Here is a 113229-nt window from a genome sequence, read left to right as displayed (position 1 = left end):
ATCGACAAGGCGCGCGAAGCGGCCCGTGAAGCGGGGCTGTCGGAAGACCGCTTCATGGCGTGCGAGCGCGGTGTCTCGTTCGGCTACAACAATCTGGTGTCGGACATGCGTTCGCTCGCGATCATGCGCGAGACGAGCGCCCCGGTCGTGTTCGATGCGACCCACTCGGTGCAGCTGCCGGGCGGGCAGGGCACGAGCTCGGGCGGCCAGCGCGAATTCGTGCCGGTGCTCGCGCGTGCGGCGGTCGCGACGGGCGTCGCGGGCCTGTTCATGGAGACGCACCCGAATCCGGCCGAAGCAAAGTCGGACGGCCCGAACGCGGTGCCGCTGAACCGGATGAGTGCGCTGCTGGAGACCCTCGTCACGCTCGACCAGGCGGTGAAGCGCAATCCGTTCCTGGAAAACGATTTCAATTAAAGATCGAATGAACCTTGCGACGGCTTCGCGCGTCAGTAGCGAAAGCGGTTCGGGCGCGCGCGCCGTCGCAGTTTGAAGAATCCATCGTCATTCTCAGAGGAAACCCATGAGTGCAATCGTAGATATCATCGGCCGCGAGATTCTGGATTCGCGCGGCAACCCCACCGTCGAATGCGACGTGCTGCTCGAATCGGGCACGATGGGCCGCGCGGCGGTGCCGTCGGGCGCGTCCACCGGCTCGCGTGAAGCGATCGAACTGCGCGACGGCGAAGCCGGCCGCTACAACGGCAAGGGCGTGCTGAAGGCAGTCGAGCATATCAACACCGAAATCTCCGAAGCCATCATGGGCCTCGACGCGTCGGAACAGGCGTTCCTCGACAAGACGCTGCTCGAGCTGGACGGCACCGACAACAAGTCGCGTCTCGGCGCGAACGCGATGCTGGCCGTGTCGATGGCCGTCGCGAAGGCAGCCGCCGAAGAGGCCGGCCTACCGCTGTACCGCTATTTCGGCGGTTCGGGTGCGATGCAACTGCCGGTGCCGATGATGAACATCGTCAACGGCGGCGCGCACGCGAACAACAGCCTCGACATCCAGGAATTCATGATCGTCCCGGTGAGCCAGCCGACGTTCCGTGAAGCCCTGCGTTGCGGCGCGGAAGTGTTCCACGCACTGAAGAAGATCCTGAGCGACCGTGGCATGAGCACGGCAGTCGGCGACGAAGGCGGCTTCGCGCCGAACTTCGGCAGCAACGACGAATGCCTGTCGACGATCCTGCAGGCGATCGAGAAGGCCGGCTACCGTGCCGGTGAAGACGTGCTGCTCGCACTCGACTGCGCGGCATCCGAGTTCTACCACGACGGCAAGTACCAGCTCGCGGGCGAAGGCCTGCAACTGTCGTCGGCCGAATTCACCGACTACCTCGCGACGCTCGCCGACAAGTTCCCGATCGTATCGATCGAGGACGGCATGCACGAAAGCGACTGGGAAGGCTGGAAGCTGCTGACCGATCGCCTCGGCAAGAAGGTGCAGCTGGTCGGCGACGATCTGTTCGTCACGAACACGCGCATCCTGAAGGAAGGCATCGAGAAGGGCATCGCGAACTCGATCCTCATCAAGATCAACCAGATCGGTACGCTGACCGAAACGTTCGCGGCAATCGAAATGGCGAAGCGCGCGGGCTACACGGCCGTGATCTCGCACCGCTCGGGCGAAACGGAAGATTCGACGATCGCGGACATCGCGGTCGGCCTGAACGCCGGTCAGATCAAGACGGGTTCGCTGTCGCGCAGCGACCGCATCTCGAAGTACAACCAGCTGCTGCGCATCGAGGAAGATCTCGGCGACATCGCAAGCTACCCGGGTAAATCGGCTTTCTATAACCTGCGCTAACGCGCTACTATCGGGTTCGTCATATCGACGCCGCTCTGTGCATGTGCGCGGAGCGGCGCTTCTTATATCTGCGGTTCTTACATGCGGCTTGTCACTGTCGTCCTGATTGCCTTGCTGGCGCTCATTCAGTACCCCCTATGGTGGGGACACGGCGGCTGGCTGCGGGTGCATGAATTGCGTCAGCAGCTCGACGACCAGCTCCAGAAGAACGCGGACGAGAAGCTGCGCAACGAGCGCACCGCAGGCGAAGTACAGGATCTGCAGGGCGGCACCGCAGCCATCGAGGAGCGCGCGCGCTACGAGATGGGCATGGTGAAGGACGGCGAGGTATTCGTGCAGTTCGTGTCGCCGAATGCGCCTGCCGTTCCGCTGAACAACACGCCGTCGAATACATCGACGCGCGGCGCCGTCTCCGCGGCACCGGTGCGTGTCGTGCCGAATCCGCAGTCGATCGCGAAACCGTCGCGGCATCATGGCGGCGACAAGGGCAAGGCCGCGCATCACTGATGCACGATTGCTCGAACCCATTGAAAAAGCGCGGGAAATGCCGCGCTTTTTTATTTCCTGCCGGTAGTCAATCGGCTGAGCGATGCACGCTCACCACCACCATCCCGGGTAGCCGTAGCTGATGCCCGAGCCCCAGCGATTGCCCCATCCGCCGTAATACCCGCCGTAGACCGTCACCGGCGGCGGCGAGTAATAGGCCCATGCGCGCGCGGCGGCCTCGGCTGCCATCGCGCTGTTCTGTTCGCGCAGCACCTGCTGGTCGATCTCGTCATAGCGCTTGCGTTCGGCGCTCGACAGCGCGGGCGGCTGGCCGCCCGATGCACCGGGTTCGGGCAGGCGGCTCAGGATCGTGGAAGTCGGCGGCGGCATCGCGCAGCCGGCCAGCGCGAGCGTGCCGGCGGCAACGCTCGTCAGGACGATGGTGCGGAACGGACGATGAAGCGGGCTCATGTGTTTCTCCTGCAGCGCGCCGACGACGGGAAGCGGCTTGCGCCGAAGTGCGTGACTTCGGCGCCGGAGCCTTGCGTGCGACGCTCGTGCGTCATTATGCGCCCGTGCCCGGATGGGGGGCATCGGGCCACTGATCAGTGACGCTGCTCGGTCGCGGGCGCAATGCCCGTCTCGACGCCGGGTGCCGCGAACAGCTGCGCGACATCGACCGGATCGAATTCATAGCGCTGGTTGCAGAACTCGCAATGAATCTCGACATGGCCGCGCTCGACGATCACGCTGTCGACTTCTTCACGGCCGAGCATGCGCAGCATCGCGCCGACCTTCTCGCGCGAGCACGAGCACTGGAAGCGCGTGCCGGCCGGTTCGAAGTGCTGCACGTTTTCCTGCCAGAACAGCCGGCGGAACACGACTTCCGGTTCGACCTCGAGCAGTTCCTGCGCGGACAGCGTGCCGCCGAGCGTGCAGACGCGCTCCCACGTATCGGTATCGGTTTCGGCGTTACGCGGCACGATGCCGCCGTCGCCCGGCAGCTTCTGCAGCAGCATGCCGACCGCGCGGTCGCGATCGGCCGCGAGCCACATCCGCGTGTCGAGCTGCTCCGAGTGATGCATGTAATGCTCGAGCACCTGCGAGACGGATTCAAGCGGGCCGTCGACGCCGTTCAGCGGCACGATGCCCTGGTACGGCTGCTGGCCCGGCAGCTTGTCGGCCGGGTCGAGCGTGATCACGCAGCGGCCGTGGCCGCTCGCGTTGACGAGCGACGCGAAGCGCGTGTCGTCGCCGATCGTCTGGGCGGAGTCGCCGGCGAACTTCGCGGTGGCCCGCATCGACAGATCCGAACCGCACTGGACGACCAGCATCTGGACCGGCCCGTCGCCGAAGATCTGCATGATCAGGGTGCCGTTGAATTTCAGGTTCGCGGACAGCAGCGCGCACGCGGCCATCATCTCGCCGAGGATCGTGCGCACCGGGGCAGGGTAGTCGCGGCGGGCGAGCACTTCCTGCCACGTATTGCGCAGCGAAACGATCTCGCCGCGCACGGGCGCCGCATTGAACATGAATTTCTGTAACTGGTCGCTCACTCTTCTTCCTTGAAATCCGTGCGAATCACCCGATCCGCACGAGTTGCTCCTTGAAATGCGCACGCCGCTCGACGTACGTCTTCGCGTTCGTGCGCAGCCGCGCAATGTCTTCCGCCGACAGCTCGCGCACGACTTTCGCCGGTGCGCCGAGAATCAGCGAGTTGTCCGGGAACGTCTTGCCTTCCGTCACGACCGCGCCGGCACCAACCAGACAGTTGCGGCCGATTACCGCTCCATTCAAGACCACCGCCTGGATACCGACCAGCGAACCCTCGCCGATCGTGCAGCCGTGCAGCATGGCCTGATGCCCGATCGTCACGTTTTCGGCAATCGTCAGCGGAAAGCCGGGGTCCGTGTGCAGGACCGCGCCTTCCTGGACGTTGCTGCCCGCACCGACGGTGATCGTCTCGTTGTCGCCGCGAATCGTCGCGCCGAACCAGACGCTCGCGTTCTCCTCAAGCACGACCTTGCCGATGATGGCCGCCGTATCGGCGACGAATACGCTTTCGTGGATCGTCGGGGCCGTATCGCCCAGCTTGTAGATCGTCACGGAGTCTCCTTGTCTCTTCGATGATGGGCGCCGGTAGAATGGCGCGTCTGGTTTGCCCGGCGCATGCGCATTGCGCCGCGGAACAATCGCCTATTGTAAACCGTCGCGTGCGTGCGCTCCCGCGATGCGCACGCAAGGTGTCCCCGTTTATGAGCATGGAGTCTTCTTCTTTCGGCAATGCGTCCGCCTGCGTGCGCCGCACCGCGCTTGCCGCGCTGTGTGACGCCAAACCCGCAGCCAAGGCCGCCCAGGTGCGCGCGCTCCACGATGCGTTGCGGGCCGGGCAGGCGGCGATCGCGCCGTCGCTCGAATTGCCCGAGCCGGCCGATCTGCCCGGCCGGCCGGCGCGCCCGCCGCTCGTCGAGCCGCGCCAGCTCGAGCGACGCAGCATGCGTTCGCCCGAAGGGCGCGCCGTGCTGCTTCACGCGCTTGCCCATATCGAGTTCAATGCGATCAACCTGGCGCTCGATGCGGTCTGGCGCTTCGCGGGCCTGCCGGCCCCGTTCTATGTGGACTGGCTGAAGGTGGCGGCCGAGGAGGCCTATCACTTCACGCTGCTGTCCGAACGCCTGGCGGCGTTCGGGCATGCGTACGGCGATTTTCCCGCGCACAACGGCCTGTGGGAGATGTGCGAGCGGACCAAGGGCGACGTGCTGGCGCGCATGGCGCTCGTGCCGCGCACGCTCGAGGCCCGCGGGCTCGACGCATCGCCGCCGATCCGCGCGCGGCTCCTGCAGGCGGGCGACGATGCGTCGGCTGCGATCCTCGATGTGATCCTGCGCGACGAAATCGGCCATGTCGCGATCGGCAACCGCTGGTTCCGGCATCTATGCGACGAAGCCGGCCGCGATCCCGTGCCAACCTACCGGCAGCTCGCCGAGCAATACCATGCGCCGCGGCTGCGCGGCCCGTTCAATTTCGATGCGCGCCGCGATGCCGGATTCGAGCAGGCCGAACTCGACGAACTGGCCGCGCAAGACATGGCGGACGGCAACGCGCCACGCTAGCCGGCTCGCGTTCGGCCGCGCTTCGACGTGCCGCCCGCCGTCCCGGGTGCCCGGGACTTGGCGCTTCTCCCGGCCCCTGGCGTACGCGCACCGCTAGAGCGGCGCCTCGATTGCCGGACGCCGGAAAGAGGGCGTCGCCGCTATAATCGAACGATCATTCTTTTTTCTGGCGGCTGCAATGAGTGCATCGAGTTCTGTTTCCGATTTCGTCACGGTGCGCGGCGTCCAGCTGCATGTCCGGCGCTGGGGCCGGCCCGATGCGCCCACGCTGTTCATGCTGCATGGCTGGATGGACGTCTCGGCATCGTTCCAGTTCGTTGTCGATGCGCTCGCGGGCGACTGGCAGGTGATCGCGCCCGATGCGCGCGGTTTCGGGCTGTCCGACTGGCCGGTCGCGCGGCAGGGCGGCGGGCATTACTGGTTCCACGAGTACCTGGGCGACCTCGATGCACTCGTCGACCACTATGCGCCGGCCGGCGAAGTCAACCTGGTCGGGCACAGCATGGGCGCGAACGTCGTGTGCCTGTATGCCGGCGCGCGGCCGGAGCGCGTGCGGCGCGTGGTCGATCTCGAGGGTTTCGGGCTGGCGCCCGCGCGGGCCGAGCAGGCGCCGCGCCGGTTGCGCGGCTGGCTGGACGAGTTGCGCGAACCGCCCGTGCTGCGCCCTTACGCGTCCCTCGACGACGTGGCGGCGCGCCTGATCAAGACCAATCCGCGGCTCGACCCGCGCCGTGCGGCGTTCCTCGCCGCGCACTGGTCGAAGCGTGGCGACGACGGCCAGTACCACCTGCTGGCCGACCCCGCGCACAAGATGCCGGGGCCGCAGCTGTACCGGCTCGACGAAGTGATGGCCACCTGGGCGCAGGTGCGCGCGAAGGTGCTGCACGTCGAAGCCGTCAATTCGCCGACGCTGGCCCACATCGCGGGCGACATCCCGCTGCCGGAATTCAAGGCGCGCTTCAACGCGTTCCCCGACTGGCGCGAGAAGCTCGTCGAGGACGCCGGCCACATGGTGCATCACGACCAGCCCGAGCAGATCGCGGCGCTGATCGAGGCGTTCTGCGCGTAAGCGCGCGGCGGCGGCGGCGGGGCACGCGGGCGGCGCATTGCCGCGTTGCAGTAGAATGAAGCCTTACCTGCCATGCCGACAATGAACGCCGATCTCCACTGCCATTCGAATGTTTCCGACGGGTTGCTGCCGCCTGCCGACGTCGCGCGCCGCGCTTATGCCGGCGGCGTGACCCTGTGGGCGCTGACCGACCACGACGAGATCGGCGGCCAGGCAGCGGCGCGCAGCGAAGCGGAAGCGCTCGGCATGCGCTACCTGAGCGGCGTCGAGATTTCGGTCACGTGGGCATCGCGCACCGTGCACATCGTCGGCCTGAATGTCGATCCCGCGAATCCGGTGCTGGTCGACGGCCTGTACCGCACGCGCCACGGCCGCGCGGCGCGCGCGGTGGCCATCGGCGAGCAGCTCGCCACGCTCGGCATTCCCGGTGCGTACGAAGGTGCGTTGAAGTACGTGTCGAATCCCGACCTGATCTCGCGCACGCACTTCGCCCGTTTCCTCGTTGAAAACGGCTACGCGACGTCGACATCGGATGTGTTCGATCGGCTGCTCGGCGACGACAAGCCCGGGTTCGTCCCGCACCGCTGGGCGACGCTGCCCGACGCCGTCGCGTGGATTCGGGCCGCCGGCGGCGAAGCCATCGTCGCGCATCCGGGCCGCTATCGCTATACGCCCGTCGAATTCGACGCGTTCTTCGGCGAGTTCATCGATCTGGGCGGCCGCGCGATCGAGGTCGTCACGGGCAGCCACACCCCCGACCAGTACCGCGAATATGCGGACGTCGCACGCCGCTTCGGCTTCGAAGCGTCGCGCGGCTCGGATTTCCATGCGCCAGGCGAGGGCCGTGTCGAGCTCGGCAGCCTGCCGCCGTTGCCGCCCGACCTGACTCCGGTCTGGGAACGCTGGCTCTGACACCGGGCGGCGGCCTGCCACCTGCGTTGCTGCCGGCCGCGCGCATCCGATTTCTCCCCCTTTACGCCCCCCATGTCCCAGTTCTTCAGGATTCACCCGGATAATCCGCAGCCGCGCCTGATCAAGCAGGCCGTGGAAATCGTCAGCAAGGGCGGCGTGATCGCGATGCCGACCGATTCGAGCTATGCGCTCGCGTGCCATCTCGACGACAAGGACGCGGTCGAGCGCGTGCGCCGGATTCGCGGCCTCGATGAGAAGCAGCACTTGTCGCTGCTCGTGCGCGACCTGTCGGAGCTCGCCAACTTCGCGATGGTCGACAACCGCCAGTACCGGCAGATCAAGTCGGTGACGCCGGGCCCGTACGTCTTCATCCTGCAGGCGACGAAGGAAGTGCCGCGCCGGCTGTCGCACCCGTCGCGCAAGACGATCGGGCTGCGCGTGCCCGATCACGCGATCACGCTCGCGTTGCTCGAATCGCTCGGCCAGCCGCTGCTCGGCACGACGCTGATCCTGCCGCCGGACGACGAGCCCCTGAACGATCCCGACGAAATCCGCGAGCGGCTCGAGAAGCAGGTCGACCTCGTGATCGACGGAGGCGCGTGCCCGCGCGAGCCGTCGACGGTGATCGACCTGACCGGCGACGAGCCCGAGCTCGTGCGCGCGGGCCGCGGCGCGCTCGAACCGTTCGGACTCTCGGCCGCGTAAGCGCGCCGTTCCATTTTTTGCGCGAGTGCGCTTGTTACAATAACGCGATATGGATGCTTCCCTGATACAGACCATCGCCGTCTACGCGCTGCCCGTGATCTTCGCGATCACGCTGCACGAGGCCGCGCATGGCTACGCCGCCCGCCTGCTCGGCGACAACACCGCCTACATGATGGGGCGCGTGTCGTTCAACCCGATGCGTCACATCGATCCGCTCGGCACGATCGCGATTCCGCTCGTGATGTATTTCCTGACGGGCGGCGCGTTCCTGTTCGGCTATGCGAAGCCGGTGCCGGTGTCGTTCGGCAACCTGCGCGATCCGCGCTGGGGCAGCCTGTGGGTATCGCTCGCAGGCCCGGCCTGCAACTTCGTGCAGGCGCTGATCTGGGGCGTGCTGACCCTCGTGCTGCCCGCCGTCGGCATCGACGAGCCGTTCTTCACGCGGATGGCGTTTGCCGGCGTCAGCGCGAACCTCGTGCTCGGCGTGCTGAACCTGTTTCCGCTGCCGCCGCTCGACGGCGGCCGCATCCTGGCGGCGCTGCTGCCGACGAAGCAATCGATCGCGCTGTCGCGCATCGAGCCGTACGGTTTCATCATCGTCCTCGCGCTGGTCGCGACGGGCGTGCTGACGAATTTCTGGCTGCGCCCGCTCGTCAACGTCGGCTACGCCGTCCTGAGCGCCATCCTGTCCCCATTCGCCTCGCTTCTCTAACGACAATCATGTTCCCTGAACGTATTTTCTCCGGCATGCGACCCACCGGGTCGCTGCACCTCGGTCACTACCACGGCGTGCTGAAAAACTGGGTGAAGCTGCAGTCCGAGTACCCGTGCTTCTTCTGCGTCGTCGACTGGCATGCGCTGACGACGCACTACGAGACTCCCGAGGTCATCGAGAAGAACGTGTGGGACGTGCTGATCGACTGGCTCGCATCCGGCATCGATCCGGCGCAGGCCACGCTGTTCATCCAGAGCAAGGTGCCCGAGCACGCCGAACTCGCGCTGCTGCTCGGCATGAGCACGCCGCTCGGCTGGCTCGAACGCGTGCCGACCTACAAGGAGCAGATGGAGAAGCTGAAAGACAAGGATCTGTCGACCTACGGCTTCCTCGGTTATCCGGTGCTGATGGCGGCCGACATCCTGCTGTATCGCGGCTCACTCGTGCCGGTCGGTGAAGACCAGGTGCCGCACGTCGAGATGACGCGCGAGATCGCGCGCCGCTTCAACTACCTGTACGGTCGCGAGCCGGGCTTCGAGGAGAAGGCGCTCGATGCCGCGAAGAAGCTCGGCGGCAAGCGCGCGAAGCTCTATCACGAGCTGCGCAACGCGTATCAGCAGGAGGGCGACGACGAGGCGCTCGAACAGGCGCGCGCGATGCTGCAGGAATCGCAGAGCCTGTCGATGAGCGACCGCGAGCGCCTGTTCGGCTATCTCGAAGGCGCGCGCAAGATCATTCTCGTCGAGCCGCAGGCGCTGCTCACCGAAGCATCGCGGATGCCGGGCCTCGACGGGCAGAAGATGTCCAAGTCGTACGGCAACACGATCGGCCTGCGCGAAGACGCCGAGACGATCACGAAGAAGGTCCGCACGATGCCGACCGACCCCGCGCGCGTGCGCCGCACCGATCCGGGCGATCCCGACAAGTGCCCGGTGTGGCAGCTGCACCAGGTCTATACCGACGAAGCGACGCACGACTGGGTGCAGAAAGGCTGCCGTTCGGCGGGCATCGGCTGCCTCGACTGCAAGCAGCCGGTCGTCGAAGGCATCCTGCGCGAACAGCAGCCGATGCTCGAGCGCGCGCAGAAGTACATGGACGACCCGTCGCTGCTGCGCGCGATCGTCGCGGACGGTTGCGACAAGGCGCGCAAGTACGCGACGGAAACGATGCGCGACGTGCGTGACGCGATGGGCCTGTCGTACAACTGATCGACCGCATGAGCGCATCCGTCATTGCCGCCGCGGGCGGCCACGTCGCCCAGGCCGAGCCGTCGCGCTGGGTCGCGCAATGGTCGCGGCTCGTGTCGCCGGGCGGCGCGGTGCTCGATGTCGCCGCGGGCGGCGGCCGCCATGCGCGCGGGTTCGCGTCGCATGGCCATCCGGTCGTCGCACTCGACCGCGACCCGGCCGCGCTGGCCGCGTTGCGTTCGATTCCGGGCGTCGATGCCCGTGACGCCGATCTCGAAGGCGCGCCGTGGCCGTTGCCGGCCGGCGAGCAGTTTGCGGCGGTGGTGGTCACGAATTATCTGCACCGTCCGCTCTGGCCCCATCTGCTCGATGCGGTGGCGCCGGGCGGCGTGCTGATCTACGAAACCTTCGCGCAAGGAAACGAAACGGTCGGGAAACCGTCCAACCCCGCGTTCCTGCTCGCCCCGGGCGAGCTGCTGGACGCCGTGCACGGCCGCCTGCGGGTGGTTGCGTACGAGGACGGGTTCGTCGCCGCGCCGCGCGAGGCGTTCGTCCAGCGTCTCTGCGCAGTGCGCGAGGGCGCGACCCCGAAGGCGGGGGCGGGAATTCCACGTTACGAACTGCCCGGCTAATCCGCTACAATCTCAATGTTTACCGGTACATAATCTCATTCGCGTTTCATGGCTAACGGCACCCAAGACGGCATTCAAATCCGCGGCAGCATCCCCGCGATCGTCACCCCGATGCTCGAAGACGGCAGTCTCGACCTGCCGGCGTTTCGCAAACTGATCGACTGGCACATCGCGGAAGGCACCGATGCGCTGGTCGTGGTCGGTACGAGCGGCGAGTCGGCAACGCTCAACGTCGAAGAGCACATCCTGATGATCCGCACGGCGGTCGAGCATGCGGCGAAACGCATCCCGATCATCGCGGGCGCGGGCGGCAACTCGACCGCCGAGGCGATCGAGCTGACGAAGCACGCGAAGGCTGTCGGCGCGGACGCGACGCTGCAGGTCGTGCCGTACTACAACAAGCCGACGCAGGAAGGCATGTACCGTCACTTCAAGACGATCGCCGAAGCGGTCGACCTGCCGGTGATCCTGTACAACGTGCCGGGTCGCACGGTGGCCGACATGGCGAACGAGACGACGCTGCGCCTCGCGGAAGTCCCGGGCATCATCGGCGTGAAGGAAGCGACTGGCAACATCGATCGCGCCGCGCACCTGATCAAGGCCGCCCCGAAGCATTTCGCGATCTACAGCGGCGACGATCCGACCGCGATCGCACTGATGCTGCTCGGCGGCCACGGCAATATCTCGGTCACGGCGAACGTCGCACCGCGCGCGATGAGCGACCTGTGCCGCGCGGCGCTGGTCGGTGACGTACAGACGGCTCGCGCGCTGCACATGAAGCTGCTGTCGCTGCACAAGAACCTGTTCATCGAAGCGAACCCGATTCCGGTGAAGTGGGCGCTGCAGGCGATGGGCAAGATGCAGGGCGGCATCCGGCTGCCGCTCACGGCGCTCGACGAGCGCTGCCACGAAGCCGTGCGTTCGGCCCTCGTCGAGGCCGGCGTCCTCGCCTGATGCCGAGGCGGCCGCGTCCTGCGGCCGCCGGCTCGAACCCTGATCAACCCGCACCGGCCGGCTCCGTCCGGCGCCGCTCCTGACGAGCGTTCTAGCAAGACGAAGGATTTCATGAAACGTTTCGCCTTTTCCTCTCGCGCCATCCAGATGTCGGTGGTGGTGCTGGCGCTGGGCGCGCTCGCCGGCTGCGATACGCTGAACGATTACCTGGCCCCTGACCGGGTCAACTACAAGAACACCGGTTCGGCGCCGCCGCTCGCGGTGCCGAGCGACCTGAAGCCGGTACCGACGACGCAGCAGTTCGTCGCGCCGCCGAGCAACGCCGGCCTCGGCACGCTGCCGCCGCGGGTCACGACGCAGGCGGGCAACGCGACCGACGGCATCCCGAGCGCGCAGGATCCGCTCGGCATGCACATCGAGCGCGACGGCGACCGCCGCTGGCTCGTCGTCGATGGCCGCACGCCCGAGCAGTTGTGGCCGATCCTGAAGGAGTTCTGGCAGGAGAACGGCTTCTCGCTGAAGACCGATGCGCCGTCGACGGGCATCATGGCCACCGACTGGGCTGAAAACCGCGCGAACATCCCCGACGACTGGTTCCGCCGTACGATCGGCAAGGTCATCGATTTCGCGTACTCGTCCGGCACGCGCGACCGCTTCCGTACGCTCGTGAACCGCACGTCGGACGGCAACACCGATATCTCGATCACGCACAGCGCGATGGAGGAAATGATGGTCGGCCCGCAGGGCGGCACGTCGTCGCGCTGGGAAGAGCGTCCGCGCAATCCGGTGCTCGAAGCCGTATTCCTGTCGAAGCTGATGCAGAAGTTCGGCCTGACCGATGCGCAGGCGAAGCAGCTGCTGACCGATGCCCGTCCCGCGACGGCGCCGGCGCAGGTCAGCGACACGAGCAGCGGCGGGGCGACGCTGCAACTGGCCGAGTCGTTCGACCGCGCATGGCTGCGCGTGGGCCTGGCGCTCGACCGCACCAACTTCGCGGTCGACAATCGTGATCGCGAGAAGGGCGTGTACACCGTGCGCTATGCGAACACGATGGAAGAGCTCAAGCGCGACGGCCTGTTCGGCAAGCTGTTCTATGGCGGTCCGTCGGCCGCGAAGCCGGGCAAGGAGTACCTCGTCAACGTGCGCGCACAGGGCAACGGCAGTACGCAGGTTGCGGTGGTCGGCGCGAACGGCCAGGTCGACAACTCGTCGGACGCGCAGCGGATCATTTCGCTGCTCCACGCGCAGCTGAACTAAGCGCGTGCGATTCTCCAGCCTCGGAAGCGGCAGCGAAGGCAACGCGCTGGTCGTCGAGGCCTCGAGCGGCACGACGACCACCCGCGTGCTGCTCGACTGCGGCTTTTCCGCCAAGGAGGTCGAGCGCCGGCTCGGCCGACTGAATCTCTGCATCGGCGATCTCGATGCGATCCTCATCACCCACGAACACAGCGACCACGTCGGCAGCGCGTTGACGCTCGCCCGCCGCGGATCGCTGCCGCTCTACATGAGCTGGGGCACCGCGCGCGCGGTTGGCGCGGACGAGGCCGATGTCGATCTAAATGTGCTGTGGGGCGACGAGACGGCCGCGATCCGCGATCTGGCCGTGATGCCCTATACCGTCCCTCATGACGCGCGTGAGCCGCTCCAGTTCGTCTTTATGGACGGCGCCAGCCGGCTCGGCGTGCTGACGGACGTCGGGATGGCCACGCCGCACATCACGGCCGTCCTGAGCGGCTGTGACGCGCTGGTGCTCGAATCCAACCACGATACCGCGATGCTGGCCTCGAGCCGCTATCCGCAGTCGCTGAAGGCGCGTATCGGCGGCAACCACGGCCACCTGAGCAATCACGCCGCAGCGGACATCCTCGCGTCGCTGGAGCGCAGCCGCCTCAAGCACCTGGTCGCCGCGCACCTGAGCCAGCAGAACAACCTGCCGGAACTGGTCCGCCAGGCGTTTGGCGGTGTACTGGGGACGAGCGGGGACGACGTGGTCGTGGCCACGCAGGACGCGGGCTTCGACTGGCTGGCGCTCGGATGAGCGGGGCAGGGCCGCTGCGGCGGCCCGGTGCGACTGCCGTGCGATAGGCGCGGAAACGACAGACGTAAAAAAACCGGCCCTCGGGCCGGTTTTTTTTCAGCTGACGCTGAGGCTTACTGGCTTGCGCCCGAAGCCGGAGCAGCCGTCGCTGCCGAAGCAGCCGACGCCACTGCAGCAGCAGCGTCGCTCGCAGCAGCCGTTGCCGACGAAGCAGCAGCCGAAGCGTCGCTCGCAGCACCAGCAACTGCCGAAGCAGCCGACGAAGCAGCAGCAGCCGCGTCGCTTGCAGCCGACGAAGCAGCTTGATCAGCGCTCTTGTTGCAAGCAGCCAGTGCAACAGCAGCCAACAGGGAAGCTACGAGGAGGGATTTCTTCATGATCACGTCCTTTTATGGTTAAAGGTAAGCAACAGCGCGAAACAATACCGGTAATGTGCTCCAACACCGACCTGGGCCGCTGGTGGAGATGCACTTCTTAGAGCGTGAATCTTCCCTACGGCTTGGGCGGAAATTATATGCACTTTCCTATCGACCGTCGACAAATGCGGGGTCAATACGTTGTCTTTCCCATACAGAATTTGATCCGTACGGGCATACGGGGCGACTCACACTAAATCCGGTTTCCGACCCGTATCCAGCCCGCACGATACCACTCGTGCAACAAGGCTGTCATCGAGGGAACCCGGGATAGTGTTACAAACCGTTTCGCCTCCATCTGGCGTTGATTGGCCAGTTCGGGCAGCCATTCGCTGGCCTGCTCGAGCGGTCCTTCTTCACCATTAATGAAGTACGAGCGCGCGTTATACATCAATGCGGCCCTTCTGTCGAGACACACGCCACGGCGTGACGCTTGCGTGACGAACGCGGCCTCGGACAGCGGGCGCGCGGGCGGGTCGAAAACGACGTTCGGCTTGGGCTCGCTCAGGTAGCAGCCGAGGAATTCGGCGACGTCCCGCTTGCGCCAGCGGATCGCGTCCACGATCTCGGCCACGCGCTCGACCATCGCCGGAGGCAACTGGGCGGGCGTGTCGACGGCCGGCTGCTTCGGATCGCGGTAAAGATCGTCGCCGCAACCGTCGCGCAGGCCGCCACGCTCCGCGAGATAGTACAGGAACTGGGCGCCCAGCTCGCCGGCGGACGGGGCCCGGAAGCCGATCGAGCAGGTCATGCATTCGCCTTCGGCGACGCCGTCGTGCGCGATGTGCGGCGGCAGGTAGAGCATGTCGCCGGGTTCCAGCACCCATTCATCGCTCGGCTCGAAATTTTCGAGGATCTTCAGCGGCACGTCCGGTTGCAGCGACAGGTCTTTCTGCGCACCGACGCGCCAGCGGCGCCGGCCTTCGACCTGCAGCAGGAATACGTCATACGAATCGAAATGCGGACCGACACCGCCGCCGTCCGTCGCATAGGAGATCATCAGGTCGTCCAGACGCGCGTCGGGGATGAAGCGGAAGCGGTCGAGCAGTGCGCGCGCCGCATCGACGTGCAGGTCGAGCCCCTGCACGAGCAGGGTCCAGGCCTTGCGCGTCACGGCCGGCAGCGAGCCGGGCTCGAACGGGCCCTGCTCAAGTTGCCACTTGTTACGAAAATGGGTGATCAGTCGCGATTCCGCGTCATAGTCCGCGGCGAGCTCGAACAGTGCGTCGCGCGAGACCGGCGACGCGACGCCGGGGATTGCCTGGCGGATCAGGAGCGGCTTCTTCTGCCAGTAGCCGCGCATGAATTGCGCCGGCGTAAGACCGCCGAGCAGCGGTGTGGGAAGATCGGAAGGCGGCGCGCCGAACGGGGCGGCAGCGGCATCCCGCGGTTCGGCTTGAGACCGGTTGCGCATCGTATAATGAGATTTGTATTTGGGAGAATTGGATGAAAATCGCAAAAAACACCGTCGTGTCGGTCACTTACAAGCTGTCCGATGCACAGGGCAATCTGATCGAGGAAAGCGACGAGCCGATGGTCTATCTGCACGGCGGCTATGATGGCACGTTCCCCAAGATCGAGGAACAGCTCGACGGCCATGAGCCGGGCTACGAGGCGCAGGTTCAGCTCGAGCCGCAGGACGCGTTCGGCGACTACGATCCCGAACTCGTGAAGATCGAGCCGCGCGATCGTTTTCCCGAGCCGCTCGAAGTGGGCATGCAGTTCGAAGGCACGCCGGAAGACGGCGACGAGGAAGTCGATTCGCTGATCTACACGGTCACCGACGTCGCCGAAGACAAGGTCGTGCTCGACGGCAATCACCCGCTGGCAGGCATGGCGCTGCGTTTCGCGCTCACCGTGAAGGACGTTCGCGAAGCCACCGAAGACGAAATCGAGCATGAGCACGCACATGGTGCGGAAGGGCTCGAGATCGTCGACGAGGACGACGACGAAGACGGCGAAGCGCCGTCAGGGCGTACCCTGCACTGAGCTCGCAGGCAAGCCGGGTGCCGGCCCCGACGCAGGGGCGGGCGCCGGCCACGACGCGCCGCCCGGTGCGGCGCCGTCACCCTGCAATGGCGGCGCGACCGACGACGAGTCGGGCAGCGCCGGCAACGCAGGGATTTCCGGCATCTGCGGCAGCGGCACGTCGTCACGCGGCACGAGCGGCAGCGCGGGCGGCACGGGCAGGTTCTTCGGCACCTCCTGCAGGCTCACGTTGAAGATCGTCTGCCGTGCCGGCGACACGCTCACCTTGACCCACTGATTCGTCGGATGGCGCGGTCCGATCGCGACGCGCGTCACATTACCCACCAGTTCACCGTCATCTGCACGCAGCGGGCGGTCGATCAGAAAACCGCTCGCAAGCGGCTCACCGCTCGCGTGCATCACGAGTATCGGGCCGCGGAACGTCGCCGCCGCCTTCACCAGCGTTCGTTTCAGCTCACGGAAGCCGTCGCGCACGCGCGGCCGGTTGAAACGCAGCCATGCGAAGCGTTCCGCGCGTTCATAGCGTTCGAACTGCGGATCGCCTTCGAACATCACCACCATCGCGCGTGCCTCGCGCCGCTTCGCGTATTCGGCCGCGTGGTCGATCCAGAAACCGTTCGCGATGATGCGGTCCTCGAATTCGCCGTTGCGGCCGCCGGCGGTCAGGTAATGGTTGTTCGGCGCCGGCGCGTTGAGCGCGACGTAGACGATGTCGTCGCGCATCCAGCGGGCGTTTTCCCGATACGGGCGGAACCGTGCGACTTCGCTTTCCCGTGTGATCTGCAGCGCGCCGGGGTCGGGGAGTGCCGAATCGGCGAGCAGCGTCTGCCGCAGGAAGTCGAGCCGCTCGACCGGATCGTAGCCGCCGCCGGCCGCGGTGTTGCACGTTACCCAGTCGTCGTGGCCGGGAATGAACACGAGCGGCACGCGGGCCGCATCCAGGATCGCGCCCCGCTGCGAATACAGCGCATCGCGGCACGCTTCCTTCGAACCCTTGAGATCGCCCGCGTAGACGACGAATGCGAGGTTGCGCTCGCGCGCGATCGCATCGAGCAGCCGCTGGGCGGCCGGTTCGTCGCCAGGGACGTTGATCACACCCGACACGACCGCGAACGAGTAGGGCGTGGTGCTGCGTTTCGGCGGCGCGGCCAGGGCGGTGGCCTGCGCGAGCGCGAGCGCCGCCGCGACGAGCGCGGCGGCCGTGCGAGCCGGCAGGCCGCTCGGGATGCGCTTACGCGTGTCCGTCGACATCGTGCGACCGGACCAGCGTGCGCAGTTCGTACAGCAGGTCGAGCGCCTCGCGCGGCTTGAGATCGTCGGGATCGATGTCGCGCAGTTTTTCGAGCGCCGGATGCGGTGTGTCGGGCAGCGCCGGCGCGTCCGCGCATTCGAGATCGTCGGCGGGTGCCGGCGGCGCGCTGAACAGGTCGAGCTGCGGCGTGTGCTGCGACGCCGACTGCTGTTCGAGATACGCGAGGTGCTTGCGCGCGGCGCGGATCACGGGCGCCGGAACGCCTGCGAGCTGCGCGACCTGCAGGCCGTAGCTCTGGTTGGCCGGGCCTTCGTTGACCGCGTGCAGGAACACGATGCCGTGGCCGTGCTCGACGGCCGACAGGTGGACGTTGGCCGCTTGCGGGAATTCGGCCGGCAGTTGCGTCAGCTCGAAGTAGTGCGTCGCGAACAGCGTGTAGCACGCGTTGTGCGCCAGCAGGTGGCGCGCGATGGCCCATGCGAGCGCGAGGCCGTCGAACGTCGACGTGCCGCGGCCGATCTCGTCCATCAGCACCAGGCTTTGCGGCGTCGCGTCGTTGAGGATCGCTGCGGCTTCGGTCATCTCGACCATGAACGTCGAGCGGCCGCCCGCGAGATCGTCCGCCGCGCCGATCCGTGTGAAGATCCGGTCGATCGGGCCGAAGCATGCCGACTTGGCCGGCACGTAGCTGCCCACGTAGGCCATCAGCGCGATCAATGCGGTCTGCCGCATGAACGTCGACTTACCGCCCATGTTCGGGCCGGTGATCAGCAGCAGCTTGCGCTCGGTGCCGAAGCGGCAATCGTTCGCGATGAACTGTTCGACCTGCGCTTCGACGACCGGGTGGCGGCCCTGTTCGATTTCGATGCCGATTTCGTCGGTGAAGGTCGGTGCGACCCAGTCGAGCGCGCGGGCGCGTTCGGCGAATGCGGCGAGCAGGTCGAGCTCGGCGAGCGCCGATGCGACGCGCTGGCACTCCGGGATGAACGGCAGCAGCGCCTGCAGCACCGCGTCGTACAGCGCGCGCTCGCGCGCCAGTGCGCGTTCCTGCGCGGACAACGCCTTGTCCTCGAAGGTCTTCAGCTCGGGCGTGATGTAGCGCTCGGCGTTCTTCAGCGTCTGGCGCCGGCGGTAGTCGTCGGGCACCTTGTCGGTCTGGCCGCGCGTGACCTCGATGTAGAAGCCGTGCACCTTGTTGTATTCGACGCGCAGGTTCGCGATGCCGGTGCGCGTACGCTCGCGCGCTTCGAGATCGATCAGGAACTGCCCGCAGTTCTCCGAGATGTCGCGCAGCTCGTCGAGTTCGGCGTCGTAGCCGCGCGCGATGACACCACCGTCGCGCACCATCGCGGCCGGCTCGGGCGCAATCGCGCTCGTCAGCAGGTCGAGGCATTCGGCGGGCGGTGCGAGTGCTGCGTCGACGCGGGTGAGTGCGTCCGCGTTCGCGACGATCGCGCTGATGCGCTCGCGCAGTGCCGGCAGCGCGGCGAACGTGTCGCGCAGGCTCGACAGGTCGCGCGGGCGCGCGGACAGCAGCGCGAGACGCCCGGTGATCCGCTCGACGTCGGCGATCTGGCGCAGCGCGCTGCGCAGCGCATCGAGGCTTGCGTTGGCCGGTGCATCGAGCAGCGCGCCGATCGCCTGCTGGCGCGACTGCGCGGCGACCGACGCGCGCGGCGGGTGATGCAGCCAGTGACGCAGCAGGCGGCTGCCCATCGTCGTGCAGCACGTGTCGAGCAGCGAATACAGCGTCGGCGACTCGGTGCCGCGCAACGTCTCGGTCAGTTCGAGGTTGCGGCGCGTGGCCGGATCGAGACCGATGTACTCCGTTTCGTTCTCGACCTTCAGACTGCGCACGTGCCGCAGTTGCTGGCCCTGCGTGGCGGCCGCATAGAGCAGCAGCGCGCCGGCTGCGCCGCACGCGCTCGTGAGTGAATGCGCACCGAAACCGTCGAGGCTCGCGACATCGAGCTGGTCGCACAGGCGCTGCGTGCCCGACGCGATGTCGAAGTGCCATGCCGGTACGCGCTTGCTTGCGCCGGCGCCGGCCGGCACGGCATCGGTCGCGCCGTCCGGCGTCAGGATCTCGGCCGGCCGGATGCGTTCGAGCGCGGCCGCGAGCTGGTCGGGTTCGATTTCGGCGAGCCGCAGTGCGCCGCTGGCGAGGTTCAGCCATGCAAGGCCGATGTTCACCGCGACGCCGCGCTTGTTGTGGCCCGTGCACATCGCGAGCAGGTAGACGTCGTTCTTGTCGGACAGCAGCGCGGCATCGGTCAGCGTGCCGGGCGTGACGACGCGCACGACCTTGCGCTCGACGGGGCCCTTCGACGTGGCGGGATCGCCGATCTGCTCGCAGATCGCGACCGATTCGCCCATCTTCACGAGCTTCGCAAGATACTGCTCGACCGCGTGATGCGGTACGCCGGCCATCTTGATCGGCGTGCCGGCGGTGGCACCGCGTTGCGTGAGGGTCAGGTCGAGCAGGCGTGCGGCTTTCTCCGCGTCTTCGAAGAACAGCTCGTAGAAGTCGCCCATCCGGTAGAAGACAAGCGTGTCGGGATGGTCGGCCTTGATGCGCAGGTACTGCTGCATCATCGGAGTATGGCCGGCGAAGGCGTCGGGCGACAGCGTGGTCATAAGTCAGGCGTGAAGTTGTTGCTTTGGTTGCCCGAGTTTACCAGTGGCTTCATGTGTGGGCGCGAAGTTGGCCGTTTGGTCGGATGCGGATGACCGGGATGGCCTTGGCATCGTCAAGGCGGTGTTCGGATTCTGGCCGAAGTTTATGCAGCGGGAGCGCGTCGACGACAACGGCAAGAAGCGGAAAAAGCTCGACACGGTCGACGCCCGTTCAGAAACAGTCGGTGAGTCCCGGCTGTATGGCAAGGCGTGGCGAGCTGGGCAGCGCTGCTTGATCCTGGCACGATGGATATACGAGCCCTGTTACGAAACGGGCCGAAATGTCTGGCAGAGGATCGGGCTTACAGATTGGCAGTCGTATTGCGTCGCCAGCATCTGGCGGCGTTACGAAGGCGAGGACGGTCGCTCGCTGATCGGCATGACAATGATGACCGTCAACGCGGACGGTCATGGCGTGATGGGGCATATGCACAAGCCCGGCGACGAAAAGCGGTCAGTGGTCGTATTGCGCCCGGCTGATTATGACGAGTGGCTGCACACGAAGAACATTGAGGCTGCGCGCACGATGCTGCAGCTCTATCCGGCGGATGAGATGGCAGCGATGCCAAAGTGACTTTTGTGCCGTCTCGCCTCTAGCCTGTTTGCTGTTTCGCGATTGTGGTCCTCGGCAAGTGGTAAAGTGCCTCGACCACGCGGAGTCGTGGGATACGAATATGCGCTTTGAGAGGGCGACGATGGCAAATGAAAATATGCGGTTAAGCGAGGCCGGCTGGGCCGCTCTGCGGACGCGGGAACAGGCGGTCATGGCCTATTACAACGATCAGGCGAACAACTGCACCTTTGGGGTGGGGACGCTTGCGCATACGGGGCCATGCACCCCCGAGGAGCTGCGTCGCCCGGTTACTGCCGCGCAGGTTAATGCGCAACTCGCTACGGGCGTGAGCCGAGCGGAAGCCCAGGTGCGTAGAACCGTCACCCAGCGAGAGTTGACGCAGGCCCAGTTCGACGAACTCGTCAGCTACACCTACAACGCTGGCAATACCGGGGCCGTAGACGCACTACACGCCGCGAACCAGAGCAACGATGCCGGCGTTGTGTCCCACATGAATCAGCGCGTCTACGTTCATCCGCGCGATGCGCATGGTCGTCGGCTTCGTGCGGTCCGGTCGAACGGTCTCGTGAACCGGCGGCGATTGGAGGCCGCACCGTTCCAGTCGCAGGGGGCGCGATGAGGAAGCATTTCCTCTGGGTGCTTATGATCGTATCGGCTGCGGCGCATGCCGAGCAAACCCCGGCCGATGAGATCGCAGCGCGCAGCGGTTTACCGGCGAGTGAAGTGGCCGGGCTGCTGAACAATTGCGATGGTAGTCAGACCAGCATGAACTTTTGTGCGTGGCGCGACCAGATCGTCGCCGAGCGTCAGCTGCAGCAGGTCGTCGACAAGCAGATCGAAGCACATCCGGAGCGCAAGGCTGCGCTTGAGGCGAAGATCTCGAAGTGGAAGAAGGCCCGAGACGCGTCGTGCGAGAAGTCGGCGCGTAAGGAGTGGGGGGATGGGTCGATGCGGCCGGCGGCGCAAGCGACCTGTGCGGCGATCGTGACGAAAAAGATGACGCAGAGGCTATCTGCGACCGCGACTCGAAAGCCGACATGACCGCGTAACGCTGTGCTCGATCGATGTACCAGACGCGCAAAGGCCCGCTGCGAGCGGGCTTTTTTACATGCCGAGGATTTGCAGCAGCAGGGGCGATTCACTGCCCCATTTGATGACGGCGCGACGATATCCGCGTAGCTGCGCTCGGGCTGCCAGCGGCGCCGTCTGACGAATTCGTCGTGGAAGTAGCCGAGATGCGCGATCGGGCCGCCGAACGACGTGAGGCACAGGCGCAGGAACGCGACGAAGACGGGCCAGGGGTTGCGGGAAGAGGGGAGCGCGGTGGGGGGCATGGGCGGCGGCTCGGGGGGGAATGGACGCAGAGCCGCTACGATAGCGCCGCCACTGCGGGCGCGCGTCGCGCTGGGTGACTGTCGCTCGCGCCGCACGCGCAGATCGCAGATCGCCGATTGAAGCGTACCTCGCGTGGCGTCGGTTCCGCGCAGCATGGGGCTAGCGTAAACGTGTATTACCGTCGGGAAAATATTTGGACACACTTGACTTGGTCACTCGACCAACTTGTCCGATAGACGTTCGGGCGTGCGGTGCAGTCATGCCGCATTCCCCACGATTCCTGTCGGCGGCGCATACACGGTCAACTGACTTGGTCATGCGAATGATTCGGATCTGACGATCCGAGAATGAATTTTCCCAAGGAGTCGAGCATGGACAGGTTGGAGTGTGAATACCGAGTGTTTTTGAACCGGCCGGATTTCCTGGGCAGCGCTGAGTGTTGATGTTCGGTTTTTCATGAGCCTCCGGCCGAAGGCAATATCTTCTGAAATTTCGTCTACCTGATTCCAAGGAGGTTTGTGATGGCAGATATCGTAACGACGCAGTCAATATCCGTCATTGGGCTCGGCCCCATGGGAGCGGCCCTGGCCAAGACATTGCTTGCCGCTCATCATCGCGTCACCGTCTGGAACCGCACTGCGAGCAAGGCCGAGCCGCTTGCCGAGCTTGGCGCCCGCATTGCGCACTCGGCCGCGGAGGCTGTCGATGCGAGTCAGATCGTGGTGGTTTGCGTGAGCAACTATGACACGTCCGACTCGTTGCTGCGCACCCCGGAAGTCGCGGCCAGTCTCAAAGGCAAAACGATCGTTCAGCTCACGACGGGCACGCCGGAGGGCGCGCAAGAAGCTTCGGAGTGGGCTGCGGAACACGGCGTGGCTTACCTGGACGGCACCATCAGCTGCTACCCGCACCATATCGGCACGCCGGATGGATCGATTCTGTATGCCGGCTCGCGTTCGACCTTCGAAGCCCTGCAGCCTATTCTGGCGAACCTGAGTGGACATGCCGTGTTCGTTGGCGAGCGATTCGGGGATGCCGCCGTTCTCGATGGCGCCATTACCGGTTCGTATGCCCTGGGGGCCGCGCTCGCGTTTCTCTACGGCGCCGCCGTGTGTGATGCCGAAGGCGTCTCCCTCGACGCCTACTTGTCGCTTGCCTTGGCCCGTCGTCCCTTCGTCGAGGACACGCTTCGAACGTGCGTGCAGATGATCAACAAGGGGGATTACTCAGGGTCGCAGGCCACGATCGACACCTGGACCGCGGGCATCGAGCAGTTTGTGGCGCACAGCCACGTAGCTGGCACGGACAGCCGCTACCCGCAGGAAGTCCTGGCGCGACTCCAGCAGGCCATCGCCATGGGCCACGGTCAACATGAGCTGGCCGCCGTGTTCGAATGCTTCAGGAAGCCTCGCGGGGACCGGAGTTAAATCGTCCTCGCGGCGCGGAGCCCCGACGGCGGCCATGAGCCTCGGTCGCCGTCTCATCCGCGATGCGCGGCGGCTTCCCAATTGATGTCGACGCACAGGACCTGCATGCTGGCCGCGACCGGCGCGGCGACCGCTCGAAGTTCGCCGTTCGGCCAGTTGCTGGAGATCACGTCCGGCGGTTGCCGGCCACAACCGGTCATTGGATCAATGCCTGTAGATCGGCGACAATCTGGTCATCTGAAGCGACGGCGATCGTACGATTGACCCATGCGTTTGAGGTAACTCAGGTTCGATTTCGGCAGAGAGGAGTTCTACATGGCAGCTTTGATTGGTTACAGCGCCTTGATTGGGGTGATCGCCTATCTGTGCGGCTCAATTCCGACGGGTTATTGGCTGGGAAAGCTGCTAAGAGGGATTGATATCCGAGACCATGGCTCCAAGTCTACCGGAGCAACGAATGTCCTGCGGACGTTGGGCAAGCTCCCGGCTTTGGTGGTGCTGCTAATCGATGTGCTGAAGGGCGTTGCGGCTGTTGCCTTTGCCCGCTGGCTCTATTCACAGCCTGCGTTGATAGTCGCGGCACCAGCCTCTGTTGATTTGGGTGTCTGGCTCCCGTGGATAATCACGGTCGCGGCGCTGATAGCGATGCTGGGACACGGCCGATCGATTTGGATTCAGTTTACGGGCGGCAAATCTGCAGCAACGGGGTTGGGCGTACTGCTGGCAATGTCTTGGCAGGTAGGGGTAGGCGTTGCAATCAGCTTTGGTATCGTTTTGGCGGTGTCGCGGATCGTATCGCTGAGTTCAATTTCAGCGGCAGTGGCGGCGATCGTACTCATGGTAATCTTTCATCAGCCAGCCGCCTATTTGCTGATGGCGATTGCAGGGGCAACCTATTTGATTTTGCGTCACAAAGCAAATATTCAGCGGCTCCTGTCTGGCAAAGAACCCCGACTTGGGCAATCGCAGTCACGCGTTAAATCATAAGTACCGATCCAGAGCATTCCAGCGGATGGATACCAGTGTCTGCATTCACGATAAGCTCCTGAATGTCTGCTTTGGAGAGATGTGGCCGGCCGCTTCGGGTCGGAAGCGGACGATTCTCAAAAGGGCGAGCGTAGGTCTTGGCGTAGGTTTGTACGCAGAGCCTTGTCAGATAAGGCGCAGGTACTGCTGCATCATCGGAGTATGGCCGGCGAAGGCGTCGGGCGACAGCGTGGTCATAAGTCAGGCGTGAAGTTGTTGCTTTGGTTGCCCGAGTTTACCAGTGGCTTTGGCATGCACGTGCGAAGTTCGCCATTCGGCCAGGTTGCCGGAGATTGCGCGACCGGCGCCGGTCGTTCTCACGCCGCTGTCCGACCGCGCTTCCGGCCGGCCATGCGAAAGTCGGCGCCGCTCAGGTCGAGAACCTTCGCGCGTCGACTCGTTTCGTGCATCAGGCCGCTTGCCCCGACGTCATGCTGAGCGCCACCGCCTGCGCGACTTCGATCCCGTCGATGGCCGCCGAATAGATGCCACCCGCATACCCCGCGCCTTCACCCGCCGGATACAGCCCCTCGACGTTCATGCTCTGGTAATCGTCCTTGCGTCGAATCCGGATCGGCGACGAAGTGCGCGTCTCGACACCGGTGAGCACCGCATCGTGCATCGCGAAGCCGGCGATCTTCTTGTCGATCTCGGGGAGGGCTTCGCGGATCGCTTCGATCACGTAGTCCGGCAGCGCGGTGCTGAGATCGGTCGGGTTCACGCCCGGCTTGTACGACGGCTCCACGGAGCCGAGCGACGTCGACGGCCGGCCGGCGATGAAATCGCCGACTAGCTGCCCCGGCGCACGGTAATCGCCGCCGCCGAGTTCGAACGCGCGCTCTTCCCATTTGCGCTGGAACGCGATACCCGCCAGCGGGCCGCCGGGATAGTCGTCCGGCGTGATGCCGACGACGATGCCCGCATTCGCGTTGCGCTCGGCCCGCGAATACTGGCTCATGCCGTTGGTGACCACGCGGCCCGGCTCGGAGGTCGCCGCGACCACCGTGCCGCCCGGGCACATGCAGAAGCTGTAGACCGCGCGGCCATTGCTGCAGTGGTGGACCACCTTGTAGTCGGCCGCGCCGAGCTGCTTGTGGCCCGCGAACTTGCCGAAGCGGCTGCGATCGATCAGCCCCTGCGGATGTTCGATACGGAAGCCGAGCGAGAACGGCTTGGCTTCGATATAGACGCCGCGATCGTGCAGCATCTGGAAGGTGTCGCGCGCGCTGTGGCCCACGGCCAGCACCACGTGATCGCACCGCAGCGTTTCGCCGTTCGAGAGCTTCAGCGAGCGCACCTTGCCCTGATCGATCTCGATATCGTCGACTCGCGTTTCGAAACGCACTTCACCACCCAGTTCGTGGATGGACGCGCGCATCTTTTCCACCATGCTGACGAGGCGGAACGTGCCGATGTGCGGCCGGCTCAGATACAGGATGTCGTCCGGCGCACCGGCCTTGACGAACTCGTCCAGCACCTTGCGGCCATAGTGGTTCGGATCCTTGATCTGGCTGTACAGCTTGCCGTCGGAGAACGTCCCGGCCCCGCCTTCGCCGAACTGCACGTTGGACTCGGGGTTGAGCACGCTCTTGCGCCACAGGCCGAAGGTGTCCTTGGTGCGCTCGCGCACGGCCTTGCCGCGTTCGAGGATGATCGGGCGGAAACCCATCTGCGCGAGGATCAGCCCCGCGAACAGGCCGCACGGCCCCATGCCGATCACGACCGGGCGCAGGAAATTGCCGTGCTCGGGCGCCTTCGTGACGAAGTGGTACGCCATGTCGGGCGTCACGCCGCAATGCGGCTTGCCGGCGAGGCGCTTGATCGCGGCTGCTTCGTCCGTGACTTCGACATCGACGATATACGTGAGCTTGATGTCGGCGCGCTTGCGCGCATCGTGCGCACGGCGGAACACGGTGTAACGGAGGAGCCCGTCCGCGGCCACGCCAAGCTCCGCGAGGCGCGCGCGAATCGCGGCCTCGAGCGCGCTCTCGGGGTGGTCGAGGGGGAGTTTAATTTCGCTTAGCCGTAACATGGGAACTCGGATGCGATTGCCACGGCGTCGTGGCGGTGTTGATACGGTCGGGGGCCGGCTGGCCGGCGGTGTTGTCCGCCGTGCGGGCATGCCGGACGCAAACCCATCATTGTCATTGCGGGAAGGCCGTGCAAGCGGCAGTACGCTGAACGGCCCGTACAACTCAGGCAACTTCAGGATAGGCGCACGAAGCGACCCTTGTGCGGGAAGATTGTCCCGCCTCCCGGCAACCGGGAGGCGAATGGCGCGCCGTCATGACGATGCCCGCGAGCGGAAAGCGCGAAAGCCGCGCCGTGCAGGCGCGGCCGGGGCTTACTCCGCCGCCGGACGCACGTGCGTGTAACCCTTCAGGATCGGGATCATCTGCGCGTAGATCTTCGGATTCGCGGCGACGATTTCATGGCGATGCAGGAAATCGGCGTCGCCCGTGTAGTTGCCGACGAGGCCGCCGGCCTCGGTGATCAGCAGGCTGCCCGCTGCCATGTCCCACACGTTGATGCCCTGTTCGAAGAACGCGTCGAGGCGGCCGGCCGCGACGTTCGCGAGATCGAGTGCGGCCGCGCCCGGACGGCGCAGGCCCGTGCAGGCCTGCGTCATTTCGGTGAAGAGGCGCGCGTAGGCATCGAGGCCGTCCTTTTCGCGGAACGGGAAGCCCGTGCCGACCAGCGCGTCCGACAGGCGGTCGCGGCGGCCGACGCGGATGCGGCGGTCGTTCAGGTACGCGCCGCGGCCGCGGGTGGCCGTGAACAGGTCGTTCTTGTTCGGGTCGTAGACGACAGCCTGCGTGACGACGCCCTTGTGCTCGAGCGCGATCGATACGCAGTAGTACGGGAAACCGTGGATGAAGTTGGTCGTGCCGTCGAGCGGATCGATGATCCACTTGAATTCGGATTCGTTCTCCGACTCGCCCGATTCTTCCGCGAGGATCGCGTGATCGGGGTAGGCGGTCTTCAGCGTCTCGATGATCGCGTCTTCGGCGGCCTTGTCCACTTCGGTGACGAAGTCGTTCTGCTGCTTCTTGCGGATCTCGATCAGGTCGAGATCGAGGGACGCGCGATTGATGATCTGTCCGGCGCGGCGCGCAGCCTTGACAGCAATGTTGAGCATGGGATGCATGAGCCTGGATCCTGTAGCTGGCGGCACGGGCCGCCACGAAGTGGAACAACCGCCCGGCACGGCGCAAGCGTGGCAGGCGAGATGAGACGCGAATTGACAAAGAACGGGGTACGACCCGCGTCGCACGGAGTGCGGCGCGTAAAGGCATGATTTTACCCGATTTTTGGCGGTTTCAGGCGACCGGCGTACGGGGAAACCCCCACTATCCGTCCGGACGAGTGGGTTTGCCGTGGCGATGGCGATACCATACGGCCATTCTGATGAACCGAGTCGTATCGTAGTGGAAACCCCGCAGATCACCGCCGCGCCGTCCGAGCCGGGCGCGGCCTCGTCCCAGCCGCCGTCCGGCGGCTTCACGTCCACCCGTTTCGTGCTCGTCGAGCCGAGCCATCCCGGCAATGTCGGGGCGGCCGCCCGCGCGCTGAAGACGATGGGCTTCTCGCGTCTCGTGCTGGTCGCGCCCCGCATGCCGCACGTGCAGAGCGATCCCGAGGCGATCGCGATGGCCAGCGGCGCGGACGACGTCCTCGCGTCCGCGCATGTCGTGCCGACGCTCGGCGACGCGCTGTCCGGTGTTCACTGGTCGATCGCGCTGACTGCGCGCACGCGCGAATACGGGCCGCCGCGCCTGGCGCCGCGTGCCGCCGCCGCGCAGGCGTGCGCGCAGGTCGGCACGGGCGACATCGCGCTCGTGTTCGGCAACGAGCGCACGGGCCTCGCGAACGAGCATGTCGAGCAGTGCAGCGCGCTGGCGCACATCCCGGCGAACCCGGCCTACAGTTCGCTGAATCTTGCACAGGCCGTGCAGGTGCTTGCGTACGAGCTGCGTGTCGCGTTTCTCGAGCAGGCGAGCGAGCCGTCGGCGCAACCGTCGGCCGAAGCCGGCACGCTTGCGCAGAGCGACGAGATCGAGCGGATGTACGTGCACCTCGAGAACGCGCTGATCGCGCTCGATTTCCTCGATCCGCGCAACCCGAAGAAGCTGATGCCGCGGCTGCGGCGCCTGTTCGCGCGCACGGGCCTCGAGCGTGAGGAGGTCAACATCCTGCGCGGCGTCGCGAAGCACATCCTGCTGAAATCGGGCAAGCCCGACGGCGACGCGTAAGCGGTCGGCGCACGGGGGGGGGCGGATGTCTCGGCGCGCGGGGCAACCACCCGTCGGCAGGTGCCGGGTCGGTTGCCGAAAGGGGCCGAGCACGCCAATTGGCCGACCACCCCCCAAACCCAGTAACAGCAAGCGTTCCGCCGGAATACCCGCGCCGGCGGAGGGGGGAACTGGCGAGCGCGTGCGGCCGTTCGTGACTCGCCCTACAATCGCCGAACGTCATAAGCAAATTACCCGGCGCGATAACGGCCGGTCGTTGCCGGCGATGCGCGCCGGCCTTTTCCCAGACCACATCATGTTCACGAGACTGCGCGAAGACGTTGCAACGATTCGCGAGCGGGATCCCGCCGCTCGCAGTGCATGGGAAGTGCTGACCTGTTATCCGGGGTTGCATGCGCTCGTGCTGCATCGTTTCGCACACGCATGCTGGCGCGCGAAGCGCTACTGGCTCGCGCGTTTCGCGTCGCAGGCCGGCCGGTTCCTGACGGGGATCGAGATTCACCCCGGCGCGACGATTGGCCGGCGCGTGTTCATCGATCACGGGATGGGCGTCGTGATCGGCGAGACGGCGATCGTCGGCGACGACTGCACGATCTACCAGGGCGTGACGCTGGGCGGCACGTCGCTCACGCGCGGCGCCAAGCGCCACCCGACGCTCGAGGCCGGCGTGATCGTCGGCGCGGGCGCGAAGGTGCTCGGCGGCTTCACGGTCGGCGCGGGGGCGAAGATCGGTTCGAACGCGGTCGTCGTGAAGCCGGTGCCGGCTGGCGGCACGGCGGTCGGCAATCCGGCGCGCGTCGTGATGCCGGCGCAGCCGAAGCCGCAGCCCGAGCGCGCGGCGTTCTGCGCATACGGGATCACGCCGAATGCCGACGATCCGATGTCACTCGCGATTCACGGGCTGATCGATCACGCGGCGAAGGAAAGCCGCCGCGTCGACGAGATCGTCGCGGCGCTCGAGCGGCTCGGCACGCATCTGGAAACACTGCAGGGCGCCGACGCGGCGCGCCTCGATCTGCGCCGGCTGTCGGCCGTGCTGGAAGGGAAGTCGGTCGAGCGTCAGGCGTAATTCAATGGATGCCCGCTGCTGCCGGTGGGTGCGACGGCAGCAGCGGTGTCAGTCGAGCGGCATCGCGTGGATGCCTTCCGCGTCGACGCGCAGGTAGCCGCCGCGCGGCTTGCCGTGGTCGAGATCCCAGTCGGGCAACACCCAGCGGATGCCAGCCGGTTCCATGTGCCGGGCGGGGCGGTGCGTATGGCCGTGAATGATCACGCTTGCGCGGCTTTTCCGGAACAGCGCGGCCACGCCTTCACGCGTGACATCGTAGATCGCCGAAGCAGGGCGCATCCGGCCCGCTTCGCTGTTCGAGCGCATGCGCTGCGCGAGCGCACGGCGCCAACGGAACGGCCAGGCGAGAAACAGCCATTGCGCAGCGCGGTTGCGGGCTAAGCGACGGAATACCTGGTAGCCGCGGTCGGCCGTGCATTGCGCGTCGCCATGTGCGAGCACGATGCGCTGGCCGAACGCCATGATCAGCGAAGGATCGGGCAGCAGCATCGCGCCGGCTGCCTTCATGAAGCGCCGGCCGAGCAGGAAATCGCGGTTGCCGTGCATCACGTAGAGCGCAATGCCGCGCTCCGAGAACGTGTGCATCAGCGCGGCCATGCGGGCTGCGAACGGATCGTCGTCGAGGATGTCGTCGCCGATCCAGTACTCGAACAGGTCGCCGAGGATGAACACCGAGTCGGCGCTGTCGGCGGTGTATTTCACGAAATGCTCGAACGCGGCGACCGTCTTCGGAATCGCTTCGCTCAGGTGCAGATCGGAGAGAAACAGGAACGGGCGTGCGGCTTGCGCGTATTCGCGCTCGCCCGGCACGCCCGCGGAGACGCTTCGCGGCGGACTCTCCTGCAACATCGAAGTGCCTCCGTAACTGCGCGTCAGACCACGACGGCCTTCTCGATCACGACGTCGTCAGTCGGCACGTCCTGGTGGAAACCAGCGTTGCCCGTCTTGACGCCCTTGATCTTGTCGACCACGTCCTGGCCTTCGACGACCTTGCCGAACACCGCGTAGCCCCAGCCTTGCGGCGTCGGCGACGAGTGGTTCAGGAAGTCGTTGTCGTTCACGTTGATGAAGAACTGGGCGGTCGCCGAGTGCGGATCGTTGGTGCGCGCCATCGCGACCGTGTAGTTGTCGTTCTTCAGGCCGTTGTTCGCCTCGTTGTCGATCGGCGCGTCGGTCGGCTTCTGCTTCAGGCCCGGCTCGAAGCCGCCGCCCTGGATCATGAAGCCGTTGATCACGCGATGGAACACGGTGCCGTCGTAGTGGCCCTTCTTCACGTAGTTCAGGAAGTTCTCGACCGTCTTCGGTGCCTTCGCGGCGTCGAGCTCGAGCTTGATCACGCCGTGGTTCGTATGCAGTTCAACCATGATGAATTCCTTCGGTGAGGCGGTTTAAATGGCACGCGGCCGGTCGTGCGACGCGGCCGCGTGAGGCGCCGGACGTGCCGGCAGGTTCTTACTTCGAGACGATGCTGGCCGATTCGATCACGATCGGTTGCGCGGGCACGTCCTGCATCGGGCCGCGCGAGGTCGTCGCGACGCCTTCGATCTTCTTCACGACGTCGAGACCCGACACGACCTTGCCGAACACCGCGTAGCCGTTGCCGTCCGGGTTCGGGTAGTCGAGGCCGCTGTTGTCGACCGTGTTGATGAAGAACTGCGCGGTGGCCGAGTTCGGATCGCTCGTGCGTGCCATCGCGATCGTGCCCGTCAGGTTCTTCAGACCATTGCGGCTCTCCAGCGGGATCGGCGCGCGGGTCGGCTTCTCCTCGAAGTTGGTCTTGTAGCCGCCGCCCTGGATCATGAAGCCCTTGATCACGCGATGGAAGATCGTGCCGTTGTACTGGCCGGCCTTCACGTAATCGAGGAAGTTGGCGACGGACTTCGGCGCCTTCTCCGGGTAGAGCTCGACGCGGATGTCGCCCTGCGAGGTCTTCAGCTGCACGACGGGGTGCGCGGTAGCCGATTGCGCGAACGCAGGTGCGGTCGCGGTCGCGAGAAGGGCGGCGCCGCCAAGCGCCAGCAACAGACGTTTCATTGCGATCCTCAGGTTGGGAGGGAAAGAAGGCCGCGCCGCTTATTTCGACGGCGCGACGTACGGCGCCGCCAGTGCGCCTGACGGACCGCTGAACTGGAACGTCGGCGACATCGGCAGCGTGGTGGTGCTCACGTTCGCGGCAGCGCGGTCGGAGTAGTCGCGCGTGGCCGGTGCGGCTGCGCGGGCATTCGGCGCGGCCTTCGGCGGCGACACGATCTTCTGGAGATCGGCAAGGCGCTGCGCGGTCGCGCCGCTCGTGCGGCCGAGCGATTGCGCGCGCTTGTACGACTCGGCCGCGAGGCGCAGGTAGAGATCGCCGAGGTTCTCGTACGCGAGCGAGTAGCCCGGGTTCGATTGCGTCGCCGTGACGAGCGCGGTGCGCGCTTCGTCGTAGCGGCCATGCTTCGCGTAAAGCGCCGCAAGGTTGTTGTACGGCTCGGGCAGTTCGGGGTACGCCTGCGTGATCGCGACGAACTGCTGGATCGCGTCGTCATCGCGGTTCAGGCGGGCCAGCACGGTGCCGCGCTTGAACTGCGCCTGCACGTCGTGCGGATTCGATGCGATGCGCGCGTCGAGCTGCGCGAGCGCCTGCTTCCACTGCTTGCCGGCGATCGACGCGTCGATTTCGGGCGTGCCGTCGGCGGTGGCCGGGGCCTTCTGCGCATGCGCCGCGGGAGCCGCGAAAAGCGTCAGCGCGACGCCCATGACGGTGGTCGCAACGAGGGTCGCAGCGCTCTGCGCGCGGCCGCGATGAGGTTTCATAGGCGTAAATCGGAATGTTATACTCCGAGCCATTCTAACAAAACGTCTGCGCGTTCCGGCGAGCGTCAGACAGTCTTTCTTTGCCTCTCGTGGCCGTCACCGCTGTGCTTGCAGCCTGACCGCCCCATGTGATATCGAGGACGCTCGGCCTGGTGCCGCAGCAGATGGTCCGTCCGTTTCGCATGCTGGGCGAGCTTCGCCAGGGCGGTTTCCTTCGGCTCACGGTTCATCTCTATGGAATCACTGCGCATCTACAACACGCTCGCGCGTGACAAGCAAGTCTTCGTGCCGCGCCAGGCTGGCGAAGTGCGGATGTACGTATGCGGAATCACCGTATACGACTATTGTCACGTGGGCCACGCGCGCATGCTGGTCGTGTTCGACCTCGTCCAGCGCTGGTTGCGTGCGATCGGTTACCGGGTCACGTATGTGCGCAACATTACCGACATCGACGACAAGATCATCCGCCGCGCGGTCGAGAACGGCGAGACGATCAAGTCGCTGACCGACCGGTTCATCGGCGCGATGCACGACGATGAAAGCGCGCTCGGTATCCAGCGGCCCGACATCGAGCCGCGCGCGACCGAGTTCATCCCGCAGATGCTCGGCATGATCGAGACGCTCGAGACGAACGGCTACGCGTACCAGGCGACCGACGGCGACGTCAATTACTCGGTGCGCAAGTTCGCGAACTACGGGAAGCTGTCGGGCAAGTCGCTCGACGACCTGCGCGCGGGCGAGCGCGTCGCCGCGAACGACGCGAAGGAGGATCCGCTCGATTTCGTGCTGTGGAAACGCGCGAAGCCGGAAGATCCGGAAGGCACGTCGTGGGCGTCGAAGTACGGGATGGGGCGCCCGGGCTGGCACATCGAGTGCTCGGCGATGGGCTGCACGCTGCTCGGCGAGCATTTCGACATCCACGGTGGCGGGCAGGATCTGCAATTCCCGCACCACGAGAACGAGATCGCGCAGAGCGAAGGCGCGACCGGCCAGACGTTCGTCAATTACTGGATGCACAACGGCTTCGTGCAGGTCGACAACGAGAAGATGTCGAAATCGCTCGGCAACTTCTTCACGATCCGCGAAGTGCTCGAACGCTACGATGCGGAAGTCATGCGCTTCTTCATCGTGCGCACGCACTACCGTTCGCCGCTCAATTACAGCGACGTGCATCTCGACGATGCGCGCGCGTCGCTCACGCGTCTCTATACCGCGCTGAAAGATGTTGAAGCCGACACGCTCGCGCTCGACTGGAACGAGCCGCACGCGCAGCGATTCGCCGCCGCGATGAACGACGACTTCAACACGCCGGTCGCGGTGGCGACGCTGTTCGAGCTGGCGGGCGAGGTGAATCGCACGGGCGACGCATCGCTCGCGCGGCAACTGAAACAGCTGGCGGGCCTGCTCGGCCTGCTGGGCCGCGAGCCGCGCGCGTTCCTGCAGCAGGCGTCCGGCGCCGCGCAGGCGGGCGGGCTCGCCGCCGACGAGATCGAAGCGAAGATCGCCGCGCGTGTCGCGGCGAAGCAAGCGAAGGACTATGCCGAAGCGGACCGGATCCGGGCGGAACTGCTCGAGACCGGTATCGCACTTGAAGACAAACCGGGCGGATCGACCGAATGGCGTCGCGTATGAGCGCGGTGCGTTCCACTGACCGATCCGTCAGGTAGGAGGCAAGATGGCAACGGCCAGAAAAGCGCCGGTCAGGCGCGCGACCCCGGTCGCCGCGCGTCCGGCAGCCAAGCGCGTGCCGCCGGCGAAGACGGACGCGACGCGCGCCGTGCCGAACGGCGCGCTCAACGGTCACGCGCAGCCGGCGGCGGTACCGCCGGCCGCCGACGCGGCCCGCAAGGCCCGTGCGTCCGAAGCGGACGGCGAGGAGGTGGTCGTGCGTCCTGCTTACTGGGACAAGGCATGCGCCGACCTCGTCAAGCGCGACCGGATCCTGAAGAAACTGATTCCGAAGTTCGGTCCCGCACACCTCGTGAAGCGCGGCGACCCGTTCGTCACGCTCGCGCGCTCGGTCGTCGGCCAGCAGATTTCGGTGCCGTCCGCGCAGTCGCTGTGGGCGCGCATCGGGGATGCCTGTCCGAAACTCGCGCCGCAGCCGGTGATCCGGCTCGGCGCGGACAAGCTGATCGCGTGCGGGCTGTCGAAGCGCAAGACGGAATACATCCTCGATCTCGCGCAGCATTTCGTGTCGGGCGCGCTGCATGTCGACAAATGGACGTCGATGGACGACGAGGACGTGATCGCGGAACTCACGCAGATCCGCGGCATCAGCCGCTGGACGGCCGAGATGTTCCTGATCTTCAACCTGTCGCGGCCGGACGTCCTGCCGCTCGACGACCCGGGCCTGATCCGCGCGATCAGCGTCAATTACTTCAGCGGGGAACCCGTCACGCGCAGCGAGGCGCGCGAGGTTGCCGCCAACTGGGAACCGTGGCGCACCGTCGCGACCTGGTATATGTGGCGCAGCCTCGATGCGCCCGACGCCGACGCCTGAGTGGCGGCTATCGGGTTTTAAACATCAATAGTTGAGAGCCGGTTTTGAGCGTCGCCCGCGCGGGTAGAATACGCGCTGCCGCAAGACCCAAGGATTCGAACACATGAAGACCACGTTTCTGGATTTCGAACAGCCGATCGCCGAACTCGAGGCCAAGATCGAAGAGCTGCGATTCGTGCAGGACGACTCGGCTGTCGACATTTCGGAAGAAATCGAGCGGTTGTCGAAGAAAAGCCAGCAACTGACGAAAGACCTCTACGCGAACCTGTCGCCGTGGCAGGTCTCGCAGATCGCGCGGCATCCGCAGCGTCCGTACACGCTCGATTACGTTGCGGAACTGTTTACCGATTTTCACGAGCTGCACGGCGACCGCGCATTCGCGGACGACGTGTCGATCGTCGGCGGGCTCGCGCGCTTCGGCGGCCATCCGTGCATGGTGATCGGTCACCAGAAGGGCCGTGACACGAAGGAGCGCGCCGCGCGCAACTTCGGGATGCCGCGTCCGGAAGGCTATCGCAAGGCCGAACGCCTGATGCGTCTCGCCGAGAAGTTCGGTCTGCCGATCTTCACGTTCGTCGACACGCCGGGCGCATACCCGGGCATCGGCGCGGAAGAGCGCGGCCAGTCGGAGGCGATCGGCCGCAACCTTTACGTGATGGCCGAGCTGAAGACGCCGATCATCACGACGGTGATCGGCGAGGGCGGTTCGGGCGGCGCGCTCGCGATCGCGGTGGCCGACACGGTGATGATGCTGCAATTCTCGACCTACTCGGTGATCTCGCCGGAAGGCTGCGCGTCGATCCTGTGGAAGAGCGCCGCGAAGGCGCCGGAAGCAGCCGAAGCGCTGGGTCTGACCGCGCACCGCCTGAAGGCGCTCGGCCTGATCGACAAGATCATCAACGAGCCGCTCGGCGGCGCGCATCGCGACCCGAAGGGCATGGCTGCGCTGCTGCGCCGTGCACTGGCCGATTCGCTGCGCCAGTTCCAGGGGATGAGCATCGATGCGCTGCGCGAGCGTCGCTTCGAGCGCCTGTTGGCCTACGGCAAGTTCAAGGAAACCACGCCGGGCGCATGACCGGCTGCGTCCTTCAATCGCGCGCCGCTGCGCGCGCGTTCCCCTCGTGATTCCGCCCACCGAATTCTCCGCCGATCGCGTCGTTCTCGACGCGGTCGGCGTTGCGCTTTCCGGCATGCCGCCCGATGCACGCATCGCAATCGCGTATAGCGGCGGCCTCGACTCGACGGTGCTGCTCGATGCGGCCGTGCGCGTCGCGGGCGCGTCGCGCTGTGTCGCGCTGCACGTGCATCACGGGCTCAGTGCGAATGCCGACGCGTGGGTGGCGCATGCCGAGGCAAGCGCCGCAGGGCTCGGTGTCGCGTTCGAATCGATGCGCGTCGACGTGCCGCGCGACAGCGGCCTCGGTGTCGAGGCAACGGCGCGCGAGCGGCGCTACGCGGCGCTCGACGAGATGTGCGAACGCCACGGCGCGGCCGCGCTGTGGCTCGCGCAGCATGCGGACGACCAGGCCGAGACGGTGTTGCTGCAGTTGTTGCGCGGCGCGGGGATCGCGGGGCTTGCCGCCATGGCGCCGCGTTACCGCCCTGACGGCGTGAGCGTCGAGCGGGTGCGCCCGCTGCTGCGACTGTTGCGTGCGCAACTCGAGCGCTATGCGACGCAGCGCGACCTGGCATGGATCGACGACGAATCGAACAACGACACGCGATACGCGCGCAATGCGCTGCGCATCGACGTGCTGCCGGCGCTGGCCGTGCATTTCCCGGGCTTTCGCGACGCGCTCGGCCGTGCGGCCCAGCATGCGGCGGCTGCGCAGCGACTGCTCGACGATCTGGCCGAACTCGACTTCGCCGTTGCCGCGCGCGATGACGGGCAGGCACTGTCGCGCGACGCATTGGTCGCGTTCGACGACACGCGCGGCGCGAACCTGCTGCGCTTCTGGATGCGCCGGCTCGGTTTGCCGGGTGCGTCGGCTGCCCGGCTCGCCAACATGATGCGGCAGTTGCGTGCCACGCATGTCGCCCATGCGCTGCGCGTCGATCACGCGGGGCAATGCCTGCGCCTGTATCGCGATGTCGTCTACTGGGAAGCGGGCGACAGCAGCGAACCGGCCGATGACGGCACCGGGAGCCCGCACCCGGACGCGATGCTCGCGTGGGACGGGCAGGACGTCTGGCACCTGCCGGGGTGGCGCGGCACGTTCGTATTCGCGCCGGCCGATGCGGGAAGCGCCGACGCGGTGCCGGAGGCGCTGCTGCGCGGCGCGCGGCTGGCGGCGCGTGCCCGCGCGGGCGGTGAGCGGATGCGCACGTCGCCGGGCGGCCCGGGCCGTACGCTGAAGAACCTGTTCCAGGAGCGTGGCGTGCCGGCCTGGCAGCGCGACGTGCCGCTGCTGTTCGCTGGCGATTTGCTGATCTTCGTGCCGCGCCTCGGCGTGAATCGCGATGCCGGCTTGTCCGGCGGCGGGGCGCCCGGTGATGGCGCGTGGCGCCGGATCGAGTGGCGTCCCGACTTGCTGATCGCATAGCGGCGGCGGCCCGCCTGACGGCGCGATGGCACGCGCATTTTCACCATTTGGTAAACAGCGCCGGAACGGCCCCGGACGCCGCGCGCGGCTTGTCAAGCGGGCCTCTATCGGGTACGCTCGGTCGTTTGCTCGGCTCGATTTTTGAGCGATTTGTGCAGGTTTTCCGCGTGACGTACCCGGTTTGCGCGGCCTGATCGGCCTTCCGGGCAAAATCCGTCACGCTTGCGTGTTGCGTCCCAGCCGTCCCCCTCGTCGTCCGTCCACAGCCACAAGCCGCGTGACCGAACGGCTACGCGGCCTGCCCAGCGCGCCCGTGCGGTTTCTCCTCCAGTTCAGAACGACAATGGCACTCATCGTACACAAATACGGCGGCACTTCGATGGGCTCGGTCGAGCGCATCAAGAACGTCGCGAAACGCGTCGCAAAATGGCATCAGGCCGGGCACCAGATGGTGGTCGTGCCGTCGGCGATGTCCGGCGAAACCAACCGTCTGCTCGGTCTTGCGAAAGAGATTTCGAGCCAGCCGAGCCCGCGCGAGCTCGACATGATCGCGTCGACCGGCGAGCAGGTCAGCGTCGGCCTGCTGTCGATCGCGCTGCAGGAAATCGGCGTCGAGGCCGTGAGCTACGCCGGCTGGCAAGTGCCGATCAAGACGGACAGCGCGTTCACGAAGGCGCGCATTCACTCGATCGACGACGAACGCGTGAAGGCCGATCTGAATGCAGGCAAGGTCGTGATCATCACGGGCTTCCAGGGCGTCGATCCGGACGGCCACATCACGACGCTGGGCCGTGGCGGCTCGGATACGTCGGCGGTGGCGGTCGCGGCTGCGCTGGGTGCCGAAGAGTGCCTGATTTATACGGACGTCGATGGCGTCTACACGACCGATCCGCGCGTTGTCGAAGAGGCGCGACGCCTCGATCGCGTGACGTTCGAGGAAATGCTGGAAATGGCCAGCCTCGGCTCGAAGGTCCTGCAGATCCGCTCGGTCGAATTCGCCGGCAAATACCAGGTGAAGACGCGTGTGCTGTCGAGCCTGACCGATCCGCTGATTGCGCTCGACGAAGAAATGCGCTCGGGCACCCTGATTACTTTTGAAGAAGACGAGACCATGGAAAAGGCAGTCATTTCCGGCATCGCGTTCCAGCGCGACGAAGCACGCATTGCTGTGATGGGCGTGCCCGACAAGCCGGGCATCGCGTATCAGATCCTCGGCCCGGTCGCGGATGCGAACGTCGACGTCGACATGATCATCCAGAACCAGAGCGTCCAGGGCAAGACCGACTTCACGTTCACGGTCGGCCGCGGCGACTACCAGAAGGCGATGGACATCCTCACCAATCAGGTGAAGGGCCACGTGAGCGCCGAGCACGTGCAGGGCGACCCGAAGGTGTCGAAGGTGTCGGTCGTCGGCGTCGGCATGCGTTCGCACGTGGGCGTCGCGAGCAAGATGTTCCGCACGCTGTCGGAAGAGGGCATCAACATCCAGATGATCTCGACGTCCGAAATCAAGATTTCGGTGCTGATCGACGAGAAATACATGGAGCTGGCCGTCCGCGCGCTGCACAAGGCATTCGAACTCGACCAGGCATCGTGAATTTTTCGTGATGCATTGAAGAAAATGCATCACGGAAATTGACGCGCGGTTCGAAACCCTATATTATTTCGTTCTCGTCGCACTGCCTCCCTGGTGCGAGCGAAAGTTTGGGAGACGTGGCCGAGAGGTCGAAGGCACTCCCCTGCTAAGGGAGCATCTGGGCCAAAACCTGGATCGAGGGTTCGAATCCCTCCGTCTCCGCCAAAAGCGGTGACAAAGCCCCGCAAGTTCTCGGACTTGCGGGGCTTTTTCTTTTTCGGGCGCCGCGGAGCGCCTGGTGCGGGATGTGGCTGGGATTCATTCGCCGGTGGATTCGGGCGGGGCTGGCGGTGTTCGATGCGTGTTTGGCTTGGGTTGAGCATCGCGACATGTCGCTTGTCGTTTGACGCAATTCAAGGTGTCGCTTTCAGCAAGCCCGCATCCCGTTCTGACCATCCTCGCTCATCGCCCGTCGACGGATTTGTCGGCAACCACGCGCCGTTACGCACGGCCAACAGAGCTAGCGGCATATGCTAGTCGACAGCATGCACGTGTATCGCAGGCGTCAGCAGATCATGCGCAGGTACCCGACGATCATCGCGCAGCGTGTCGCGATGGAGCAGGGCAACGTTGCCGCTCGTGCTAGATCCGTTCCTTGCGTTCGACACGCACGCCGCGCCGCAGGATGTCGCGCATAACCACGATGCGCGCGTCACAGCGCCCGCATCGAAGTCGGCGCAGCCCGCCGCGAGCGGCATGATCGACGCTAGCCGATGCCGCGCGCGGAAGCCGCTTCTTCCAATTTCCTCCGCAACACGACCGTCATCACGCGATGAAGATGCACATGCGGGCCGCCTGAGTCATCGGCGATCGCGCTCGGGAACATGAAGGCGAGGTGAGGGCAACCATTCCCTCGACTTGCGTCGAGCAAGGCTGAGTGAAATAACAATGAAAGGTATCTTGTAAGCATTGAGAGCCGCTCATGCGCTACCTTGGCGACCGTCAATTATTTCGCTCAGACCCTTTGAAATAGGTCACCTGCGTCAAAAATGCGGCACTGCGTCGATTTTCGCGATCGACCTGATCGGGCAATACAAAAAATTACACATAAAAATCATGAGCATAGAGCTGCGATGAAAATCAATGCTCTGCTGCGCTGCAGAAAATAATCAATCGCCTTATGCTGGTTAACCCGATCGCATTTGAGCGGCGTCAAGTTTTCCGGTGATGCCGCTTTACATTTTGCCAACGCTGGCGATTCACGAAATCTACCTGTCGATTTGATTTCGTTCCTTTCGTCTCGCCTGTCCCCGATGCAGTGCGCGACTTCATCAAGGCCTTGTTGACATGCATGATTTCCCCTTCCTGAGCCTGGCCATCTGGGCTCCGATCCTGTTCGGCGCGTGCTTGCTGCGCGCCGGTTCCGACCATCATCCGCGCCGTACGCGGCTGATCGCGCTCGTCGGCGCGCTGGTGGGGCTTGCGGCGGTCGTGCCGCTGGTTGCCGGTTTCGACGCGCACTCGGCCGCGATGCAGTTCGTCGAAAGCCGCAACTGGCTGGCGGCATTCAATTCCGGATGGCGGGTCGGCATCGACGGCGCGTCGCTGTGGCTCGTCGTGCTGACCGCGTTCACGACGCTCGTGGTGGTGGTGGCGTCGTGGGAGTCGGTCGCGGTGCGCGTCGCGCAGTACTACGCGTCGTTCCTGATCCTGTCGGGGCTGATGGTCGGCGTGTTCGTCGCACAGGACGGGCTGCTGTTCTTCATCTTCTTCGAGGCGACGCTGATCCCGCTTTACCTGCTGATCGGCACGTGGGGGCGCGAGCGTCGCGTGTACGCGGCCGTGAAGTTCTTCTTCATCTCGTTCGCCGGCTCGCTGCTGCTGCTGATGGCGATGCTGTACCTGTACGCGCAGTCGCATACGTTCGACATGGCCGTATGGCGCACGCTGCAGCTCGGCTTCGCGCCGCAGTTGCTGGTGTTCCTCGGCTTCTTCGCCGCCTTCGCGGTCAAGGTGCCGATGTGGCCGGTCCACACGTGGCTGAGCGACGTCTACACCGACGGCCCGACCGGCGCCGCGCTGATGCTCGCGATGCTCAAGCTCGGCGGCTACGGGTTCCTGCGCTTCGCGCTGCCGGTCACGCCCGATGCGAGCCACTTCTTCGCGCCGGCCGTGATCGCGCTGTCGCTGTTCGCGATCGTCTACGCGAGCCTGATCGCGCTCGCGCAGACCGATCTCGGCAAGCTGCTCGCGTATTCGACGGTCGCGCACATGGGGATCGTCACGCTCGGGCTGTTCCTGTTCAACCGGATCGGCGTCGAAGGCGCGATTGTCCAGCTCGTGTCGTACGGCTTCGTCGCGGGCGCGATGCTGTTGTGCGTAAACGTGCTCGTCGATCGCACGAAGCAGCGCGAGATTGCCGCTTACGGCGGCGTCGCGGGCGTGATGCCGCGCTTCGCGACCTTCACGGTGCTGTTCGCGATGGCCAACGTCGGCCTGCCGGGCACGTCGGGCTTCGTCGGCGAGTTCATGGTCATCATGGGCGCGATCCGCTTCAACTTCTGGATCGGCGCAATCGCGGCGCTGACGCTGATCCTCAGCGCGTCGTACACGCTGTGGATGCTCAAGCGCGTCGTGTTCGGCAAGGTCGCGAGCCAGCGGATCGCGAAGCTCGCCGACCTGAACCGTCGCGAGATCGTGATGTTCGCGTCGCTCGCACTCGTGGTGCTGGCGGTCGGCATCGATCCGAAGCCGTTCACCGACGCGATCGATCCGACCGTCGGACGCCTGATCGAAGACGCGAGTCATTCGAAGCTGCCGACAGGGGACGGCCCTGCGCAGCCGCAGCCGTCGTACATGGCATCGACGCGCGGCTGATCGCGGCACGTCGCACGGAGTGGGGTGCACCGCACGGCGGTGCGGTCGTTGCGCGCGCATCGATTCCGTCGCGATCCGGTGCACGCCGCGCCGGGCCGGCTTCCGGCTGCGTGAAATTGCCCCGCGACAATCTGTCTCACGGCAGTTTCTGCAATGATGATTTTCCGCATTAGCTGGTTTTTCATCGCACTCGCGCGACGTATGATTCGGCCACTTTCGTGGATCGAATGCGCATCGGGCATACGCAAACGGATTCAATGACCCTCGGGCTGTGTGATGAAAAGAAAAGCTTCAAAAGGCGGAGTGGCGCTGATGTCGATCGGCGCGGCTTTGAGCCTGTCAGGCTGTAATTTAGATGTACTAAATCCGAAAGGAAGCGTGGGCGCTGCCGAAAAGGCGCTGATCGCGACGTCCACCTGGGCGATGCTGATCGTCGTCGTGCCGGTGATCCTGCTCACGCTGTGGTTCGCGTGGCGTTACCGCGCGTCGAACCGCACCGCCACCTACGCGCCGAACTGGTCGCACTCGACCGCGATCGAGGTCGTGATCTGGACGGTGCCGACGCTGATCATCCTGTTCCTCGGCGTGCTCACGTGGAAGACCACGCACGAGCTCGACCCGTACAAGCCGCTTGAGTCGTCGGTGAAGCCGATCGACGTCGAGGTCGTCGCGCTCGACTGGAAGTGGCTGTTCATCTATCCGGAACTCGGCATCGCGTCGGTGAACCAGCTCGCGATTCCGGTCGGCACGCCGGTGAACTTCCGCATCACGTCGGATTCGGTGATGAACTCGTTTTTCATCCCGCAGCTCGGCGGCCAGGTTTACGCGATGGCCGGCATGCAGACGCGCCTGCACCTGATCGCCGACGAGCCCGGCAACTATGCGGGCACGTCCGCCAACTTCAGCGGCCGCGGCTTCTCCGACATGAAGTTCCGCACGCTCGCCGAGCCGCGCGAACAGTTCGATGCATGGGTGCAGAAGGTGAAGGCGTCGCCGGACCGGCTCGACGCGACCGTGTACGGCACCGTCGCGCAGCCGAGCGAGAAGGCGCCCGTGCGCTACTTCTCGTCGGTCGATCCGCGGCTCTTCCACAACATCATCGCGAAATACAACGATGGCCACGTCCTCGACCTGAAGGACGCCGCCTGCGGCACGAAGGGGTAACGCATGTTCGGCAAACTCACACTCTCGGCGATCCCGTTCGATCAGCCCATCATCATGGGGGCCGGCGCCTTCATGGGGCTGGTCGTGCTGGGCATCCTCGCCGCGCTGACGATCACCGGCCGATGGAAATGGCTGTGGACGCAATGGCTGACCACGGTCGACCACAAGAAGCTCGGCGTGATGTACATCATCGTCGCGCTGATCATGCTGCTGCGCGGCTTCGCGGACGCGGTCATGATGCGCATGCAGCTCGCGCTCTCGTACAACGGGCCCGGCTACCTGCCGCCGCACCACTATGACCAGGTCTTCACGGCACACGGCGTGATCATGATCTTCTTCATGGCGATGGTGTTCATGGTCGGCCTGATGAACCTGATCGTGCCGCTGCAGATCGGCGCACGCGACGTCGCGTTCCCGTTCATCAACTCGCTGTCGTTCTGGATGACGGCCGTCAGCGCGATCCTGATCAACATCTCGCTCGTGATCGGCGAATTCGCACAGACGGGCTGGCTCGCGTATCCGCCGCTGTCGGAGCTGCAGTTCAGTCCGGGGGTAGGGGTCGACTACTACCTGTGGGCGCTGCAGATCTCGGGCGTCGGCACGCTGCTGACCGGCGTGAACTTCTTCGTGACGATCATCAAGATGCGCGCGCCGGGCATGACGCTGATGAAGATGCCGGTGTTCACGTGGACCGCGCTCTGCACGAACGTGCTGATCATGGCGTCGTTCCCGATCCTGACCGCGACGCTCGCGCTGCTCGGCCTCGACCGTTACCTCGGCATGCACTTCTTCACGAACGAAGCCGGCGGCAACGCGATGCTGTACCTGAACCTGATCTGGGCATGGGGTCACCCCGAGGTGTACATCCTGATCCTGCCGGCGTTCGGCATTTTCTCGGAAGTCATCTCGACGTTCGCGAAGAAGCCGCTGTTCGGCTACAAGACGATGGTGTACGCGACCTGCGCGATCATGGTGCTGTCGTTCCTCGTGTGGCTGCACCACTTCTTCACGATGGGCTCGGGTGCGAACGTGAACGCGTTCTTCGGCATCATGACGATGATCATCGCGATCCCGACCGGCGTGAAGGTGTTCAACTGGCTGTTCACGATGTACCGCGGCCGGATCGAATTCACGACGCCGGTGCTGTGGACGATCGGCTTCATGGTCACGTTCACGCTCGGCGGCATGACCGGCGTGATGATGGCAATTCCCGGCGCGGACTTCGTGCTGCACAACAGCCTGTTCCTGATCGCGCACTTCCACAACGTGATCATCGGCGGCGTGCTGTTCGGCTATCTCGCGGGCTTCAACTACTGGTTCCCGAAGGCGTTCGGCTTCAAGCTGAACGAGAAGCTCGGCAAGGCGGCGTTCTGGTTCTGGCAGATCGGTTTCTACGTGGCGTTCGTGCCGCTCTACGTGCTCGGCTTCATGGGCATGACGCGCCGGATCAACCATTACGACAACCCGGCCTGGCATCCGTGGCTGCTGGTCGCCGCATTCGGCGCCGTGCTGATCGCGATCGGCATTGCATGCCAGCTGCTGCAACTGGTGGTCAGCATCCGCAACCGCAACCTGCCCGAGTACCGCGACACGACGGGCGATCCGTGGGGCGGCCGCACGCTGGAGTGGGCGACCTCGTCGCCGCCGGCCGACTACAACTTCGCGGTGATCCCGCAAGTGCGCACGCTCGACGCGTATGCGGACATGAAGGCACACGGCGAAGGCCGGCCGAACCCGGCGGCGATTCGCGACATCCACATGCCGTCGAATACCTGCGCGGGCCTCGTGGTCGCGATCTTCAGCCTGGTGCTCGGCTTCGCGCTGGTGTGGCACATCTGGTGGATGGCGATCGGCGGGCTCGTCGGGATCGTCGCGACGCTCGTGATCTACAGCTCGCGCGACAACGACGGCTATTACATCCCCGCGTCGACGGTGCGGAAGATCGAAGACAAGCAGCCGACGAAGCGCGTGGCTGCGCGCGTCGACGACGTGGAACTGGAGGCCAACTGATGTTGCAGAAAACCTTGAGCGCAACCCTGCTCGAGCACGACGACCATCCGCCGTCGCATTCGGTGTTCGGGTTCTGGCTGTACCTGATGACCGACTGCGTGATCTTCGCGGCGCTGTTCGCGACGTTCGCGGTGCTCGGCCAGCAGTATGCGGGCGGGCCGACCGCGAAAGACCTGTTCGATATCCCGGGCGTCGCGGTGGAAACGGGCGCGCTGCTGCTGTCGAGCATCACGTACGGTTTCGCGATGCTCGCTGCGTACAAGCAGCGGCGCGGCGCGCTGCTCGCGTGGCTCGCGGTGACGTTCGTGCTCGGCGCGGCGTTTCTCGTGATGGAACTGCGCGAGTTCTCGCACCTGATCGCGGAGGGCGCAGGCCCGCAGCGCAGCGCGTTCCTGTCGGCGTTCTTCACGCTGGTCGGCACGCACGGGCTGCACGTGACGGCCGGCCTGCTGTGGATGATCGTGCTCGCCGGGCAGATCGTGTTGCGCGGCGGCGATCTGACCGATCGCGACCTGCGACGCCTGACGTGCCTGAGCCTCTTCTGGCACTTCCTCGACATCGTGTGGATCTGCGTGTTTTCCTTTGTCTATCTCGCGAGCGTGATCTAAATGGCCCATTCGCATTCGTCTCAACTCGAAGAAGGGCACGGCAGTGTCGGCGGCTACGTCGCCGGCTTCATCCTGTCGGTGCTGCTCACGGCCGCGTCGTTCGGCCTCGTGATGGGCGGCGTGCTGTCGCCGCACGCGTCGCTGGTCGCGCTGGCCGTGCTCGCGTTCGTGCAGATCGTCGTGCACCTCGTGTACTTCCTGCACATGAACGGCTCGTCGGGCCAGCGCTGGAACGTGATGGCGTTCAGCTACACGGTGCTGACCGCGGCGATCCTGATCGTCGGCACGCTGTGGGTGATGCACAACGTCAGCATGAACATGATGTCGCGCTGAGCGGCAGCCAGGCGCAGCGGTAGCAATCCATGCGCGTTCATGAAAAAAGGCGGCACTCGCGTGCCGCCTTTTTTGCTTTTCCCGGCCGTGTTGTGCCGGGTGGCAGGATCAGTGCCGGGCGCCCGCATCGGCGGTCAGCGCGTGCGTGCAGTCGGCGCGGTACTCGGCGGCGAGCCGATCTTTCGCACCATCGAGATCGTCGGGGTAATACGGGCTCGCATGCGCTGGCTCGTAGCCGACCTGTTCGAGTTCGGTCAGCTCGCGCACGAGGTCCGCATGCGTGACGTCGTGGCCGGTGTGGACGAACGGATACGCGTTGCATTCCTGCGGCGTCAGGTGCGGTGCCGCGAACGCGGCGGTGCTGGCGCATGCGAGCAGCATGCAGGCGACGGTAGTCGACAGTTTCATCCGGTAGCTCCTGGTTGCGCGGCCCGATGCCGCATGACGTCAGCGTAGGCCGCGTGCACGACGGGGCGGGCGACGCACGGATGAAACATGTTTCACCCGTGCGCCACGGCACCGGATGAAGCATTTTTCATGTAACGCCGGACGGCGATCGAGGCGGCTACGATAGTCGCGGGCGCATCGCGAGCGCCCGTCATGACGTTCATTGCGAGGGCAACCATGCGAGTACTGACGGTCGAGGATGATGCGGTGACCGCGAACGAAATCGTCGGCGAGCTGACCGCGCGCGGGTTCGAGGTCGACTGGATCGACAACGGCCGCGAAGGCATGCTGCGCGCGATGAGCGCATCGTACGACGCGATCACGCTCGACCGGATGCTGCCGGGCGCGGACGGCCTCGCGATCCTGACCGCGATGCGCACGGTCGGCATCGATACGCCGGTGCTGATGCTGAGCGCGCTCGGTGATGTCGACGAGCGCATCCGCGGGCTGCGCGCGGGCGGCGACGATTACCTGACGAAGCCGTTCGATTCCGGCGAGCTGAGTGCCCGCATCGAGGTGCTGCTGCGTCGCCGGCAGGCGTCGGGCGTGCCGCAGCAGACGCTGTTGAAGGTCGGCGCGCTCGAACTCGATCTCATTTCGCGATGCGCGCGTCGCGGGGCGGACGAGATTCCGCTGCTGCCGACCGAGTTCCGCGTGCTCGAATTCATGATGCGCAATGCAGGGCAGACGATCACGCGCACGATGCTGTTCGAGACCGTGTGGGGCTATCACTTCGATCCCGGCACCAACCTGATCGACGTCCACATGGGCCGGTTGCGCAAGAAGATCGATCCGCCCGGCGCGACCCCGATGATCCAGACGGTGCGCGGCTCGGGTTACATGCTCGCATGACGGAGGCCCGGATGGATGCGGCTCGCGCGGCGAACTTCACGCGCCGCTGGCACACGACGACGTTTCGGTGGCTGTGCGCGTATGCGGCGATCTTCTCGGTTTCGCTGCTCGTGCTCGCGGGCGTGATCAGCGTGGCCGCGACGCACACGATGGCGCGCGACACCGACGAGGTGCTCGCGTGGCAACTGATCTATTTCGATTCGATTCCCGATGCCGAGCTGCCGCTCGCGATCCACCGGCGGCTCGAGCACGAGCACATGCATACCAGTTTCTACGGGCTGTTCGACGCGAACGGGCGCCGCGTGGCCGGGGACATCGCGACGCCGCCCGCGTTGCGCACGGATCGCCACGGACGCACGCTGAACCGCACGCTTGCGCCGCTCGACGGCCAGCCCGCGCCGATCACGCGCGCGATGGCGGTACGCCGCGACAACGGGATGACGCTGGTCGTCGCACGCGACCTGTCGCATTTCATCCAGATCCGCGATGTCGCGATCCGCGGGCTCGTGATCGGCGGCGTGATGATCCTGATCGCGGGCATCGCGGGCGGCAGCATGCTCGGCATGCGGCAGATGCGCCGGGTCGCCGCGATCCGGCGCGTCACGCGGCAGATCGCCGAGGGCGATCTCGGCAAGCGGCTGCCGGTCGGACGCTACGACGAACTCGACCTGCTCGCGCATCTCGTGAACCACATGCTCGACGAAGTCGAGCGGCTGATGGGCGAGGTACGTCATACCTGCGACGGCATCGCGCACGATCTGCGCACGCCGCTCGCACGCGTGCACACGATGCTGGCCCGGCTCGCGGAGCAGCCGTTTTGCGCGGACGACCCTGCGTCGTCGGCATTGCTCGCGTCGGCGCGCGACGAGACGGACCGCTTGCTCGAGCGCTTTCGCGCGATGCTGCGCATCTCCGAGATCGGCACGCTGAGCCGCCGTGGCGGCTTTGCCGCGGTCGACGTCGCGGCCTTGCTGCGCGACGTTTGCGAGCTCTATGAGCCGCTGGCCGAAGCCGTCGACGTGTCGTTCGAACTCGCCGCGACTTCGGTCGATCGCATTCACGGCGATCGCGCGTTGCTGTTCGAGGCATTCAGCAATCTCGCGGACAACGCGATCAAGTTCACGCCGCCGGGCGGCCGCGTGCGCGTCGCGCTCCAGTCAACGCTGAGCGGGCCGCTCGTGCGGATCGAGGACACCGGGCCCGGCATCCCGCCCGGCGAACGCGACGCGGTGCTCGAGCGCTTCTATCGCGGCGAGCGCACGCGCCATGTGAGCGGCTCGGGGCTTGGGCTGAGCATCGTCTCGGCGGTGATGCGCGTGCACGGCTTTGCGCTGCGGATCGGCGATGCACCGCTGGCCGGTGCGGCGATCACGGTCGAATGCTGGCCGCGCTCGCTCGCGTGACGGCGTCGGGGAACGAGCGATGCGCATCCTGCTGATTTCTTCGCCGAACCCGGAGGCGGCGCGGCTCGACAAGGCCTTTCGCGAGAGCACGCATGGCGTCGAGCGCGTCGATGGATGGCGCGATGGCTGCTTCGTGGCGACCCAGGACCGGTTCGATGCCATCGTGATCATTGCGCCCGACACCGCTGCCGACGCGGCGATGCTCGAGGCATTGCCGCGACTCGCCGCATCGGCCGGCGGCGCGACGATTGCCGCGATCGTGGCCGGCACGACACCTGCGCAGCGCGCGCGGATGTTGTTGGCCGGCTGCGACGTGTGTCTTGCCCATCCCTGTTCGTTCGTGGAGCTGCACGAGCGGTTGCGCGCGCTGTGGCGCCGCAAGGGCGTCATCGCGATGCGCGAGTCGGTTCGGCTCGACGTGGGTACGCGCGCACTCGAGGAGCAGGGCCGGAGGCTGGCGCTCAGCATGCGGGAATTTCGTCTCGTCGAATGCCTGCTGCGCGAAGCGGGGCGACCGGTCGGGCGCGATGCCGTGCTGCGTTATGCATGGGGCGATGCCGACGTCGAACCCGAGACGGTCAATGCGCTGGTCGTGCGGTTGCGGCGCAAGCTGGCCGCACATGCGTTTTCCGCGCGCATCGAAACGGTCGCGCGATTCGGGTTCAGGTTCGACGTGGGCGGGTGACGGAGCGGCATCGCGCCGTGCCTGGCAGATGGCACACATGCCGCGCGTCGTGCGGCAGGTTCGATTGCGTGCGCTCAGTGCGAATAGAGTTCGCGGTTGAGCTGCGCGAGCTGGCCGTCGCGTTCGGCGCGGACAAGTTCGCGATACACCTGCGCGCGTGTCAGCGGCGTGGCCGGTCGCGCGTTCCATGCCGGTTGCGACGACAACGATGCGGAAGCGGTCGCGGCGTACGTCTGCGGCGCAGTCGCGGTGTCGGGCTGCGTTGCGCTGGCCCGGCCGGGCAGCGCGACGCACAGGGCGGAGAGCAGGGTGGCGAACATCAATGTCTTCATGGCGTGATCCTTTTCAAGTGACAGTGGCCGGTGCTGCGATGACGATGCCGGCAGGATCGACGTTATCGAATGCGCCCGTGCGGGCACCGGGCGCGCCGATGAAGAAACGTTCATGAACGCGCGTCGTGCCAGCCGCCGCCGAGCGCACGCACGAGCCCGACGGATGCCTGCAGGCGTCGGGCGTCTACGTCGAGCGCCGCGATCTGCGTATCGAGTTCGGTCGTCTGCGCGGTGACCACGTCGAGATAGCTGACCGCGCCGTCGCGATAGCGCGACATCGCCAGCGCAAGCGAATGCCGCGCCGCGACGAGCGCCGCGTCGTCCTGATCCGATTCGTCGCCGAGGCGGTGCAACTGCGCGAGATCGTCCTCGACGTCGCGGAATGCCTGCAGCACGACCGCGCGGTAGCGCGCGCCCTCTTCGTCGAACTGCGCGCGCGCATGGCGTACGCCGGCGGCACGCCGGCCCCCGTCGAACAGCGTCATCGCGAGACGCGGCCCGATCGACCAGATCTCGTTGGGCGCGGCGAGCCACGGCGAAAACGTATCGCTCTGGAACCCGGCGTCGAGGCCGAGCGACAGGTCGGGAAAGTACGCGGCGCGTGCGACGCCGATCCGCGCGTTCGCGGCCGCGACGCGGCGTTCGGCGGCGGCGACGTCGGGCCTGCGTTCGAGCAGCGTCGACGCGAGTCCGGTCGGAATCGACGGCACGCCCGGCAGCGCCGCAACGGGCGGCAGCGAGAACGTCGACGCGGATTCCCCGACGAGTGCCGCGATCGCATGCTCGTCGAGCGCGCGACGAGCGGCGATGTCGGACGCACGCGCCTGGGCGAGCGCGAGTTGCGTTTGCGCACGCGAAACGTCGAGCCCCGATGCGAGGCCGCCGCGATGGCGACTGACCGTCAGTTGCCATGCACGACGGTACGTGTCGATCGTTTGCGCGAGCGTGTCCGCTTCACGGTCGAGCCCCGCGAGGTCGAAGTAGGTGCTGGCGACGGCGGCCTGCAGGCTGAGCCGGACCGACGCGAGGTCGTCGTCGGCCGCCTGCGCGTCGTCGCGGCCGGCCGCGACCGCGTTGCGGACCTTGCCCCAGAGATCGACGTCGTAACCGAATCCCGCTTCGAGCGTGTTCGACTCATAGGTGTCGGGCTGGCCGCTGCCGCGCAGCGGCCGGCGCGCGGACTGACGGTCGCGATCGGTCTCGGCATCGATGCCCACGGCCGGCAGCAACGCCGCATGCGCCTCGTCGAACAGCGCGGCGGCTTCGTCGTGCCTTGCGACGGCGGCGGCGAGGTCGGGATTCGCGCGTGCGACGAGCGGTTCGAGCCGGTCGAGTGTCGCGTCGCCGTACACGCGCCACCAGCCGTCACGCGGCAGGCGATCGGCTGGTACGGCATCGACCCACGCGCCCGTTTCGCGAAACGCGGTCGGCACCGGAACTGCTGGCGCGCGATAGGCCGGCGCCAACGAGCAGCCGGCGAGCAGCGCGACGCTGCCCAGCCACACAGCGAGCAGACGGTCAGCCATGCGCACGCTCCGTCGCCGTGGTGCCGGCGATACGCACGGGGTCGCCGTCCGCGAGCGAATCGGGCGGATTGTCGATCACGCGGTCGGTGGCCGCGAGCCCCGATGCGATCTCGACACGCGTGCCGAGATCGGTCGCGATCGATACGGTGCGCAGCCGCGCATGCCCGGTCGCATCGAGCACGGCGACTTGCAACCCGTCGTGGCGGAAGATCAGCGTGCTTGCCGGAATCGACAGCGCATGCGCGGCGCCGGGCATCGCGATCCGCACCTGCGCGTACTCGCCCGGGAACAGCGTGCCTGCTGGATTGGCGATCGAGAACTGCGCGAGCAGCGTGCCGGAAGCCGGATCGATCGATTGGGCGGAATCCGCGAGCGTGGCGTCGAACGTCATGCCGGGGCGCTCGGGCACGGTCAGCGCGACACGCATGCCTGCGCGGATCGCGGCCGCGTCGTCTTGCGGAATGTGGACGTACAGCCGCAGCCGCCGCGCGTCCGAGACGGTGAAGAGTTCGGCGCCGTTGCCGCTGCCCGCGTCGATCAGCGCGCCGACATCGGTCTTGCGGGCCGTCACGATGCCGTCGAACGGCGCGGTGAGCCGCTTGAACGATTCGAGCGCTTCGAGCCGTCGCACGTTGGCGGTGCTTGCCGCGACGGCCGCGCGTTTCGCGTCGAGGTCGCTGCGTTTCTCGTCGGCCTCCTGCTGCGAGACGGAATCCTGCGCGAGCATCTCGGCCCAGCGAGCGGCCGTGACGGCCGCAAGCCGTTCGTTCGCGTTCGCGCTCTGCAGGTCCGCGCGTGCCTGCTGCAATTGCTGGTCGAGATCGGGCGTGTCGATCGACGCGAGCAACTGGCCGGCTTTCACATGCGCGCCGATGTCGGCATACCACGCGTGCAGGTAGCCGGGCACGCGCGCGTAGATCGGCGCGTCGACGTACGCGTCGAGCCGGCCGGGCAGCACCAGCGCGTCGGCCGCGGCCGGCTGCGGCGCAACCGTCGCGACGGTCGGGATCGCCTGTTGCACGGTCCACGCGGCGACCGCGTGCGCATCGTGCATGCGGGCGACGAGGCCGGCCGCCGCGACGGTGAGCGCGGCGATGGCGCCCGCGATCGCGAGCGGTTTCAGGTAGCGCGGCGTGCCAGGAGGGCGGACTTCGAATTCAGTGGACATGCTGTTCTCCCGGAGTGAGGGGCAGGGATTCGGAACGAGGCGCGCGGTCGCGCCGGTGGACGAGGCTGAACACGACGGGCACGAACACGAGCGTCGCGACGGTCGCGCACAGCAGGCCGCCGATGACCGCGCGGCCGAGCGGCGCGTTCTGCTCGCCGCCGTCGCCGAGACCGAGGGCCATCGGCGCCATGCCGATGATCATCGCGAGTGCGGTCATCATCACGGGCCGAAAGCGCGTGAAGCCGGCTTCGAGCGCGGCGACGGCCGCATCGGCAGTGTGCGCGAGCCGTTCGCGCGCGAACGTCACCACGAGGATGCTGTTCGCGGTCGCGACGCCCATGCACAGGATCGCGCCGGTCAAGGCCGGCACCGACAGCGGCGTGCGCGTGACGAACAGCATCCAGACGATGCCGGCCAGCGCCGCGGGCAGGCCGCTCACGATCACGAATGCGTCGCGCCACGAATGGAAGTTGACGACGATCAGCAGGTAGATCAGCAGGATCGCGCCGGCGAGGCCCGCGAGCAGCCCGCCGAATGCGCCGTTCATCGTCTGTACCTGGCCGCGCACGGTCACGCGCGATCCCTTGGGCAAGCCGGCCGCGCTCGTGTGCAGTACGCGTTCGATGTCGGCGCTGACCGCACCGAGATCGCGGTCCTGCGTCGTCGCGAAGATGTCGTACAGCGGGGCGATGTCGTAGTGCGACACGACCGCGTCGGTCTGTCCGCGCACGATCGTCGCGAGCCCGCCGAGCAGTTGCGGCGCGCCCGAGCGGCCCGTTACCGGCAGCGCGCGCAGGTCCGCCAGCGATGTCATCCGGTACTGGGGCGTCTGCGCGACGATCGGATACGACACGCCGTTGTGCGGATCGAGCCAGTAGGTCGGCGACACCTGGCTCGTGCCGGACAGGCTCGCGACCACGGCATTGGTGACATCCTGCTCGGTGATGCCGAGTTGCGCGGCCCGCGTGCGGTCGACCGATACGGTGAACTGCGGATAGGTCGACGCCTGCTGCACGCGCGTATCGGCCACCCCCGGCACGCCGCGGATGCGCCGCAACAGCTCGGTCGCATAGGCGCGGTTCGCGGCGCGATCGGGGCCCGTCACCTGCACGTCGATCGGCGCGGGCGCACCGAAGTTGAGGATCTGGCTCACGATGTCGGCGGGCAGGAACGAGAACGTCACGCCGGGAAACGCACGCGGCAGCCGCGTCCGCAACTGCTTGACGTAGTCGGCGGTCGGCGCGTGGTCGCCCGAGAGCGACACGAGGATGTCGCCGTCCTGCGGGCCGATCGTGCCGCTGTTGCTGTACGTGAGGTTGATCCCGCTGTTCGGCAGCCCCATGTTGTCGACGATGCTCGCGATCGCGTGCGGCGGCACGACGCCGCGCACCGTCTGCTCGACGTGGTCGAACAGCGCGGCTGTTTCCTCGATGCGCGTGCCGATCGGTGCGCGCACGTGGATCGCGATTTCGCCCGCGTCGACCGACGGGAAGAAATTGCGGCCGAGCCACGGCACCAGCACGAACGACACGGCCACCGCCGCAAGGAACAGCGCGACGAAACGCGCGCGGTGGACGAGTGCGAGGCCGAGCACGACGCGGTAGCCGGCGCGCAGTGCCGCGAAGCGGCGCTCGAACCCCTGCTGGAACGCGACGAGCGGATTGCGCGCACGTGGCGGCGGGAACGGCGCGCCGTGCGGCGCGAGCGCGGCCGTCGGATGCGCGGCATGCGGTTTCAACAGGTAACGGGCCATCATCGGCACGAACGTGCGCGACAGCACGAACGACGCGATCATCGCGAAGATCACGGCTTCGGCCATCGGCACGAACAGGAAGCGGGCCACGCCGTCGAGCAGCAGCATCGGCACGAACACGATGCAGATGCACAGCAGCGACACGAAGGCCGGCGCGACGATCTGCGACGCGCCGTCGAGGATCGCATCGCGCACCGCCTTGCCCTGTTCGAGGTGCCAGTTCACGTTCTCGATCGTGACGGTGGCATCGTCGACGAGAATGCCGACCGCGAGCGCGAGCCCGCCGAGCGTCATCACGTTGAGCGTCTCGCCCGCGGCCGCGAGCGCCGCGATCGCGGCCAGCACGGCGAGCGGAATGGACGCCGCGATGATCAGCGTCGAGCGCCAACTGCCGAGGAACAGCAGGATCATCGCGGACGTGAGCGCGGCGGCGATCAGGCCTTCGCGCGCCACGCCGCTGACGGCGCCCTTGACGAACACGGACTGGTCGCCCATCACGACGAGCCTGAGCGACGGCGGCAGGGTCGCCTCGATGCGCGGCAACTGCGCCTTGACGCCCGAGATGATGTCGAGCGTCGACGCCGAACCGCTTTTCAGCACGCTCATCAGCACCGCGCGCCGGCCGTCGACGCGCACGATGTTGCCCTGCGGCGGATAACCGTCGCGCACGTGCGCGACGTCACGCATGAAGATCACCGCGCCGTTCACGCTCCGGATCGGCAGCGCATTGAGCTGGTCGATGGTCAGCGGGCTGTCGTTGAGCCTGATGTTGTACTCGAAGCCGCCGATCTTCTGCGTGCCGGCCGGGATGATCTGGTTCTGCTGCGCCAGCGCGGTCGCGACGTCCTGTGCGGACAGCCCCTTGGCCTGCAGCGCCTGCGGATCGAGATCGATCTGCACCTGGCGCACCTTGCCGCCGTACGGCGACGGAATTGCGACCCCCGCGACGGACAGCAACTGCGGCCGGATCACGTTGGTCGCGTAGTCGCCGAGCTGCTGTTCGTTCAGCGTGTCGCTCGTCAGCGCCAGCTGCAGCACGGGCACGGTCGATGCGTTGTAGTTGAGGATCTGCGGCGGCGTGGTGCCCGGCGGCATCTGCTTGAGTACCGTCTGCGAAATCGACGTGACCTGCGCGGTCGCGGTGCGGATGTCGACGCTCGGCTGGAAGAAGATCTTGACGATCCCGAAGCTGCGGAACGACTGCGACTCGATGTGCGCAACGTCGTTGACCGTCGTGCCGAGCGTGCGCTCGTAGTAGGTGACGATGCGTCCGGCCATGTCGGCCGGCTGCAGGCCTGCGTAGTTCCACATCACGCTGATGACCGGAATCCGGATGTCGGGGAAGATGTCGGTCGGCGTGCGCAGCGCCGCGAGCGGCCCCGCGATCAGGATCAGCAGCGCGAGGACGATGAACGTGTAGGGGCGCGCAAGCGCGAGTCGGACGAGTTTCAGCATCGGCAAGGTCTCCGCCGGCGCGGGGCGCCGGCCTGTCAGCGAAGTGCCGAAGCGCGGCGGGCGCCCGGTTCGGCTCGCGCAGTGTGCGTGGCGCCGCTTAACGCGGGGCGCGGGGCAGGATGAAAGATGTTTTAGGAATGGGGGGCGTGAGGGGGCGGGGCGGGCGTCGATTGTTACAAGACGTTAGCGCGGGCTTGCTGTTGCGATGCGGCGCATCAGTTCTTACAAAGTGGAAATATGCGGAGACGGCGCTTGCCGTTATAGTCGAATCACACATGAAACAACCAGAAGAGGAATCCATGAAGACCTTGCGTGTTGCCTCGCTCTTGACCGGTATGACGGCCTTGCTCGTGTCGGGCGCAGCAATGGCGGGAGTCAATGTCGGGATCAATCTCGGCGTTCCGGCGCCGGTCTACGTCGCGCCCGCACCCGTGTATGCGCCGCCGCCTCCGCCGCCGGTCGTCTATCAGCCTGCGCCGGTCTACGCGCCGGCCCCTGTGTATGCACCGGGACCGGCCATCGTGATCGGCTGGCACGGCGACCGCTACTGGGACGGCCGCCGCTACTGGGGCCGTGACGAGTGGTATCGCCATCACGGCCGTGGCTGGGGCGATCGTGGCGATCGTGGCCACTGGGACAACGGCCACCACAACGGCTGGCGCTGATCGGCAGGGCGCGCCCCTGATGCGCGCCTCCGATCCGCTCGTGAAGAAACCGCCCGCGTGGCGGTTTTCTTTTGGCTCGCTGGCTTGAATGGGTAGAATCGTCCCTCGTTACTCCCCTCATTCGACCGACAGGGCCTCTATGACGAAGGGTTCGCCCCGGGCCGCCGCCGCGCGCGTCCGCCGTGCGGCACGAACTGCCGGCCGCGCGGCCGCGGTGTTCGTGCTGCAAACGGTGCTGGCCGCGACCGCTGCGCACGCGGCCTACGCCATTGCGCAGTACGGCGAGCCGAAGTATCCGCCGGGCTTCAAGCATTTCGACTACGTCAACCCCGACGCGCCGAAGGGCGGCACGCTCGTGCTGGCGAACCCGAACCGGCTGACGTCGTTCGACAAGTTCAACCCGTTCACGATGCGCGGCAACCCCGCGCCGGGCATCGACATGCTGTTCGAGAGCCTCGCGACCGGCAGCTCGGACGAGCCGGCCTCCGCGTACGGGCTGCTCGCCGACGACATCGACATCGCGCCGGACCGCCGGTCGGTCACGTTTCACCTGAATCCGCGCGCGCGCTTCTCGAACGGCGAGCGCGTCACCGCCGACGACGTCAAGTTCTCGTTCGACACGCTGAAGAGCAAGCAGGCTGCGCCGCAGTTCGGCGCCTATTTCGCGGAGATCGCGAAGGCCGTGGTCGTCGATCCGGCCACCGTGCGCTTCGAGTTCCGCAGCGCGAACCGCGAATTGCCGCTGATCGCAGGCGGCGTGCCGGTGTTTTCCCGCAAGTGGGGATTGCGCGCGGACGGCTCGCGCATCCCGTTCGACCAGCTCGCGTTCGAGCAGCCGATCGGCAGCGGCCCGTACGTGATCGACCATTACGACAACGGCCGGACGATCACTTACCGGCGCAACCCGGCGTACTGGGGCGCCGACCTGCCGGTGCGGGTGGGCACCAACAACTTCGAGCGGATCGTCTACAAGCTGTACGGCGACGGCGTCGCGCGGCTCGAGGCGTTCAAGGCCGGCGAATACGACGTGCTCGTCGAGTACATCGCGCGCAACTGGACGCGCCGCGACGTCGGCAAGCGCTTCGACAACGGCGAGCTGGTCAAGCGTGAATTCCGCCAGCATAACGGCGCGGGCATGCAGGGCTTCTTCATGAACCTGCGCCGGCCGCTGTTTCGCGACGTGCGCGTGCGCCAGGCGCTCGACCTCGCGTTCGACTTCGAATGGCTGAACCGCCAGCTGTTCTACAGCGCCTACACGCGGATGAACAGCTATTTCGCCGACACCGACCTGCAGGCGACCGGCATGCCGGGCCCCGGCGAGCTGAAGCTGCTGGAGCCGCTGCGCGAGCAGCTCGACCCGGCCGTGTTCGGTCCGGTGGTCACGCAGCCGAACACGAATCCGCCGGGCTCGCTGCGCGCGAACCTGCTGAAGGCGCGCGCACTGCTCGCGCAGGCGGGCTGGACCTATCGGGACGGCGCGTTGCGCAACGCGAAGGGCGAGCCGTTCACGTTCGAGATCCTCGACGATTCCGGCGCGGCAATGGAAGGGATCGTGGCGGCGTATCAGCGCAATCTGGCGAAGCTCGGCATCGACGCACGTTTTCGCACGGCCGATTTCGCGCTGCTGCAAAAGCGTCTCGACGCGTTCGACTACGACATGACGACGATCCGCCTGCCGGGCGTGCAGGTGCCGGGTGCCGAGCAATACTCGCGTTACGCGAGCAAGTTCGCCGACGAGCCGGGCTCCGACAACTTCATCGGGTTGAAGTCACCGGCCGTCGACGCGCTGCTGCACGCGCTCGGTACCGCGCAGACGCGCGAAGACCTGCTCGACGCGACGCACGCGCTCGACCGCGTGCTGATGCACGGCTACTACGCGGTCCCGCAGTGGTACAGCACGACGCACCGGGTCGCGTACAAGCGCACGCTTGCCTATCCGCAGACGCTGCCGCTGTACTATTCGGCCGAGGGCTGGGTCGTGTCGACGTGGTGGGCGAAGCCCGATCACTGAACCGCGCCGCCCCAACGTCCCATCCCGCCTACCGATCGCGAGTCGACGCCCTATGTGGAGCTACATCCTCAAACGCCTGCTGCTGATGATCCCGACGCTCATCGGCGTGCTGACCCTCACGTTCGCGGTGATCCAGTTCGTGCCGGGCGGCCCCGTCGAACAGGCCGTGCAGGAATTGCGCAAGGGCGCGACGGAGCAGGGCGCGGTGCCGTTCGGGATGCGTGCGCACACCGGCGTCGACGCGCAGCAGCTCGCGCAGCTCAAGGCGCTCTACGGCTTCGACAAACCGCCGCTGGAGCGCTACTGGCTGATGCTCAAGCGCTTCGCGCGCTTCGATCTCGGCGAAAGCTACTTCCGCCACCAGAGCGTGTGGTCGCTGGTCGTGCAGAAGCTGCCCGTGTCGATCAGCATCGGGCTGTGGACGTTCTTCCTCACGTACCTGATATCGGTGCCGCTCGGCATCGCGAAGGCCGTGCGCAACGGCTCGCCGTTCGATGTCGCGACGAGCCTCGTCGTGCTCGTCGGCTATGCGATTCCGGGCTTCGTGCTCGGCGTGCTGCTGCTCGTGCTGTTCGGCGGCGGCTCGTTCTGGCAGCTGTTCCCGCTGCGCGGGCTCACGTCGGACAACTTCGCGCAGCTGTCGCTCGTCGGCAAGGTGCTCGACTATCTGTGGCACATCGCGCTGCCGATCACGGCGTCGGTCGTCGGCAGCTTCGCGGTCGTCACGATGCTGACGAAGAATGCGTTCCTCGACCAGATCCGCCGGCAATACGTGCTGACCGCGCGTGCGAAGGGGCTTTCCGAGCGCAACGTGCTGTGGAAGCACGTGTTTCGCAATGCGATGCTGCCGCTGATCGTCGGCTTTCCGGCTGCGTTCATCGGCGCGTTCTTCACCGGCAGCCTGCTGATCGAGACGCTGTTCTCGCTCGACGGCCTCGGGCTGCTGTCGTACGAGTCGGTCGTGCGGCGCGACTATCCGGTCGTGCTCGGCACGCTGTACCTGTTCACGCTGATCGGGCTCGCGACCAAGCTGATCTCCGATCTCTGCTATGTGTGGGTCGATCCGCGCATTCAATTCGACACCCTGGAGCGCTGACATGAAACCGTCCGTCTGCATGCCCGGCGTCACCGGGCGAGGTGCGCGATGAACCGGGCCGTCGTGTCCTCCCGCATCGACGCGGCGCGCGCCCGCGTGTCGCCGTCGCCCGCGCGCCGCGTATGGCAGCGCTTCAGGCAGCAACGCCTCGGCTACTGGAGCTTCGTGATCTTTTTCGTGGCCTTCGCCGTGAGCGTGGCGGCGCCGCTGTGGTCGAACGACAAGCCGCTCGTCGTGCGTTACGACGGCCAGACCTATTTCCCGCTGTTCCACGCGTATCCGGAGACGACCTTCGGCGGCGACTTCCCGACGCCGGCCGACTATCTCGATCCATACGTGCGCAAGCGGCTCGAGGCGCCCGGCAACTTCGTCGTCTACCCGCCGAACCGCTACTACTACGACACGCTGAACTATTTCTCGAACGTGCCGAACCCCGCGCCGCCGTCGCGTGCGAACTGGCTCGGCACCGACGCGCAGGGGCGCGACCTGCTCGCGCGGCTCGTGTACGGGTTCCGCGTGTCGGTCGAGTTCGGGCTGATCCTGACCGTGATCGGCACGCTGCTCGGGATCGCCGCGGGCGCCGTGCAGGGCTTCTTCGGCGGGCGCATCGACATCGTCGGGCAGCGGCTGATCGAGATCTGGAGTTCGCTGCCCGAGCTGTACCTGCTGATCATCTTCGCGTCGATCTTCGAGCCGAGCTTCCTGCTGCTGATCGTGCTGTTGTCGCTGTTCGGCTGGATCGGGCTCGCCGACTACGTGCGTGCGGAATTCCTGCGCAACCGCACGCAGGACTACGTGCGCGCGGCGCGCGCGATGGGCCTCACGAACTGGCAGATCATCTGGCGCCACGTGCTGCCGAACAGTCTCACGCCGGTGATCACGTTCCTGCCGTTCCGGATGAGCGGCTCGATCCTCGCGCTCACGAGCCTCGATTTCCTCGGGCTCGGCGTGCCGCCGCCGACCCCGAGCCTCGGCGAGCTGCTCGCGCAGGGCAAGGGCAACCTCGACGCGTGGTGGATCTCGCTGTCGACCTTCGGCGTGCTGGTCGCGACGCTGCTGCTGCTGACCTTCATGGGCGATGCGCTGCGCAACGCACTCGACACGCGGATCGCCGATTCGGTGCGCGCGGCGGGAGGCCAGCGATGAGCGAACCGGTCGTATCGACGCAGCGCGAGCCGCTGCTGGCGCTCGAGCATCTGCACGTGCGCTTCGGCGACACGGTCGCGGTGGACGACGTGACGCTCGCGATCGGCCGCGGCGAGCGCGTCGCGCTGGTCGGCGAGTCGGGGTCGGGCAAGAGCGTGACCGCGCTGTCGATCCTGCGGCTGTTGCGCGACGCGGACGTGAGCGGCACGATCCGCTTTGCCGGGCAGGACCTGACGGCCAAGAGCGAGCGCGAGATGCGCGGGTTGCGCGGCTCGGACATCGCGATGATCTTCCAGGAGCCGATGACCGCGCTCAACCCGCTGTATACGATCGGCGTGCAGATCGGCGAGACGATCGTGCTGCACGACGGCGTCTCGGCGGTCGAGGCGCGCAAGCGCGCGATCGCGTTGCTTGCGCGCACGGGCATCGCGGAGCCGGAGAAGCGCGTCGACAGCTATCCGCACCAGTTGTCGGGCGGCCAGCGCCAGCGCGCGATGATCGCGATGGCGCTCGCCTGCCGGCCGCGGCTGCTGCTGGCCGACGAGCCGACCACCGCGCTCGACGTGACGATCCGCGCGCAGATCGTCGACCTGCTGCTGGAATTGCAGCGCGAGGAGGCGGAAAAGCGCGGCATGGCGATCCTGCTGATCACGCACGACCTGAATCTCGTGCGGCACTTCGCGGATCGTGTCGCGGTGATGGAGCACGGCCGGCTCGTCGAGAGCGGGCCCGTCGAACGGATCTTCGCGGAACCCGAGCATCCGTACACGCAGCGGCTCTTGAACAGCCGGCCGCAACGCGCGGTCACGCCGGTGATGCCGATCGCGCCCGTCGTGCTCGACGCGCAGCACGTGAGCGTGCAGTTCGCACGCAAGCGGCCGGGCATCGCGGGCTGGTTCGGCTCGGTGCCGGTGACGGCCGTAGCCGACGTGTCGGTGTCGGTGCGGCAGGGCGAGACGCTCGGCATCGTCGGCGAATCGGGGTCGGGAAAGTCGACGCTCGCGATGGCGCTGCTCGGCCTGCAGAAGACGGCCGGCGGCACGATCGAATTCCAGGGGCGCGCGCTGTCGACCTATCGCGGCCGCGAACAGACCGCGCTGCGCTCGAACATGCAGGTCGTCTTTCAGGATCCGTTCAGTTCGCTTTCGCCGCGTCACACGATCGAGCGGATCGTCGGCGAAGGGCTCGAGCTGCATCGCCCGGACATGACGCCCGACGCGCGGCGTGAGAAGTCGCTCGCGGTGCTGCGCGAAGTCGGCCTCGACCGCACGGTGCTGCACCGTTATCCGCACGAGTTCTCGGGCGGGCAGCGCCAGCGGATCGCGATCGCGCGGGCGCTGGTGCTGGAGCCGCGCATCCTGATCCTCGACGAGCCGACGTCCGCGCTCGACGTGTCGATCCAGCAGCAGGTGCTGAAACTGCTCGCGAATTTGCAACAGAAATACAACCTCGGCTATGTCTTCATCAGCCATGACCTCGAGGTGATCGGGGCGATGGCGCACCGCGTCGCGGTGATGCAGGACGGGGCTGTCGTCGAGTCGGGAGAAGTGGCCGACATCTTCGCCAGGCCGTCACATCCTTACACACAAAAGCTGTTGAAAGCGGTCTGGAAAGCGTGATAGGCGGCCAATGGTCTGACTATCTCGATTGTATTTATTAATTTGTTTTGACAAACGATTACGCGCTGGCTAGTATCGACCGAAATTTTCCGCCAATCAGCTGATTTTTAAGCACATTCCATCGACCAATGCAGCATCGATCCCTGACCCAGGCATGCGCGCGCACCATCGCCGGGCTGTTCATCGGCGCCCTGTTCGCAGCAGCACCCGGCGCGTTCGCCGACGAAGTCAGCAGTTTTAACCAGAATGTCACGAATTCGACGCAGACCGCGTCGAATGCCTCCCTCCAGCAGACCAGCGCGCAGCCGTCGAGCGGCGGCGCGAAGTCGTTCCTCGCGGGCATGGCCGGCAAGGCGGGCGACGTGGTCGTCGGCGCGCTGAACATGATCGGCGTGCGTTATCGCTGGGGCGGCAACTCGCCGGATTCGGGCCTCGACTGCAGCGGCTTCGTGCGCTACGTGTTCCAGGACACCCTCGGCATGTCGCTGCCGCGTCGTGCGGAAGAGATGAGCCGCGTCGGCGAGAAGGTGAGCATGAGCAACCTCAAGCCGGGCGATCTCGTGTTCTTCAACACGATGCGCCGTACGTTCTCGCACGTCGGCATCTACATCGGCGACAACAAGTTCGTGCACTCGCCGTCGACGGGCAGCACCATCCGCGTCGACGATCTCGACAGCGGCTACTGGGAAAAGCGTTTCACCGGCGCGCGCCGGCTCGAATCGGAGTTCCCGATGAAGCCGGAAGACCTGCGTCAGCGCGTGCGCGCGACGATCGGCGACGATTCCGCGAACGGCAACAACTGACGTTCGACGGCCGGTCCGGCCGGATCGAAAAAAACCCTGTCACCGAAAGGCGGCAGGGTTTTTTGTTTTGGGGCGGTGCGAACGGCGGGCTGAAAACCGTCGCGCCGTCGGCGGGCCGGCGCGCGCCGGCCTGTGCATCGCGTGCGTTACGCGGCCGCCACGCCGCGTGCTGCCGCGAGCTTGCGCTGCAGTTCCGGCATGATGCGCGCGACGGCTTCCTCGCCCGCGAGAATCGCCGCGTTGCGCTGGTTGAAGTCGCTGCCGCCCATCGCGTTGAGGTTCGGGCGAATCACGACGTCCGCGTACTTGTCGAGCTCGTAGGTCTTGATCGTCTGGCCCATGATCGTGAAGGTCTGCAGCAGCATCTCGATCGGGTTGTTGGTTGCCGCGCCGTCCGGCCGGGACGAGATGTCGACCGCGATCACGAAGCTCGCGCCCATCTTGCGCGCATACGACGCCGGCACCGGGCTCACGAGGCCGCCATCCACATACTCGCGGTTGCCGATCTTCACCGGCTCGAACACCGACGGCACGCTGCACGATGCACGCACCGCGAGCCCCGTATTGCCTTGCTGGAACAGGATCGGCTGGCCGTTTTGCAGATCGGTCGCGACGATGCCGAGCGGCTTCGCCATCTTCTCGATCGGCCGGTTGTTGAGTGTCTTGTTCAGGAAGTTCTGCAGCGCCACGCCTTGCAGCAACCCGCGCGAGCGGAACGGCAGCGCCCAGTCGCTGATCGCCGCCTGGTCCATGTCGAGCGCGATCTTGTTGATCTGAAGGGCGCTCATGCCCGATGCATAGAGTGCGCCGACCACCGAGCCCGCGCTCGTGCCCGCGACGATCTCGATCGGGATGCCGCGCGCCTCGAGCGCCTTCAGCACGCCGATGTGCGAGAAGCCGCGCGCGGCGCCGCCGCCGAGGGCGATGCCGATCTTCACCGGCTTTTCCTGCGGCAGTGCGGCGCCGGGGCGGGATTTGTCGCCGAACGACGTGCAGGCGGCGAGGCTGGCGGAAGCGGCGGCGATCGTGAAGTGGCGGCGCGACAGGCGAGGGGACGACATCGAATGGTTCTCCGGCGGCTTGGCGGCGGGTGTCACGGCCCGCGGCGGCGATAGGTTCCGAGCGGCCGCGCAGCGGTTCCGTGCGGCCGGCGCCGCGCCGGCTGGCGGCCGCGGCGCGCACATCATAAAGCAAGCGGCGCGCTTGGCGCGATGTCCGGCGCGAGTATAATTCCGGCTTCTTTCCCGTTCCGGGCGTCGCCGGCCCCGTTGCTGTCCGGGCTGCCGCCGTCGATCCCGCGTCGAATCATTCATGCGCCCCAGGCGTTCGAGTTACCGTTTATGACCCGTCCTGTCCGTACCCGCTTCGCGCCGAGCCCCACCGGCTTCATCCACCTCGGCAACATCCGCTCCGCACTCTATCCGTGGGCGTTCGCCCGCAAGATGAAGGGCACGTTCGTGCTGCGCATCGAGGACACCGACGTCGAGCGCTCGTCGCAGGAAGCGGTCGATGCAATTCTCGAAGGGATGCAATGGCTCGGCCTGGATTTCGACGAAGGCCCGATCTACCAGATGCAGCGGATGGACCGCTATCGCGAGGTGCTCGCGCAGATGCTCGAGAAGGGTCTCGCGTACCCGTGCTACATGTCGGCCGAGGAGCTCGACGCGCTGCGCGAACGCCAGCGCGAGGCCGGCCTGAAGCCGCGCTACGACGGCACGTGGCGTCCGGAACCCGGCAAGGTGCTGCCGGAGCCGCCGGCCGGCGTCAAGCCGGTGCTGCGTTTCCGCAATCCGTTGACCGGCACGGTCGTGTGGGACGACGCGGTGAAGGGGCGTGTCGAGATCTCGAACGAGGAGCTCGACGACCTCGTGATCGCGCGCCCGGACGGCACGCCGATCTACAACTTCTGCGTGGTGGTGGACGACATGGACATGGGCATCACGCACGTGATCCGTGGCGACGACCACGTGAACAACACGCCGCGCCAGATCAACATCCTGAATGCGCTCGGCGGCGAGCCGCCCGTCTATGCGCACCTGCCGACCGTGCTGAACGAGCAGGGCGAGAAGATGAGCAAGCGGCATGGCGCGATGAGCGTGATGGCGTATCGCGACGCGGGCTTCCTGCCTGAAGCCGTCGTCAACTATCTCGCGCGCCTCGGCTGGTCGCACGGCGACGCCGAGATCTTCTCGCGCGAGCAGTTCGTCGAATGGTTCGATCTCGAGCATCTCGGCAAGTCGCCCGCGCAGTACGACCACAGCAAGCTGAGCTGGCTGAACGCGCATTACATCAAGGAAGCCGACAACGCGCGCCTCGCCGAGCTGGCGAAGCCGTTCCTCTCCGCCCTCGGCATCGACGATGCGGCGATCGCGACGGGCCCTGCGCTCGAAGCCGTGGTCGGGCTGATGAAGGATCGTGCGACGACGGTCAAGGAGATCGCGGAAGGCGCCGCGATGTTCTATCGTGTGCCGGCACCGGAAGCCGATGCGCTCGCGCAGCACGTGACCGATGCGGTGCGTCCGGCGCTGGCCGATCTCGTCGCGGCGCTGAAGGCGGCCGACTGGACGAAGGAGGCCGTGTCCGCCGCGTTGAAGTCGACGCTCGGCACGCACAAGCTGAAGATGCCGCAACTGGCGATGCCGGTGCGTCTGCTGGTGGCGGGTACGACGCATACGCCGTCGATCGATGCGGTGCTCGTGCTGTTCGGCCGCGATGTCGTGGTGTCGCGCATCGAGGCGGCGCTGGCCTGAGGTTCGGGGGCGAGCGAAGCTGCTCGTGCGTGACATCGCGGCAGCTTCGCAAAAAATTTCGTTCGAATCGCAAAAAGGGTATTTACAAGTTCGAAGTAGCTCCATATAATCTCATTTCTGTTCTGCAAGGGGGTATAGCTCAGCTGGGAGAGCGCTTGCATGGCATGCAAGAGGTCAGCGGTTCGATCCCGCTTACCTCCACCATCAGAACAAGCTGAGTTGATTTGCGAAGCACGGGTAGTAATAAATGCTTCACAAAATGATTTAAAGCAGTTAGAATTTCGGCCTTCGCTGTTGATTGAAAAGTGAATAGCGAAAGTCAGACAGATCTGAAAAGATTTTGTCCCCTTCGTCTAGAGGCCTAGGACATCACCCTTTCACGGTGAGTACAGGGGTTCGAATCCCCTAGGGGACGCCAGATTCAGCGGCGTTTCGTAGAAATGTCGCAACGCTTGCAGGAACGTAACCGACGTCCTGCGGGTGAGGGTAAGAAAGCTGGAGCGGTAGTTCAGTCGGTTAGAATACCGGCCTGTCACGCCGGGGGTCGCGGGTTCGAGTCCCGTCCGCTCCGCCAGAACGAAGCCCGTTCAAGACGTTTTTGAGCGGGCTTTTGTATTAAGGATGTAAGCAGTACGTTGTCCCCTTCGTCTAGAGGCCTAGGACATCACCCTTTCACGGTGAGTACAGGGGTTCGAATCCCCTAGGGGACGCCAGATTCAGCGGCGTTTCATCGAAGTGTCGCAACACCTGCAGGAACGTGACGATGTCCTGCAGGTGCGAGCAAGAAAGCTGGAGCGGTAGTTCAGTTGGTTAGAATACCGGCCTGTCACGCCGGGGGTCGCGGGTTCGAGCCCCGTCCGCTCCGCCAGAACGAAGCCCGTTCAAAGAACGTTTTTTGAACGGGCTTTTGCATTAAAGATGTAAGCAGTACGTTGTCCCCTTCGTCTAGAGGCCTAGGACATCACCCTTTCACGGTGAGTACAGGGGTTCGAATCCCCTAGGGGACGCCAGATTTCGGCGTCGTTCGAACAAACGATGCGCCGGCAGGAAGCAACCGACGCCTGCCAGGCAAGTAGCAAGACTGGAGCGGTAGTTCAGTCGGTTAGAATACCGGCCTGTCACGCCGGGGGTCGCGGGTTCGAGTCCCGTCCGCTCCGCCAAAAAAATGAAGAAGCCCGCCTTGTGCGGGCTTTTTCATTTGCATCGTCTGTTGCGCCCGCTTGCGGGCGCGTGACTGCGGAGTGGAGGAAGCTGCCTGCGCAGCTTCCGGCGGGACTCGAAGGGCTGCGCTTGCAAGCGCAGCCGCGGCCTGCGGTATGTAGGCGAGTCCCGTCCGCTCCGCCAAAAAAATGAAGAAGCCCGCCTTGTGCGGGCTTTTTCATTTGCGTTTCCGGTTGTGCCCACTGGCCGCGTAACCTCCGGTCATCCGGTGTCGAGCCGCTACGAGAAATCCGCGATTGCATCCGCACGCGACTGCGCTATCGTGGCGGGATGCGTTCTTGACCCCTGCGCGATGCTCGATCCGACCGACCTGCGACTCCTGTATCAGCTCCGGCCCGCGGAGGCTGGCGATTTTCCGTTTGCCGAAGCGCTGACGCACGGCAACATGGGCGGTTACTACAAGCGCCATGGGCTCGTGTGGCGCAGCGACCTGTTCTACGCGAGCTGGCGCGAATCCGAGAACTTCATCCTCGAGGCCGACGGCGAGCGCATCGGCGTGCTGCGCGTGACCGAGGAGGGCGACTCGCTGCACATCCGCGACGTGCAGATCGCGGCCGGTCATCGCGGGCAGGGCGCCGGCACCTACATGCTCGACATGTCGCACCGCTGGGCGCGTGCGCGCGGGCTGCACGAACTGCAACTGCGCGTGTTCGTCGACAATCCGGCCGCGCGTCTCTACCTGCGCATGGGCTATCAGGTTGCTGGGTCGCGGCTCGCGCAACTGGGCTCGATCCGCCACATGGTGCGACCGGTCTGAAGTCCTGACGACCTGAAGCGACGCGTTCAGCGGGCAGCGTCGATCGCGTCGTCGTCCGGCATTTCGTCGTCCGCGCGGCTGCCTTCCGGGCCGCGGTGCTCGTAGCCGCGCAGCATGAATGCGCGCGGGCTTTCGCCGAATGCACGCCGGAACATCGCCGAAAACGCGCTCTGGCTCTGGTAGCCGAGTTCGCGCGCGATATGCGACAGCGGACGCCCCTGGTTCAGCAGCGGAATGGCCCGCGCCAGCAGCGCCTGCTGGCGCCACTGCGAAAAGCTCACCCCCAGTTCCTGCTTGAAGAGCCGCGAAATCGTGCGCGTGCTGGCGCCGACCTCGCCGGCCCAATGCTCGAGCGACTCCGCGTGGGCCGGATGCGCGAGGACCGATTCGCACAGCATGCGCAGCCTTTTTTCGTCGGGCATCGGCACCGCGAGCGGCAGCGGCTCGGCGTGACTCAGCTCGTCGAGCACGAGCCCGCACAGCAGGCGCTCGCGCGTGGTGCTCAGGTCGCGCGCGTCGAGTGCGACGATCAGTTCGCGCAGGAGTCCCGTCACTTCGACGACGCGGCACGCGTCGAGCCCGTCCGGCACGATCGACTCGTCGATATACAGCGTGCGCAGATACGCCTCCTCGACGATCACGACCTCATGCGTCACGCGCGGCGGCACCCAGATCGCGCGGGACGGCGGCACCATCCAGGTCGTGCCGGTCGTCGCGACGCGCAGCACGCCGCGCGACGCGTACGCGAGCTGCGCCCACGCGTGCGTATGCAGCGGGATGCGGTGCCCGGTATCGACCTGCCGCGCGCGCACGCGCATCGGATGGACGGCGGTCGGCGCGAATTCGGGCGGAATGTCGATGACGTACGGGTTCGGTACGTCGGCTTGGAACGGCGGGTTCATGGACGATTCGGGCAGCGCGGCGGCGATGCCGTTATTGTAGAAGGCGCCGCGAAAGTGCACGCGGCGGTTTGTCGGGCGATCATGCCGCGTTCAAATGAACTTTGTGTGGGGCTCCGGCGATTTCCGGACTGCCCCGGGGCCGCGCGCGCTGGCGGGTTCGAACCATTCGGCCGGTATCGTGGTCTATCGATGCGCGGGCGGTTTCGCCACGAATCGCGTGCGAACACGACAACATACGAATCAAAGAGGAGAACCACGATGCGCTACGTATTCGTCTACGGCACCTTGAGAAACGGGGAGGCCAACGACATCGACCACGCGGCCGCCCGGCACGGGATTGCCGCGCCGACGCTGCTCGGTGCCGCCGCGCTGCCGGGCGAACTGTACGATTTCGGTACGTATCCGGGAATGATTGCCGGGTTGGCCGGCAAGTCGCTGGTATGGGGCGACGTCTACGAGGTCGACGACCGGCTCGTTCCCGTGCTCGACGAGATCGAGCGCGTGTATCCGGGCGTCGACTCGCTGTTCAAGCCGGAAGACGTGACCGTCGAGCTCGGCGGCCGGCAGTACGCCTGCCTTTACTATCCGGTCGCCGCGCACGCGATTGCCGGGCGTCCGCGCATCGCGTCAGGCGACTGGGTTCAGCACCGGCGCGAGCGGGAAGCGGTGTGACGGGTTGTGCGGCAGCCGCGGTAGCGGATCCTGTCGCAAAAGAAGAAGCGCCCCTCGGGGCGCTTTTTTGATGCCGTCATCGCACGCGACCGACGCCGACGCAGGGTCGGCCCCGGTCGAGGCGCGCAACTACGTCAGATTTCCTCGTACAGCGGCAGCGTCAGGAATTCGGTGAAGCCTTCCGACGTCGACATCTGCTCGAAGATCGCCGCAGCGCGCTCGTACGGCTGCGTGTTGCCGCCGACCGAGCGCTTCACGTTGTCGAGTTCGGCCTTCGAAAGTTCACGCACGAGTTCGGCGGTGACCTTGCGACCGTCGTCGAGCACGCCCTTCGGCGAGCGGATCCATTGCCACACCTGCGAACGGGAGATTTCGGCCGTGGCCGCGTCTTCCATCAGGTTGTGGATCGGCACGCACCCGTTGCCGTCGAGCCATGCGCCGAGGTAGTGGATGCCGACGTTGATGTTGTTGCGCAGGCCGGCTTCGGTGATCGGCGCTTCCGGCTGGAAGTCGAGCAGGTTCTTGCCCTCGACCTGCACGTCGTCGCGCTGCTTCGCGATCTGGTTCGGCTTGTCGCCGAGCACCTTGACGAACTCTTCCATCGCGATCGGCACGAGGCCCGGGTGGGCCACCCAGCCGCCGTCGTAGCCGTCGGTCGCGTCGCGCTGCTTGTCCGAGCGCACGCCGCCCATCGCCTTGTCGTTCGCTTCCGGATCGTTCTTGATCGGGATCAGCGCGCTCATCCCGCCGATCGCCGGCGCATTGCGCTTGTGGCAGGTCTTCAGCAGCAGCAGCGCGTACGCGCGCATGAACGGCACCGTCATCGTGATCTTCGAACGCTCGGCGAGGCAGAAGTCGCGGTCGTTCTTGAACTTCTTGATGGCCGAGAAGATGTAGTCCCAGCGGCCGGCGTTCAGGCCCGAGCTGTGTTCGCGCAGTTCGTACAGGATTTCGTCCATCTCGAACGCGGCGAGGATCGTCTCGATCAGCACCGTCGCGCGGATCGTGCCGCGCGGCACGCCGACGCCTTCCTGCGCGGCGACGAAGATGTCGTTCCACAGGCGTGCCTCGAGATGGCTTTCCATCTTCGGCAGGTAGAAGTACGGGCCCGAGCCGCGCGCGAGCAGTTCCTTCGCGTTGTGGAACAGGAACAGCGCGAAATCGAAGATGCCGCCGGACACGCGCTGGCCGTCGACCGTCACGTGCTTCTCGTCGAGGTGCCAGCCGCGCGGACGCACGATCAGCGTCGCGACCTTGTCGTTCAGCCGGTACGACTTGCCGTTCTGCTCGAGCGAGATCGTGCGGCGCACCGCGTCTTTCAGGTTGATCTGGCCGTCGATCTGGTTCGTCCAGCTCGGCGCGTTCGAATCCTCGAAGTCCGTCATGTACGAATCGGCGCCCGAGTTCAGCGCGTTGATGATCATCTTGCGCTCGACGGGGCCCGTGATCTCGACACGGCGGCATTGCAGGTCGGCCGGCAGCGGCGCGACCTTCCAGTCGCCTTCGCGGATCGCCTTCGTCTCGGCCAGGAAGTCGGGGCGCTCGCCCGCGTCGAGGCGTTTCGTGCGCTCGACGCGCGCCTGCAGCAGCGCCTGGCGGCGCGGCTCGAACGTGCGGTGCAGCGCGGCAACGAGTGCGAGCGCTTCGGGCGTCAGGATTGCTTCGTAACCCGGCTTGATTTCGCCGGTGATCGCCATGCCTTGCGGCAGCGTGATCGGGGTGCTCATGAGTCTCATCTCCTTGGTCGGTCAGTTGCGGTTTCGGTGAAGGGGGAAGGCGGCAGCGCTGCGAACGTCATGCACCCGGGCTGGGGCGCGTGCGGTTTGCGGGTCTGCCGGACGGAGCCGGGGTGGCGAGGAATGCGAGCAGGTCGGCCATGCCGGTGCCGGTGCCGTCGGGCGGCGCGCCGAGTTCCTCGGCGGGCGCGCCCGTGCGGTTGAGCCAGAACGTCGTGTAGCCGAACCAGACGGCGCCGGCGACGTCCCACGCGTTCGACGACACGAACACGATGCCGCGCCGGTTCGGTCCGAACGCGTCGGTGCCGAGCGCGTAGGCGGCGGGGCTCGGCTTGTACGCGCGTACGGTGTCGGCGGACAGCACGCGATCGAACAGCCCGGACATGCCGGCGCTCTTGATCGCGATGTCGAGCATCTGCGGCGTGCCGTTCGACAGGATCCCGAGTGGCGGGCGCGGATCGAGCGCGCGCAGCTTGCGCAGCGCCGGCACCGTATCGGGATAGGTGGACAGGCACGCGTATTCGTCCATCAGCCGCTTCTCGGCCGCGCTGTTCAGCGCGAGCCCGAGCCGACGCGCGGCGAAGCGCAGCGCGTCGAGCGTGATGTCCCGGAACGGGCGATAGCGGGCGCCGGCCGGATCGGCGAGCGTGCGCAGTTGCGAGTATTCGATTTGCTTGCGTCGCCACAACTGCGACAACCGTTCCCCGTGACCGGGAAACATCTGCTCCGCCGCGGCCAGGACCGCACGCACGTCGAACAACGTGCCGAATGCGTCGAAGAGGATTGCGTCGGGAGAGGAGAGTGTCGTTGTGGCCGACATAGCCTTGCGCTCCAGTTTCAGAGGTCAGGTGAATTCTATTCGTGATCGTATGTGCTAAAAAAGACGCTAAACATCACTTGATCTTTTACTTTCATCTACCTAATCTTGAGCGGTTTAAGCTATTTGAAGGGCAGCGGAGCCGCCCCCGCGAGTCATGGACCGATTCAAGCAGATCGAAACGTTCGCCGCGGTCGCGGCAAAGGGCAGCCTGTCGGCGGCCGCGCACGCGGAAGGGGTCGCGCCGGCGATCATCGGCCGCCGGCTCGACGCGCTCGAGGAGCGGCTTGGCGTGAAGCTGCTGGTGCGCACGACGCGCAAGCTCACGCTGACGTTCGAGGGCTCGGCGTTCCTCGAGGATTGCCAGCGTGTCATCAACGACATGCAGAACGCGGAGGCGAGCGTGTCCGCCGGCGGCGTCAAGGCGAGCGGCCACCTGCGCATCTCGGCGCCGGCGGGCTTCGGCCGGCGGCACGTCGCGCCGCTCGTGCCCGAATTCAGCGTCGGGCATCCGGATGTCTCGGTCACGCTCGACCTGTCCGACCGGATGGTCGACCTCGTCAACGAGGGGTTCGATTGCGCGGTGCGGCTCGGCGAGCTGCCCGACTCGTCGCTCGTGTCGCTGAAGCTCGGCGAGAACCGTCGCGTGTGCGTCGCTTCGCCCGCTTATTTGGCTCGACGCGGCACGCCGGTCACGCTTGCCGAGCTGGCGCGGCACAACTGCCTCGCGCTCGCGGCAAACGCGAACCAGCAACGCGGCTGGGTGTTCCAGGAGGACGACAAGGTCGTGTCGATCCGCGTGAACGGCACGATGGAGTGCTCGGACGGTGCGGTGCTGCACGAGTGGTGCCTCGAAGGCCACGGCCTGGCGTGGCGCTCGTGGTGGGAGGTCGGCGAGGACATCGCGGCCGGCCGGCTCGTCAGCGTGCTCGACGCATTCGCCGCCCCGCCGATCGGCATCCACGCGGTGTTTCCGCAACGTCGGCATCTGCCGCTGCGCGTGCGGCTGTTTCTCGATTACCTGAAGCACACGTACGAGCGGCCCGGTTATTGGGGCGAGTAGGCGGCGGCCAGCCGCGCGTTTCCGATATGAGGGCGAACCCGCTGCGCGGCCCGGCCGCGTGTTTTCACGTCCTACAATCGAAACAGGCATGCCCCACGCGACGCAGCCGGACCGCCCGGACGCGCGGCGCGCGGAGTGCGATTGACGAAGGAGGGCGCGATGTTCCGGCACATCCTCGTTCCAACCGACGGTTCCGAACTGTCGCAGAAGGCGATCGACGGCGCGATCGACCTGGCGCGTGCGGTCGGTGCGCGCGTCACGGCGTACGCGTGCCTGCCGCAGTATCCGTACTCGCCGTTTTCCGAAGTGATCATCGAGCCGCCCGCCGATTTCCGGGCGCGCAGCGAGCGCGAGGCGCGTGCGCACCTCGACGAGGTCGAATCGGCCGCGAAGGCGGCCGGCGTCGAGTGCGACACCTGGACGAGCGTGCATCCGTCGCCGTATCTCGGCATCATCGAGGCGGCCGAACGCGGCGGCTGCGACGTGATCTTCATGGCGTCCCACGGACGCCGCGGGCTCGGCAGCTTGCTGATCGGCAGCGAGACGCAGCGCGTGCTGACCCATACGAAAATTCCGGTGATCGTGTATCGGTAGGGCGGCGCCCTGGAAAAAGGGCGCGCCGGACGGAGCCGGCGCGCATCGTTGCTGGCGGCCCGCAGGCCGCGCGGCCGGTCGCGCGATCGGTGTCGCGCGCCTGCCGTCTCCTCCCTGATTGTTGTTCGGTGGCCGATGGCCGCCGTCGCGAGACGAGGGCGGCCATCGGCATGACGCGTGGCGCGTCGTGTTTTTCTGCTTACGCGACCTTCTTGCCGTCGAAGAACTGTTCGTCCTCGGTCGAGCCGTGCAATGCGGTGGTCGATGCTTCGCGTTCGACCGTCTGCGTCACGGCGTCGAAGTAGCCGGTGCCGACTTCGCGCTGGTGCTTGACCGCCGTGAAGCCCTTGTCCGCGGCTGCGAACTCGGCCTGCTGCAGTTCGACGAACGCACTCATCTGCGTGCGGGCATAGCCGTGCGCGAGGTTGAACATCGAGTAGTTCAGCGCATGGAAGCCGGCCAGCGTGATGAACTGGAACTTGTAGCCCATCGCGCCGAGTTCCTTCTGGAACTTCGCGATCGTCGCGTCGTCGAGGTTCTTCTTCCAGTTGAACGACGGCGAGCAGTTGTACGACAGCAGCTTGCCCGGGAACTGCTTGTGGATCGCTTCCGCGAACTTCTTCGCGTACTCGAGATCCGGCTTGCCCGTTTCGCACCAGACCAGGTCGGCGTACGGCGCGTACGCGAGACCGCGCGAGATCGCCTGTTCGATACCCGGCTTCGTGCGGAAGAAGCCTTCCACCGTGCGCTCGCCCGTCAGGAACGGCTTGTCGTTGTCGTCGACGTCGGACGTGATCAGGTCGGCCGCTTCCGCGTCGGTGCGGGCGACCAGCACGGTCGACGTGCCCATCACGTCGGCCGCCAGACGCGCTGCCGACAGCTTCACGACGGCCTCGCGCGTCGGCACGAGCACCTTGCCGCCCATATGGCCGCACTTCTTCACCGAAGCGAGCTGATCCTCGAAGTGCACGCCCGACGCGCCGGCTTCGATCATCGCCTTCATCAGTTCGAACGCGTTCAGCACGCCGCCGAAACCGGCTTCCGCGTCGGCGACGATCGGTGCGAAGAAGTCGACGTAGCCTTCGTCGCCCGGGTTCTTGCCTTCCGACCACTGGATCTGGTCGGCGCGCGTCAGCGTGTTGTTGATGCGCTTCACGACGAGCGGCACCGAGTTTGCCGGGTACAGCGACTGGTCCGGGTACATTTCGCCCGCGACGTTCGCGTCGCCGGCCACTTGCCAGCCGGACAGGTAGATCGCCTTCAGGCCGGCCTTCACCTGCTGCATCGCCTGGTTGCCGGTCAGTGCGCCGAGTGCGTTGACGAACGGCTCGTTGTTGACGAGGCTCCACAGTTTTTCCGCACCGCGCTTGGCGAGCGTGTGCTCGATCGGGATCGAACCACGCAGGCGGACGACGTCTTCAGCCGAGTAGCTGCGCTTGATGCCCTTCCAGCGCGGATCGGTTTCCCATTGCTGTTGCAGTTCCTGTGCCTGTTGCTGTCGCGACATGATGAGCTCCTTGATGCGGTGCGATGCCTGATGGGTTGACTCTGACGGTGTTGAGGCTGTTCTCGAAGCCGGGAGCAGTGTGTTCCGGTTCGTGAGGTCTTGTATAAGAGTCTAGGCAAATCGACTGGAGCAGGACAGGGGGCCGGCTGATGAGTGGGGTAAAATTTTAGTTGTTTTAAATCAATATCTTGAAATCATCATTTCGGGATAAGAAATGCTTTTTCCCATCCCGCAATCGCCCGGGTTGTGCCGCGCAGCATGATTTTTTACGACACAAAAAAATTTTCCGCATCGTGAAATGTGGGGCAGGGCGAAAAAAAACCGGCGCGGATGCGCCGGTTGGCTGGATGGGCAGGGCGGTTATCCGCGGGCCTGCCCTCCGGAGGGCGGCAGATAGCCGCCCGTGCGTCCTTACGACGCGGAGTTGCTGCGACGCGGGCCGCCGCTGCGCTGGCCGTCGCGACGCGGGCCGCCGTCACGGCTGCCGCCCGGCTTGCCGCTCCAGCCGCCGCCATTGCCGCCGCCGTAGCTGCGGCCGTTGCCGTTACCGTTGCCGCCATAACCGCCGCCCGGCTTGCCGCCGAAACGACGACCGCCGTTACCGCCGCCCGGACGGCCGCGGCCACCGGTGCCGCCGTTGCGCGGGGGCGCCTTGCGCGGCTCGAAGCCTTCGATCACGTTGACCGGCAGCGGCGCGCGCACGAAACGCTCGATGCGCTTGAGCGCGCCTTGCTCGGCGTGGTGCACGAGGCTCACGGCCGTGCCCGAACGGCCTGCACGGCCCGTACGGCCGATACGGTGCACGTAGTCTTCCGCGAACTTCGGCAGGTCGTAGTTGAACACGTGCGTGATGCCCGGGATGTCGATGCCGCGTGCCGCGACGTCGGTGGCCACCAGCACGCGCACACGGCGCTCGCGCAGCGCACGGATCGTGCGGTTACGCGCGCCCTGCGGCAGGTCGCCGTGCAGCGCGGCCGATTCGAAGCCTGCGTCGGCGAGACGGCCGGCGAGCTGGTCGGCGTCGATCTTGGTCGCCGTGAAGATGATCGCCTGGTCGAGCGCGTCGTCGCGCAGCAGGTGATCGAGCAGGCGATCCTTGTGGTCGCGGTCGTCGACGTAGTGCACGGTCTGCGCGATGTTCGCGCGCGACTCGAGGCGCTGCTGGATCTCGATGCGTTCCGGATCCTTCAGCAGGCGGCTCGTCAGCGAACCGATCTTGCCGTCGAGCGTGGCCGAGAACAGCATCGTCTGGCGCGACTCGGGCGTGGCGGCGACGATCGTTTCGATGTCGTCGATGAAGCCCATGTCGAGCATGCGGTCGGCTTCGTCCAGCACGAGCATCTTCAGCTCGGACAGGTCGATGCGGCCGCGCTCGAGGTGGTCGAGCAGACGGCCCGGCGTGGCAACCAGGATTTCCGGGTTCTTCGCGAGCAGCATCAGCTGCTGGCCGTAGGCGACGCCGCCGAGGATGCTGACCGTGCGCAGGCGCTTCAGGTGCTTGCCGTAGGTCGTTGCGGCCGTGGTGACCTGCATCGCGAGTTCACGGGTCGGCGTCAGCACGAGCAGGCCCGGGCGCGCGACGGGTTGCGGGCGGCGCGCGCGGCGGTCGCCCTGGTTCGGTTCGCGCGGCGCGCGCGGTTGCTGCGCCTGCGCCTTCTGGAGCTGCGCGAAACGTTCGATCGCGGGCAGCATGAATGCGGCGGTCTTGCCCGAACCGGTCGGGCTCGAGACCAGCAGGTCACGGCCGGCGATGCCGGCCGGAATCGCGCGCTGCTGGACCGGCGTCGGCTTCACATAGCCGGCGGCCTGCAGCGCGGAGACGATCTCCGGCGACAACCCGAGCGACGCGAAGTTCGGCTCGTCCGACGCCGGTTCGACCGCGGCCGGTGCGGCGGCGTCGTCGAGACCGAGCGCCTGGTCGGCGATCGCGTTGAGCGGGCTGGAGTTGATGCTCGAAGTCATAACAATCCTTGAAACACAGTGGGTGAAACGTCGGCGCCAATCGCGCATACCCAAGTCGTCGGATTCAGCGAGCAAATCGGGAAACGGGTGCAATCCGCCGAACCGTCGGCGGATGAGGCATTAGAAGCTGTTTTGGGTGCGGCGCGCTTCTGGAGCGAGGCCGCCAGCCTAGTTGACGACCGCAAGGGTCGAAGCAGGAGGGGACAGGTTCTAAACCGGATTGGAGCTTAACGCTACGAGGCGTCAGGCCGGAACGGCTTGCGAGCCGAGCGCGGAAGATGACGCAGGCAGCATTATAAAGAGATTTGCTGCGCTGCGCCACTGATTTGATTGCCTATTGCGGCAGGGGGCGATTCGGTCAGGAAGCCGTGCCGTTCTTCAGCGATTCGACGAGTTCGATGTACTGCTGCTTCGCCGCATCCTGCGACGTGCCCTTCAGCGCATCCCAGGCATCGTACTTGTATTTGCCGACGATGTCGGTGAAGCCCGGCTTGTCGCCATGGGCATCGCCGTCGGTCGCCTGCTTGAAGAGTGCGTACAGGCGCAGCAGGGTCAGGTTGCCCGGACGTTCCGTCAGTTGCTTGACGTCGATCTGGGCCTGGTCGAATTGGGCGGTGAGTTCGCTCATCGGGTGTCTCCGTAAGGGTTTCAGGTCGGGCGATCTTAACAAGCGGACCGCCGCGCGGGGTCGAGCGATCCTTCCAAACCGCCGCCCGGTGCGGCGCACACGCACGGATCGGGCCCGAACGCCCGTGGGGGCGGGGCGCCGCATTACAATGTCGCCCATGACGCAAACAGTGCTCCTCGCCATCGATACGTCGACCGAATACTGCTCGGTCGCGCTGCTGCGCTCGGCCCACGCCGATGACGCCGTTTCCACCCCGCAAACCTGGGTTCGCCACGAGCTGACGGGCGCCGTGTCGAGCACGCGCGTGCTGCCGGCCATCCAGGACCTTTTCGCCGAATCGGGACTGACACTCGCCGATTGCGACGCGATCGCGTTCGGCGCAGGCCCCGGCTCGTTCACGGGCCTGCGTACCGCGACGGGCATCACCCAGGGTCTCGCGTTCGGGCGCGGGCTGCCGGTCGTGCCGATCGGCACGCTGCTCGCGTGCGCCGAGCACGCGCGGCTGCGCGCGCCTGGCACGACCCGCGTGCTGGCCGCGCTGGACGCACGGATGGATGAAGCCTACTGGGCGGATTTCGCGTGGGACGACAGCACCGGCGACTGGCGCACGCTGCATCCGGCTTCGCTCGACGTGCCGGGCGCCGTCGGCGTGCCCGATGTGCCGTTCACGCTTGCGGGCAATGCGGCCGCCGCGTTCGGCGCGCAGTTGCCGGCTGCGGCGCGCGCGGCCGTGATCGACGGCGACGCGATGCCGCACGCGCTGGCGGTCGCCCATGCCGCCCTGCGGGCGTTCCGCGCCGGCCGCGCGGTGCCCGCCGATCAGGCCGCGCCGGAGTACGTGCGCGACAAGGTCGCGCAGACCACTGCCGAGCGCGTCGCGGCACGGGCCGCGCAGACGGGCGGAGCGAAGGGATGACGGGCGTACTGCTGAGCGACCGCTATCTGGCGCCGATGACGGATGCCGATCTCGACGAGGTCGTCGCGATCGAGCACGTCGCGTACGAATTCCCGTGGAGCCGCGGCAATTTCGAGGATTCGTTGCGCAACGGCTATCTGGGCGTGTGCCTGCGGCACGTGACGGGTTCGTTGATCGGCTATTGCGTGCTGATGCCCGTGGTCGACGAGATGCACCTGCTGAACCTGTGCGTCGCGCCGGCCGCGCAGTGCGCGGGCGCGGGCCTGGCGCTGCTGCGCGAGGCCGTGCGCATTTCGCGCGCGGAAGGGCTCGATGGCGTGCTGCTCGAGGTGCGGCCGTCCAATCCGCGCGCGATCCATCTGTACGAGCGTTTCGGCTTCTTGACGATCGGCCGGCGCAAGAATTATTACCCGGCGAAGCATCGCAGCCGGGAGGACGCGATCGTGATGCGTCTGACGCTGAACAAGGACGAAGGGGACGCGCATGGCATGGGCTGAAGCGGCGCTCGAGGAAATGGGCCTCGCGCAGATCTGGGTGCGGCGCGGGCAAGGCGCGGATGCAGGCACGGACGAGGGCGCGGCAGCCGAAGCGCACGCTGCCGCGCAACCCGGTGCGGTGGACGCCGCACCGGCCGTCGAGACCGAGCGGCCTGCGCGGACCGCGCGTACGCCGGTGCAGGACGACGCACCGCCCGCAGCGGCGCGGAGCGTCGATGCTTCGCCCGCTCGCGAGCCGGCCGACGCCCCGTCGCGCCGCGTCGACGACGGCGATCGCGCGCCTGCACCGGTTACGCCGGTCGCGTCGGCCGACACGATGCCGCCGATGGACGACATGCCGCCTGCCGGCCCCGACGATTTCGCGTGGTTCGATGCGGCGCCGCCGGGCGATCCCGTGCCGATGGCCGAAGCGCGTCCCGTCGGTACGCCGGTTGCCGCGCTCGACTGGGATGCGCTGGCCGCGCGCGTGGCCGACTGCACGCTGTGCGGTCTGTGCGAGAAGCGGACCAACACCGTGTTCGGCGTCGGCGACCGCGAAGCGGACTGGATGCTGATCGGCGAAGCGCCGGGCGAGAACGAGGACAAGCAGGGCGAGCCGTTCGTCGGCCAGGCCGGCAAGCTGCTCGACAACATGCTGCATTCGCTGTCGCTCAAGCGCGGCGACAACGTGTACATCGCGAACGTGATCAAGTGCCGGCCGCCCGGCAACCGCAATCCGGAGCCGGACGAGGTCGCGAGCTGCGAGCCGTATCTGCAGCGCCAGGTCGCGCTCGTGAAGCCGAAGCTGATCGTCGCGCTCGGCCGCTTCGCCGCGCAGACGCTGCTGAAGACGGACGCGAGCATTGCGTCGCTGCGCGGCCGCGTGCATGCGTACGAAGGTGTGCCGGTGATCGTGACCTACCATCCGGCGTACCTGTTGCGCAGCCTGCAGGACAAGTCGAAGGCGTGGGCCGACCTGTGCCTCGCGCGCGACACGTTCCGGCGTGCAGAGGGCGGCGACGCGAACGGGCCGGCCGGGCAATGACGACCGGCGCGGCGTGCGCATTCGTCGATACGCTGCACGACGTCGCGGTTCGGGATCTGGGCTGGCTGCTGGCCAGCCCGAGCCTGCTGACCGCGGTGCCGGACGCGCCGCTGGCGCGCCCGTGGCCGGATGCAGCGGGACAGTCGGCCGTCGAAGCATGGCTCGCCGCGCTCGATGCGCAGCCCGAGCCGCTGCATCGCGCGCTCGACGGATTCCGGCCGACCCGGCTCGGCCGCTACGCCGAATGCCTGCTCGAGTATTTCCTGACGTACGGGCCGTCGCTGCGGCTCGTCGCGGCCAATCTGCCGCTGCGCAGCAACGGCAAGACGCTCGGCGAAGTCGATTTTCTTGTCGATGCACCGGACGGGCAGCGCCTGCACTGGGAACTCGCGGTGAAGTGCTACCTGTGCGCGCCGGTGCAAGCCGGCGCATCGCTTGCCGATTTCGTCGGCCCCAACCTCGTCGACCGGTTCGACCGCAAGCGCACTCGGTTACTCGAGCATCAGCTGCGGCTCGGCGATCGCGACGGGTTTGCGCGGCTCGGCTACGGTGCGCCGTCCGATGCGCAGATGTTCATCAAGGGCTGGTTGTTCTATCCGCACGGCGCACCGTTGCCGCCGGTGTCCGCGGAAATCGCGCCGGATCACCCGCACGGTTTCTGGCTGACTCACGCGCAGTGGCCGGCCTGGGCGGCCGCGCAGGGTGCCGGCGTTGCATGGAGCGTGTTGCCGCGGCTTGCGTGGCTAGCGCCGCGACGGGCTGCCGCCGATAGCGGATTCGAACCCGACACGCTGGCGGCCACGCTGGAACTGCCGCCGGTATTGATGACGCGCGAGGCGCCCGCGCTGATCGGCATCCATGAAAAGGGCAGTGACGGCACGTGGCGCGAAACGGCGCGCGGCTTCGTCGTGCCGGACGACTGGCCGGTGCGCGCCCAGGCGTTCGCGGCGCAGGAGCACTGACGCCGCGTCAGCCGGCGTTCACCACCAGCGGTGGAAGTGATGGACGGGGCCGACGCCGTGGCCGACGTCGAGGTGGCCGCTCGCGGCGATCGCGCCGGTCAGGTAGGTCTTGGCTTCGCGCACCGCGCTTTCGAGGTCGGGCTGCTGCGGCAGCAGCGCGGCGATCGCCGACGACAGCGTGCAGCCGGTACCGTGCGTGTTGCTCACCGGCACGCGTGCGCCGTCGAGCCGCACGGTGCGGGTCGCTTCCACGAGCCAGTCGGGGCTCGCGGACACGTCCGGCAGGTGGCCGCCCTTCATCAGCACGGCGCGCGCACCCGTCTGTAACAGTGCCTGACCTTGCCGGACCATGTCGTCTTCGGTGGTGGCGGGCACATCGTTCAGCAGCGCGGCCGCTTCGGGCAGGTTCGGCGTCACGACCGTCGCGAGCGGCAGCAGCGCATCGCGCAACGCGTCGACGGCATCGGGTGCGAGCAGCGCGTGCGAGCTCTTCGAGATCATCACCGTGTCGAGCACGACGAAGCGCGGCGCGTAACGGCGCAGCGCGTCGGCCACCGCGTGCACGATCGCCGCGTTCGCGAGCATCCCGATCTTGACCGCGTCGATGCGGATGTCGCCGAACACCGCGTCGAGTTGCGCGGTCACGAACGCCGCGTCCGGCGCATGCACACCCGCCACGCCGCGCGTGTTCTGCGCGGTCAGCGCGGTGATCACGCTCGCGCCATACGCGCCGAGCGCGGAAAAGGTCTTCAGGTCGGCCTGGATGCCTGCACCGCCGCCCGAATCGGAGCCGGCGATCGTCAGGATGTTGGGTATCGGGTGCGTCATGAGGGCAACGCGCCGGTTCGAAGACCGGCGCCGGCGGACGGAAACGGGAAGTGTAGCGTCAGTGCCGCGATTCGCCGATCAGCGCGACCGAGTCGAACTGGCGCTGGTTCGCCTGATGGCGGCGCATCACGAGCCACATCGTCAGGCAGACGAACGTGCCGAACAGCACGATCACGACGCCGACCGGCACGTCGAGCCACACGAGCACCGCGTACAGGCACAGCATCACGAGCACCGACAGGTTCTCGTTGAAGTTCTGCACCGCGATCGAGTGGCCGGCCGACAGCAGCACGTGGCCGCGATGCTGCAGCAGCGCGTTCATCGGAACGACGAAGTACCCGGACAACGCGCCGACGCACATCAGGAAGATGTACGCGATGATCAGGTACACGGGCATGCGCAGGTGGCCGAAGTGGACGGCCCAGTGCGACGGGAACAGGTCGCGCGTGTAGAACGCCATCAGCATCACCGCGATGCCCATGATGATGCCGACGGGCAGCACGGTCAGCGACTTCTTCAACGGGATTCGGGCGGCGGCGGCGATGGCGCCGGCCGCGACGCCGACGGCGACCACGGCCTGCAGGATCGCGCCTTCCGACAGCGACATGCCGAGCGACACTTCAGCCCACTTCAGCACGATGAACTGCAGCGTCGCGCCCGCGCCCCAGAACAGCGTCGTGACCGCCAGCGAGATCTGGCCGAGCTTGTCGCGCCACAGCACCATGAAGCAGTCGGCGAAATCCGTGAGGAGCTTGACCGGGCCGCGTTCCTGCTTCGGGTAGCGGGCGCCCGTATCGGGGATGCGCAGGTTGAACAGCGCGGCGATCACGTAGATCGCCATGATGATCGCCATCGCCGCCTCGGCGGGCGTGCCGATCCAGGCGGGCGTGTGCGCGATCACGTGCGACGCGATGTGCGGGCTGATCAGCGCACCGCCCAGCACGGTGCCGAGGATGATCGAGCTGACGGTCGTGCCTTCGATCCAGCCGTTTGCGGCGACCAGCCGGTCGGCCGGCAGCAGCTCGGTGAGGATGCCGTATTTCGCGGGCGAGTAGGCCGCCGCGCCGAACCCGACGATCCCGTACGCGATCAACGGATGGGCGCCGAACAGCATGATCATGCAGCCGACGACCTTGATCGAGTTGGTGATGAACATCACGCGGCCCTTCGGGCGCGAATCCGCGAAGGCGCCGACATAGGCCGCCAGCACCACATAGGACAACACGAAGAACAGCTTCAACAGCGGTGTCATCCAGTTGGGGGCGTGGAGGTCTTTCAGCAGGGCGATGGCGGCGATGAGGAGCGCATTGTCGGCCAGCGACGAGAAAAACTGCGCGGCCATGATGGTGTAAAAACCTTTTTTCATCTGATGCGATGCTTTCGTCGCTGCGGCAGGGCCGCGTAGGCCGCCTGGTGTGCGATCGGCTTATTCCGTTCGAAATGGGTTGTGCGCACGGCTTTATAACATGAAAATACGCCAATTCGGACTAGCAAGATTCCCCGATCGTTCCGCAAATTGTCGGCTTCAGTGCTCAAAAGGCGCGGTAAGCTGATGATTCGCAAGCGTCTTTACGTAAATTTCCCATGCCGCGCCCGATCTCCGCCACCATCCATACCGCCGCTCTCGCGAACAATCTCTCCGTCGTCCGCCGCTTTGCCGGCCCGTCCAAGGTCTGGGCGGTCGTCAAGGCCAACGCGTACGGTCACGGTCTCGCGCGTGTGTTTCCCGGCCTGCGCGGCACCGACGGCTTCGGGCTGCTCGACCTCGACGAGGCCGTCAAGCTGCGCGAGCTCGGCTGGGCCGGCCCGATCCTGCTGCTCGAAGGGTTCTTCCGCTCGACCGACATCGACGTGATCGACCGCTACAGCCTGACGACGACTGTCCACAACGACGAGCAGATGCGGATGCTGGAAACGGCGCGGCTGTCGAAGCCCGTCAACGTGCAGCTCAAGATGAACAGCGGGATGAACCGGCTCGGCTACCTGCCGGAAAAATACCGTGCCGCATGGGAGCGCGCCCGCGCGTGCCCCGGCATCGGCCAGATCACGTTGATGACCCATTTTTCGGATGCGGACAACGAGCGCGGCGTCGCCGAGCAGCTCGCGACGTTCGAGCGCGGCGCGGAAAGCATTGCCGGCGCGCGCAGCCTCGCGAACTCCGCTGCCGTGCTGTGGCATCCGGATACCCACTTCGACTGGGTGCGCCCGGGGATCGTGTTGTACGGCGCGTCGCCGTCCGGGCTGTCGTCCGACATCGCCGATACCGGGCTGAAGCCCGCGATGACGCTCGCATCCGAGCTGATCGCGGTGCAGACGATCGGGAAGGGCCAGGCCATCGGCTATGGCTCGACGTTCTCCGCGCAGGCGCCGATGCGGATCGGCGTGGTCGCGTGCGGTTACGCGGACGGCTATCCGCGGGTCGCGCCCGAAGGCACGCCGGTGATCGTCGACGGCATCCGCACGCGGATCGTCGGTCGCGTATCGATGGACATGATCACCGTCGACCTGACCCCGTGCCCGCAGGCCGGTGTCGGCGCGCGCGTCGAGCTGTGGGGCAACGCACTGCCGATCGACGACGTCGCCTGCCATTGCGGCACGATCGGCTACGAGCTGATGTGCGCGGTCGCCGGCCGCGTGCCCGTGCGCGCGGAATAAGGGCGTTGCGCGTGGCCAAACAGAAAACCGTATACGTCTGCAGCGAGTGCGGCGGACAGACCCCGAAGTGGCAGGGGCAATGCCCGTCGTGCCAGGCCTGGAACACGCTGGTTGAATCGGCCGCCGAATCGCCGTCGGCACACCGATTCCAGTCGCTCGCGAAGCGGGCGCCCGTCCAGCGTCTCGTCGACATCGAAGCGGCCGACGTGCCGCGCTTCTCGACCGGCATCGGCGAATTCGATCGCGTGCTCGGCGGCGGGCTGGTTCCGGGCGGCGTCGTGCTGATCGGCGGCGATCCGGGCATCGGCAAGTCGACGCTGCTGCTGCAGTCGCTCGCGGACATCGCGAGCGAGCGGCGCGCGCTTTATATCAGCGGCGAGGAATCGGCCGCGCAGATCGCGTTGCGCGCGCAACGGCTTGCGCTGCTCGACGGCGGTGCGCCGGCGGATGAGCTGAAGCTGCTCGCCGAGATCCAGCTCGAGAAGATCCAGGCCGCGATCGACACGGAACGGCCGGACGTGGCCGTGATCGACTCGATCCAGACCGTCTATTCGGAAGCGCTCACGTCGGCGCCGGGCTCGGTCGCGCAGGTGCGCGAGTGCGCGGCGCAGCTCACGCGTATCGCGAAGCAGTCGGGCACCGCGATCATCATGGTCGGGCACGTGACCAAGGAAGGCAACCTGGCCGGCCCGCGCGTGCTCGAGCACATCGTCGACACGGTGCTGTACTTCGAAGGCGATACGCATTCGTCGTTCCGGCTCGTGCGCGCGTTCAAGAACCGCTTCGGCGCGGTTAACGAGCTCGGGGTGTTCGCAATGACCGAGCGCGGGCTGCGCGGCGTGGCCAATCCGTCCGCACTGTTTCTGTCGCAGCACGAGCAGGTCGTGCCCGGCTCGTGCGTGCTCGTCACGCAGGAGGGCACGCGCCCGCTGCTCGTCGAAATCCAGGCGCTCGTCGATACAGCGCACGTGCCGAACCCGCGCCGGCTCGCGGTCGGCCTCGAGCAGAACCGGCTCGCGATGCTGCTTGCGGTGCTGCACCGGCACGCGGGCATCGCGGCCTTCGACCAGGACGTGTTCCTCAATGCCGTGGGCGGCGTGAAGATCACCGAGCCGGCCGCCGACCTGGCGGTGCTGCTGGCGATCCATTCGTCGATGCGCAACAAGGCGCTGCCGAAGGGGCTGATCGTGTTCGGCGAAGTCGGGCTGGCGGGCGAGATCCGGCCGTCCCCGCGCGGGCAGGAGCGGCTGCGCGAGGCGGCGAAGCTCGGTTTCACGTCCGCGCTGATCCCGAAGGCGAATGCGCCGAAGCAGCCGATCGAAGGGTTGAACGTGATGGCCGTCGATCGGCTCGAACAGGCGATCGATCGCGTGCGCGATCTCGAGTGACCGGCCCGGCAGCCGCCCGGGCCATGCGTGCGGGCGATCTGTCACGTAATTCGCTGTAAAGAAGATGTAGGGTTATGTAACCCGACGGACATCGCTTTTCCCTATCCTTTGCCGGATTGTCGAACCGCGCAATGCGAAGGGAACCTATGTTGAAATCGTACGGGGAAGCGCCGAGCGGACGCCTTTACAACCTGCGTGGCTGCCGCGTGTCGGAGCCGATTCGCCAGCCCTGGGGCGGCGGATGCCGGATCGTCGAATGGATCGACGACGAGGGGCGCCTGGCGCGCAAGGTCGTGTCCGAGGACGTGACGGAAGCGGAAGTCGCCGCGGCGATCCGGCGGCCGACCGAAGGGCGCCGGCACCTGATGGGCGACGACGAGCAGCTGCCGCGCGACACGTTGCCGCGACGCTGAGCCGGCAAGCGCGGCGAGCAGCCGGAGAACGGTGCGACGACGGTAGTGAATGATCAGGCCGGGCCCGAGCGCCCGGCCTTGTCGCATCTGGGCCTCCCGAGGGCCGGATGGTCTTTCGCCGCGCCGCGATGCCAGGGTGCCGGGCGCAGAGGCAGCCGGCGCGCAGGGCCGGCGTATCGGCATAGTGGCCGGCCGTGCCGCGACGGCGGTCAGCCGATCTGCTCGAGCTCTTCCTGCGCGGCGAGCCAGTCGGACTCGACCGTTTCGAGACGCGTGTTGACGTCCCCGAGCTTGCGGATCGCGTCGGTCAGTTCCGTCTTGCGCTCGGCTTCGTAGCTCGCCGGGTCGGCGACGAATGCGTCGAGACGCGCCTTCTCCGCGTGCAGCGTCTCCATTTCCTTTTCGAGCTTCGTGATGCGCGTCTGCAGCGGTTTCTTCAGCACCGACAGGCGCTGCCGCTCCTCGGCCGCTTGACGCTTCTGGTCCTTGCGGTTGGCTGCGGCACTCGCACCCGAAGAGGCCGCGCTGTCGGCCTTCGCGGCCGCGCGCTGCTCGGCCGCGTGCTGCAGCAGCCAGTCGCGGTAGTCGTCGAGGTCGCCATCGAACGGCTGCAGCCGGTGCTTCGCGACCAGCATGAACTGGTCGGTCGTCGCGCGCAGCAGGTGGCGGTCGTGCGAGACGAGGATCAGCGTGCCTTCGAACTGCGCGAGCGCCATCGTCAGCGCATGGCGCGTTTCGAGGTCGAGGTGGTTGGTCGGTTCGTCGAGCAGCAGCAGGTTCGGCTTCTGCCAGATGATCAGCGCGAGCGCGAGGCGTGCCTTTTCACCGCCCGAAAACGGCCCGACCGGGGTGGTCGCCATGTCGCCCGAGAAGTTGAAGCCGCCGAGGAAGTCGCGCAGCTCCTGCTCGCGCGTGTCGGGCGCGAGCCGCGCCAGATGCGCGAGCGGCGAATCGTCCTCGCGCAGCGTTTCGAGCTGGTGCTGCGCGAAATAGCCGATCGTCAGCCCCTTGCCGTCGCGGACGTGCCCCGACAGCGGCGCGAGCGTGCCGGCCAGCGTCTTGATCAGCGTCGACTTGCCCTGGCCGTTCGCGCCGAGCAGGCCGATGCGCTGGCCGTTCTGGATCGACAGCGCGACGCGTTCGACGATCGGGATTTCCGCTCCGCCGTCGGCGTGGTAGCCGCAGCGGACGTCTTCCATCACCATCATCGGGTTCGGCGCGGCATCGGGCGTGCGGAATTCGAACGTGAACGGCGACGCGATGTGCGCAGGCGCGATCAGCTCCATCTTTTCGAGCGCCTTCATCCGGCTCTGCGCCTGCTTGGCCTTGGTCGCCTTGGCCTTGAAGCGGTCGACGAAGCTCTGCAGGTGCTCGATCGTCTTCTGCTGCTTTTCGTACGCGCTTTGCTGCAGCGCCAGTTGCTGCGCGCGCAGCACTTCGAACTGCGAGTAGTTGCCGCCGTAGCGCTTCACCTGGCGGTTTTCCAGATGCAGCGTGACATTGCAGATCGAATCGAGGAATTCGCGGTCGTGCGAAATCACGACGAGCGTGCCGGGGTAGCGGTGCAGCCAGTCTTCGAGCCAGACGATCGCGTCGAGGTCGAGGTGGTTCGTCGGTTCGTCGAGCAACAGCAGGTCGGAACGGCACATCAGCGCCTGCGCGAGGTTCAGGCGCATGCGCCAGCCGCCGGAGAAGCTGGCGACGGATTCGCGCGTCTGCGCGAGCGTGAAGCCGAGGCCGAGCAGCAGCGCCTCGGCGCGGGCGGGCGCGGTGTAGCCGTCGGCGTCGGCGAACGCCGCGTGCGCGTCGGCTTCGGCGGCGCCGTCATGCGCGGCGGACGCGGCGGCAATGCGGGCCTCGATCTCGCGCAGCGCGGCGTCGCCGTCGAGCGTGTAGTCGAGCGCCGAGCGGTCGACGGCGGGCGTTTCCTGCGACACATGGGCGATTCGCCACGACGGCGGCATCGAGAAATCGCCGCCGTCCGAGTGCAGCTCGCCGCGCAGGACCGAGAACAGGGTCGACTTGCCGGCGCCGTTCGCGCCGATCAGGCCGGCTTTCTCGCCGGGATTGAGCACGAAGGAGGTCGACTCGAACAGCGGCTTGGTGCCGCGCGCAAGGCTGAACTGATTGAAACGGATCACGGCGGAAATGACTGGCCAAAACCGCTATTCTAGACTGCGCGCCGTTCGCGCCGGGCATTGGCCGTTCGGCGGATGCCGCAACGGGGCAATTTCGCCTAGACTCCACGTCGATCCGGTTTCATAAAAGGAGTGCCCGATGTCCACCCTGTATTCGTTCAGCGCAGAGACGCTTGCCGGCGCACCGGCCTCGCTCGACGCGTATCGCGGCAAGGTGCTGCTGATCGTCAACACCGCGAGCGAGTGCGGTTTCACGCCGCAGTATGCGGGCCTGCAGAAGCTGTACGACCAGTACGCGGCGCGCGGCTTCTATGTGCTCGGCTTCCCGTGCAACCAGTTCGGCAAGCAGGAGCCCGGCGACGCCACGCAGATCGGTGCGTTCTGCGAGCGCAATTACGGCGTCACGTTCCCGATGTTCGCGAAGATCGACGTGAAGGGCGACCATGCGCATCCGCTGTACCGCTACCTGACCGACGAGGCGCCCGGCATTCTCGGTCTCAAGGCGATCAAATGGAATTTCACGAAGTTCCTGGTCGATCGCGAAGGGCGCATCGTCAAGCGCTACGCGCCGTCAACCAAGCCGGACGAAATCGCCGCGGATATCGACAAGCTGCTGTGACGGCTGCCGGCGGCGTTCGCGGCGCCGGTGCGGATCGCACGGGCGCCGCCGCCGTCCCGGCCGCTAGAGGATCGGGGCGAACAGCCGCGCGACGTGCATCGCGATGCGCCGCCAGGCGGGCGATTGGCGGTATTCGCTCGCATCGACCTCGTACGCCTGCGCGAAATCGGCATCGAGCATCGTCTCGACTTCGTCGGCGAACGTGCGATCGACGGTCAGCACCATGATCTCGAAATTGAGGCGGAACGAGCGGTTGTCGAGGTTCGCGCTGCCGATCGCTGCCGCGATGCGGTCGATCAGCACGACCTTCTGGTGCAGGAAGCCGGGCCGGTAGCGGAACACCTTGACGCCCGCATCGACCAGGTCGCGCGCGTACAGCTTCGACGCCTCGAATACCACGTAATGATCGCGCCGGCTCGGGATCAGGATGCGCACGTCGACGCCGCGCATCACGGCGAGCTTCAGCGCGGCGATCACGGCTTCGTCGGGGACGAGGTACGGCGTGGTGATCCAGACCCGCTCGCGCGCGGCATTGATCGCCTCGACGAAGAACAGCGAGCCCGTCTCCTGCTTGTCGGCCGGCCCCATCGGCACCGCGAGGCAATGCATGTTGTCGCCGGGCTGCGCGGGCGGGGGCAACGCGAGCGGCGGCAGCTTCTGCGTTGCCCAGTGCCAGTCTTCGGCGAACACGTACTGGATGCTCGCGACCACCGGGCCGCGAATCTCGATGTGCGTGTCGCGCCACGGCGACAGGCGCGGCTTTGCGCCGAGATACTCGACGCCGACGTTGTGGCCGCCCACGAACGCGCAATTGCCGTCGACGACGACGATCTTGCGGTGGTTGCGGAAGTTGAGCTGGAAGCGGTTGACGAACTTCCGGTTGGTCGCGAACGGATGAACCTCGACGCCACCCCGGCGCAACGTGTCGACGTAGCTGTGCGGGAGGTCGAAGCTGCCGATGCTGTCGTACAGCAGGCAGCAGCGCACGCCGGCCGCCGCGCGCGCGAGCAGCGAGTCGCGCAGCATCCGGCCGAGCGCATCGTCGCGCACGATGAAGAACTGCACCACCACGTAGTCGCGCGCGGCGTCGATGGCCGCCAGGATCGCCGAGAACGTCGCGTCGCCGTTCACGAGCGTGCGCACCGAATTGCCGCCGAGGAACGGCATGCCGCCGAGCCGCGTGAGCGCGAGCACCGCGGCCTGGCCGATCGCGTCGGCGGCCGGCCCGTCGGTCGCGTCGGTGGTGAGCCAGGGCGAGCGCGGTGTGTGCATGCGCAACATTTCCAGCTCGTGGCGCCGGGCGTCGACGTAGCCGGAAAACTTGCTGCGGCCGAGGAACAGGTACGGAATGAGCGTCAGGTACGGCATGGCCGCGAGCGAGACGGCCCACGCGATCGCGCCTTGCGACGTGCGCGTGTTCATGATCGCGTGGAACGCCGCGACGATCCCGAGCACATGGATGGTCAGGATCAGGGTGCCGAGATGTAGCCAGTCGAGGGTCATGGGCGCGTGTCGGACTCCTGAGGTCGCGCGGCCGGGCGGCCGCCTACGCGCATCTTACCCAACCGTGCGGCGCAACGGTGCACCGCACGGTGGGCGAGCCGGGAAGGCTCAGGCCTTGCGGGGCAGGTCCGACGCCTGGATCAGGAACACGGCGTCGTCGCCCGCGCTGGTGGGCAGCCACGTGAGCTCGAGGCCGCCGAACGCGGCTTCGACGTGCTCGCGCTCGTTGCCGATCTCGACGACGAGCACGCCGTCGTCGTGCAGCCAGCGATGGGCCTCGGCGACGATGCGTCGCACGATGTCCATCCCGTCGTCGCCGCCCGCGAGCGCCATCTCCGGCTCGTGCCGGTACTCGGGCGGCAGCGCGGCCATCGACGCCGCGTTCACGTACGGCGGGTTCGTCAGGATCACGTCGTAGCGCGAGCCCGGATCGGTGCGGAACGTGGGCAGCGGTGCGTAGAGGTCGCCGCGGTGCAGCGCGACGCGGTCTTCGAGGCCGTAGTCGCGTACGTTGATCTCGGCGACTTCGAGCGCCTTGTCGGACAGGTCGACCGCGTCGATCTCGGCGTTCGGGAACGCGCTCGCCGCGAGGATCGCAAGGCAGCCGGAGCCCGTGCACAGTTCGAGCACCGCGCCGACCTGCTCGGGATCGGCGACGTACGGCTGCAGCCCGTCGTCGAGCAGTTCGCCGATGAACGAGCGCGGCACGATCACGCGTTCGTCGACGTAGAAGCGGTGGCCGTGCATCCACGCTTCATGCGTGAGGTACGCGGCCGGTACGCGGTCGGCCGCGCGCCGTTCGATCACCGCGAGCACGGCCGCGATTTCGTCGGGCAGCAGCCGTGCGTCGAGGAACGGCTCGAGCGTGTCGAGCGGCAGGTCGAGCGTGCGCAGCACGAGGTAGGCCGCTTCGTCGTATGCGTTGTCGGAGCCGTGGCCGAACGCGAGCTTCGCTTTCGAGAAGCGCGTGACCGCGTAGCGCAGCAGGTCGCGAACAGTGGCAAAAGGTGTCGTCATGCGAGGCTCCATCAGGCGATCAGTTGTTCGAGCACGCGGCGGTACACGTTCTTCAGCGGGTCGACGAAGCGCACTTCGATGTGCTCGTCGATCTTGTGGATGCTGCCGTTCGGCGGGCCGAACTCGATCACCTGCGGGCAGATGCGCGCGATGAAACGGCCGTCCGACGTGCCGCCCGTGGTCGACAGCTCGGTCGTGATGCCGGTCTCGGTGCGGATCGCGTTTTCCAGCGCGCCCGACAGCTCGCCGCGCGGCGTGAGGAACGGCAGGCCGCTCACCGACCACTTCAGCGTGTATTCGAGGCCATGCTTGTCGAGGATCGCGTGCACGCGTGCCTGCAGGCCTTCGACGGTGCTGGCGGTCGAGAAGCGGAAGTTGAACAGCAGGTCGGCGTGGCCGGGAATCACGTTGGTCGCGCCGGTGCCGGCATGCAGGTTCGACACCTGCCAGGTGGTCGGCGGGAAGTATTCGTTGCCTTCGTCCCACTGCTCGGCGGCGAGCTCGGCGAGCGCCGGCGCGAGCAGGTGGATCGGGTTCTTCGCGAGGTGCGGATACGCGATGTGGCCCTGCACGCCCTTGACGACGAGTTCGCCCGACATCGAGCCGCGGCGGCCGTTCTTCACGACATCGCCGAGCTCGGCGGTCGACGTCGGCTCGCCGACGATGCAGTAGTCCATGCGCTCGCCGCGTGCTTCGAGCAGCTCGACGACCTTCACGGTGCCGTCGGTGGCGGGGCCTTCCTCGTCGCTCGTGATCAGGAACGCGATCGCGCCGCGGTGGCCGGGATGCGCTGCGACGAATTCCTCGGACGCGACGACGAACGCCGCGAGCGACGTCTTCATGTCGGCCGCGCCGCGGCCGTACAGCTTGCCGTCACGATGGGCGGGGATGAACGGCGGCGAGCTCCATTGCTCGAGCGGGCCGGTCGGCACGACGTCGGTGTGGCCCGCGAACGCGAGCAGCTTGCCGTCGCGGCCGTCGGTGCCGCGCTTGACGGCCCACAGGTTGGTCACGCCGTGCGACGCGATGGTCTCGCATTCGAAGCCGAGCGCGGCGAGGCGCTCGGTCATGATCTGCTGGCAATGCTGGTCGTCGGGCGTCACGGATGCGCGGGCGATCAGCTGTTCGGTAAGGGCTAGGGTGGCGGACATGGTTCGGACCACTTTCGATAAAAAATGCCGGCGCGGTGGCCGGCAGCGACAAGACGTCGGGCTGCGCCGACAGGCGCAGCGCGGGCAGCCCTATGCGGCAAACAGCGCCGCGTATTGATCGGCCACGAAGCCGAGCGACTTCACGCGGCCGTTGACCACCAGCACGGGGCGCTTGATGACCGACGGCTTGTGGATCATCAGCGCGACCGCGCCGGCCTTCGTTTCGGCGGCCGCCTTCATCGCGTCGTCCAGGCCGCGCCACGTCGTGCCGCGCTTGTTGACGAGCGCGTCGAGCGACACGTCCTTCAGCCAGTCCTCGACGAGCGGTGCGCTGACACCGAGCTTCTTGAAGTCGTGAAACTCGAATTCGACGCCGTGATCGTCGAGCCACACGCGGGCCTTCTTCACGGTGTCGCAGTTCGGAATGCCGTAGACGACCACGGTGTGCGGCTTTGCCATCAGTCGCCTCGCAGCAGCTCGTTCAGGCCGACCTTCGCGCGGGTCTTCGCATCGACCTTCTTGACGATCACCGCGCAGTACAGGCTGTGCGAGCCGTCCTTCGACGGCAGGTTGCCGGCGACGACGACCGAGCCGGCCGGGATGCGGCCGTAGCTGACTTCGCCCGTCTCGCGGTCGTAGATCTTCGTGCTTTGGCCGAGGTACACGCCCATCGAGATCACCGAGTTTTCCTCGACGATCACGCCTTCGACGACTTCCGAGCGCGCGCCGATGAAGCAGTTGTCTTCGATGATGACCGGGTTTGCCTGCAGCGGCTCGAGCACGCCGCCGATGCCGACGCCGCCCGACAGGTGCACGTTCTTGCCGATCTGCGCGCACGAACCGACCGTGGCCCACGTGTCGACCATCGTGCCTTCGTCGACGTACGCGCCGATGTTCGTGTACGACGGCATCAGCACGACGTTCTTCGCGATGAACGAGCCGCGGCGCGCGATGGCCGGCGGGACGACGCGGAAGCCGCCCGCGGCGAAATCTTCGGCGGTGTAGTTCGCGAACTTCGACGGCACCTTGTCGTAGAACTGCGAGTAGCCGCCGGCGGGCATCGGCGCGTTGTCCTCCAGGCGGAACGACAGCAGCACGGCCTTCTTCAGCCACTGGTGCACGGTCCAGTTGCCGTCGATCTTCTCGGCCACGCGCAGCGCGCCTTTGTCGAGCTGCTCGATCGCGTGCGCGACGGCTTCGCGGACGTCGGCCGGTGCGGCCTTCGGCGACAGCTCGGCGCGGTTGTCCCAGGCGGTATCGATGATTTGCTGAAGTTGTTGCGACATGTTCGTTTTCGCAGGAGATGGATGGAATTGATCGGATGGACGATTACCGCGCGAGAGAGCGGCAGAAATCGACGATGCGTTGCGCGCCCTCGACGCATTCGGGGGTGCCCGCGACGAGCGCGATCCGGATGAAATCGCGGCCCGGATTCGTGCCGTGCGCATCACGCGCCAGGTACGAGCCGGGCAGAACCGTCACATTATAGTCGGCGTACAGGCGGCGGGCGAACTCGGTGTCCGACAGCCCGGTGCGCGACACGTTGGCCCACAGGTAGAACGCCGCGTCGGGCAGCTTCACGTCGATCACGTCGGCCAGCATCGGCGTGACGGTATTGAACTTCTGCAGGTACAGCGCGCGGTTCTCGCGCACGTGCGCCTCGTCGTTCCACGCGGCGATGCTCGCGTGCTGCCAGACCGGCGACAGCGCCGCGCCGTGGTACGTGCGGTACAGCAGGAATTTCTTCAGCAGCGCCGCGTCGCCGGCGACGAAGCCCGAGCGCATGCCCGGCACGTTCGAGCGCTTCGACAGGCTCGACAGCATCACGAGCCGCTCGAAGCCGCGGCCGAGGCGGTGCGCGGCCTCGAGGCCGCCGAGCGGCGGCGCCGCTTCGTCGAAATAGATTTCCGAATAGCACTCGTCGGACGCGATCACGAAACCGTGGCGGTCGGACAGCGTGAACAGCTCGCGCCAGTCGTCGAGCGTCAGCACGGCGCCCGTCGGGTTGCCCGGCGAGCAGACGTACAGCAGCTGCGTGCGCGCCCAGACTGCGTCGGGCACGGACGCGTAGTCGCACGCGAAGTTGCGGGCCGGGTCGCTGTTCGCGAAATAGGGTTCGGCACCGGCCAGCAGCGCCGCGCCCTCGTAAATTTGATAGAAAGGATTCGGACAGAGTACGATCGCCTTCTCGCCCTGTTCGGCCGGGCGTGCGTCGATCACCGTCTGCGCGAGCGAGAACAGCGCCTCGCGCGACCCCGACACGGGCAGCACCTGCGTGGCCGGATCGATGGCCGGCAGCCCGTAGCGGCGCTCGAGCCAGTGCGCGATCGATGTGCGCAGCGCGTCCGAGCCGGCGGTGGCCGGGTACGACGCGAGGCCGTCGAGCGCGGCTACCACGGCGTCGCGGATCAGCGCCGGGGTCGCATGTTTGGGCTCGCCGATGCCGAAGCTGATCGGTTTGAGGGCGCCGGAGGGCGTCACGTCCTTGAACAGGGCGCGCAGCTTTTCGAAGGGATAGGGCTGGAGCGAGTCGAGTCGAGGGTTCACGGGCGAAGCGGCCATCGCGGCCGGTTGGAGCGAAAGAAGCGGCGGGCGCGCCGCGCGGCTGCGAACGGGCGCCGACGGCGCGCGGGTCGCAACGGACGATTATAGCGTGACGGAATGCGGTCACGGCCTGCCGGAACGGCGGCCGGGCCGGTCGAATAAAGGGTATTGAACCAAATGAATAACGCGGTACGCGGCAGCCTGCCGACGCTGGCCATCCTGGTCGGCGCATCGGTATGGGGCCTGATCTGGTATCCGCTGCGGATCCTGGCGTCGCTCGGCGTGACGGGCACGCTGGCGAGCGCGCTGACGAGCCTCGTCGCCTTCCTGTTCGTGATCGTCGCGCGCCACCGCACGATCGCGACGCTGCGCTGGCACTGGGTGCTGCCCGGCATCGCGGTGACGGCCGGCGTGACGAACCTCGGGTTCGTGTGGGGGACGATCCACGGCGAGGTGCTGCGCGTGATGCTGCTGTTCTACCTGACCCCCGCATGGACCGCGATCTACGCGCACTTCCTGCTGCGCGAGCGGCTGACCTGGGCCGGCGCGGGGCTCGCGGCGCTGTCGATCGGCGGCGCGATGCTGATGCTGTGGTCGCCGACGCTCGGCCTGCCGCTGCCGGCCACCCCGGCCGAATGGGCCGGGCTCGCGGCCGGGTTGAGCTTCGCGATGAGCAACGTGCTCGTGATCAAGGCGAGCCGCGAGTTGCCGGAGATGCGCGCCGAGATGCGTACCGCGACGCTGTTCGGCGGCGCGGCGGTGTTCGGCGCGATCGCGTCGCTGTTCGAGGGGATCCCGGCTGCGCCGGCGGGCGGCCACCTCGGCACGGCCGTGCTGATCATCGTCGCGATCGGCGTGACGATGGCGTCGAACAACCTGCTCGTGCAGTACGGGCTGGCGCGCGTGCCGGCCAACCGTGCGTCGATCATCATGCTGTTCGAGATCGTGATCACCGCGCTGTCGGCCTGGGTGTTCGCGAACGAGCTGCCGAGCGCGCGCGAGTGGGCGGGCGGCGCGTGCATCGTGCTGGCGACGCTGCTGTCGAGCCGGGTCCATCGTGCCGCGCCGGCACCGGACAAACCCGGCGACGGTCGGGACGCCGCACGCGCGATGGTATGATGGAAGCCGTTTGCGGGGCCCAACGCTGTATGCGCGCGGCCCCGCTTTTGAATTCCGGAGCGCATCGCGCGCATGGGCTGTCCGGCCTCGCGCAGTGCGGCTCCGTCCGTTTCACACCTTCTTCACATCCGATACCGCCGTGCGTCTGAGCTCGATCAAACTCGCTGGCTTCAAATCCTTTGTCGATCCCACGCATTTCCAGGTTCCGGGCCAGCTTGTCGGCGTGGTGGGCCCGAACGGGTGCGGCAAGTCCAACATCATCGATGCCGTGCGCTGGGTGCTCGGCGAGTCGCGCGCTTCCGAGCTGCGCGGCGAATCGATGCAGGACGTGATCTTCAACGGCTCGACCGCCCGCAAGCCCGGCAGCCGGGCCAGTGTCGAACTGATCTTCGACAACTCCGACGGCCGCGCGGCCGGCCAGTGGGGCCAGTACGGCGAGATCGCCGTGAAGCGCGTGCTGACGCGCGACGGCACGTCGAGTTACTACATCAACAACCTGCCGGCGCGCCGCCGCGACATCCAGGACATCTTCCTCGGCACCGGCCTCGGGCCGCGTGCGTACGCGATCATCGGGCAGGGCATGATCGCCCGGATCATCGAGGCGAAGCCGGAAGAGCTGCGCGTGTTCCTCGAGGAAGCCGCGGGCGTGTCGAAGTACAAGGAACGCCGCCGCGAGACCGAGAACCGCCTGCATGACACGCGCGAGAACCTGACCCGCGTCGAGGACATCGTCCGCGAACTCGGCGCGAACCTCGAGAAGCTCGAGGCGCAGGCTGTCGTTGCCACCAAGTACAAGGAACTCGTCGCCGACGGCGAGGAGAAGCAGCGCCTGTTGTGGCTGCTGCGCAAGAACGAGGCCGCCGGCGAGCAGCAGAAGCAGCAGCGCGCGATCGAACAGGCGCAGATCGACCTCGAGGCGCAAACGGCGAAGCTGCGCGAGGTCGAGGCGCAGCTCGAGACGCTGCGCGTCGCCCATTATTCGGCAAGCGACGCGATGCAGGGCGCGCAGGGTTCGCTCTACGAAGCGAACGCCGAGGTGAGCCGCCTCGAAGCCGAGATCAAGTTCATCGTCGAATCGCGCAATCGCGTGCAGGCGCAGATCGCCGCACTGAATGCGCAGCGCGAGCAATGGCGCGCGCAGGCCGAGAAGGCGCAGGACGAGCTCGAGGAAGCCGAAGAAGCGCGCGCAATGGCCGACGAGAAGGCCGCGCTCGCCGAAGACAACGCCGCCGCGAAGCACGATGCGCTGCCGGCGCTCGAAGCGAAGTTCCGCGATGCGCAGGCGCAGCTCAACGACGAGCGCGCGCGGATCGCGCAGACCGAACAGTCGCTGAAGCTCGAAGCCGCGCACCAGCGCAACGCCGACCAGCAGCTCCAGCAGCTGCAGCAGCGCCATGAGCGCCTGAAGAGCGAAGCGGGTGGGCTCGACGCGCCGGACGAGGCTCAGCTCGAAGAGCTGCGCATGCAGCTCGCCGAGCAGGAAGAGATCCTGGCCGAAGCGCAGGCGCGCCTCGCCGACGCGCAGGAAACGGTGCCGCGCCTCGATGGCGAACGCCGTGCCGCGCAGGAGCGCGTGCAGGCCGAAGCCGCGCAGATCCACCAGCTCGAGGCGCGTCTCGCCGCGCTGAAGCAGTTGCAGGAAAATGTTCAGACCGAAGGCAAGGTGCAGCCGTGGCTCGACAAGCACGAGCTCGGCGCACTGCCGCGTCTGTGGAAGAAACTGCACGTCGAAGCGGGCTGGGAAGCCGCGCTCGAGGCCGTGCTGCGCGAGCGCCTGGCCGCGCTCGAAGTGTCGAATCTCGACTGGGTGAAGGCTTTTGCCACCGACGCACCGCCCGCGAAGCTGGCGTTCTATGCGCCGCCCGCGGCCGGTGAACCGCCGGCGGCCGTGGCCGGTCTGCGTCCGGTGCTGTCGCTCGTGCGCATCGACGATGCGGGCATCCGCGCGGTGCTGAACGACTGGCTCGGCAACGTGTACGTCGCCGACGACGTCGCGCAGGCGCTTGCGACGCGCACGCAGCTGCCGGCAGGCGGCGCGTTCGTCGTCAAGGCCGGCCATATCGTCACGCGCGTCGGCGTGCAGCTGTATGCGGCCGATTCGGAGCAGGCCGGGATGCTGGCCCGCCAGCAGGAAATCGAAAACCTGACGCGCCAGGTGCGCGCGCAGGCGCTGCTCGCCGACGAGGCGCGCACGGCCGCTGTCCGCGCGGAGGCCGCTCACACGCAGGCCACGCAGGCGCTCGGCGACGTGCGCGCGCAGGCCGAGCGTGCGACGCAGCGCGTGCATGCGCTGCAGATGGACGTGCTGAAGCTTGCGCAGGCGCACGAACGTTACACGCAGCGCAGCACGCAGATCCGCGAGGAACTCGAGGAAATCGGCGCGCAGATCGAAGAGCAGCGCGCGATGCGCGCGGAGTCGGAAGCGAATTTCGAGCGTTTCGACGGCGAACTGGCCGAACTGCAGGCGCGCTTCGAGGACAATCAGCTCGCATTCGAGGCGCTCGACGAATCGCTGACGCAGGCGCGTCAGGAAGCGCGTGACCTGGAGCGCGGCGCGAACGACGCGCGCTTCGCCGCACGCAATGCCGTGACGCGGATCGACGAGCTCAAGCGCAGCATCCAGGTCGCGCACGAGCAGAGCGAGCGCGTCGCCGCGTCGCTGGAAGACGCACGCGCCGAGCTCGAGACGATCAACGAGCAGACCGCGCACACGGGCCTGCAGGACGCGCTCGAGATTCGCGCGGTGAAGGAAGAGGCGCTGCAGGCCGCGCGGATCGAACTCGACGACCTGACCGCGAAGCTGCGTGCGTCGGACGAGCAGCGCCTCGTCGCCGAGCGCTCGCTGCAGCCGTTGCGCGACCGCATCACCGAATTGCAGTTGAAGGAGCAGGCCGCGCGCCTGTCGGTCGAGCAGTTCGCCGAGCAGCTCGTGACGGCCGAGGTCGACGAGGTGGCGCTGTCCGCGAAGCTCACGCCGGATCTGAAGCCGTCGTACCTGCAGGGCGAGGTCACGCGCCTGAACAACGCGATCAACGCGCTCGGCCCGGTGAACATGGCCGCGCTCGACGAGCTGAAGGCCGCGAGTGAGCGCAAGGTGTTCCTCGACGCGCAGTCGGCCGACCTGATCGACGCGATCACGACGCTCGAGGACGCAATCCACAAGATCGACCAGGAAACCCGCACGCTGCTGCAGGGCACCTTCGACGAGGTCAACCGTCACTTCAGCGACCTGTTCCCGCGCCTGTTCGGCGGCGGCCAGGCGAAGCTGATCATGACGGGCGACGAAATCCTCGACGCCGGCGTGCAGGTGATGGCGCAGCCGCCGGGCAAGAAGAACGCGACGATCCACCTGCTGTCGGGCGGCGAGAAGGCGCTGACCGCGACCGCACTGGTGTTCGCGATGTTCCAGCTGAACCCGGCGCCGTTCTGTCTGCTCGACGAGGTCGACGCGCCGCTCGACGACGCAAACACCGAGCGTTTCGCGAATCTCGTGCGCGCGATGTCCGACAAGACGCAGTTCCTGTTCATCTCGCACAACAAGATCGCGATGGAAATGGCGCAGCAGCTGATCGGCGTGACGATGCAGGAGCAGGGCGTGTCGCGGATCGTTGCGGTGGACATGGAAACCGCCGCGGGTTTTGCCCAGAATTGACGTTTGACGAAACCGGACCGCGTTCGCGCGGCGCATGGGCGCCCGTTCGCGGTTCCGACGAACAAGAATTGCTGATGGAGCGTGCATGGACGAGTTGACACTCGGTTTGATCGGCGCGGGCGCCGTCGTGGTGGGCGGCGTCGTGGTCTACAACGCATGGCAGGGCGCGAAGGTGCGGCGCAGGATGCCGCGCCCGATGCCGGAGGAAGCGGCCGAGGCGATGAACCGCCCCGAGCGCGAGGAAGAATTGCCGTTCATCGAGCCGGTGCGCCAGCCGGTGCGGCGTGAGCCCGCGGCACCGGCCCCGGCGGCCGCCACGGGCGGCACGCCGGCCGAAGTCGCGCGCGTCGAGCCGACGTTCGGTGGAGCGGCACCTGCCGATACGCCGGCCGATCTGCAGGCCGAGGCGACCGGTATCGATGCACCGGCCGAGTCGGTCGAGCCGGTTGCCGGCGAGGCAGCCGCACCGGCTTCCGCCCACGACACGCACGCTGAACCGGCAGAGCCGGCCGAACCCGTGCTGCCGGCCGCCACGACGATCTCGTCGGCTCCGCCGGCGATCGTCGACCGCCGGATCGACTGCATCGTGCCGATCCGCCTCGGCGGGTCGCTGCCGGGCGACAAGATCCTGCCGGCCGCGCAGCGGCTGCGCCGCGCGGGCAGCAAGCCCGTGCACATCGAAGGCAAGCCGGAAGGCGGCCAGTGGGAGTTGCTGCAGAACGGCGTGCGCTACGAGGAGCTGCGCGCGGCCGCGCAGCTCGCGAACCGCAGCGGTGCGCTGAACGAGCTCGAGTTCTCCGAATTCGTGACGGGCGTCCAGCAGTTCGCCGACGCGATCGACGGCGCGCCGGAATTCCCGGACATGATGGAAACGGTCGCGATGGCGCGCGAGCTCGACGCGTTCGCCGCGCAGTGCGACGCGCAGCTGTCGATCAACGTGATGTCGGACGGCGCGCCGTGGTCGGCGAACTACGTGCAGGCGGTCGCGTCGCAGGACGGGCTGCTGCTGTCGCGCGACGGCACGCGTTTCGTGAAGCTCGACGCGAAGCAGAACCCCGTGTTCATGCTGCAGTTCGGCGACACGAACTTCCTGCGCGACGACCTCACGTACAAGGGCGGCAACATGATCACGCTGGTGCTCGACGTGCCGGTCGCCGAAGAGGACATCCTGCCGTTCCGGCTGATGTGCGACTACGCGAAGTCGCTGTCCGAGCGGATCGGCGCGCGGGTCGTCGACGATTCGCGGCGGCCGCTGCCGGAATCGACGCTGGTCGCGATCGATCAGCAACTGATGAAGCTGTACGCGAAGCTCGAGGAAGCCGGCATCCCGGCCGGTTCGCCGGTCACGCGCCGCCTCTTCAGCCAGTAACGCGCGCCCGGCGGGCGGCGGCTTTCGGCGCCGTCGCCCGTCGCTGCAATGCACCGTGCTCGTGTGCACTGCAGCGGGCCCGCGCGGCTCGCATCGCGTGCCCCCGCTGCGGCGTCAAACTGAGATAATCGGAATTCCGATTTTTCAGAACGACTCTGCCGCCAGCATGGCCCGAACCCAAGCCGAACCGCCAGCCAGCCAGCCCGACGCGCGCGCCGCGTGGCTGCGCGATCAACTCGAGCGGGCGAACTACGCCTACTACGTGCTCGACCAGCCGGATCTGCCCGACGCCGAATACGACCGGCTGTTCCGCGAACTGCAGCAGCTCGAAGCCGACCATCCGGAACTCGTGACGCCCGATTCGCCGACGCAGCGTGTCGGCGGCGAGGCGGCCGGCGGCTTCACGCCGGTCGTCCATGACGCGCCGATGCTGTCGCTGAACAACGGTTTCGCGGACGAGGACATCGTCGCATTCGACAAGCGTGTCGCCGACGCGCTCGACAAGACGACCGATCTCGCCGGCTCGGTGACGGAGCCCGTCGAATACGCATGCGAGCTGAAGTTCGACGGTCTCGCGATCTCGCTGCGCTACGAGCAGGGCGTATTCGTCCAGGCATCGACGCGCGGCGACGGGACCACGGGCGAGGACGTGACCGAGAACGTGCGCACGATCCGTTCGATTCCGCTGAAGCTGAAGGGCAAGAACGTGCCGGCTGTACTCGACGTGCGCGGCGAGGTGCTGATGTTCAAGCGCGATTTCGCACGCCTGAACGAACGCCAGCGCGCGGCCGAGCAGCGCGAATTCGCGAACCCGCGCAACGCGGCGGCCGGCAGCCTGCGCCAGCTCGACTCGAAGATCACCGCGCAGCGTCCGCTGTCGTTCTTCGCGTACGGGATCGGCGTGCTCGACGGGATGCCGATGCCCGATACGCACAGCGCGCTGCTCGACTGGTACGAGTCGCTCGGCCTGCCCGTGAACCGCGAGCGCGCGGTCGTGCACGGCGCCGAGGGCTTGCTCGACTTCTTCCGCAAGGTCGGCGAGAAGCGCGAGTCGCTGCCGTACGACATCGACGGCGTCGTCTACAAGGTCAACCGGCGCGACGAACAGGAGCGTCTCGGCTTCGTGTCGCGCGCGCCGCGCTTCGCGCTCGCGCACAAGTTCCCCGCACAGGAGGCGCTGACCAAGCTCGTCGCGATCGACGTGCAGGTCGGCCGCACCGGCGCGATCACGCCGGTCGCGCGCCTCGAGCCCGTATTCGTCGGCGGCGCGACCGTGACGAACGCGACGCTGCACAACGAGGACGAGGTGCGCCGCAAGGACATCCGGATCGGCGATACCGTGATCGTGCGCCGCGCGGGCGACGTGATCCCCGAGGTGGTCGGCGCGCTGCTCGACCGGCGCCCGGCCGATGCGGCCGAATTCGTGATGCCGACCGAATGCCCGGTGTGCGGCTCGAAGATCGAGCGCTTGCCGGACGAAGCGATCGCGCGTTGCACGGGCGGCCTGTTCTGCCCGGCGCAGCGCAAGCAGGCGCTGTGGCATTTCGCGCAGCGCCGCGCGCTCGACATCGACGGGCTCGGCGAGAAGATCATCGACCAGCTCGTCGAGCTGAATCTCGTGCGCACGCCGGCCGACCTGTTCAATCTCGGCTTTGCGACGCTCGCCGAGCTCGACCGGTTCGCCGAGAAGTCGGCACAGAACCTGCTCGACTCGCTCGAGAAGGCGAAGCATACGACGCTCGCGCGCTTCATCTACGGGCTCGGCATCCGTCACGTGGGCGAATCGACCGCGAAGGATCTCGCCAAGCATTTCGGCTCGCTGACGCCGATCATGGACGCGTCGATCGAAGAACTGCTCGAAGTCAACGACGTCGGGCCGATCGTCGCCGAGTCGCTGCACCAGTTCTTCGCGGAAGAGCACAACCGGACCGTGATCGAGCAGTTGCGCGCGCCGGGCAAGGTGACGTGGCCGGAAGGGCCGCCCGCGCCGAAGGCGCCGCAGGGCGTGCTGGCCGGCAAGACGGTCGTGCTGACGGGCACGCTGCCGACGCTCACGCGCGATGCCGCGAAGGAAATGCTCGAAGCGGCGGGCGCGAAAGTGGCCGGTTCGGTGTCGAAGAAGACGGATTACGTGGTCGCGGGCGCCGAAGCCGGCAGCAAGCTCGCGAAGGCCGAGGAACTCGGCATCCCCGTGCTGGACGAAGACGGCCTGCACCAACTCCTGGAGGGTAATACGCCATGATTCGCGAGATCCTGAAGATGGGCGATCCGCGCCTGCTCGAAGTCGCCAAGCCGGTCGAGCGGTTCGATACACCCGAACTGCACGAGATCGTCGCGGACATGTTCGAGACGATGCACCACGCGAACGGCGCCGGCCTGGCCGCGCCGCAGATCGGCATCGGGCTGCAGATCATCATCTTCGGCTTCGGCAACAACAACCGCTACCCGGACGCGCCGCCGGTGCCCGAGACCGTGCTGATCAACCCGAAGATCGAGTACCTGCCGCCGGACATGGAAGAGGGCTGGGAAGGCTGCCTGTCGGTGCCGGGCATGCGCGGCGTCGTCAGCCGCTACGCGAAGGTGCGCTACAGCGGCTTCGACCAGTACGGCGAGAAGATCGACCGCGTGGCCGACGGTTTTCACGCACGCGTCGTCCAGCACGAATACGATCACCTGATCGGCAAGCTGTATCCGATGCGGATCACCGACTTCACGCGTTTCGGCTTCACGGAAGTGCTGTTCCCGGGGCTCGATCCGACTTCCGACGATTGATCGGCCGGCTTTCGCGGCTTCTCGCAGACAAGAAAAAGCCCGCTTGCGCGGGCTTTTTCGTTGCGTGGCGCACATGTGTGCGCCGGCGATCAGAACGTCTCGTCGGCCGACAGATAGCGCCATTGACCCTGCGGCAGTGCGCCGAGCATCACGCGGCCCATCCGGACGCGCTTCAGGCCGATCACGTCGAGGCCCACCAGCTCGCACATGCGACGGATCTGGCGCTTCTTGCCTTCGCGCAGCACGAAGCGCAACTGCTCGCCGTTCTGCCAGCTCACCATCGCGGGCTTCAGCGCGACGCCGTCGAGCTCGAGGCCGTGGCGCAGCTTCGCGAGCGATTCCGCGGGGAAGTGCTGGTCGATGTCGATGAGCCGCTCGCCGAAGCGCACGCGTACCAGGTATTCCTTGTCGATATCCGACTGCTCGCCGATCAACTGCTTCGCGATCACGCCGTTCTGCGTCAGCACGAGCAGGCCGGTCGAATCGATATCCAGGCGGCCGGCCGGTGCGAGGGCATGCAAGTGCTGCGGCGAGAAGCGTACCGGCGAATGGTCGCCGCTCCAGCGGTTCGCGCGCGTGATCAGCACGGCAGCGGGCTCGTAGCCGTCTTCCGCCTGGCCCGACACGTAGCCGACCGGCTTGTGCAGCAGGATCGTCACCTGCGCGGCCTGCGCGGCGCTCGCGCGTTCGTCGATCTCGATCTTCTGGTCGGCGCGGACCTTGGTGCCGAGCGTGTCGATGCGTTCGCCGTCGACGAGCACCCAGCCCTTTTCGATCCATTCGTCGGCTTCGCGGCGCGAGCACATGCCGAGCTCGGACATCCGTTTCGACAGGCGCATCAGGCCCGATTCGTCACCGTAGTCGACGTCGGCGGCGGCGCGCTTGACCGGTTGCGCGGTCTTGACCGCACCGAACGAGCGGCGCTCGCCGTCGCGTGCGGGGCGGGCCGGACGGTCGCCGAAGCTGCGCTTCGCACCTTCGCCGGCAGGCTTGTCGCGATACGACGGGCGCTTGCCGTCGTCGGCGCCTGAGCGGCGCGGGCGGGCATCGTCATCACGGCGCGGCGGGCGATCGGACGACGTGCGGCGGTCGCCGAAGCTGCGCTTCGCGCCTTCGCTGGCTGCCTTGTCGCGATACGGTGCGCGTGCGTTGCCTTCACTGGAACCTGCGCGGCGCGGACGGGCATCGTCATCACGGCGCGGCGGGCGATCGGACGACGTGCGGCGGTCGCCGAAGCTGCGCTTCGCGCCTTCGCCGGCTGCGTTGTCGCGATACGGCGCGCGTGTGCCGCCTTCGCCTGCACCTGCACGACGCGGCCGTGCATCGTCATCGCGGCGCGGCGGACGATCGGACGACGTGCGGCGGTCGCCGAAGCTGCGCTTCGCGCCTTCGCCGGCTGCGTTGTCGCGGTATGGCGCGCGTGCGTTGCCTTCACTGAAACCTGCGCGGCGCGGACGTGCATCGTCATCGCGGCGGGGCGGGCGATCCGACGACGGGCGACGATCGCCGAAGCTGCGCTTCGCGCCTTCACTGCCTGCGTTGTCACGATACGGCGCGCGTGCACCGCCTTCGCCACCTGCACGACGCGGCCGCGCGTCGTCATCGCGGCGCGGCGGACGATCCGACGACGTACGACGGTCGCCGAAGCTGCGTTTTGCACCTTCACCGCCTGCGCTGTCGCGATACGGCGCGCGTGCACCGCCTTCGCCACCTGCACGACGCGGCCGCGCGTCGTCATCGCGGCGCGGCGGACGATCGGACGACGTGCGGCGGTCGCCGAAGCTGCGCTTCGCGCCTTCCCCGGCCGCGTTGTCGCGATAAGGGGCGCGCGTGCCGCGTTCCGCACCGCCGTCACGCGGTGCACGCTTGGCCGGTGCGCGATCCGCGCCCGGGCGCTCGGCGCCCGCGGCAGCGCGCGGCTTGAACGTGCGTTCGCCGGCGCCGGCCGGGGACGCTTTCTTCGGGCGGGCCGGCTTGTCCCCGGCGGGAGGCGTAGCGGGACGCACCGCCTTGCGGGCGACGAGGCTGCCGGAGCGGACAGGGGCGCGGGTCGGCGACGCCGGCTTCGGATTCTTGACGGTTAATTTGGTGCGCATAAACGCTGGGATTCATTCAGACTGCGATCGCACGCAGCAATTCGGTTTCGAGCTGGATCTGCAGGCGGTTGTCGGACAGGCCGGCGCCCGCGAGCAGGAAGATGTCCTCGACGCGTTCGCCGAGCGTATTGATCCGCGCCGCGTGGACGCCGATCCGATGCTCGGCGAGTACGCGCGCGATCGAATAGAGAAGGCCTGGCCGGTCGTTGGCCGACACGGACAGGATGTAGTACTGGCCGCGTTCGTCGGCCCGCAGGTCGACGCGCGGCGTGATCGGAAACGTCCGGGACAGCCTCGACAGGCGGCCCTTGGACGGCTCCGGCAGCGGTGCGGTTTCGGTGAGTCGCGACGCGAGTTGCTGCTCGACGAGATTCGCGATGTCGCGATACCGCACGTCACGTTCGGTCTGCGTGACGATGAAGTTGTCGAGCGCATAGCCGTGCCGCGTCGTGCTGACGCGTGCGTCGAGCACCGACAGCCCGTTGCGGTCGAAATACGCGCAGATGCCCGCGAACAGGTCGGGGCGATCCTTCACGTATACGAGCACCTGCAGCGCGTCGCCGATCGGCGACGGCCGCGCGCGGACGATCGCGGTTTCGGCATTCACATGCCGGTACAGCACACGTGTCTGCCACGCGATGTCGGCCGCGTCGTGACGCAGGAAGAAGCCGACATCGAGCTGATCCCACAGCGCGCAATGCGCATCGTCGGGCACGGTCTCGAGACGCAGCAGCGCAAGCGCCTGCTCCTGCCGCGACTTCAGCTCCGAATGCGCGTCGGGGTTGGCCCCGCCGAGCACCGCGAGCGTGATGCGGTACAGATCCTCGAGCAGCTTGCCCTTCCACGTGTTCCACACCTTCGGGCTCGTGCCGCGGATATCGGCGACGGTCAGCAGGTACAGCGCGGTGAGGTACCGCTCGTTGCCGACGACTTCGGCGAAGCGCTTGATGACTTCCGGGTCGCTCGTGTCCTGCTTCTGCGCGACCTGGCTCATCGTCAGGTGATGCTGGACGAGCCACACGATCAGCGCTGCATCGTCGCCGGCAATGCCGTGCTCGCGGCAGAAGCGCCGCGCATCGGCCATCCCGAGCGTCGAGTGATCGCCGCCGCGGCCCTTCGCGATGTCGTGGAACAGTGCCGCGACATACAGCACCCACGGGCGCTCGAAGTTGCCGATCAACTGGCTGCAGAACGGATATTCGTGCGCGTGCTCGGCCACCGCGAAGCGGCGGATATTGCGCAACACCATCAAGATGTGCTGGTCGACCGTGTACACGTGGTACAGGTCGTGCTGCATCTGGCCGACGATGCGGCGGAAGTTCAGCAGGTAGCGGCCGAGCACGCTCGTCTGGTTCATCAACCGGAACGCGTGCGTGATTCCTTCGGGTTGCTGAAGGATCCGCATGAACGTGTCGCGGTTCTGCGGATCGCGGCGCCACGTGTTGTTCATGATCTCGCGCGAGTTGTACAGCGCGCGCAGCGTGCGGGCGGACAGGCCCTTCACGCCACGGGTCGTCTCGTACAACAGGAACGCTTCGAGGATCGCGTCGGGGTGGCGTTCGAACACGCCGTCGTCGACGATCTCGAGCATGCCCTGCTTTTCGACGAAGCGGTCGGGCGACAGCACGCGCGTGATGCCGCTCGTCGCGGGGAACAGCTGCGCCTCGATGTTCTGGATCAGGATCGTCGCGAGCTGCGTGACGGCTTTCGCGGCCCAGTAATAGCGGCGCATCAGCTGTTCGCTCGCGCGCTTGGCCTGCGTCGCCTGATAGCCGAAGCTCTCGGCGGCCTGCGTCTGCAGGTCGAACACGAGCATGTCCTGGCGGCGGCCGGCGATCACGTGCAGCCGCGCGCGCAGCGTTTTCAGGAAACCTTCGTTGCGGCGCAGCTCGCGCGCCTCGCGATCGGTGATGAGACCACGCGTGTCGAGCTCGCGCCAGCTGCTGCCGAAACCGGCCGCGCGCGCGATCCACAGGATCGTCTGCAGGTCGCGCAACCCGCCGGGGCTTTCCTTCACGTTCGGTTCGAGGCTGTAAGGCGTGTCCTGGAACTTCGCGTGGCGCTGGCGCATCTCGAGCACCTTCGCGGTGAAGAACGCGCGGGCGTCGAGCGCCTCGTGGTAGCGCACCGTGAAGCGTTCGAACAGCGCGGTGCTGCCGACGATGCGGCGCGCTTCCAGCAGCGAGGTCTGCACCGTGACGTCCTGCGACGCCTCCTCGATGCACTGCGCGACCGTGCGCACGCTGCTGCCGATCTCGAGGCCGAGATCCCACGCCATGCCGATGAAGCGCTCGATGCGCGCGTCGAGTGCCGGATCGTGCGCATCGGGCAGCAGCACGAGGATGTCGACGTCGGAATAGGGCGCGAGTTCGCCGCGCCCGTAGCCGCCGACGGCGACGAGCGCGAGCGTCGCGGGCAGCCCGCAGTCGTCCCACACGCGCTTCAGCGCTTCGTCGGTGAGTTTCGACAGCGCGTGCATCAGCGACGCGACGTTCGCCGCGCGGCGAAAGCGCTCGAGCATCTCCGCTTTGGCGGCCTTGAATTCGGCGCGCCGCGACAGCGCTTCGGGCGAGGGGGCTGCGTGAGCGCTCATGGGGGCCGTTCAGGTGCGGGTGGGGCGGGCTGGCGCGACGGCGCTCAGACGGCGGCGGCCGGTTGCGCGAACACCGGGCGCGCCGGCGTGCCGGCCGACACGGTCAGCACCTCGTAGCCGGTTTCGGCGACGAGCACCGTGTGCTCCCACTGCGCCGACAGGCTGCGGTCGCGCGTCTTGACCGTCCACTGGTCGGGCATCGTGCGGATGTCGCGCTTGCCGGCGTTGATCATCGGCTCGATCGTGAAGATCATCCCGGCCTTCAGTTCGATGCCGGTGCCCGGGCGGCCGTAGTGGACGACCTGCGGATCTTCGTGGAACACCGTGCCGATGCCGTGGCCGCAGTATTCGCGCACGACGCTGTAGCCCTGCGCTTCCGCGTGCTTCTGGATCGCGTAGCCGATGTCGCCGAGGTGCGCGCCGGGCTTGACCTGGTCGATGCCGAGCCACATGCATTCGTAGGTGGTCTGCACGAGGCGCTTCGCGAGGATCGAACCCTCGCCGACGATGAACATGCGGCTCGTGTCGCCGAAGTAGCCGTTCTTGATCACGGTGATGTCGATGTTCAGCGCATCGCCGTTCTTGATCACCTTCTCGCCGGGAATGCCGTGGCAGATCACGTCGTTGACCGAAATGCAGGTGGCCTTCGGGTACGGCGGGTAGCCGGGCGGCTGGTAGTTCAGCGGCGCCGGGATCGTGCCCTGTTCGTTGAGCATGAACTCGTGGCAGAGGCGGTCGAGTTCGGCGGTCGTGACGCCCGCGACGACGTGCGGCGTGATGAAGTCGAGCACTTCGCTCGCGAGACGGCAGGCGACGCGCATCTCGGCGATATCGTGTTCGTTTTTGAGCGTAATAGCCATCGAGGTATGCCTGGAATGCGGTGAATTGACGGATTATCGCACCTTCTGGCAGGCCTCGCAGCCCCTGCCGGCGGTGCGGATGCGGGTTTTCGCGGATTGTCCGGCCGGCTGCCGCGCGGCAAGCGAAAGAGGTGAGCGACTTGAGAGCGGACAAATCGGCGTGCTATACTCTTTGGCTAAGTCGATATCCAATTGCCGAGCTTGCCCCATGTTGGGGCGGCATGACGGATGGAAGGCTTGCGGCACGGGCGTTTGCACGTGCCGAATCGCAAGCCGGCGCAACCAGGGTGCCGGCCGCGCGGCATTCGCGCCCTTCGGGGTGGGATCGCGCGGCGGTACGGCGGCCGGCTTAAGACCCAACCCTCGTGGAGAATTTACATGGCAGTTACGATGCGCCAAATGCTGGAAGCGGGTGTCCACTTCGGTCACCAGACGCGCTTCTGGAACCCGAAGATGGCTCCGTTCATTTTCGGTCACCGCAACAAGATTCACATCATCAACCTCGAAAAGACGCTGCCGATGTTCACGGACGCACAGAAGTACGTGCGCCAGCTGGCAGCGAACCGCGGCACGATCCTGTTCGTCGGCACGAAGCGTCAATCGCGTGACACGATCGCCCAGGAAGCGCAGCGCGCAGGCATGCCGTTCGTCAACGCACGCTGGCTCGGCGGCATGATGACCAACTTCAAGACGCTGAAGGTATCGATCAAGCGCCTGAAGGACATGGAAGCGGCAGTCGAGGCAGGCGAGCTCGAAAAGATGAGCAAGAAGGAAGCGCTGCTGTTCGAACGCGAAATCGCCAAGCTGCAAAAGTCGATCGGCGGCGTGAAGGACATGGGCGGCATTCCGGACGCGATCTTCGTCGTCGACGTCGGCTACCACAAGATTGCTGTCACCGAAGCGAACAAGCTGGGCGTGCCGGTCATCGCCGTGGTCGATACGAACCACTCGCCGGAAGGTGTGGATTACGTGATCCCGGGTAACGACGACTCGAGCAAGGCAGTCGCGCTGTACGCTGAAGGCGTGGCCGATGCGATCCTCGAAGGCCGTGCGAACGCGGTCAACGAAGTGGTCCAGGCCGCACGCGGCGACGACGAGTACGTCGAGGAAAACGCGTAACTGGCCCCGAGCCGGCGCAAAAAGGGGGCTCTCAACAGGCCCCCTTTTTTTAAGCTTGTGCGCCGGACCTGATCGCGCCGAATCGGCGCGGGTCCGGAAACGAATCTCGGCCGTTCGCGTCCAAGCGGGCGGCGTTGTGAATACAGACTCAAGGAGCGAATGATGGCGGCAATTACCGCAAGCATGGTGGCAGAACTGCGCGCAAAGACCGACGCACCGATGATGGAGTGCAAGAAGGCGCTGACGGAAGCCGACGGCGATCTGGCCAAGGCTGAAGAGCTGCTGCGCGTCAAGCTCGGCAACAAGGCGAGCAAGGCGGCATCGCGCGTGACGGCAGAAGGCGTCGTCGCATCGTTCGTCGGCGGCAACGCAGGCTCGCTGGTCGAACTGAACTGCGAAACCGACTTCGTCGCGAAGAACGACGACTTCCTCGCATTCTCGAAGACGGTTGCAGAACTCGTCGCGACGCAAAACCCGGCCGACGTGGCTGCGCTGTCGGCGCTGCCGCTCGAAGGCTCGACGGTCGACGCAGTGCGTCTGGCGCTGGTCGGCAAGATCGGCGAGAACGTCTCGATCCGCCGTTTCGTCCGTTTCGAAACCGCGAACAAGATCGCAACGTACCTGCACGGCGCGCGTATCGGCGTGATCGTCGAGTACACGGGCGCGGAAGAGCAGGTCGGCAAGGACGTCGCGATGCACATCGCGGCAATGAAGCCGGTCGCGCTGTCGTCGGCCGACGTGCCGGCGGAACTGATCGAGACGGAACGCCGTGTGGCCGAGCAGAAGGCTGCGGAATCGGGCAAGCCGGCTGAAATCGTCGCGAAGATGGTCGACGGCAGCGTCCAGAAGTACCTGAAGGAAGTGTCGCTGCTGAACCAGACGTTCGTGAAGAACGACAAGCAGACGATCGAGCAGATGCTGAAGGCAGCGGATGCCGCAGTGCAGAAGTTCGCACTGTTCGTCGTCGGCGAAGGCATCGAGAAGCGCCAGGACGACTTCGCCGCCGAAGTGGCCGCGCAAGTCGCAGCAGCAAAGCAGCAGTAAGCCGTAAGCAGTCAGGCAGTATCCGCGGCGGGCGTCCGCTCCGCCGCGGTCGGCGCCGCCGCCGGCCGGCCGGGAAACCCGGTCCGACCGTCGGCGCTTGCCCGAATCAGTATTTCGCCCCTACAGTTCGTGGTTGTCATCCTCTCGTCGCTCGGAAGCCCCTATGTCCAATGCCTATAAACGCGTCCTCCTCAAACTCTCCGGCGAAGCGCTGATGGGCGACGATGCCTTCGGCATCAATCGCGCGACGATCGAACGGATGGTGGCCGATATCGCCGAAGTCGTGCGTCTCGGTACGCAGCTCGCGGTCGTGATCGGTGGCGGTAATATTTTCCGCGGTGTCGCGGGTGGCGCGGCCGGCATGGACCGCGCGACGGCAGACTACATGGGGATGCTCGCGACGATGATGAACGCGCTGGCGCTGCAGGACGCGATGCGCCACGCCGGCATCGAGGCGCGCGTGCAGTCCGCGCTGCGGATGGACCAGGTCGTCGAGCCGTACATCCGGCCCCGCGCGATCCGCCAGCTCGAGGAAGGCCGCGTCGTGATCTTCGCGGCCGGTACGGGCAACCCGTTCTTCACGACGGACACGGCCGCCGCGCTGCGCGGGTCGGAGGTGGGCGCCGAGGTCGTATTGAAGGCGACCAAGGTCGATGGCGTATATTCTGCCGATCCGAAGAAGGATCCGTCGGCCACGCGTTACACGACGATCACTTTCGACGAGGCGATCAGCCGCAACCTGCAGGTGATGGACGCGACGGCCTTTGCGCTGTGCCGCGACCAGAAGCTGCCGATTCGCGTGTTTTCGATCAACAAGCCGGGCGCGCTCAAGCGCATCGTGCTGGGCGAGGACGAAGGTACGCTCGTCCACGTGTAAACTCCCGCGGATGCGGGCCATCGGCCGCGGCGCACCCGATGCGCCGGGCAGGGCCCGTGTTCTTTGAAGGTTAGAAGGTTCGGAGGTTGAAATGAGTGTCGCTGATACCAAGAAGGGCGTCGAGCAAAAGATGCAGCGCTCGATCGAAGCGTTCAAGAACGATCTGGCAAAGATCCGTACGGGCCGTGCACACACCGGTCTGCTCGATCACGTGCAGGTCGACTACTACGGCTCGATGGTGCCGATCTCGCAGGTCGCCAACCTGACGCTCGTCGATGCGCGCACGATCGGCGTGCAGCCGTGGGAAAAGAACATGGTCGCGAAGGTCGAGAAGGCCATTCGCGAAGCCGACCTGGGCCTGAACCCGGCCACCGCCGGCGACCTGATCCGCGTGCCGATGCCCGCGCTGACGGAAGAGCGCCGCCGCGAGCTGACCAAGGTCGTCAAGAGCGAAGGCG

At 66.6% G+C, this 113229-nt stretch carries 99 protein-coding genes, 8 tRNA genes and 2 pseudogenes (2 of these 109 running past the window's edge); 70 read left to right on the top strand and 39 right to left on the bottom strand.

Annotated elements, in window-relative coordinates:
* The 3 genes from kdsA to ftsB all read left to right on the top strand — a co-directional run.
* Positions 1-417: the final stretch of a 3-deoxy-8-phosphooctulonate synthase gene (kdsA, locus tag LGM56_RS24155; protein ID WP_046546045.1), read on the top strand. Its footprint begins 438 nt before the window's first position; only the last 417 of its 855 coding nucleotides appear in the window; the start codon falls outside the window, past its left edge; it ends in the stop codon at positions 415-417.
* A 106-nt stretch (positions 418-523) separates the two neighbouring features.
* Complete coding sequence (gene eno, locus LGM56_RS24150; RefSeq protein ID WP_011352544.1) at positions 524-1807, top strand: phosphopyruvate hydratase; 1284 nt, start codon at positions 524-526, stop codon at positions 1805-1807.
* 81 nt (positions 1808-1888) lie between these two features.
* Positions 1889-2314: a cell division protein FtsB gene (ftsB, locus tag LGM56_RS24145; protein WP_046546044.1), complete on the top strand. Its 426-nt coding sequence runs from the start codon at positions 1889-1891 to the stop codon at positions 2312-2314.
* A 90-nt stretch (positions 2315-2404) separates the two neighbouring features.
* Here the strand turns inward: ftsB and LGM56_RS24140 are convergent, their stop codons facing one another.
* The 3 genes from LGM56_RS24140 to LGM56_RS24130 all read right to left on the bottom strand — a co-directional run bounded on the left by LGM56_RS24140 (position 2405) and on the right by LGM56_RS24130 (position 4399).
* Complete coding sequence (locus tag LGM56_RS24140; protein ID WP_089473144.1) at positions 2405-2764, bottom strand: hypothetical protein; 360 nt, start codon at positions 2762-2764, stop codon at positions 2405-2407.
* 134 nt (positions 2765-2898) lie between these two features.
* A complete protein-coding gene (gene hslO, locus LGM56_RS24135) occupies positions 2899-3849 on the bottom strand; it encodes an Hsp33 family molecular chaperone HslO (protein ID WP_089440497.1) in 951 nt (316 codons plus the stop codon).
* Between the two features lie 25 nt (positions 3850-3874).
* Positions 3875-4399 carry a gamma carbonic anhydrase family protein gene (locus LGM56_RS24130; protein ID WP_071334714.1) on the bottom strand — a complete coding sequence of 175 codons (525 nt, stop codon included), beginning with the start codon at positions 4397-4399 and terminating at the stop codon, positions 3875-3877.
* Positions 4400-4548: 149 nt separating this feature from the next.
* Between LGM56_RS24130 and LGM56_RS24125 the strand changes: the two genes are divergently transcribed.
* The 10 genes from LGM56_RS24125 to LGM56_RS24080 all read left to right on the top strand — a co-directional run bounded on the left by LGM56_RS24125 (position 4549) and on the right by LGM56_RS24080 (position 13618).
* On the top strand, positions 4549-5406 hold the full coding sequence (locus LGM56_RS24125) for a ferritin-like domain-containing protein (protein WP_226206942.1): 858 nt from the start codon (positions 4549-4551) through the stop codon (positions 5404-5406).
* Positions 5407-5584: 178 nt separating this feature from the next.
* Positions 5585-6475 (top strand): alpha/beta fold hydrolase, encoded by an 891-nt coding sequence (locus LGM56_RS24120; protein ID WP_089425744.1) that lies wholly within the window; start codon positions 5585-5587, stop codon positions 6473-6475.
* An 81-nt stretch (positions 6476-6556) separates the two neighbouring features.
* Complete coding sequence (locus LGM56_RS24115) at positions 6557-7387, top strand: 3',5'-nucleoside bisphosphate phosphatase (protein ID WP_226207060.1); 831 nt, start codon at positions 6557-6559, stop codon at positions 7385-7387.
* Positions 7388-7459: 72 nt separating this feature from the next.
* Positions 7460-8092, top strand: a complete 633-nt coding sequence (locus LGM56_RS24110) for an L-threonylcarbamoyladenylate synthase (RefSeq protein WP_089473141.1) — start codon at positions 7460-7462, stop codon at positions 8090-8092.
* Positions 8093-8141: 49 nt separating this feature from the next.
* The gene (locus LGM56_RS24105; RefSeq protein WP_089495149.1) at positions 8142-8804 is read left to right on the top strand and encodes a site-2 protease family protein; all 663 of its coding nucleotides are present in this window, start codon (positions 8142-8144) and stop codon (positions 8802-8804) included.
* Positions 8805-8812: 8 nt separating this feature from the next.
* A complete protein-coding gene (locus LGM56_RS24100; RefSeq protein ID WP_011352534.1) occupies positions 8813-10015 on the top strand; it encodes a tryptophan--tRNA ligase in 1203 nt (400 codons plus the stop codon).
* Positions 10016-10023: 8 nt separating this feature from the next.
* Positions 10024-10626 carry a class I SAM-dependent methyltransferase gene (locus tag LGM56_RS24095; RefSeq protein ID WP_089495148.1) on the top strand — a complete coding sequence of 201 codons (603 nt, stop codon included), beginning with the start codon at positions 10024-10026 and terminating at the stop codon, positions 10624-10626.
* A 48-nt stretch (positions 10627-10674) separates the two neighbouring features.
* Positions 10675-11580, top strand: coding sequence for a 4-hydroxy-tetrahydrodipicolinate synthase (gene dapA, locus LGM56_RS24090; protein WP_226206941.1), 906 nt, complete (start codon positions 10675-10677; stop codon positions 11578-11580).
* Between the two features lie 111 nt (positions 11581-11691).
* Entirely contained in the window at positions 11692-12837 is a 1146-nt protein-coding gene (bamC, locus tag LGM56_RS24085) for an outer membrane protein assembly factor BamC (RefSeq protein WP_226206940.1), read from the top strand.
* A gap of 4 nt (positions 12838-12841) precedes the next feature.
* Positions 12842-13618, top strand: a complete 777-nt coding sequence (locus LGM56_RS24080; RefSeq protein WP_089495147.1) for an MBL fold metallo-hydrolase — start codon at positions 12842-12844, stop codon at positions 13616-13618.
* Between the two features lie 113 nt (positions 13619-13731).
* Here LGM56_RS24080 and LGM56_RS24075 read toward each other — a convergent pair whose 3' ends face one another.
* From LGM56_RS24075 to LGM56_RS24070, 3 genes and pseudogenes are all read right to left on the bottom strand, one after another.
* Positions 13732-13995 carry a hypothetical protein gene (locus LGM56_RS24075; protein WP_021162672.1) on the bottom strand — a complete coding sequence of 88 codons (264 nt, stop codon included), beginning with the start codon at positions 13993-13995 and terminating at the stop codon, positions 13732-13734.
* Positions 13925-14171: pseudogene (locus LGM56_RS36970) on the bottom strand (hypothetical protein). Before LGM56_RS36970 ends, LGM56_RS24075 begins: the two are co-directional and overlap by 71 nt.
* Before the next feature lie 56 nt (positions 14172-14227).
* Positions 14228-15448, bottom strand: a complete 1221-nt coding sequence (locus LGM56_RS24070; protein WP_089495146.1) for a cupin domain-containing protein — start codon at positions 15446-15448, stop codon at positions 14228-14230.
* Positions 15449-15480: 32 nt separating this feature from the next.
* On the opposite strand from LGM56_RS24070, the gene LGM56_RS24065 reads away from it, so the two are divergent.
* The gene (locus LGM56_RS24065) at positions 15481-16023 is read left to right on the top strand and encodes an FKBP-type peptidyl-prolyl cis-trans isomerase (RefSeq protein ID WP_059554208.1); all 543 of its coding nucleotides are present in this window, start codon (positions 15481-15483) and stop codon (positions 16021-16023) included.
* Here LGM56_RS24065 and LGM56_RS24060 read toward each other — a convergent pair.
* Both LGM56_RS24060 and mutS read right to left on the bottom strand, forming a co-directional pair.
* Positions 16003-17274, bottom strand: a complete 1272-nt coding sequence (locus LGM56_RS24060) for a hypothetical protein (RefSeq protein WP_226206939.1) — start codon at positions 17272-17274, stop codon at positions 16003-16005. The two genes, LGM56_RS24065 and LGM56_RS24060, sit on opposite strands and share 21 nt — an antisense overlap.
* The gene (gene mutS, locus LGM56_RS24055) at positions 17255-19912 is read right to left on the bottom strand and encodes a DNA mismatch repair protein MutS (protein ID WP_226206938.1); all 2658 of its coding nucleotides are present in this window, start codon (positions 19910-19912) and stop codon (positions 17255-17257) included. The genes LGM56_RS24060 and mutS overlap by 20 nt, the downstream gene beginning before the upstream one ends.
* Before the next feature lie 55 nt (positions 19913-19967).
* Here mutS and LGM56_RS24050 point away from each other — a divergent pair, with 55 nt between their 5' ends.
* The 3 genes from LGM56_RS24050 to LGM56_RS24040 all read left to right on the top strand — a co-directional run bounded on the left by LGM56_RS24050 (position 19968) and on the right by LGM56_RS24040 (position 21566).
* A complete protein-coding gene (locus LGM56_RS24050; protein WP_226206937.1) occupies positions 19968-20525 on the top strand; it encodes an SOS response-associated peptidase family protein in 558 nt (185 codons plus the stop codon).
* Positions 20526-20646: 121 nt separating this feature from the next.
* The gene (locus tag LGM56_RS24045; protein WP_226206936.1) at positions 20647-21144 is read left to right on the top strand and encodes a glycoside hydrolase family protein; all 498 of its coding nucleotides are present in this window, start codon (positions 20647-20649) and stop codon (positions 21142-21144) included.
* On the top strand, positions 21141-21566 hold the full coding sequence (locus LGM56_RS24040; RefSeq protein ID WP_226206935.1) for a lysozyme inhibitor LprI family protein: 426 nt from the start codon (positions 21141-21143) through the stop codon (positions 21564-21566). Before LGM56_RS24045 ends, LGM56_RS24040 begins: the two co-directional genes overlap by 4 nt.
* Before the next feature lie 122 nt (positions 21567-21688).
* Here the strand turns inward: LGM56_RS24040 and LGM56_RS24035 are convergent.
* Positions 21689-21859: pseudogene (locus tag LGM56_RS24035) on the bottom strand (chromate transporter); the annotation flags it as partial.
* A gap of 522 nt (positions 21860-22381) precedes the next feature.
* On the opposite strand from LGM56_RS24035, the gene LGM56_RS24030 reads away from it, so the two are divergent.
* Positions 22382-23287 carry an NAD(P)-dependent oxidoreductase gene (locus LGM56_RS24030; RefSeq protein ID WP_226206934.1) on the top strand — a complete coding sequence of 302 codons (906 nt, stop codon included), beginning with the start codon at positions 22382-22384 and terminating at the stop codon, positions 23285-23287.
* Between the two features lie 315 nt (positions 23288-23602).
* Complete coding sequence (gene plsY, locus LGM56_RS24025) at positions 23603-24274, top strand: glycerol-3-phosphate 1-O-acyltransferase PlsY (protein WP_226206933.1); 672 nt, start codon at positions 23603-23605, stop codon at positions 24272-24274.
* Positions 24275-24722: 448 nt separating this feature from the next.
* Here the strand turns inward: plsY and LGM56_RS24020 are convergent, their stop codons facing one another.
* Positions 24723-26345: an NAD(P)/FAD-dependent oxidoreductase gene (locus LGM56_RS24020; protein ID WP_226206932.1), complete on the bottom strand. Its 1623-nt coding sequence runs from the start codon at positions 26343-26345 to the stop codon at positions 24723-24725.
* A gap of 312 nt (positions 26346-26657) precedes the next feature.
* Entirely contained in the window at positions 26658-27461 is an 804-nt protein-coding gene (locus tag LGM56_RS24015) for an inositol monophosphatase family protein (RefSeq protein ID WP_226206931.1), read from the bottom strand.
* Between the two features lie 280 nt (positions 27462-27741).
* On the opposite strand from LGM56_RS24015, the gene LGM56_RS24010 reads away from it, so the two are divergent.
* Both LGM56_RS24010 and cysE read left to right on the top strand, forming a co-directional pair.
* Positions 27742-28566, top strand: a complete 825-nt coding sequence (locus LGM56_RS24010) for an RNA methyltransferase (RefSeq protein WP_226206930.1) — start codon at positions 27742-27744, stop codon at positions 28564-28566.
* A 265-nt stretch (positions 28567-28831) separates the two neighbouring features.
* Entirely contained in the window at positions 28832-29635 is an 804-nt protein-coding gene (cysE, locus tag LGM56_RS24005) for a serine O-acetyltransferase (RefSeq protein WP_089425733.1), read from the top strand.
* A 48-nt stretch (positions 29636-29683) separates the two neighbouring features.
* Here cysE and LGM56_RS24000 read toward each other — a convergent pair whose 3' ends face one another.
* The 4 genes from LGM56_RS24000 to LGM56_RS23985 all read right to left on the bottom strand — a co-directional run bounded on the left by LGM56_RS24000 (position 29684) and on the right by LGM56_RS23985 (position 32431).
* Positions 29684-30484 (bottom strand): UDP-2,3-diacylglucosamine diphosphatase, encoded by an 801-nt coding sequence (locus LGM56_RS24000; protein ID WP_226206929.1) that lies wholly within the window; start codon positions 30482-30484, stop codon positions 29684-29686.
* A gap of 23 nt (positions 30485-30507) precedes the next feature.
* The gene (locus LGM56_RS23995; protein ID WP_006478428.1) at positions 30508-30999 is read right to left on the bottom strand and encodes a peptidylprolyl isomerase; all 492 of its coding nucleotides are present in this window, start codon (positions 30997-30999) and stop codon (positions 30508-30510) included.
* 88 nt (positions 31000-31087) lie between these two features.
* Complete coding sequence (locus tag LGM56_RS23990; RefSeq protein ID WP_011352517.1) at positions 31088-31669, bottom strand: peptidylprolyl isomerase; 582 nt, start codon at positions 31667-31669, stop codon at positions 31088-31090.
* A gap of 39 nt (positions 31670-31708) precedes the next feature.
* The gene (locus tag LGM56_RS23985) at positions 31709-32431 is read right to left on the bottom strand and encodes a tetratricopeptide repeat protein (protein ID WP_179254818.1); all 723 of its coding nucleotides are present in this window, start codon (positions 32429-32431) and stop codon (positions 31709-31711) included.
* Positions 32432-32665: 234 nt separating this feature from the next.
* Between LGM56_RS23985 and cysS the strand changes: the two genes are divergently transcribed.
* From cysS to cyoD, 11 genes are all read left to right on the top strand, one after another.
* Positions 32666-34063: a cysteine--tRNA ligase gene (gene cysS, locus LGM56_RS23980; protein ID WP_069248324.1), complete on the top strand. Its 1398-nt coding sequence runs from the start codon at positions 32666-32668 to the stop codon at positions 34061-34063.
* Positions 34064-34106: 43 nt separating this feature from the next.
* Positions 34107-34934 (top strand): DNA-3-methyladenine glycosylase family protein, encoded by an 828-nt coding sequence (locus tag LGM56_RS23975; protein WP_089425730.1) that lies wholly within the window; start codon positions 34107-34109, stop codon positions 34932-34934.
* 103 nt (positions 34935-35037) lie between these two features.
* Entirely contained in the window at positions 35038-36009 is a 972-nt protein-coding gene (locus LGM56_RS23970) for an acetyl-CoA carboxylase carboxyltransferase subunit alpha (protein WP_226206928.1), read from the top strand.
* A 46-nt stretch (positions 36010-36055) separates the two neighbouring features.
* A complete protein-coding gene (gene tilS / locus LGM56_RS23965; RefSeq protein WP_226206927.1) occupies positions 36056-37477 on the top strand; it encodes a tRNA lysidine(34) synthetase TilS in 1422 nt (473 codons plus the stop codon).
* A gap of 343 nt (positions 37478-37820) precedes the next feature.
* Positions 37821-39074 carry an aspartate kinase gene (locus tag LGM56_RS23960; RefSeq protein ID WP_039364692.1) on the top strand — a complete coding sequence of 418 codons (1254 nt, stop codon included), beginning with the start codon at positions 37821-37823 and terminating at the stop codon, positions 39072-39074.
* A gap of 110 nt (positions 39075-39184) precedes the next feature.
* A tRNA-Ser gene (locus LGM56_RS23955) sits at positions 39185-39278 on the top strand.
* Between the two features lie 1122 nt (positions 39279-40400).
* Complete coding sequence (locus LGM56_RS23950) at positions 40401-41930, top strand: complex I subunit 4 family protein (protein ID WP_226206926.1); 1530 nt, start codon at positions 40401-40403, stop codon at positions 41928-41930.
* Between the two features lie 276 nt (positions 41931-42206).
* The gene (gene cyoA, locus LGM56_RS23945) at positions 42207-43094 is read left to right on the top strand and encodes a ubiquinol oxidase subunit II (RefSeq protein WP_089495135.1); all 888 of its coding nucleotides are present in this window, start codon (positions 42207-42209) and stop codon (positions 43092-43094) included.
* A gap of 3 nt (positions 43095-43097) precedes the next feature.
* Positions 43098-45104 carry a cytochrome o ubiquinol oxidase subunit I gene (gene cyoB / locus LGM56_RS23940; protein ID WP_226206925.1) on the top strand — a complete coding sequence of 669 codons (2007 nt, stop codon included), beginning with the start codon at positions 43098-43100 and terminating at the stop codon, positions 45102-45104.
* Positions 45104-45712 carry a cytochrome o ubiquinol oxidase subunit III gene (gene cyoC, locus LGM56_RS23935; RefSeq protein WP_089440477.1) on the top strand — a complete coding sequence of 203 codons (609 nt, stop codon included), beginning with the start codon at positions 45104-45106 and terminating at the stop codon, positions 45710-45712. Before cyoB ends, cyoC begins: the two co-directional genes overlap by 1 nt.
* Complete coding sequence (cyoD, locus tag LGM56_RS23930; protein WP_009692722.1) at positions 45713-46045, top strand: cytochrome o ubiquinol oxidase subunit IV; 333 nt, start codon at positions 45713-45715, stop codon at positions 46043-46045.
* Between the two features lie 108 nt (positions 46046-46153).
* Here cyoD and LGM56_RS23925 read toward each other — a convergent pair whose 3' ends face one another.
* Complete coding sequence (locus LGM56_RS23925; protein WP_039342572.1) at positions 46154-46453, bottom strand: DUF4148 domain-containing protein; 300 nt, start codon at positions 46451-46453, stop codon at positions 46154-46156.
* Between the two features lie 216 nt (positions 46454-46669).
* On the opposite strand from LGM56_RS23925, the gene LGM56_RS23920 reads away from it, so the two are divergent.
* From LGM56_RS23920 to LGM56_RS23910, 3 genes are read left to right on the top strand one after another with little or no spacing between them, the layout of a single operon-like run.
* The gene (locus tag LGM56_RS23920; protein ID WP_069248317.1) at positions 46670-47344 is read left to right on the top strand and encodes a response regulator transcription factor; all 675 of its coding nucleotides are present in this window, start codon (positions 46670-46672) and stop codon (positions 47342-47344) included.
* 11 nt (positions 47345-47355) lie between these two features.
* Complete coding sequence (locus LGM56_RS23915) at positions 47356-48747, top strand: sensor histidine kinase (RefSeq protein ID WP_226206924.1); 1392 nt, start codon at positions 47356-47358, stop codon at positions 48745-48747.
* Positions 48748-48766: 19 nt separating this feature from the next.
* Positions 48767-49432, top strand: coding sequence for a response regulator transcription factor (locus LGM56_RS23910; protein WP_226206923.1), 666 nt, complete (start codon positions 48767-48769; stop codon positions 49430-49432).
* Between the two features lie 74 nt (positions 49433-49506).
* On the opposite strand, the gene LGM56_RS23905 is transcribed toward LGM56_RS23910, so the two are convergent.
* The 4 genes from LGM56_RS23905 to LGM56_RS23890 form a co-directional block, all read right to left on the bottom strand.
* Entirely contained in the window at positions 49507-49764 is a 258-nt protein-coding gene (locus LGM56_RS23905; RefSeq protein WP_226206922.1) for a DUF4148 domain-containing protein, read from the bottom strand.
* Positions 49765-49874: 110 nt separating this feature from the next.
* Positions 49875-51290 (bottom strand): efflux transporter outer membrane subunit, encoded by a 1416-nt coding sequence (locus tag LGM56_RS23900; protein WP_226206921.1) that lies wholly within the window; start codon positions 51288-51290, stop codon positions 49875-49877.
* Positions 51283-52458, bottom strand: coding sequence for an efflux RND transporter periplasmic adaptor subunit (locus tag LGM56_RS23895; protein WP_226206920.1), 1176 nt, complete (start codon positions 52456-52458; stop codon positions 51283-51285). Before LGM56_RS23895 ends, LGM56_RS23900 begins: the two co-directional genes overlap by 8 nt.
* Positions 52448-55666: an efflux RND transporter permease subunit gene (locus tag LGM56_RS23890; protein ID WP_226206919.1), complete on the bottom strand. Its 3219-nt coding sequence runs from the start codon at positions 55664-55666 to the stop codon at positions 52448-52450. The genes LGM56_RS23895 and LGM56_RS23890 overlap by 11 nt, the downstream gene beginning before the upstream one ends.
* A 299-nt stretch (positions 55667-55965) precedes the next feature.
* On the opposite strand from LGM56_RS23890, the gene LGM56_RS23885 reads away from it, so the two are divergent.
* The 6 genes from LGM56_RS23885 (at position 55966) to LGM56_RS23860 (ending at position 63006) form a co-directional block, all read left to right on the top strand.
* On the top strand, positions 55966-56331 hold the full coding sequence (locus tag LGM56_RS23885) for a hypothetical protein (RefSeq protein WP_226206918.1): 366 nt from the start codon (positions 55966-55968) through the stop codon (positions 56329-56331).
* Positions 56332-56470: 139 nt separating this feature from the next.
* On the top strand, positions 56471-58342 hold the full coding sequence (locus LGM56_RS23880; RefSeq protein WP_226206917.1) for an extracellular solute-binding protein: 1872 nt from the start codon (positions 56471-56473) through the stop codon (positions 58340-58342).
* Between the two features lie 52 nt (positions 58343-58394).
* Positions 58395-59438 (top strand): microcin C ABC transporter permease YejB, encoded by a 1044-nt coding sequence (locus tag LGM56_RS23875; protein WP_089440466.1) that lies wholly within the window; start codon positions 58395-58397, stop codon positions 59436-59438.
* 48 nt (positions 59439-59486) lie between these two features.
* A complete protein-coding gene (locus tag LGM56_RS23870) occupies positions 59487-60584 on the top strand; it encodes an ABC transporter permease (protein WP_089495126.1) in 1098 nt (365 codons plus the stop codon).
* Positions 60581-62203 (top strand): ABC transporter ATP-binding protein, encoded by a 1623-nt coding sequence (locus LGM56_RS23865; RefSeq protein ID WP_089495125.1) that lies wholly within the window; start codon positions 60581-60583, stop codon positions 62201-62203. The genes LGM56_RS23870 and LGM56_RS23865 overlap by 4 nt, the downstream gene beginning before the upstream one ends.
* 128 nt (positions 62204-62331) lie before the next feature.
* Entirely contained in the window at positions 62332-63006 is a 675-nt protein-coding gene (locus LGM56_RS23860; RefSeq protein WP_226206916.1) for a C40 family peptidase, read from the top strand.
* Between the two features lie 146 nt (positions 63007-63152).
* Here the strand turns inward: LGM56_RS23860 and LGM56_RS23855 are convergent, their stop codons facing one another.
* Positions 63153-64067 carry a patatin-like phospholipase family protein gene (locus LGM56_RS23855; protein ID WP_089425949.1) on the bottom strand — a complete coding sequence of 305 codons (915 nt, stop codon included), beginning with the start codon at positions 64065-64067 and terminating at the stop codon, positions 63153-63155.
* A gap of 279 nt (positions 64068-64346) precedes the next feature.
* Between LGM56_RS23855 and gltX the strand changes: the two genes are divergently transcribed.
* The 9 genes from gltX (at position 64347) to LGM56_RS23810 (ending at position 67734) form a co-directional block, all read left to right on the top strand.
* Positions 64347-65756, top strand: coding sequence for a glutamate--tRNA ligase (gene gltX / locus LGM56_RS23850; protein WP_089456440.1), 1410 nt, complete (start codon positions 64347-64349; stop codon positions 65754-65756).
* Positions 65757-65884: 128 nt separating this feature from the next.
* Positions 65885-65960 (top strand) — tRNA-Ala (locus LGM56_RS23845).
* 138 nt (positions 65961-66098) lie between these two features.
* A tRNA-Glu gene (locus tag LGM56_RS23840) sits at positions 66099-66174 on the top strand.
* Positions 66175-66253: 79 nt separating this feature from the next.
* A tRNA-Asp gene (locus tag LGM56_RS23835) sits at positions 66254-66330 on the top strand.
* Between the two features lie 63 nt (positions 66331-66393).
* Positions 66394-66469, top strand: a tRNA-Glu gene (locus tag LGM56_RS23830).
* Positions 66470-66547: 78 nt separating this feature from the next.
* A tRNA-Asp gene (locus LGM56_RS23825) sits at positions 66548-66624 on the top strand.
* A 66-nt stretch (positions 66625-66690) separates the two neighbouring features.
* Positions 66691-66766, top strand: a tRNA-Glu gene (locus LGM56_RS23820).
* Positions 66767-66839: 73 nt separating this feature from the next.
* A tRNA-Asp gene (locus LGM56_RS23815) sits at positions 66840-66916 on the top strand.
* A gap of 353 nt (positions 66917-67269) precedes the next feature.
* Positions 67270-67734 (top strand): GNAT family N-acetyltransferase, encoded by a 465-nt coding sequence (locus LGM56_RS23810; RefSeq protein WP_027787064.1) that lies wholly within the window; start codon positions 67270-67272, stop codon positions 67732-67734.
* 26 nt (positions 67735-67760) lie between these two features.
* Here LGM56_RS23810 and LGM56_RS23805 read toward each other — a convergent pair whose 3' ends face one another.
* Positions 67761-68636 (bottom strand): AraC family transcriptional regulator, encoded by an 876-nt coding sequence (locus LGM56_RS23805; RefSeq protein ID WP_089495311.1) that lies wholly within the window; start codon positions 68634-68636, stop codon positions 67761-67763.
* Between the two features lie 258 nt (positions 68637-68894).
* Here LGM56_RS23805 and LGM56_RS23800 point away from each other — a divergent pair, with 258 nt between their 5' ends.
* Positions 68895-69308: a gamma-glutamylcyclotransferase gene (locus LGM56_RS23800; RefSeq protein WP_226206915.1), complete on the top strand. Its 414-nt coding sequence runs from the start codon at positions 68895-68897 to the stop codon at positions 69306-69308.
* Between the two features lie 134 nt (positions 69309-69442).
* On the opposite strand, the gene aceB is transcribed toward LGM56_RS23800, so the two are convergent.
* Positions 69443-71035 (bottom strand): malate synthase A, encoded by a 1593-nt coding sequence (aceB, locus tag LGM56_RS23795; protein ID WP_089440461.1) that lies wholly within the window; start codon positions 71033-71035, stop codon positions 69443-69445.
* Between the two features lie 67 nt (positions 71036-71102).
* Positions 71103-71864, bottom strand: coding sequence for a haloacid dehalogenase type II (locus tag LGM56_RS23790; RefSeq protein WP_011352491.1), 762 nt, complete (start codon positions 71862-71864; stop codon positions 71103-71105).
* 154 nt (positions 71865-72018) lie between these two features.
* Here LGM56_RS23790 and LGM56_RS23785 point away from each other — a divergent pair, with 154 nt between their 5' ends.
* On the top strand, positions 72019-72924 hold the full coding sequence (locus LGM56_RS23785) for a LysR family transcriptional regulator (RefSeq protein ID WP_089495119.1): 906 nt from the start codon (positions 72019-72021) through the stop codon (positions 72922-72924).
* Positions 72925-73083: 159 nt separating this feature from the next.
* Entirely contained in the window at positions 73084-73518 is a 435-nt protein-coding gene (locus LGM56_RS23780) for a universal stress protein (RefSeq protein ID WP_089425708.1), read from the top strand.
* 199 nt (positions 73519-73717) lie between these two features.
* Here LGM56_RS23780 and aceA read toward each other — a convergent pair whose 3' ends face one another.
* The 3 genes from aceA to LGM56_RS23765 all read right to left on the bottom strand — a co-directional run bounded on the left by aceA (position 73718) and on the right by LGM56_RS23765 (position 77615).
* Positions 73718-75025 (bottom strand): isocitrate lyase, encoded by a 1308-nt coding sequence (gene aceA, locus LGM56_RS23775; RefSeq protein WP_226206914.1) that lies wholly within the window; start codon positions 75023-75025, stop codon positions 73718-73720.
* Positions 75026-75436: 411 nt separating this feature from the next.
* On the bottom strand, positions 75437-76987 hold the full coding sequence (locus tag LGM56_RS23770) for a DEAD/DEAH box helicase (RefSeq protein ID WP_089495118.1): 1551 nt from the start codon (positions 76985-76987) through the stop codon (positions 75437-75439).
* 358 nt (positions 76988-77345) lie between these two features.
* Positions 77346-77615 carry an acyl-CoA-binding protein gene (locus LGM56_RS23765; RefSeq protein WP_011352486.1) on the bottom strand — a complete coding sequence of 90 codons (270 nt, stop codon included), beginning with the start codon at positions 77613-77615 and terminating at the stop codon, positions 77346-77348.
* Positions 77616-77763: 148 nt separating this feature from the next.
* Between LGM56_RS23765 and tsaB the strand changes: the two genes are divergently transcribed.
* Genes tsaB through LGM56_RS23745 form a run of 4 tightly spaced genes read left to right on the top strand, consistent with a single transcriptional unit; the run spans position 77764 to position 81014 of the window.
* Positions 77764-78531 carry a tRNA (adenosine(37)-N6)-threonylcarbamoyltransferase complex dimerization subunit type 1 TsaB gene (gene tsaB, locus LGM56_RS23760; RefSeq protein WP_226206913.1) on the top strand — a complete coding sequence of 256 codons (768 nt, stop codon included), beginning with the start codon at positions 77764-77766 and terminating at the stop codon, positions 78529-78531.
* Positions 78528-79028 carry a ribosomal protein S18-alanine N-acetyltransferase gene (gene rimI, locus LGM56_RS23755; RefSeq protein WP_089425705.1) on the top strand — a complete coding sequence of 167 codons (501 nt, stop codon included), beginning with the start codon at positions 78528-78530 and terminating at the stop codon, positions 79026-79028. The genes tsaB and rimI overlap by 4 nt, the downstream gene beginning before the upstream one ends.
* Complete coding sequence (locus tag LGM56_RS23750; RefSeq protein ID WP_226206912.1) at positions 79015-80052, top strand: uracil-DNA glycosylase; 1038 nt, start codon at positions 79015-79017, stop codon at positions 80050-80052. The genes rimI and LGM56_RS23750 overlap by 14 nt, the downstream gene beginning before the upstream one ends.
* Entirely contained in the window at positions 80049-81014 is a 966-nt protein-coding gene (locus LGM56_RS23745; protein WP_226206911.1) for a DUF1853 family protein, read from the top strand. The genes LGM56_RS23750 and LGM56_RS23745 overlap by 4 nt, the downstream gene beginning before the upstream one ends.
* Positions 81015-81032: 18 nt before the next feature.
* Here LGM56_RS23745 and thiD read toward each other — a convergent pair whose 3' ends face one another.
* Positions 81033-81842, bottom strand: coding sequence for a bifunctional hydroxymethylpyrimidine kinase/phosphomethylpyrimidine kinase (thiD, locus tag LGM56_RS23740; RefSeq protein ID WP_226206910.1), 810 nt, complete (start codon positions 81840-81842; stop codon positions 81033-81035).
* A 58-nt stretch (positions 81843-81900) separates the two neighbouring features.
* Entirely contained in the window at positions 81901-83208 is a 1308-nt protein-coding gene (gene lplT, locus LGM56_RS23735; protein ID WP_089440452.1) for a lysophospholipid transporter LplT, read from the bottom strand.
* A gap of 218 nt (positions 83209-83426) precedes the next feature.
* On the opposite strand from lplT, the gene alr reads away from it, so the two are divergent.
* From alr to LGM56_RS23720, 3 genes are all read left to right on the top strand, one after another.
* Positions 83427-84497: an alanine racemase gene (alr, locus tag LGM56_RS23730; protein ID WP_226206909.1), complete on the top strand. Its 1071-nt coding sequence runs from the start codon at positions 83427-83429 to the stop codon at positions 84495-84497.
* Positions 84498-84508: 11 nt separating this feature from the next.
* Positions 84509-85885, top strand: coding sequence for a DNA repair protein RadA (gene radA / locus LGM56_RS23725; protein ID WP_089456623.1), 1377 nt, complete (start codon positions 84509-84511; stop codon positions 85883-85885).
* A gap of 146 nt (positions 85886-86031) precedes the next feature.
* Entirely contained in the window at positions 86032-86298 is a 267-nt protein-coding gene (locus tag LGM56_RS23720; protein WP_089495113.1) for a DUF2866 domain-containing protein, read from the top strand.
* A gap of 209 nt (positions 86299-86507) precedes the next feature.
* Here LGM56_RS23720 and LGM56_RS23715 read toward each other — a convergent pair whose 3' ends face one another.
* On the bottom strand, positions 86508-88439 hold the full coding sequence (locus LGM56_RS23715) for an ATP-binding cassette domain-containing protein (protein WP_089495112.1): 1932 nt from the start codon (positions 88437-88439) through the stop codon (positions 86508-86510).
* Positions 88440-88575: 136 nt separating this feature from the next.
* Between LGM56_RS23715 and LGM56_RS23710 the strand changes: the two genes are divergently transcribed.
* The gene (locus tag LGM56_RS23710; RefSeq protein WP_089425699.1) at positions 88576-89055 is read left to right on the top strand and encodes a glutathione peroxidase; all 480 of its coding nucleotides are present in this window, start codon (positions 88576-88578) and stop codon (positions 89053-89055) included.
* A gap of 63 nt (positions 89056-89118) precedes the next feature.
* Here LGM56_RS23710 and cls read toward each other — a convergent pair whose 3' ends face one another.
* From cls to dapC, 6 genes are all read right to left on the bottom strand, one after another.
* On the bottom strand, positions 89119-90558 hold the full coding sequence (gene cls / locus LGM56_RS23705) for a cardiolipin synthase (RefSeq protein ID WP_226206908.1): 1440 nt from the start codon (positions 90556-90558) through the stop codon (positions 89119-89121).
* 108 nt (positions 90559-90666) lie between these two features.
* The gene (gene prmB, locus LGM56_RS23700; protein WP_226206907.1) at positions 90667-91575 is read right to left on the bottom strand and encodes a 50S ribosomal protein L3 N(5)-glutamine methyltransferase; all 909 of its coding nucleotides are present in this window, start codon (positions 91573-91575) and stop codon (positions 90667-90669) included.
* An 11-nt stretch (positions 91576-91586) separates the two neighbouring features.
* A complete protein-coding gene (gene dapE / locus LGM56_RS23695; protein WP_226206906.1) occupies positions 91587-92726 on the bottom strand; it encodes a succinyl-diaminopimelate desuccinylase in 1140 nt (379 codons plus the stop codon).
* A 90-nt stretch (positions 92727-92816) separates the two neighbouring features.
* Positions 92817-93185: an ArsC family reductase gene (locus LGM56_RS23690; protein WP_069248286.1), complete on the bottom strand. Its 369-nt coding sequence runs from the start codon at positions 93183-93185 to the stop codon at positions 92817-92819.
* A complete protein-coding gene (gene dapD / locus LGM56_RS23685; RefSeq protein WP_014896723.1) occupies positions 93185-94012 on the bottom strand; it encodes a 2,3,4,5-tetrahydropyridine-2,6-dicarboxylate N-succinyltransferase in 828 nt (275 codons plus the stop codon). Before dapD ends, LGM56_RS23690 begins: the two co-directional genes overlap by 1 nt.
* A 43-nt stretch (positions 94013-94055) precedes the next feature.
* Positions 94056-95288, bottom strand: coding sequence for a succinyldiaminopimelate transaminase (dapC, locus tag LGM56_RS23680; RefSeq protein WP_226206905.1), 1233 nt, complete (start codon positions 95286-95288; stop codon positions 94056-94058).
* Between the two features lie 159 nt (positions 95289-95447).
* On the opposite strand from dapC, the gene LGM56_RS23675 reads away from it, so the two are divergent.
* From LGM56_RS23675 to def, 5 genes are all read left to right on the top strand, one after another.
* A complete protein-coding gene (locus LGM56_RS23675; RefSeq protein ID WP_089495106.1) occupies positions 95448-96389 on the top strand; it encodes a DMT family transporter in 942 nt (313 codons plus the stop codon).
* Between the two features lie 139 nt (positions 96390-96528).
* A complete protein-coding gene (gene smc, locus LGM56_RS23670) occupies positions 96529-100041 on the top strand; it encodes a chromosome segregation protein SMC (RefSeq protein ID WP_175237113.1) in 3513 nt (1170 codons plus the stop codon).
* Positions 100042-100126: 85 nt separating this feature from the next.
* On the top strand, positions 100127-101410 hold the full coding sequence (locus LGM56_RS23665; protein ID WP_089495105.1) for a cell division protein ZipA C-terminal FtsZ-binding domain-containing protein: 1284 nt from the start codon (positions 100127-100129) through the stop codon (positions 101408-101410).
* A 166-nt stretch (positions 101411-101576) separates the two neighbouring features.
* Complete coding sequence (gene ligA / locus LGM56_RS23660; protein ID WP_226206904.1) at positions 101577-103652, top strand: NAD-dependent DNA ligase LigA; 2076 nt, start codon at positions 101577-101579, stop codon at positions 103650-103652.
* On the top strand, positions 103649-104182 hold the full coding sequence (gene def / locus LGM56_RS23655; protein ID WP_089495104.1) for a peptide deformylase: 534 nt from the start codon (positions 103649-103651) through the stop codon (positions 104180-104182). Before ligA ends, def begins: the two co-directional genes overlap by 4 nt.
* An 89-nt stretch (positions 104183-104271) precedes the next feature.
* On the opposite strand, the gene LGM56_RS23650 is transcribed toward def, so the two are convergent.
* From LGM56_RS23650 to map, 3 genes are read right to left on the bottom strand one after another with little or no spacing between them, the layout of a single operon-like run.
* A complete protein-coding gene (locus tag LGM56_RS23650) occupies positions 104272-106278 on the bottom strand; it encodes a pseudouridine synthase (RefSeq protein ID WP_226206903.1) in 2007 nt (668 codons plus the stop codon).
* A gap of 16 nt (positions 106279-106294) precedes the next feature.
* Positions 106295-108871: a [protein-PII] uridylyltransferase gene (locus tag LGM56_RS23645; RefSeq protein WP_089495102.1), complete on the bottom strand. Its 2577-nt coding sequence runs from the start codon at positions 108869-108871 to the stop codon at positions 106295-106297.
* A 44-nt stretch (positions 108872-108915) separates the two neighbouring features.
* Positions 108916-109731 carry a type I methionyl aminopeptidase gene (gene map, locus LGM56_RS23640; RefSeq protein ID WP_226206902.1) on the bottom strand — a complete coding sequence of 272 codons (816 nt, stop codon included), beginning with the start codon at positions 109729-109731 and terminating at the stop codon, positions 108916-108918.
* Positions 109732-110109: 378 nt separating this feature from the next.
* Between map and rpsB the strand changes: the two genes are divergently transcribed.
* From rpsB to frr, 4 genes are all read left to right on the top strand, one after another.
* On the top strand, positions 110110-110850 hold the full coding sequence (rpsB, locus tag LGM56_RS23635) for a 30S ribosomal protein S2 (protein WP_006752149.1): 741 nt from the start codon (positions 110110-110112) through the stop codon (positions 110848-110850).
* Between the two features lie 162 nt (positions 110851-111012).
* A complete protein-coding gene (gene tsf / locus LGM56_RS23630; protein ID WP_089495101.1) occupies positions 111013-111894 on the top strand; it encodes a translation elongation factor Ts in 882 nt (293 codons plus the stop codon).
* Between the two features lie 163 nt (positions 111895-112057).
* Complete coding sequence (gene pyrH / locus LGM56_RS23625) at positions 112058-112771, top strand: UMP kinase (protein WP_011352459.1); 714 nt, start codon at positions 112058-112060, stop codon at positions 112769-112771.
* Between the two features lie 91 nt (positions 112772-112862).
* Positions 112863-113229 carry the 5' portion of a ribosome recycling factor gene (frr, locus tag LGM56_RS23620; RefSeq protein WP_039342717.1) on the top strand. 194 nt of this gene lie beyond the right edge of the window, so the window shows 367 of its 561 coding nt (coding positions 1-367); its start codon is at positions 112863-112865; the stop codon falls past the right edge of the window.

Source organism: Burkholderia sp. AU38729 (assembly GCF_020419725.1).
Classification (GTDB): Bacteria; Pseudomonadota; Gammaproteobacteria; order Burkholderiales; family Burkholderiaceae; genus Burkholderia.
This window is presented reverse-complemented; position numbering and strand designations above follow the sequence as displayed.

Excerpts from the sequence above, each read along its gene's own strand:
- LGM56_RS23860 (WP_226206916.1), top strand. The coding sequence starts at position 62,332 with ATGCAGCATCGATCCCTGACCCAGGCATGCGCGCGCACCATCGCCGGG.
- LGM56_RS23990 (WP_011352517.1), bottom strand. The coding sequence starts at position 31,669 with ATGAAACGTCTGTTGCTGGCGCTTGGCGGCGCCGCCCTTCTCGCGACC.
- LGM56_RS23710 (WP_089425699.1), top strand. The coding sequence starts at position 88,576 with ATGTCCACCCTGTATTCGTTCAGCGCAGAGACGCTTGCCGGCGCACCG.
- LGM56_RS24070 (WP_089495146.1), bottom strand. The coding sequence starts at position 15,448 with ATGCGCAACCGGTCTCAAGCCGAACCGCGGGATGCCGCTGCCGCCCCG.
- LGM56_RS23910 (WP_226206923.1), top strand. The coding sequence starts at position 48,767 with ATGCGCATCCTGCTGATTTCTTCGCCGAACCCGGAGGCGGCGCGGCTC.
- LGM56_RS24120 (WP_089425744.1), top strand. The coding sequence starts at position 5,585 with ATGAGTGCATCGAGTTCTGTTTCCGATTTCGTCACGGTGCGCGGCGTC.
- LGM56_RS23975 (WP_089425730.1), top strand. The coding sequence starts at position 34,107 with ATGGCAACGGCCAGAAAAGCGCCGGTCAGGCGCGCGACCCCGGTCGCC.
- LGM56_RS23960 (WP_039364692.1), top strand. The coding sequence starts at position 37,821 with ATGGCACTCATCGTACACAAATACGGCGGCACTTCGATGGGCTCGGTC.
- LGM56_RS24065 (WP_059554208.1), top strand. The coding sequence starts at position 15,481 with ATGAAAATCGCAAAAAACACCGTCGTGTCGGTCACTTACAAGCTGTCC.
- LGM56_RS24115 (WP_226207060.1), top strand. The coding sequence starts at position 6,557 with ATGAACGCCGATCTCCACTGCCATTCGAATGTTTCCGACGGGTTGCTG.
- LGM56_RS24045 (WP_226206936.1), top strand. The coding sequence starts at position 20,647 with ATGGCAAATGAAAATATGCGGTTAAGCGAGGCCGGCTGGGCCGCTCTG.
- eno (WP_011352544.1), top strand. The coding sequence starts at position 524 with ATGAGTGCAATCGTAGATATCATCGGCCGCGAGATTCTGGATTCGCGC.
- alr (WP_226206909.1), top strand. The coding sequence starts at position 83,427 with ATGCCGCGCCCGATCTCCGCCACCATCCATACCGCCGCTCTCGCGAAC.
- LGM56_RS23855 (WP_089425949.1), bottom strand. The coding sequence starts at position 64,067 with ATGTCGTCCCCTCGCCTGTCGCGCCGCCACTTCACGATCGCCGCCGCT.
- def (WP_089495104.1), top strand. The coding sequence starts at position 103,649 with ATGATTCGCGAGATCCTGAAGATGGGCGATCCGCGCCTGCTCGAAGTC.
- mutS (WP_226206938.1), bottom strand. The coding sequence starts at position 19,912 with ATGACCACGCTGTCGCCCGACGCCTTCGCCGGCCATACTCCGATGATG.
- aceA (WP_226206914.1), bottom strand. The coding sequence starts at position 75,025 with ATGTCGCGACAGCAACAGGCACAGGAACTGCAACAGCAATGGGAAACC.
- LGM56_RS23785 (WP_089495119.1), top strand. The coding sequence starts at position 72,019 with ATGGACCGATTCAAGCAGATCGAAACGTTCGCCGCGGTCGCGGCAAAG.
- LGM56_RS23920 (WP_069248317.1), top strand. The coding sequence starts at position 46,670 with ATGCGAGTACTGACGGTCGAGGATGATGCGGTGACCGCGAACGAAATC.
- cyoA (WP_089495135.1), top strand. The coding sequence starts at position 42,207 with ATGAAAAGAAAAGCTTCAAAAGGCGGAGTGGCGCTGATGTCGATCGGC.
- LGM56_RS23915 (WP_226206924.1), top strand. The coding sequence starts at position 47,356 with ATGGATGCGGCTCGCGCGGCGAACTTCACGCGCCGCTGGCACACGACG.
- dapD (WP_014896723.1), bottom strand. The coding sequence starts at position 94,012 with ATGTCGCAACAACTTCAGCAAATCATCGATACCGCCTGGGACAACCGC.
- thiD (WP_226206910.1), bottom strand. The coding sequence starts at position 81,842 with ATGACGCACCCGATACCCAACATCCTGACGATCGCCGGCTCCGATTCG.
- dapE (WP_226206906.1), bottom strand. The coding sequence starts at position 92,726 with ATGTCCGCCACCCTAGCCCTTACCGAACAGCTGATCGCCCGCGCATCC.
- lplT (WP_089440452.1), bottom strand. The coding sequence starts at position 83,208 with ATGAAAAAAGGTTTTTACACCATCATGGCCGCGCAGTTTTTCTCGTCG.
- LGM56_RS24000 (WP_226206929.1), bottom strand. The coding sequence starts at position 30,484 with ATGTTGCAGGAGAGTCCGCCGCGAAGCGTCTCCGCGGGCGTGCCGGGC.
- cyoD (WP_009692722.1), top strand. The coding sequence starts at position 45,713 with ATGGCCCATTCGCATTCGTCTCAACTCGAAGAAGGGCACGGCAGTGTC.
- dapC (WP_226206905.1), bottom strand. The coding sequence starts at position 95,288 with ATGGCCGCTTCGCCCGTGAACCCTCGACTCGACTCGCTCCAGCCCTAT.
- LGM56_RS24075 (WP_021162672.1), bottom strand. The coding sequence starts at position 13,995 with ATGAAGAAATCCCTCCTCGTAGCTTCCCTGTTGGCTGCTGTTGCACTG.
- dapA (WP_226206941.1), top strand. The coding sequence starts at position 10,675 with ATGGCTAACGGCACCCAAGACGGCATTCAAATCCGCGGCAGCATCCCC.
- LGM56_RS23675 (WP_089495106.1), top strand. The coding sequence starts at position 95,448 with ATGAATAACGCGGTACGCGGCAGCCTGCCGACGCTGGCCATCCTGGTC.
- LGM56_RS23985 (WP_179254818.1), bottom strand. The coding sequence starts at position 32,431 with ATGAAACCTCATCGCGGCCGCGCGCAGAGCGCTGCGACCCTCGTTGCG.
- LGM56_RS23875 (WP_089440466.1), top strand. The coding sequence starts at position 58,395 with ATGTGGAGCTACATCCTCAAACGCCTGCTGCTGATGATCCCGACGCTC.
- LGM56_RS24020 (WP_226206932.1), bottom strand. The coding sequence starts at position 26,345 with ATGTTACGGCTAAGCGAAATTAAACTCCCCCTCGACCACCCCGAGAGC.
- prmB (WP_226206907.1), bottom strand. The coding sequence starts at position 91,575 with ATGACGACACCTTTTGCCACTGTTCGCGACCTGCTGCGCTACGCGGTC.
- LGM56_RS23770 (WP_089495118.1), bottom strand. The coding sequence starts at position 76,987 with ATGACTTCGAGCATCAACTCCAGCCCGCTCAACGCGATCGCCGACCAG.
- ftsB (WP_046546044.1), top strand. The coding sequence starts at position 1,889 with ATGCGGCTTGTCACTGTCGTCCTGATTGCCTTGCTGGCGCTCATTCAG.
- plsY (WP_226206933.1), top strand. The coding sequence starts at position 23,603 with ATGGCAGCTTTGATTGGTTACAGCGCCTTGATTGGGGTGATCGCCTAT.
- LGM56_RS24100 (WP_011352534.1), top strand. The coding sequence starts at position 8,813 with ATGTTCCCTGAACGTATTTTCTCCGGCATGCGACCCACCGGGTCGCTG.
- gltX (WP_089456440.1), top strand. The coding sequence starts at position 64,347 with ATGACCCGTCCTGTCCGTACCCGCTTCGCGCCGAGCCCCACCGGCTTC.
- LGM56_RS24105 (WP_089495149.1), top strand. The coding sequence starts at position 8,142 with ATGGATGCTTCCCTGATACAGACCATCGCCGTCTACGCGCTGCCCGTG.
- LGM56_RS23800 (WP_226206915.1), top strand. The coding sequence starts at position 68,895 with ATGCGCTACGTATTCGTCTACGGCACCTTGAGAAACGGGGAGGCCAAC.
- LGM56_RS23720 (WP_089495113.1), top strand. The coding sequence starts at position 86,032 with ATGTTGAAATCGTACGGGGAAGCGCCGAGCGGACGCCTTTACAACCTG.
- LGM56_RS23925 (WP_039342572.1), bottom strand. The coding sequence starts at position 46,453 with ATGAAACTGTCGACTACCGTCGCCTGCATGCTGCTCGCATGCGCCAGC.
- LGM56_RS23805 (WP_089495311.1), bottom strand. The coding sequence starts at position 68,636 with ATGAACCCGCCGTTCCAAGCCGACGTACCGAACCCGTACGTCATCGAC.
- LGM56_RS23780 (WP_089425708.1), top strand. The coding sequence starts at position 73,084 with ATGTTCCGGCACATCCTCGTTCCAACCGACGGTTCCGAACTGTCGCAG.
- bamC (WP_226206940.1), top strand. The coding sequence starts at position 11,692 with ATGAAACGTTTCGCCTTTTCCTCTCGCGCCATCCAGATGTCGGTGGTG.
- LGM56_RS23810 (WP_027787064.1), top strand. The coding sequence starts at position 67,270 with ATGCTCGATCCGACCGACCTGCGACTCCTGTATCAGCTCCGGCCCGCG.
- LGM56_RS23870 (WP_089495126.1), top strand. The coding sequence starts at position 59,487 with ATGAACCGGGCCGTCGTGTCCTCCCGCATCGACGCGGCGCGCGCCCGC.
- LGM56_RS23905 (WP_226206922.1), bottom strand. The coding sequence starts at position 49,764 with ATGAAGACATTGATGTTCGCCACCCTGCTCTCCGCCCTGTGCGTCGCG.
- LGM56_RS23885 (WP_226206918.1), top strand. The coding sequence starts at position 55,966 with ATGAAGACCTTGCGTGTTGCCTCGCTCTTGACCGGTATGACGGCCTTG.
- LGM56_RS23765 (WP_011352486.1), bottom strand. The coding sequence starts at position 77,615 with ATGAGCGAACTCACCGCCCAATTCGACCAGGCCCAGATCGACGTCAAG.
- LGM56_RS24060 (WP_226206939.1), bottom strand. The coding sequence starts at position 17,274 with ATGTCGACGGACACGCGTAAGCGCATCCCGAGCGGCCTGCCGGCTCGC.
- cls (WP_226206908.1), bottom strand. The coding sequence starts at position 90,558 with ATGACCCTCGACTGGCTACATCTCGGCACCCTGATCCTGACCATCCAT.
- LGM56_RS23645 (WP_089495102.1), bottom strand. The coding sequence starts at position 108,871 with ATGAGCGCTCACGCAGCCCCCTCGCCCGAAGCGCTGTCGCGGCGCGCC.
- LGM56_RS23895 (WP_226206920.1), bottom strand. The coding sequence starts at position 52,458 with ATGTCCACTGAATTCGAAGTCCGCCCTCCTGGCACGCCGCGCTACCTG.
- LGM56_RS23865 (WP_089495125.1), top strand. The coding sequence starts at position 60,581 with ATGAGCGAACCGGTCGTATCGACGCAGCGCGAGCCGCTGCTGGCGCTC.
- tsf (WP_089495101.1), top strand. The coding sequence starts at position 111,013 with ATGGCGGCAATTACCGCAAGCATGGTGGCAGAACTGCGCGCAAAGACC.
- LGM56_RS24110 (WP_089473141.1), top strand. The coding sequence starts at position 7,460 with ATGTCCCAGTTCTTCAGGATTCACCCGGATAATCCGCAGCCGCGCCTG.
- LGM56_RS23950 (WP_226206926.1), top strand. The coding sequence starts at position 40,401 with ATGCATGATTTCCCCTTCCTGAGCCTGGCCATCTGGGCTCCGATCCTG.
- cysS (WP_069248324.1), top strand. The coding sequence starts at position 32,666 with ATGGAATCACTGCGCATCTACAACACGCTCGCGCGTGACAAGCAAGTC.
- aceB (WP_089440461.1), bottom strand. The coding sequence starts at position 71,035 with ATGAGCACCCCGATCACGCTGCCGCAAGGCATGGCGATCACCGGCGAA.
- LGM56_RS24040 (WP_226206935.1), top strand. The coding sequence starts at position 21,141 with ATGAGGAAGCATTTCCTCTGGGTGCTTATGATCGTATCGGCTGCGGCG.
- pyrH (WP_011352459.1), top strand. The coding sequence starts at position 112,058 with ATGTCCAATGCCTATAAACGCGTCCTCCTCAAACTCTCCGGCGAAGCG.
- LGM56_RS23995 (WP_006478428.1), bottom strand. The coding sequence starts at position 30,999 with ATGGTTGAACTGCATACGAACCACGGCGTGATCAAGCTCGAGCTCGAC.
- LGM56_RS23880 (WP_226206917.1), top strand. The coding sequence starts at position 56,471 with ATGACGAAGGGTTCGCCCCGGGCCGCCGCCGCGCGCGTCCGCCGTGCG.
- LGM56_RS24140 (WP_089473144.1), bottom strand. The coding sequence starts at position 2,764 with ATGAGCCCGCTTCATCGTCCGTTCCGCACCATCGTCCTGACGAGCGTT.
- LGM56_RS24015 (WP_226206931.1), bottom strand. The coding sequence starts at position 27,461 with ATGCATCCCATGCTCAACATTGCTGTCAAGGCTGCGCGCCGCGCCGGA.
- cysE (WP_089425733.1), top strand. The coding sequence starts at position 28,832 with ATGCGCGCCGGCCTTTTCCCAGACCACATCATGTTCACGAGACTGCGC.
- LGM56_RS23665 (WP_089495105.1), top strand. The coding sequence starts at position 100,127 with ATGGACGAGTTGACACTCGGTTTGATCGGCGCGGGCGCCGTCGTGGTG.
- map (WP_226206902.1), bottom strand. The coding sequence starts at position 109,731 with ATGGCTATTACGCTCAAAAACGAACACGATATCGCCGAGATGCGCGTC.
- LGM56_RS24125 (WP_226206942.1), top strand. The coding sequence starts at position 4,549 with ATGAGCATGGAGTCTTCTTCTTTCGGCAATGCGTCCGCCTGCGTGCGC.
- LGM56_RS23900 (WP_226206921.1), bottom strand. The coding sequence starts at position 51,290 with ATGGCTGACCGTCTGCTCGCTGTGTGGCTGGGCAGCGTCGCGCTGCTC.
- LGM56_RS24095 (WP_089495148.1), top strand. The coding sequence starts at position 10,024 with ATGAGCGCATCCGTCATTGCCGCCGCGGGCGGCCACGTCGCCCAGGCC.
- LGM56_RS23750 (WP_226206912.1), top strand. The coding sequence starts at position 79,015 with ATGGCATGGGCTGAAGCGGCGCTCGAGGAAATGGGCCTCGCGCAGATC.
- LGM56_RS23690 (WP_069248286.1), bottom strand. The coding sequence starts at position 93,185 with ATGGCAAAGCCGCACACCGTGGTCGTCTACGGCATTCCGAACTGCGAC.
- cyoB (WP_226206925.1), top strand. The coding sequence starts at position 43,098 with ATGTTCGGCAAACTCACACTCTCGGCGATCCCGTTCGATCAGCCCATC.
- LGM56_RS24030 (WP_226206934.1), top strand. The coding sequence starts at position 22,382 with ATGGCAGATATCGTAACGACGCAGTCAATATCCGTCATTGGGCTCGGC.
- rpsB (WP_006752149.1), top strand. The coding sequence starts at position 110,110 with ATGGCAGTTACGATGCGCCAAATGCTGGAAGCGGGTGTCCACTTCGGT.
- rimI (WP_089425705.1), top strand. The coding sequence starts at position 78,528 with ATGACGGGCGTACTGCTGAGCGACCGCTATCTGGCGCCGATGACGGAT.
- LGM56_RS23890 (WP_226206919.1), bottom strand. The coding sequence starts at position 55,666 with ATGCTGAAACTCGTCCGACTCGCGCTTGCGCGCCCCTACACGTTCATC.
- tsaB (WP_226206913.1), top strand. The coding sequence starts at position 77,764 with ATGTCGCCCATGACGCAAACAGTGCTCCTCGCCATCGATACGTCGACC.
- LGM56_RS23790 (WP_011352491.1), bottom strand. The coding sequence starts at position 71,864 with ATGTCGGCCACAACGACACTCTCCTCTCCCGACGCAATCCTCTTCGAC.
- ligA (WP_226206904.1), top strand. The coding sequence starts at position 101,577 with ATGGCCCGAACCCAAGCCGAACCGCCAGCCAGCCAGCCCGACGCGCGC.
- LGM56_RS23745 (WP_226206911.1), top strand. The coding sequence starts at position 80,049 with ATGACGACCGGCGCGGCGTGCGCATTCGTCGATACGCTGCACGACGTC.
- LGM56_RS23650 (WP_226206903.1), bottom strand. The coding sequence starts at position 106,278 with ATGCGCACCAAATTAACCGTCAAGAATCCGAAGCCGGCGTCGCCGACC.
- LGM56_RS23970 (WP_226206928.1), top strand. The coding sequence starts at position 35,038 with ATGAAGACCACGTTTCTGGATTTCGAACAGCCGATCGCCGAACTCGAG.
- cyoC (WP_089440477.1), top strand. The coding sequence starts at position 45,104 with ATGTTGCAGAAAACCTTGAGCGCAACCCTGCTCGAGCACGACGACCAT.